This is a genomic window from Vogesella margarita, assembly GCF_028548475.1.
In the GTDB taxonomy this organism is placed as follows: domain Bacteria; phylum Pseudomonadota; class Gammaproteobacteria; order Burkholderiales; family Chromobacteriaceae; genus Vogesella; species Vogesella margarita.
Window position 1 is genome coordinate 1 of sequence record NZ_JAQQLE010000001.1, and the last position, 112327, is coordinate 112327.

At 63.7% G+C, this 112327-nt stretch carries 106 protein-coding genes (1 of these 106 cut by a window edge); 66 read left to right on the forward strand and 40 right to left on the reverse strand.

Annotation, left to right across the window (positions count from 1 at the left end):
* Nucleotides 1–249 precede the first annotated feature (249 nt).
* Nucleotides 250–1713 carry a MocR-like pyridoxine biosynthesis transcription factor PdxR gene (pdxR, locus tag PQU96_RS00005; RefSeq protein WP_272770262.1) on the reverse strand — a complete coding sequence of 488 codons (1464 nt, stop codon included), beginning with the start codon at nt 1711–1713 and terminating at the stop codon, nt 250–252.
* 95 nt (nt 1714–1808) lie between these two features.
* Between pdxR and PQU96_RS00010 the strand changes: the two genes are divergently transcribed.
* From PQU96_RS00010 to PQU96_RS00025, 4 genes are all read left to right on the forward strand, one after another.
* Nucleotides 1809–2210 carry a rhodanese-like domain-containing protein gene (locus tag PQU96_RS00010; RefSeq protein WP_272770263.1) on the forward strand — a complete coding sequence of 134 codons (402 nt, stop codon included), beginning with the start codon at nt 1809–1811 and terminating at the stop codon, nt 2208–2210.
* A gap of 2 nt (nt 2211–2212) precedes the next feature.
* Nucleotides 2213–3376, forward strand: a complete 1164-nt coding sequence (locus PQU96_RS00015) for a GNAT family N-acetyltransferase (protein WP_272770264.1) — start codon at nt 2213–2215, stop codon at nt 3374–3376.
* Nucleotides 3377–3455: 79 nt separating this feature from the next.
* Nucleotides 3456–4889: a hypothetical protein gene (locus PQU96_RS00020; RefSeq protein WP_272770265.1), complete on the forward strand. Its 1434-nt coding sequence runs from the start codon at nt 3456–3458 to the stop codon at nt 4887–4889.
* A 54-nt stretch (nt 4890–4943) separates the two neighbouring features.
* Nucleotides 4944–7307: a diguanylate cyclase gene (locus PQU96_RS00025; RefSeq protein ID WP_272770266.1), complete on the forward strand. Its 2364-nt coding sequence runs from the start codon at nt 4944–4946 to the stop codon at nt 7305–7307.
* Nucleotides 7308–7411: 104 nt separating this feature from the next.
* On the opposite strand, the gene gabD is transcribed toward PQU96_RS00025, so the two are convergent.
* Both gabD and gabT read right to left on the reverse strand, forming a co-directional pair.
* Entirely contained in the window at nt 7412–8872 is a 1461-nt protein-coding gene (gene gabD, locus PQU96_RS00030) for an NADP-dependent succinate-semialdehyde dehydrogenase (protein WP_272770267.1), read from the reverse strand.
* 78 nt (nt 8873–8950) lie between these two features.
* Nucleotides 8951–10216, reverse strand: coding sequence for a 4-aminobutyrate--2-oxoglutarate transaminase (gene gabT, locus PQU96_RS00035; RefSeq protein WP_272770268.1), 1266 nt, complete (start codon nt 10214–10216; stop codon nt 8951–8953).
* A gap of 313 nt (nt 10217–10529) precedes the next feature.
* On the opposite strand from gabT, the gene PQU96_RS00040 reads away from it, so the two are divergent.
* Nucleotides 10530–11042 carry a pilus assembly FimT family protein gene (locus tag PQU96_RS00040; RefSeq protein ID WP_272770269.1) on the forward strand — a complete coding sequence of 171 codons (513 nt, stop codon included), beginning with the start codon at nt 10530–10532 and terminating at the stop codon, nt 11040–11042.
* Nucleotides 11036–11470, forward strand: a complete 435-nt coding sequence (locus tag PQU96_RS00045) for a type IV pilin protein (protein ID WP_272770270.1) — start codon at nt 11036–11038, stop codon at nt 11468–11470. The genes PQU96_RS00040 and PQU96_RS00045 overlap by 7 nt, the downstream gene beginning before the upstream one ends.
* A gap of 104 nt (nt 11471–11574) precedes the next feature.
* On the opposite strand, the gene PQU96_RS00050 is transcribed toward PQU96_RS00045, so the two are convergent.
* The 8 genes from PQU96_RS00050 to PQU96_RS00085 all read right to left on the reverse strand — a co-directional run bounded on the left by PQU96_RS00050 (nt 11575) and on the right by PQU96_RS00085 (nt 18706).
* A complete protein-coding gene (locus PQU96_RS00050) occupies nt 11575–11964 on the reverse strand; it encodes a type IV pilus assembly protein FimV (RefSeq protein ID WP_272770271.1) in 390 nt (129 codons plus the stop codon).
* A gap of 78 nt (nt 11965–12042) precedes the next feature.
* Complete coding sequence (gene aroB / locus PQU96_RS00055) at nt 12043–13134, reverse strand: 3-dehydroquinate synthase (RefSeq protein ID WP_272770272.1); 1092 nt, start codon at nt 13132–13134, stop codon at nt 12043–12045.
* Between the two features lie 3 nt (nt 13135–13137).
* Nucleotides 13138–13686, reverse strand: a complete 549-nt coding sequence (gene aroK / locus PQU96_RS00060) for a shikimate kinase AroK (protein WP_272770273.1) — start codon at nt 13684–13686, stop codon at nt 13138–13140.
* Nucleotides 13687–13720: 34 nt separating this feature from the next.
* Nucleotides 13721–15859, reverse strand: a complete 2139-nt coding sequence (locus PQU96_RS00065; protein WP_272770274.1) for a type IV pilus secretin PilQ — start codon at nt 15857–15859, stop codon at nt 13721–13723.
* Nucleotides 15856–16392, reverse strand: a complete 537-nt coding sequence (locus PQU96_RS00070; RefSeq protein ID WP_272770275.1) for a pilus assembly protein PilP — start codon at nt 16390–16392, stop codon at nt 15856–15858. The genes PQU96_RS00065 and PQU96_RS00070 overlap by 4 nt, the downstream gene beginning before the upstream one ends.
* The gene (locus tag PQU96_RS00075; RefSeq protein ID WP_272770276.1) at nt 16389–16988 is read right to left on the reverse strand and encodes a type IV pilus inner membrane component PilO; all 600 of its coding nucleotides are present in this window, start codon (nt 16986–16988) and stop codon (nt 16389–16391) included. The genes PQU96_RS00070 and PQU96_RS00075 overlap by 4 nt, the downstream gene beginning before the upstream one ends.
* 2 nt (nt 16989–16990) lie before the next feature.
* Nucleotides 16991–17581: a PilN domain-containing protein gene (locus PQU96_RS00080; protein WP_272770277.1), complete on the reverse strand. Its 591-nt coding sequence runs from the start codon at nt 17579–17581 to the stop codon at nt 16991–16993.
* Nucleotides 17582–17584: 3 nt separating this feature from the next.
* The gene (locus tag PQU96_RS00085; RefSeq protein ID WP_272770278.1) at nt 17585–18706 is read right to left on the reverse strand and encodes a pilus assembly protein PilM; all 1122 of its coding nucleotides are present in this window, start codon (nt 18704–18706) and stop codon (nt 17585–17587) included.
* Nucleotides 18707–18918: 212 nt separating this feature from the next.
* Here PQU96_RS00085 and PQU96_RS00090 point away from each other — a divergent pair, with 212 nt between their 5' ends.
* On the forward strand, nt 18919–21261 hold the full coding sequence (locus tag PQU96_RS00090) for a penicillin-binding protein 1A (protein WP_272770279.1): 2343 nt from the start codon (nt 18919–18921) through the stop codon (nt 21259–21261).
* 69 nt (nt 21262–21330) lie between these two features.
* Here PQU96_RS00090 and arsC read toward each other — a convergent pair whose 3' ends face one another.
* Nucleotides 21331–21675: an arsenate reductase (glutaredoxin) gene (gene arsC, locus PQU96_RS00095; RefSeq protein WP_272770280.1), complete on the reverse strand. Its 345-nt coding sequence runs from the start codon at nt 21673–21675 to the stop codon at nt 21331–21333.
* 113 nt (nt 21676–21788) lie between these two features.
* On the opposite strand from arsC, the gene PQU96_RS00100 reads away from it, so the two are divergent.
* The gene (locus tag PQU96_RS00100) at nt 21789–22991 is read left to right on the forward strand and encodes a multidrug effflux MFS transporter (RefSeq protein WP_272770281.1); all 1203 of its coding nucleotides are present in this window, start codon (nt 21789–21791) and stop codon (nt 22989–22991) included.
* 128 nt (nt 22992–23119) lie between these two features.
* Here the strand turns inward: PQU96_RS00100 and ybaK are convergent, their stop codons facing one another.
* From ybaK to PQU96_RS00125, 5 genes are all read right to left on the reverse strand, one after another.
* A complete protein-coding gene (ybaK, locus tag PQU96_RS00105; RefSeq protein WP_272770282.1) occupies nt 23120–23605 on the reverse strand; it encodes a Cys-tRNA(Pro) deacylase in 486 nt (161 codons plus the stop codon).
* Nucleotides 23606–23632: 27 nt separating this feature from the next.
* Nucleotides 23633–24286 carry a protein-methionine-sulfoxide reductase heme-binding subunit MsrQ gene (gene msrQ / locus PQU96_RS00110; RefSeq protein ID WP_272770283.1) on the reverse strand — a complete coding sequence of 218 codons (654 nt, stop codon included), beginning with the start codon at nt 24284–24286 and terminating at the stop codon, nt 23633–23635.
* A 1-nt stretch (nt 24287) separates the two neighbouring features.
* Complete coding sequence (gene msrP, locus PQU96_RS00115) at nt 24288–25223, reverse strand: protein-methionine-sulfoxide reductase catalytic subunit MsrP (protein ID WP_272770284.1); 936 nt, start codon at nt 25221–25223, stop codon at nt 24288–24290.
* Nucleotides 25224–25286: 63 nt separating this feature from the next.
* The gene (gene mnmL, locus PQU96_RS00120) at nt 25287–26207 is read right to left on the reverse strand and encodes a tRNA modification radical SAM protein MnmL/YtqA (protein WP_272770285.1); all 921 of its coding nucleotides are present in this window, start codon (nt 26205–26207) and stop codon (nt 25287–25289) included.
* An 83-nt stretch (nt 26208–26290) separates the two neighbouring features.
* Nucleotides 26291–26470, reverse strand: coding sequence for a protein MIGRI (locus PQU96_RS00125; RefSeq protein ID WP_272770286.1), 180 nt, complete (start codon nt 26468–26470; stop codon nt 26291–26293).
* A gap of 174 nt (nt 26471–26644) precedes the next feature.
* Between PQU96_RS00125 and metX the strand changes: the two genes are divergently transcribed.
* The 4 genes from metX (at nt 26645) to PQU96_RS00145 (ending at nt 30418) form a co-directional block, all read left to right on the forward strand.
* Nucleotides 26645–27787, forward strand: a complete 1143-nt coding sequence (gene metX, locus PQU96_RS00130) for a homoserine O-succinyltransferase MetX (RefSeq protein WP_272770287.1) — start codon at nt 26645–26647, stop codon at nt 27785–27787.
* Nucleotides 27784–28380, forward strand: coding sequence for a methionine biosynthesis protein MetW (metW, locus tag PQU96_RS00135; protein ID WP_272770288.1), 597 nt, complete (start codon nt 27784–27786; stop codon nt 28378–28380). Before metX ends, metW begins: the two co-directional genes overlap by 4 nt.
* An 84-nt stretch (nt 28381–28464) precedes the next feature.
* Nucleotides 28465–30057: an AmpG family muropeptide MFS transporter gene (locus PQU96_RS00140; RefSeq protein ID WP_272770289.1), complete on the forward strand. Its 1593-nt coding sequence runs from the start codon at nt 28465–28467 to the stop codon at nt 30055–30057.
* A 34-nt stretch (nt 30058–30091) separates the two neighbouring features.
* Nucleotides 30092–30418 (forward strand): hypothetical protein, encoded by a 327-nt coding sequence (locus PQU96_RS00145; protein ID WP_272770290.1) that lies wholly within the window; start codon nt 30092–30094, stop codon nt 30416–30418.
* Between the two features lie 96 nt (nt 30419–30514).
* Here PQU96_RS00145 and pyrE read toward each other — a convergent pair whose 3' ends face one another.
* Nucleotides 30515–31159, reverse strand: a complete 645-nt coding sequence (gene pyrE, locus PQU96_RS00150; protein ID WP_272770291.1) for an orotate phosphoribosyltransferase — start codon at nt 31157–31159, stop codon at nt 30515–30517.
* A gap of 75 nt (nt 31160–31234) precedes the next feature.
* Here pyrE and PQU96_RS00155 point away from each other — a divergent pair, with 75 nt between their 5' ends.
* The 3 genes from PQU96_RS00155 (at nt 31235) to PQU96_RS00165 (ending at nt 34306) form a co-directional block, all read left to right on the forward strand.
* On the forward strand, nt 31235–32008 hold the full coding sequence (locus PQU96_RS00155; RefSeq protein ID WP_272770292.1) for an exodeoxyribonuclease III: 774 nt from the start codon (nt 31235–31237) through the stop codon (nt 32006–32008).
* A 150-nt stretch (nt 32009–32158) separates the two neighbouring features.
* Nucleotides 32159–33529, forward strand: coding sequence for a diguanylate cyclase domain-containing protein (locus PQU96_RS00160; RefSeq protein WP_272770293.1), 1371 nt, complete (start codon nt 32159–32161; stop codon nt 33527–33529).
* A gap of 180 nt (nt 33530–33709) precedes the next feature.
* The gene (locus PQU96_RS00165; RefSeq protein ID WP_272770294.1) at nt 33710–34306 is read left to right on the forward strand and encodes an RBBP9/YdeN family alpha/beta hydrolase; all 597 of its coding nucleotides are present in this window, start codon (nt 33710–33712) and stop codon (nt 34304–34306) included.
* Nucleotides 34307–34390: 84 nt separating this feature from the next.
* Here PQU96_RS00165 and PQU96_RS00170 read toward each other — a convergent pair whose 3' ends face one another.
* From PQU96_RS00170 to PQU96_RS00210, 9 genes are all read right to left on the reverse strand, one after another.
* Nucleotides 34391–35233, reverse strand: coding sequence for a sulfurtransferase (locus PQU96_RS00170; RefSeq protein ID WP_272770295.1), 843 nt, complete (start codon nt 35231–35233; stop codon nt 34391–34393).
* Nucleotides 35234–35376: 143 nt separating this feature from the next.
* Nucleotides 35377–35781 carry an HIT family protein gene (locus tag PQU96_RS00175; protein ID WP_272770675.1) on the reverse strand — a complete coding sequence of 135 codons (405 nt, stop codon included), beginning with the start codon at nt 35779–35781 and terminating at the stop codon, nt 35377–35379.
* A 30-nt stretch (nt 35782–35811) separates the two neighbouring features.
* Nucleotides 35812–36729 (reverse strand): oxygen-dependent coproporphyrinogen oxidase, encoded by a 918-nt coding sequence (gene hemF / locus PQU96_RS00180; RefSeq protein ID WP_272770296.1) that lies wholly within the window; start codon nt 36727–36729, stop codon nt 35812–35814.
* Between the two features lie 167 nt (nt 36730–36896).
* Nucleotides 36897–37487 (reverse strand): porin family protein, encoded by a 591-nt coding sequence (locus tag PQU96_RS00185; RefSeq protein ID WP_272770297.1) that lies wholly within the window; start codon nt 37485–37487, stop codon nt 36897–36899.
* Nucleotides 37488–37593: 106 nt separating this feature from the next.
* Nucleotides 37594–38934 (reverse strand): ATP-binding protein, encoded by a 1341-nt coding sequence (locus tag PQU96_RS00190; RefSeq protein ID WP_272770298.1) that lies wholly within the window; start codon nt 38932–38934, stop codon nt 37594–37596.
* Complete coding sequence (locus PQU96_RS00195) at nt 38931–39632, reverse strand: winged helix-turn-helix domain-containing protein (protein ID WP_272770299.1); 702 nt, start codon at nt 39630–39632, stop codon at nt 38931–38933. Before PQU96_RS00195 ends, PQU96_RS00190 begins: the two co-directional genes overlap by 4 nt.
* A 108-nt stretch (nt 39633–39740) precedes the next feature.
* Nucleotides 39741–40679 (reverse strand): homoserine kinase, encoded by a 939-nt coding sequence (thrB, locus tag PQU96_RS00200; RefSeq protein ID WP_272770300.1) that lies wholly within the window; start codon nt 40677–40679, stop codon nt 39741–39743.
* Between the two features lie 9 nt (nt 40680–40688).
* Nucleotides 40689–41000, reverse strand: a complete 312-nt coding sequence (locus tag PQU96_RS00205; protein WP_272770301.1) for a DUF2782 domain-containing protein — start codon at nt 40998–41000, stop codon at nt 40689–40691.
* Between the two features lie 49 nt (nt 41001–41049).
* On the reverse strand, nt 41050–41778 hold the full coding sequence (locus PQU96_RS00210) for an LOG family protein (protein WP_272770302.1): 729 nt from the start codon (nt 41776–41778) through the stop codon (nt 41050–41052).
* 16 nt (nt 41779–41794) lie between these two features.
* Here PQU96_RS00210 and polA point away from each other — a divergent pair, with 16 nt between their 5' ends.
* Nucleotides 41795–44593 carry a DNA polymerase I gene (polA, locus tag PQU96_RS00215; RefSeq protein ID WP_272770303.1) on the forward strand — a complete coding sequence of 933 codons (2799 nt, stop codon included), beginning with the start codon at nt 41795–41797 and terminating at the stop codon, nt 44591–44593.
* An 84-nt stretch (nt 44594–44677) separates the two neighbouring features.
* Here the strand turns inward: polA and PQU96_RS00220 are convergent, their stop codons facing one another.
* On the reverse strand, nt 44678–46345 hold the full coding sequence (locus tag PQU96_RS00220; protein ID WP_272770304.1) for a sensor domain-containing diguanylate cyclase: 1668 nt from the start codon (nt 46343–46345) through the stop codon (nt 44678–44680).
* A 178-nt stretch (nt 46346–46523) separates the two neighbouring features.
* Between PQU96_RS00220 and cysG the strand changes: the two genes are divergently transcribed.
* From cysG to PQU96_RS00300, 16 genes are all read left to right on the forward strand, one after another.
* A complete protein-coding gene (gene cysG / locus PQU96_RS00225; protein ID WP_272770305.1) occupies nt 46524–47939 on the forward strand; it encodes a siroheme synthase CysG in 1416 nt (471 codons plus the stop codon).
* A gap of 77 nt (nt 47940–48016) precedes the next feature.
* On the forward strand, nt 48017–48415 hold the full coding sequence (locus tag PQU96_RS00230) for a PTS sugar transporter subunit IIA (protein ID WP_272770306.1): 399 nt from the start codon (nt 48017–48019) through the stop codon (nt 48413–48415).
* Nucleotides 48412–48681 (forward strand): HPr family phosphocarrier protein, encoded by a 270-nt coding sequence (locus PQU96_RS00235; protein WP_047967915.1) that lies wholly within the window; start codon nt 48412–48414, stop codon nt 48679–48681. The genes PQU96_RS00230 and PQU96_RS00235 overlap by 4 nt, the downstream gene beginning before the upstream one ends.
* Nucleotides 48682–48726: 45 nt before the next feature.
* Nucleotides 48727–50466 (forward strand): phosphoenolpyruvate--protein phosphotransferase, encoded by a 1740-nt coding sequence (ptsP, locus tag PQU96_RS00240; RefSeq protein ID WP_272770307.1) that lies wholly within the window; start codon nt 48727–48729, stop codon nt 50464–50466.
* Between the two features lie 19 nt (nt 50467–50485).
* Nucleotides 50486–51568 carry a putative lipopolysaccharide heptosyltransferase III gene (gene rfaQ / locus PQU96_RS00245; protein WP_272770308.1) on the forward strand — a complete coding sequence of 361 codons (1083 nt, stop codon included), beginning with the start codon at nt 50486–50488 and terminating at the stop codon, nt 51566–51568.
* Nucleotides 51565–52686, forward strand: coding sequence for a glycosyltransferase family 4 protein (locus PQU96_RS00250; RefSeq protein ID WP_272770309.1), 1122 nt, complete (start codon nt 51565–51567; stop codon nt 52684–52686). The genes rfaQ and PQU96_RS00250 overlap by 4 nt, the downstream gene beginning before the upstream one ends.
* Nucleotides 52687–52745: 59 nt before the next feature.
* Entirely contained in the window at nt 52746–54506 is a 1761-nt protein-coding gene (msbA, locus tag PQU96_RS00255) for a lipid A export permease/ATP-binding protein MsbA (protein WP_272770310.1), read from the forward strand.
* Entirely contained in the window at nt 54499–55599 is a 1101-nt protein-coding gene (locus PQU96_RS00260; protein WP_272770311.1) for a glycosyltransferase family 4 protein, read from the forward strand. The genes msbA and PQU96_RS00260 overlap by 8 nt, the downstream gene beginning before the upstream one ends.
* Nucleotides 55596–56417: a polysaccharide deacetylase family protein gene (locus PQU96_RS00265; protein ID WP_272770312.1), complete on the forward strand. Its 822-nt coding sequence runs from the start codon at nt 55596–55598 to the stop codon at nt 56415–56417. Before PQU96_RS00260 ends, PQU96_RS00265 begins: the two co-directional genes overlap by 4 nt.
* Entirely contained in the window at nt 56417–57562 is a 1146-nt protein-coding gene (locus tag PQU96_RS00270; RefSeq protein ID WP_272770313.1) for a glycosyltransferase family 9 protein, read from the forward strand. The genes PQU96_RS00265 and PQU96_RS00270 overlap by 1 nt, the downstream gene beginning before the upstream one ends.
* The gene (locus tag PQU96_RS00275; RefSeq protein ID WP_272770314.1) at nt 57559–58770 is read left to right on the forward strand and encodes a glycosyltransferase; all 1212 of its coding nucleotides are present in this window, start codon (nt 57559–57561) and stop codon (nt 58768–58770) included. Before PQU96_RS00270 ends, PQU96_RS00275 begins: the two co-directional genes overlap by 4 nt.
* On the forward strand, nt 58767–59879 hold the full coding sequence (locus tag PQU96_RS00280) for a glycosyltransferase family 9 protein (protein WP_272770315.1): 1113 nt from the start codon (nt 58767–58769) through the stop codon (nt 59877–59879). The genes PQU96_RS00275 and PQU96_RS00280 overlap by 4 nt, the downstream gene beginning before the upstream one ends.
* 7 nt (nt 59880–59886) lie before the next feature.
* Complete coding sequence (locus PQU96_RS00285; protein WP_272770316.1) at nt 59887–61026, forward strand: glycosyltransferase family 9 protein; 1140 nt, start codon at nt 59887–59889, stop codon at nt 61024–61026.
* Nucleotides 61023–62090: a polysaccharide pyruvyl transferase family protein gene (locus PQU96_RS00290; protein WP_272770317.1), complete on the forward strand. Its 1068-nt coding sequence runs from the start codon at nt 61023–61025 to the stop codon at nt 62088–62090. The genes PQU96_RS00285 and PQU96_RS00290 overlap by 4 nt, the downstream gene beginning before the upstream one ends.
* 5 nt (nt 62091–62095) lie before the next feature.
* Nucleotides 62096–62734, forward strand: a complete 639-nt coding sequence (locus PQU96_RS00295; protein WP_272770318.1) for a CatB-related O-acetyltransferase — start codon at nt 62096–62098, stop codon at nt 62732–62734.
* Nucleotides 62735–62750: 16 nt separating this feature from the next.
* Nucleotides 62751–63803 carry a glycosyltransferase family 9 protein gene (locus PQU96_RS00300; RefSeq protein ID WP_272770319.1) on the forward strand — a complete coding sequence of 351 codons (1053 nt, stop codon included), beginning with the start codon at nt 62751–62753 and terminating at the stop codon, nt 63801–63803.
* 95 nt (nt 63804–63898) lie between these two features.
* On the opposite strand, the gene PQU96_RS00305 is transcribed toward PQU96_RS00300, so the two are convergent.
* From PQU96_RS00305 to PQU96_RS00320, 4 genes are all read right to left on the reverse strand, one after another.
* On the reverse strand, nt 63899–65206 hold the full coding sequence (locus PQU96_RS00305) for a TolC family outer membrane protein (RefSeq protein ID WP_272770320.1): 1308 nt from the start codon (nt 65204–65206) through the stop codon (nt 63899–63901).
* Between the two features lie 80 nt (nt 65207–65286).
* On the reverse strand, nt 65287–68346 hold the full coding sequence (locus PQU96_RS00310) for an efflux RND transporter permease subunit (protein ID WP_272770321.1): 3060 nt from the start codon (nt 68344–68346) through the stop codon (nt 65287–65289).
* 10 nt (nt 68347–68356) lie between these two features.
* The gene (locus PQU96_RS00315; protein WP_272770322.1) at nt 68357–69430 is read right to left on the reverse strand and encodes an efflux RND transporter periplasmic adaptor subunit; all 1074 of its coding nucleotides are present in this window, start codon (nt 69428–69430) and stop codon (nt 68357–68359) included.
* A 20-nt stretch (nt 69431–69450) separates the two neighbouring features.
* The gene (locus PQU96_RS00320; RefSeq protein ID WP_272770323.1) at nt 69451–70116 is read right to left on the reverse strand and encodes a TetR/AcrR family transcriptional regulator; all 666 of its coding nucleotides are present in this window, start codon (nt 70114–70116) and stop codon (nt 69451–69453) included.
* Nucleotides 70117–70362: 246 nt separating this feature from the next.
* Between PQU96_RS00320 and argB the strand changes: the two genes are divergently transcribed.
* Complete coding sequence (argB, locus tag PQU96_RS00325; RefSeq protein WP_272770324.1) at nt 70363–71235, forward strand: acetylglutamate kinase; 873 nt, start codon at nt 70363–70365, stop codon at nt 71233–71235.
* Between the two features lie 134 nt (nt 71236–71369).
* Entirely contained in the window at nt 71370–71801 is a 432-nt protein-coding gene (locus PQU96_RS00330) for a CBS domain-containing protein (protein ID WP_272770325.1), read from the forward strand.
* Nucleotides 71802–71894: 93 nt separating this feature from the next.
* Here the strand turns inward: PQU96_RS00330 and PQU96_RS00335 are convergent, their stop codons facing one another.
* Nucleotides 71895–72674 (reverse strand): IclR family transcriptional regulator, encoded by a 780-nt coding sequence (locus PQU96_RS00335; RefSeq protein ID WP_272770326.1) that lies wholly within the window; start codon nt 72672–72674, stop codon nt 71895–71897.
* 153 nt (nt 72675–72827) lie between these two features.
* On the opposite strand from PQU96_RS00335, the gene PQU96_RS00340 reads away from it, so the two are divergent.
* The 3 genes from PQU96_RS00340 to PQU96_RS00350 all read left to right on the forward strand — a co-directional run bounded on the left by PQU96_RS00340 (nt 72828) and on the right by PQU96_RS00350 (nt 77088).
* Nucleotides 72828–74015 carry an acyl-CoA dehydrogenase gene (locus PQU96_RS00340; protein ID WP_272770327.1) on the forward strand — a complete coding sequence of 396 codons (1188 nt, stop codon included), beginning with the start codon at nt 72828–72830 and terminating at the stop codon, nt 74013–74015.
* A 163-nt stretch (nt 74016–74178) separates the two neighbouring features.
* Nucleotides 74179–75372 (forward strand): CaiB/BaiF CoA transferase family protein, encoded by a 1194-nt coding sequence (locus PQU96_RS00345; RefSeq protein ID WP_272770328.1) that lies wholly within the window; start codon nt 74179–74181, stop codon nt 75370–75372.
* 96 nt (nt 75373–75468) lie between these two features.
* Nucleotides 75469–77088, forward strand: coding sequence for an electron transfer flavoprotein-ubiquinone oxidoreductase (locus tag PQU96_RS00350; RefSeq protein ID WP_272770676.1), 1620 nt, complete (start codon nt 75469–75471; stop codon nt 77086–77088).
* 80 nt (nt 77089–77168) lie between these two features.
* On the opposite strand, the gene PQU96_RS00355 is transcribed toward PQU96_RS00350, so the two are convergent.
* Complete coding sequence (locus PQU96_RS00355) at nt 77169–77525, reverse strand: translation initiation factor Sui1 (RefSeq protein WP_272770329.1); 357 nt, start codon at nt 77523–77525, stop codon at nt 77169–77171.
* A gap of 340 nt (nt 77526–77865) precedes the next feature.
* On the opposite strand from PQU96_RS00355, the gene PQU96_RS00360 reads away from it, so the two are divergent.
* The 4 genes from PQU96_RS00360 (at nt 77866) to ylqF (ending at nt 80063) form a co-directional block, all read left to right on the forward strand.
* Nucleotides 77866–78396, forward strand: a complete 531-nt coding sequence (locus PQU96_RS00360; protein WP_272770330.1) for a hypothetical protein — start codon at nt 77866–77868, stop codon at nt 78394–78396.
* Nucleotides 78397–78489: 93 nt separating this feature from the next.
* The gene (locus PQU96_RS00365) at nt 78490–78843 is read left to right on the forward strand and encodes a DUF4870 family protein (protein ID WP_272770331.1); all 354 of its coding nucleotides are present in this window, start codon (nt 78490–78492) and stop codon (nt 78841–78843) included.
* 62 nt (nt 78844–78905) lie between these two features.
* Complete coding sequence (locus tag PQU96_RS00370; protein WP_272770332.1) at nt 78906–79118, forward strand: DUF3820 family protein; 213 nt, start codon at nt 78906–78908, stop codon at nt 79116–79118.
* Between the two features lie 3 nt (nt 79119–79121).
* On the forward strand, nt 79122–80063 hold the full coding sequence (ylqF, locus tag PQU96_RS00375) for a ribosome biogenesis GTPase YlqF (protein ID WP_272770333.1): 942 nt from the start codon (nt 79122–79124) through the stop codon (nt 80061–80063).
* An 85-nt stretch (nt 80064–80148) separates the two neighbouring features.
* On the opposite strand, the gene ruvX is transcribed toward ylqF, so the two are convergent.
* Both ruvX and PQU96_RS00385 read right to left on the reverse strand, forming a co-directional pair.
* Nucleotides 80149–80580: a Holliday junction resolvase RuvX gene (gene ruvX / locus PQU96_RS00380; RefSeq protein ID WP_272770334.1), complete on the reverse strand. Its 432-nt coding sequence runs from the start codon at nt 80578–80580 to the stop codon at nt 80149–80151.
* Nucleotides 80573–81133 carry a YqgE/AlgH family protein gene (locus tag PQU96_RS00385; protein WP_272770335.1) on the reverse strand — a complete coding sequence of 187 codons (561 nt, stop codon included), beginning with the start codon at nt 81131–81133 and terminating at the stop codon, nt 80573–80575. The genes ruvX and PQU96_RS00385 overlap by 8 nt, the downstream gene beginning before the upstream one ends.
* A gap of 157 nt (nt 81134–81290) precedes the next feature.
* On the opposite strand from PQU96_RS00385, the gene smc reads away from it, so the two are divergent.
* From smc to PQU96_RS00470, 17 genes are all read left to right on the forward strand, one after another.
* Entirely contained in the window at nt 81291–84776 is a 3486-nt protein-coding gene (gene smc / locus PQU96_RS00390; protein WP_272770336.1) for a chromosome segregation protein SMC, read from the forward strand.
* A 3-nt stretch (nt 84777–84779) separates the two neighbouring features.
* Entirely contained in the window at nt 84780–85493 is a 714-nt protein-coding gene (locus PQU96_RS00395; RefSeq protein WP_272770337.1) for an energy transducer TonB, read from the forward strand.
* 200 nt (nt 85494–85693) lie between these two features.
* Nucleotides 85694–86845 carry a cell division protein ZipA C-terminal FtsZ-binding domain-containing protein gene (locus tag PQU96_RS00400; protein ID WP_272770338.1) on the forward strand — a complete coding sequence of 384 codons (1152 nt, stop codon included), beginning with the start codon at nt 85694–85696 and terminating at the stop codon, nt 86843–86845.
* Between the two features lie 67 nt (nt 86846–86912).
* A complete protein-coding gene (gene ligA / locus PQU96_RS00405; RefSeq protein WP_272770339.1) occupies nt 86913–89342 on the forward strand; it encodes an NAD-dependent DNA ligase LigA in 2430 nt (809 codons plus the stop codon).
* 83 nt (nt 89343–89425) lie between these two features.
* On the forward strand, nt 89426–90298 hold the full coding sequence (galU, locus tag PQU96_RS00410) for a UTP--glucose-1-phosphate uridylyltransferase GalU (protein ID WP_272770340.1): 873 nt from the start codon (nt 89426–89428) through the stop codon (nt 90296–90298).
* A 72-nt stretch (nt 90299–90370) separates the two neighbouring features.
* Nucleotides 90371–90913 (forward strand): hypoxanthine-guanine phosphoribosyltransferase, encoded by a 543-nt coding sequence (locus PQU96_RS00415; RefSeq protein WP_272770341.1) that lies wholly within the window; start codon nt 90371–90373, stop codon nt 90911–90913.
* 105 nt (nt 90914–91018) lie between these two features.
* Nucleotides 91019–91747, forward strand: a complete 729-nt coding sequence (locus PQU96_RS00420; RefSeq protein ID WP_272770342.1) for an S-methyl-5'-thioinosine phosphorylase — start codon at nt 91019–91021, stop codon at nt 91745–91747.
* Between the two features lie 108 nt (nt 91748–91855).
* Nucleotides 91856–93109, forward strand: coding sequence for a flagellin lysine-N-methylase (fliB, locus tag PQU96_RS00425; protein ID WP_272770343.1), 1254 nt, complete (start codon nt 91856–91858; stop codon nt 93107–93109).
* Nucleotides 93110–93258: 149 nt separating this feature from the next.
* Complete coding sequence (locus PQU96_RS00430) at nt 93259–95364, forward strand: flagellin N-terminal helical domain-containing protein (RefSeq protein WP_272770344.1); 2106 nt, start codon at nt 93259–93261, stop codon at nt 95362–95364.
* Nucleotides 95365–95443: 79 nt separating this feature from the next.
* Nucleotides 95444–95851 carry a flagellar protein FlaG gene (locus tag PQU96_RS00435; protein ID WP_272770345.1) on the forward strand — a complete coding sequence of 136 codons (408 nt, stop codon included), beginning with the start codon at nt 95444–95446 and terminating at the stop codon, nt 95849–95851.
* 36 nt (nt 95852–95887) lie between these two features.
* Nucleotides 95888–98164, forward strand: a complete 2277-nt coding sequence (fliD, locus tag PQU96_RS00440) for a flagellar filament capping protein FliD (RefSeq protein ID WP_272770346.1) — start codon at nt 95888–95890, stop codon at nt 98162–98164.
* Nucleotides 98165–98183: 19 nt separating this feature from the next.
* Entirely contained in the window at nt 98184–98612 is a 429-nt protein-coding gene (gene fliS / locus PQU96_RS00445) for a flagellar export chaperone FliS (protein ID WP_272770347.1), read from the forward strand.
* Nucleotides 98602–98925 carry a hypothetical protein gene (locus PQU96_RS00450; RefSeq protein ID WP_272770348.1) on the forward strand — a complete coding sequence of 108 codons (324 nt, stop codon included), beginning with the start codon at nt 98602–98604 and terminating at the stop codon, nt 98923–98925. Before fliS ends, PQU96_RS00450 begins: the two co-directional genes overlap by 11 nt.
* Nucleotides 98926–99031: 106 nt before the next feature.
* Nucleotides 99032–99412 (forward strand): DUF2802 domain-containing protein, encoded by a 381-nt coding sequence (locus PQU96_RS00455; protein ID WP_272770349.1) that lies wholly within the window; start codon nt 99032–99034, stop codon nt 99410–99412.
* A complete protein-coding gene (fliK, locus tag PQU96_RS00460) occupies nt 99409–100707 on the forward strand; it encodes a flagellar hook-length control protein FliK (protein ID WP_272770350.1) in 1299 nt (432 codons plus the stop codon). The genes PQU96_RS00455 and fliK overlap by 4 nt, the downstream gene beginning before the upstream one ends.
* On the forward strand, nt 100697–101017 hold the full coding sequence (locus PQU96_RS00465; RefSeq protein ID WP_272770351.1) for an EscU/YscU/HrcU family type III secretion system export apparatus switch protein: 321 nt from the start codon (nt 100697–100699) through the stop codon (nt 101015–101017). Before fliK ends, PQU96_RS00465 begins: the two co-directional genes overlap by 11 nt.
* Before the next feature lie 42 nt (nt 101018–101059).
* On the forward strand, nt 101060–101929 hold the full coding sequence (locus tag PQU96_RS00470; protein ID WP_272770677.1) for an NAD(P)-dependent oxidoreductase: 870 nt from the start codon (nt 101060–101062) through the stop codon (nt 101927–101929).
* Nucleotides 101930–102004: 75 nt separating this feature from the next.
* On the opposite strand, the gene PQU96_RS00475 is transcribed toward PQU96_RS00470, so the two are convergent.
* On the reverse strand, nt 102005–102871 hold the full coding sequence (locus tag PQU96_RS00475; protein WP_272770352.1) for a YicC/YloC family endoribonuclease: 867 nt from the start codon (nt 102869–102871) through the stop codon (nt 102005–102007).
* Nucleotides 102872–102959: 88 nt separating this feature from the next.
* On the opposite strand from PQU96_RS00475, the gene PQU96_RS00480 reads away from it, so the two are divergent.
* The 3 genes from PQU96_RS00480 (at nt 102960) to rph (ending at nt 105562) form a co-directional block, all read left to right on the forward strand.
* Nucleotides 102960–103904, forward strand: coding sequence for a serine/threonine protein kinase (locus PQU96_RS00480; protein WP_272770353.1), 945 nt, complete (start codon nt 102960–102962; stop codon nt 103902–103904).
* Nucleotides 103901–104773 carry a PP2C family protein-serine/threonine phosphatase gene (locus PQU96_RS00485; protein WP_272770354.1) on the forward strand — a complete coding sequence of 291 codons (873 nt, stop codon included), beginning with the start codon at nt 103901–103903 and terminating at the stop codon, nt 104771–104773. The genes PQU96_RS00480 and PQU96_RS00485 overlap by 4 nt, the downstream gene beginning before the upstream one ends.
* A gap of 72 nt (nt 104774–104845) precedes the next feature.
* Nucleotides 104846–105562 carry a ribonuclease PH gene (gene rph, locus PQU96_RS00490; protein WP_272770355.1) on the forward strand — a complete coding sequence of 239 codons (717 nt, stop codon included), beginning with the start codon at nt 104846–104848 and terminating at the stop codon, nt 105560–105562.
* Between the two features lie 131 nt (nt 105563–105693).
* Here the strand turns inward: rph and PQU96_RS00495 are convergent, their stop codons facing one another.
* The 3 genes from PQU96_RS00495 to rstA all read right to left on the reverse strand — a co-directional run bounded on the left by PQU96_RS00495 (nt 105694) and on the right by rstA (nt 108026).
* Nucleotides 105694–105918 (reverse strand): hypothetical protein, encoded by a 225-nt coding sequence (locus PQU96_RS00495; protein WP_272770356.1) that lies wholly within the window; start codon nt 105916–105918, stop codon nt 105694–105696.
* Between the two features lie 65 nt (nt 105919–105983).
* The gene (gene rstB / locus PQU96_RS00500) at nt 105984–107312 is read right to left on the reverse strand and encodes a two-component system sensor histidine kinase RstB (RefSeq protein ID WP_272770357.1); all 1329 of its coding nucleotides are present in this window, start codon (nt 107310–107312) and stop codon (nt 105984–105986) included.
* A 6-nt stretch (nt 107313–107318) separates the two neighbouring features.
* On the reverse strand, nt 107319–108026 hold the full coding sequence (gene rstA / locus PQU96_RS00505; protein ID WP_272770358.1) for a two-component system response regulator RstA: 708 nt from the start codon (nt 108024–108026) through the stop codon (nt 107319–107321).
* 242 nt (nt 108027–108268) lie between these two features.
* On the opposite strand from rstA, the gene dusA reads away from it, so the two are divergent.
* The 5 genes from dusA to PQU96_RS00530 form a co-directional block, all read left to right on the forward strand.
* Nucleotides 108269–109285 carry a tRNA dihydrouridine(20/20a) synthase DusA gene (gene dusA, locus PQU96_RS00510; RefSeq protein ID WP_272770359.1) on the forward strand — a complete coding sequence of 339 codons (1017 nt, stop codon included), beginning with the start codon at nt 108269–108271 and terminating at the stop codon, nt 109283–109285.
* Between the two features lie 141 nt (nt 109286–109426).
* Complete coding sequence (rdgB, locus tag PQU96_RS00515) at nt 109427–110023, forward strand: RdgB/HAM1 family non-canonical purine NTP pyrophosphatase (RefSeq protein ID WP_272770360.1); 597 nt, start codon at nt 109427–109429, stop codon at nt 110021–110023.
* A complete protein-coding gene (hemW, locus tag PQU96_RS00520) occupies nt 110020–111273 on the forward strand; it encodes a radical SAM family heme chaperone HemW (protein WP_272770361.1) in 1254 nt (417 codons plus the stop codon). Before rdgB ends, hemW begins: the two co-directional genes overlap by 4 nt.
* Nucleotides 111273–111659, forward strand: a complete 387-nt coding sequence (gene ridA / locus PQU96_RS00525) for a deaminase RidA (RefSeq protein WP_272770362.1) — start codon at nt 111273–111275, stop codon at nt 111657–111659. Before hemW ends, ridA begins: the two co-directional genes overlap by 1 nt.
* Nucleotides 111660–111890: 231 nt before the next feature.
* Nucleotides 111891–112327: the 5' end (the start) of a double zinc ribbon domain-containing protein gene (locus PQU96_RS00530; protein ID WP_272770363.1), read on the forward strand. It continues 604 nt past the right edge of the window; 437 of the gene's 1041 nt are visible here — the first part of the coding sequence; its start codon is at nt 111891–111893; the stop codon falls past the right edge of the window.

Here is a 112327-nt window from a genome sequence, read left to right on the forward strand (position 1 = left end):
CAGGACCGTGAAACGCCTTAGCGCCGATGATAGTGCAGATACCTGTGTGAAAGTAGGACACCGCCAGACGCCCCTTACGAAGCCCAGCTCAATCGAGCTGGGCTTTGTGCTTTGTGGCGTGCAAAGGCACCGAGCCTTGCTGCCGTCATTCAAGCTTCTTCCCTCGGGCCTGTTGTGGCCAACCTTGCTTGATTTACCCTGTTCGCCTCTGTCTTGCTGACGTCTCGGCCACCCCTGCGGGCTTGTCCATCACGTCTTCCCCTGTTCCCGCAGCAGGCTGGCCAGCACCTGGGCGCCATGCCGGATTGCCTGCTGGTCGACGCCGGCATAGCCCAGTACCAGGCCTTGCTGCTGCGGAGTTGCCAGATAGTGGCGCGCCAGTGGCCGCAGCCAGACGCCCTGTGTCGCGGCGGCTTGACTCAACGTCTGCTCTTGCAGGCCAGGTGGCAGGCTGGCTACCAGGTGCATGCCGGCTTCTCCGGGCGATAAAACCAGCTGTTCAGCAGCGGAGTCGGCCAGTGCCTGGCGCAGTAGTAGCTGCCGCTTACGATACAGCTCGCGCATGCGGCGCACGTGGCGGGAGAAGTGTCCGGCGGCGATAAAGTCGGCCAGCGCCGCCTGTACCGGGTACTGGCCTTCCCTATAAAGGCGGGCATTGGCACTGCGAAAGGCGTCGATCAGCGCATCCGGCACCACCAGGTAGCCGATACGCAGGCCGGGGTACATCACCTTGCTGAAGGTGCCGACGTAGATCACCCGTTCGTCCGGTGCCATGCCCTGTAGTGCCGGCAATGGCTGCGAGCGGTAGCGGAATTCGCTGTCGTAGTCGTCCTCGATGATCCACGCCTGAGCCTGTTCAGCGTGCTGCAGCAAGGCCAGTCGCCGCGACAGGCTCATCACTACGCCGGATGGATACTGGTGCGACGGCGTGGTGTAGATCAGGCGCGGCGGGCGCGGATCGGCGACCAGTTGCGGTGCCAGACCTTCGGCGTCGACCGGTGCCGGCAGCAGTGTCAGGCCGGCACCGCGGAACGCGGCATGAGCGCCGGCATAGCCCGGCTCTTCCACCCAGGCGATGTCGCCGGGGTCGGCCAGCAGCCGCGCCGTCAGCTCCAGCCCTTGCTGAGCGCCGTGGGTGATCAGGATCTGTTCCGGCCGGCAGCGTACCGAGCGCGACAGCTGCAGGTATTCCGCCAGGACCTCGCGCAGTGCTGGCAGGCCGCCGTCGGCGGTGTAGTTGAGCATGGCCGGATGAGCTTGCCGCTGGTGGCGCGATAGCAGCTGCTGCCAGCAGTGATGCGGGAACTGGCGGATCTCCGGCACTCCCGGTGCGAAGGCGCCGCTTAGCCCCTGTGGCAGGCCGCAGCTGGCGAACAGGCTGGCGCCGCGCGCCGACAGCCCCAAGGGCAGGCTTCTTGCTGGCAGCGGCGTCTGCTGGCGCTGGCGAAACAGGCCGGTGACGTAGGTGCCGGCACCGTGGCGCGTACACAGATAGCCTTCCGCCTGCAGTTGTTCATAGGCGTTCAGTACCGTGTTGCGGCCAACTTTGAGGCTGGCGGCCAGTTCGCGGCTGGCCGGCAGCAGGGTGTCGCCGGCCAGGCGCCCGTCGCTGATCCACTGTCGCAGCAGCCGCATTAGCTGCCGCGACAGCCCTTCCTTGCTGTGCCGCTCCAGACTGGCGGCCAGTGCCTCGCTGATCCATGCTGCTTGCAAAGTGGTTCCCCTCTACCGTCATAGACTGGCCCTTGGACAGGGCCGCCAATGTTTTTACCATGAAGTGGTCGGGATACCAACGGAGCGGAAACAGAATGGATCAAATCGCGTTTTATCAGGCCAAGCTGGCGTACGAGATCGACAGTTGGGATGTGGCGGAGCGGCAGAAGCAGGGCGCGGCGCTACTGCTGGTGGATGGCCGCTCGCCGGCGGCCTACGCTGCCGAAACCCTGCCGGGCGCCATCAACCTGCCGCATCGCGGCATCACGGCAGAAAGCACCGCACAGCTGCCGCGAGATGTGCTGCTGGTGACCTTCTGCGATGGCATCGGCTGCAATGCCTCCACCAAGACCGCGCTGAAGCTGGCTGAGCTGGGCTTTAGCGTGAAGGAGCTGCAGGGCGGAGTGGACTGGTGGAAGCGCGATGGCTATCCCACGGTACAGGGCGGCACCTGCTGCGATATCAACATGGCGGCCGATTGCGGCTGCGGAGGCTGAACATGGACATGCAATACGATCAGTATGGTCGCGCGCTGGGCGTGACGGTGGACAACTGGCAGGGCGCCACCCCGCCGCAGCGTGTCACCCTGCAGGGGCGCAGTTGCCGGGTGGAACCGTTCAGCCGCCAGCAGCATGGCGCCGGGCTGCGCGCGGCGCTGGAGCTGGATGTGGATGGCCGCGACTGGGCCTACCTGATGCCGCGCCCGCAGAGTGATGCCGACTGGAGCAACTGGTTCGGCATGATGGAGGACAGCCGCGACCCGCTGTTCTTCGCCATTGTCGATCAGGCCAGCGGCCAGGCGGTGGGCAGCTGCAGCTACCTGCGCATCGACCCGGCGATGGGCGTGATCGAAGTGGGCTGGCTGCGCTTCTCGCCGCTGTTGCAGCGCACTGCGGCGGCTACCGAGGCCATGTACCTGATGATGTGTCAGGCTTTCGACTGGGGCTACCGCCGCTACGAGTGGAAGTGCAATGCGCTGAACGCACCGTCGATGCGCGCCGCGCCGCGGCTGGGTTTCACCTTCGAGGGCATCTTCCGCCAGGCGCGGGTGAACTGGGGGCTGAACCGTGACACCGCATGGTTCAGCCTGCTGGACAGCGAGTGGCCGGCCAACCGCGCCGCCATGGAAGCCTGGCTGGATGCGGCCAACTTCGATGCCGAGGGCAAGCAGCGCCGCAGCCTGGAGGAGTGTCGCCGCGTGCAGGCAGCGCAGACGCGGCAGGATGGCGTGCGGCTGGCCACGCTGGCCGACCTGCCGCAGCTGGCTGTGCTGTTCGATGGCTACCGCCAGTTCTACGGCCGCCACGACGATGCCGCCACCTCGCATGATTTCATCCGCCAGCGCCTGGTGCAGGGCGATTCCACCATTCTGGTGTACGAGCAAGCGGGCGCGCTGCAGGGCTTTACCCAGCTGTATCCGCTTTATACCTCGGTAGCGGCTGCGCCGGCCTGCCTGCTGAACGACCTGTTCGTGGCGCCGGCGGCGCGCGGGGGGGGGGGTGGCCGCAAGCTGCTGGCGGCGGCTGCCGAACTGGCCAAGGCGCGCGGTCTGGCGCGGTTGGAGCTGGCTACCGCGCACGACAACCTGACGGCGCAGGCACTGTACGAGAGCATGGGCTGGCAGCGCGAGACCCAGTTCTATCGTTACCGCTTGCCGCTGTAACAGCGATAACAGCACACCATACGGCGGCGTCGGGGTAGAATGCCAAGTTGTTTTTCAAGACAGTATCGACGTCAGCCGTATGAAATCGCATCCGCGCAATGTCCCGATCAAGGGCGACCCATTCATCCCCAGCCGTTTCATCTTTGGTGACGCCGTCGAAGAGAAGGGGCTGGAACCTTACGAATACGTGATTCATACCCAGGAGCCGGTGTTCGTCTGTCGTCTGGTGGGTATGGACCTGACGCCGTTTGACGGTCGCGACCAGGAGGGATTCCGCAGCGTGGTGCTGTACGACGAAAGCCATCACCTGACGCACTACGTCACCAACTCCGGCTTCCGCCTGTTCGATTTCAACTTCTGGGGCGAGATCCCGACCGCAGCCCAGTTGCAGAAGATCTGCGACGAGGCGATGCAGGTCTACCAGCGCCTGCAGAAGGCCTATATCGACCGCGAGGTGGCACCGAAGGAGCGCGATTTCCGTCTGGTGCCGACCGAGCCGCTGCCGCCGGCGGAGCGACAGGCGCGCATTGCCGAGCTGCTCGCGCTCAGCCGTGACGCACAGCAGAACCCGGTCAAGCGCATCCAGCTGGCCGCGCTGGTGCAGCAGGTGCTGTCGGGTGGCGACCAGGCGGTGTTTACCGAGGCGCAACTGGCGCTGCAGGGCGAGGCCGCGGCGCGCAAGCTGCTGCTGGACTGCGCCCACGACACCATCGCCTTCCCCGAGGTGATGCGTCCGGACGGCCATGTCGCCTCCTACGAGCTGTGGGCGTTCCCGGTGGTGTTCTCGCGGGCGCAGGGCGGGGTGTGGTGGCACTTCCCGCTGCTGGAGCAGGTGGAGCCGCCGCTGGCCGAAGCGCTGCAACTGGCGCCGGAAACCATCCTGTGGATGTCGCCGACCATCTTCACCGTCGACAGCCTGGCCGAGCGCAGCTGCCAGTCGCTGGTGCATCTGGCGCCGACCATGGACGCCGGCTGCGATCTGGCGCTGCACGACGTTGCCGCCTCGCGCGCCAGCTTCGAGGCTGCCTCCACCGTCAACGAGCCGCAGCTGGTGCTGGCGTGGCTGCCGTTCATCGTCGAGCGCGGCAAGTTGCCGCTGGCGCAGGTGCGTCGCCACGCACGCGAGGCACTGGACGCCACCATGCCACTGGTGCAGCAGGCGCTGTCGGCGGAAATGGTGTACGGCGAGGCCGAGCTGTTCATGCCGCTGCCGTGGTGGGAGGCGCTGGCCGCCGGTACCGCCGCCTACAACCGCAAGCGTTTTGCGCTGACCATGGCGGTACTGGCCGGCAGCGAACTGCCGGACGGACTGCACGCTGAGGCGGAGTACCAGCCGGAACACCAGGCGTACGATGTGCGCCTGCTGGGCGGCTCGCAGCAGCTGCTGGCACATACGCCGTGGTTGCTGACGCCGGACCTGAGCCCGGATCGCAGCCTGGTGTGGCAAGACCTGCAGTCCTGCCTGCGTCAGGCCGGGATTCCGGTGACCGAACACGCCCCGAAGCTGCACTGAGCGCTGCCGCCCTCAGCCATAGCCAACTGTTGTCCAGGGATGCCGAGCCGGGCCATGTTTGAATGTATGCCGTTGTCGACGCTGCGCCACCGTCTGCTGGTGCTGGGTGGCCTGTTTCTGCTGCTGCTGTTGCTGCTGTTCGGCGCCGGAGCCTATCTGGAGAGCCGCAGTGCACTGCGCGAGGTGCAGGCGCACAATCTGGAAACGCTGGCGACAAGGTTGGCCGCAGATGTCGACGACCGCGTGCGCACGCGCCAGGTGCTGCTGGAGCAGGCTGCGGCCAGTCTGCAACTGGCGCCGCCGCAGCTTGAGCGGCAGGGCGCCGCACTGGTTGCCCGCTTCCGCGATCTGAAGGGCATGTTCAACAACGTGCTGCTGTACGACCGCAATGGCAAGCTCATTGCCGACTACCCCGGACTGTCGGGGCGGCTCGGCGCCGATGTCTCCACCCAGGATTATTTCCGCAGCACCCGCGACACCTTGCGGCCGCAGGTGTCGGAGCCCGTACGCCTGGGCGGCGAGCCGAACCGCGCCGTGATCGTGTTCACCGCGCCGGTGTTCAGTGCCGAAGGCCAGCTTGCCGGGGTACTGGGCGGCAGCCTAGACCTGGACGCACCGGAGTTCTTCGGCGAACTGAAAAACATCGCCATCGGGCAGGGCGGCTTCCTGACTATCCATACCCTGCGCAGCCGGCTTGCCATCCTGCATGCCGATGCCGGTTCGGTCATGCAGGCGCCGGTATCGGTCGATCCGCTGCTGCAGCGTGCCTTCAAGGGCATCCAGGGGCCGGCCGGGGTCGGCGTCAGCCGTGGTGTGCCGGCACTGCTGGTCTACCAGCGCCTGCGCAATGTGCCATGGCTGCTGGGTGTCGAGCAGCCGCTGCACGAGGCGATGCAGCCGGCGCGTCTGCTTGGCCGCAATTATCTGTTGCTGGGGTTGGGCGTGCTATTGCTGCTGTTGCCGCTGGCGTGGTGGGGCATGTACCGCCTGCTGCGGCCGCTGCCGCGACTGCAGGCGCAGCTCGCGCGCTGGCGGCATGAGCCCTACGCGGCGGTGCCGGTGTTGGGTTGTCGCGAAATGCAGGACATCGCCCATGAAGTAGCGGCGGCCGTCCGTCGCCGTGCCGACTGCGAGCGGCAACTCGCCGCGCGCGACGCCCTGTTCGACACCCTGAGCGAGGAGTCGCCGATGGGGGTGCTGGTGGTGGATGCGCAGGCGCGCCTGCAGTCACTCAATCCGGCCAGCATGCGTCTGGCCGGCCTGCCCGCGGCGGAGATCGGCAACTGGATCGGCCGTCACTGGCTGGACGAGATCCATCCGGACAGCCTGCCGCAGGTGGCCGGGCAGTGGCAGCAATTGCTGGCCACCGGCAGCGGCTTCGAGCTGCTGTGTCGGCTGCAGCATCGCAACGGTTGTCAGGCCATGGTGGAGCTTCGCTTCAGCGAGCTGGCCGGCAGTGGCGGCGAGCGCCGTTTCCTCGGCCTGATCAGCGATGTCAGCGCCCGCGAGGAGGCGCGCGGCAAGCTGCAGGCTGAGCGCGAGCGCAGCATGCTGCTGCTGGGCTCGATCAGCGACGTCGTGGTGCTGACCAACCGCATGGACGAGATCGAGTACGTGAACCCGCCGGCGCTGGCGCTGTTCGGGGTGCCGGCCTCGGACGTGCTTGGCCGCCTGCTGGGGGTGTTCCTGAATCTGGTCTGCCCGGAGAGCGGACAGGCGGTGGCGCTGCGCGACATCGAGCGCGATGCCGCCGGCAAGCCGCTGGCGCTGGATCTGCTCAGCCGCGACATGCGGGTACAGCCGGTACTGCTGACGCTGTCGGTGCTGACCGGCAACAGCCCGCTGCAGGGCTGCAAGGTGGTGACGCTGCGCCCCGACAGCGAGCGGCAGCATCGCGAGCTGCTGCAGCGTCGGGCCGCCAGCCATGACGGGCTGACCGGGCTGCGCAACCGCCGCGGTTTCCTGGCCGCGCTGGGCGAGGTGCTCGACGACAACCGCGTGCACTACCAGCCGCACGTGCTGGCGATAATCGACCTCGACCACTTCAAGGCCGTCAATGACAGTGCAGGGCATGAGGGCGGCGACCTGTTGCTGCAGGATGTGGCGCGCATCATGCAGCGCCAGGTGCGCAGCAACGACATCGTCGCCCGGCTGGGCGGCGACGAGTTCGCCATCCTGCTATGTCACTGCGAGCTGGAAGTCGCCGAGCGCACGCTGCGCGAGCTGCTGCAGGCGATCGACGCCCACATCGTGTATCTGGGCGAGCGCGTGTTCCGCATCAGCGCCAGCATCGGCGTGACCATGATCCTGCCGCAGGACGAGCGGGCACAGCCGGTGCTGTCCCGCGCCGACGACGGCTGCTACCAGGCCAAGCAGCGCGGCCGCAACTGTCTGGTGCTGCACGCCGGCGCGCTCTGAGGATGCCGGTGCCGCGGTGATCGGCAATGACAAAGCCGGTGTCGTCGACACCGGCTTTGTCTTGCGCAAGGTTGGCCGCAAGCGGCCAACCTGTCTGTCACGGCTTACTTGTCGATGCCACCCAGCAGCACGTACTTGATTTCCAGGTAGTCTTCGATGCCGTACTTGGAGCCTTCGCGGCCGAGGCCGGATTGCTTCACGCCACCGAACGGTGCGGCCTCGTTGGACAGGATGCCGCTGTTGACGGCGACCATGCCGTACTCCAGACCTTCGGACACGCGGAAGATGCGGCCGATGTCGCGGGCGTAGAAGTAGGAAGCCAGGCCGAACTCGGTGTCGTTGGCCATCTGGATCGCTTCTGCTTCGGTCTTGAAGCGGAACAGCGGCGCCAGCGGGCCGAAGGTTTCTTCCTTCGCCACTTTCATTTCCGGAGTCACACCGGTGATCACGGTCGGCTCGAAGAAGCTGTAGCCCAGTTCGTGGCGCTTGCCGCCGGTCAACAGGTTGCCGCCCTTGGCCAGCGCGTCGGCGATGTGCTCTTCCACCTTGGTCACCGCGTTCTCGTCGATCATCGGGCCCTGGGTGATGCCGGCTTCCAGGCCGTTACCCACTTTCAGTTTGGCGACTGCGTCGGCGAACTTGGCGGCGAAGGCATCGTACACGCCGTCCTGTACCAGCAGACGGTTGGCACACACGCAGGTCTGGCCGGCGTTGCGGTACTTGGAAATCATCGCGCCTTCTACTGCGGCGTCCAGGTCGGCGTCGTCGAACACGATGAACGGTGCGTTGCCGCCCAGTTCCATCGATACCTTCTTCACGGTTTCGGCACACTGGCTGATCAGCTTGCGGCCAACTTCGGTGGAGCCGGTGAAGGAGAATTTCTTCACGGTGTCGCTACCGGTGAGCACGCCACCAATTTCGGTGGAACCACCGGTGAGTACCGAGAACACGCCAGCCGGAATGCCGGCGCGCTCGGCCAGTACGGCGATGGCCAGTGCCGACAGCGGGGTCTGGCTGGCCGGGCGTACCACCATCGGGCAACCGGCTGCCAGGGCCGGGGCTGCCTTGCGGGTGATCATGGCATTCGGGAAGTTCCACGGGGTGATGGCGGCGGTAACGCCGATCGGCTCCTTGCTTACCAGGATGCGCTTGTCGGCGCCGGTGGAAGGAATGGTGTCGCCGTAGATGCGCTTGGCTTCTTCGGCATACCACTCGATGTAGCTGGCGCCGTAGGCGATTTCGCCCTTGGCTTCCGCCAGCGGCTTACCTTGCTCGCTGGTCAGGATCACGGCCAGGTCGTCCTGGTTCGCCATCATCAGGTCGAACCACTTGCGCAGGATGCCGGCGCGTTCCTTGGCGGATTTTTTCTTCCAGGTCTTGAACGCTTCTGCAGCGCCGTCCACGGCGCGCTGGGCCTCGGCGCTACCCATTTTCGGCACGTGGGCGATGGTTTCGCCGGTAGCCGGGTTGGTGACCGCAATGGTCTGGCCGCTATCGGCATCCACCCACTGACCATTGATGTAGCACTGCTGGCGCAGCAGGGAAGGATCTTTCAGATTCAGCATGGTGTTGTGTCCTTGTTATGCAATGCGGCCAACGTTGCATGGTGCAAGGTTGGCCGCAGGTCAATTCAGCTCAGGTAATCAGGCCTTGATGGCGGCAACCAGCTTCTGCAGCGCTTCTTCGAAGATAGCGTCTTCGATGGTCAGCGGGAACAGGAAGCGGACTACGTTGCCGTACACACCGCAAGTCAGCAGGATCAGGCCGGATTCCAGCGCCTTGGTCTGCACTTTCTTGGTGAAGTCGGCATCGGCTTCGTGGCTGCCGGCCTTGTTGAATTCCACGGCGATCATGGCGCCCAGGCCGCGTACTTCGGCGATCTGCGGAACTTCAGCCTTCAGGCCGTTCAGGGTTTCCTTCAGCTGGGTGCCAAGCTTGTTGGCGCGGTCCAGCAGTTTTTCTTCCTGGATTGCCTGGATGACGGCTTTGGAAGCTGCCAGTGCCAGCGGGCTGCCGGCGTAGGTGCCGCCCAGACCGCCCGGTGCCGGTGCGTCCATGTATTCTGCCTTGCCTACCACTGCGGAGATCGGGAAACCGCCAGCCATGGACTTGGCCATGGTCATCAGGTCCGGGGCTACGTCGTAGTGTTCCATGGCAAAGAACTTGCCGGTACGGGCAAAGCCGGCCTGTACTTCGTCGGCGATCATCAGGATGCCGTGCTTGTCGCACAGCGCGCGAACGGCGCGTACCCATTCCGCCGGCGCGGCGTAGAAGCCACCTTCGCCCTGAACCGGTTCGAAGATGATGGCAGCCACGCGGGTGGCTTCAATGTCGTACTTGAACAAGTGCTCGATGCTGGCGATGGAGTCTTCAACCGATACGCCGTGCAGCGGGTTCGGGAACAGGCCGTGGTACACGTCGGACGGGAACGGGCCGAAACCGATCTTGTACGGTGCTACCTTGCCGGTCAGCGCCATGCCCATCAGGGTACGGCCGTGGAAGCCGCCACCGAAGGCGATGATGCCCGGACGGCCGGTTGCGGCACGGGCGATTTTCACTGCGTTTTCCACGGCTTCGGCGCCGGTGGTGTAGAACGCGGTTTTCTTGGCGAAGTTGCCCGGGGTCAGCTGGTTCAGCTTTTCGGCAACTTCGATATAGAGTTCGTACGGTACTACCTGGTAGCAGGTGTGGCTGAACTTGTTCAGCTGCTCGGCAACGGCGGCTTGTACCTTGTCATGCAGGTGGCCGGTGTTCAGCACGCCGATACCACCGGCGAAGTCGATGTAACGCTTGCCTTCGGTGTCCCAGATCTCGGCATTCTTCGCGCGCTCGGCGAAGAAGGAACACATCACGCCCACACCGCGCGGGGTGGCATTGGCTTTACGTTGCATCAGTTCTTGCGGACTCATGAATTTCTCCTTTGGACGGCCCTGCCTTGTCTGCTGGGGACGACCTCGCCCAGCACCGGCTAGAGTATTGGCTCATTCTATGCTGGTGTTTAGTAAAAAGCCACGGGTGATCGATAAGTTAAACATCTGTCGTCGCAAAATTACCAATTCCGTGTGGTGCAGAGCGCAGTCGTGCTGCGCACCACACGGTGCTTAGCCTTTTTCGATACATCCATAAGATTTTTAATGCCAATTAAAATACGTATGGCATTATTTGAAAGCAGGGCAGCCGAAGAGGGGTACGAACATGTCGCGGACTCATGGCTTTTCACTGTTGCAAACACTGATGGTGCTGCTGCTTTGCGGCGTGGTGCTGTCGTTTGCCGTTCCGGCGTGGAGCGGCATGGTGCGGGAGCGGGTGCTGCAGGCCTATATCAGCCGCCTGCAGGTGTTGCTGTTGCGAGCCAGGAATGATGCATTGCTGCGGCAACAGCCGGTGTATGTCTGTGCGGCCAACCTGAAGAGCAACCAGGATCTGCAGGGCTGCTTCGCCAGCCCTCCGCTTGTGGCCGGCGTGCGCCATTGGCCAGAAGGTGTCCTGCTGTATCAGGACCGGGCGGGAGGCAGCCTGGCTCGTTACGACTCCAAAGAGGCCCTGCATGTGCTGGCGCTGAAAGCAACGTCGGCCGCGCCGCAGTTGCTGGTGTCGGTTCCACATTTTGAAGTCGGTGAGTGGGGCGGCTTGAAGAACGTGCAGGAGGTCAGTTTTACGGTACAGGATCGGGACGGCGGCTGCCGGCAACTGCGGGTGTCGGTGCCGATGCGTATCCGCGCGCTGCCATGCTAGCGCGGCGCGGCTTCACCCTGCTTGAGCTGCTGCTGCTGCTGGTGCTGGCATTGCTCGGCATCCTGTCTGCCGCGGCCTTGCCGGCGTATCAGGGGTATGTGCAGCGCAGCCAGCGGGCGCTGGCGGTCGCCCTGCTGCAGGAAAACGCGATGTTTCTGGAAGAGTTCTATCACCGTCAGGGTAGCTACAAGCTGACACCGACGCGCTGGCCGGCGTTGCCGGCGGTGGTGTCGCCATCCGATGGCGAGCCGCAGTATCAGCTGGCATTCGGCTCGACGCCACGCAATACCGACGACGGCTACTATGTGCTGCGTGCCACGCGCTTGCAGGCAAGGGATGAAACCGAGGTGATTACCCTGACACAGACCGGCATCATGAAACTGTGCCTGCGGCGTGACGGGGTGGAGCGGTGTGAACTGGTGCACTGAGTGCGGCTTGGCTGGCGACGTGCCGCATTACCGAAGTGTCGATCGGCTGCGCGGGCAAGGGCGGTTGACTGCCGCTTGCCCGGCGTGGTGTGCGACATGGACGCTCAGTGCATGGACTGCTGGAACAGGGGATACTCCGGTGCCAGGCTGCGGCCAACGTGGCAGATGTGCGCCCACTCCGGCCGGTGTGCCAGGCGGCCTTGCAGTTTTGCGGCCAGCTGGCAGTAGTCCTGGCTGCTTTCCAGCAGATAGTAGGTATGCAGCAGCAGGATGTGGGCCGGCAGGTTGTCCGGCTCGGTCTGGATGGTGTGGCGCAGGACTTGCCGCGCCCGTTTGTAGCGCTGGTAGGTGAGATACACCTCGGCTTCGCCGACCGGGTCGATGCCACGCTGTCGTGGCGGCACGAAGCGCAATTGATGCATCAGCTCGCCCGGGTGGGCAATGTCGGCGACAGTGTCAAAGGCTTTGGCGACATCGGCAAGTAGACGCAGCATGGTGATCCCTCCTCGTTGGAGCAACCATTGTGCAGTGCGCTACCCGCCGCGACAATTCGTAGAAATGCGTAGTGGTATTTACGCGATATTGCCGACAAAACGACTGTTCAGGGTCTGCTCCAGGATGGCAGCGGGCAGCTTTGCGACAACGGCATGGCCCAGCGACTTGAGCAGTACGAAGCGGATCTCGCCACCCTCTACTTTTTTGTCATGGCCCATCAGTTCGATCCAGCGAGCGGTGCCAAGAGCGGGTGCGACGGTCGGCAGACCGGCTTGTTTCAGTACCGCTTCCACCCGCGCGACCTGGGCCTGATCCAGCCAGCCCAGCTGGCGTGACGCTTCGGCCGCCAGCTGCATGCCGGCACCGACGGCCTCGCCATGCAGCCAGGTGCCAAAACCAAGGCCGGCCTCGATGGCGTGACCAAAGGTGTGGCCGAGATTGAGCAGCGCGCGCATGCCCTGTTCCTTCTCGTCCTGGGCCACGATGTCGGCCTTCATCTTGCAGGAGTGCTCCACCGCGTAGGCCAGTGCCTGCTTGTCGCGCTTGCGCAGCGCGGACATGTTCTGCTCCAGCCAGCCCAGAAACTGTTCGTCGCCCAGCAGGCCGTACTTGATGATTTCGGCCAGACCCGCCGACAGTTCGCGCTCCGGCAGCGTGTCCAGCAAGTCCATGTCGGCAATCACCGCTTGCGGCTGATAGAACGCACCGATCATGTTCTTGCCTTGCGGATGATTGATAGCGGTCTTGCCGCCGACGGACGAGTCGACTTGGGCCAGTAGGGTGGTCGGAATCTGGATGAAAGGCACGCCGCGCTGGTAACAGGCGGCGGCAAAGCCGGTCATGTCGCCGATGACGCCGCCACCCAGCGCGATCAGCGTGGTGCCGCGCTCGCAACGGTGCGACAGCAGCGCATCAAAAATCTGGTTGAGGGTGTCCCAGGTCTTGAAATCCTCCCCGTCCGGCAGTATCACCGGCAGGCAGTCAATGCCGGCCTGTTCCAGGCTGCGCAGCAGCGGCTCCAGGTACAGCGCCGCCACCGTGGTGTTGGTGACGATGGCCACGCGCGGCTGCTTGAGGTGGGAGGTAATCAGCTCGACCTTGCCGAGTAATTGCTGACCGATATGAATGGGGTAACGGGTATCGGGGAGAACAAGATCGAGCGTTTTCATGGTTCAGGTGGATTTCGGAGAGGTCAGGATCTCGGCCAACTGCTGTTCCAGGCGGGCAATCAGCGCATTAACGTTTTGATGGGAAGTATCGATGATCAGGTCGGCCACTTCGCGATACAGCGGATCGCGCTGGGCAAACAGCTCTTCCAGCTTGGCGCGCGGATTGCCGGTCTGCAGCAGCGGGCGGCTCTTGTCGTGCAGGGTGCGGGCCAGGATGTCGTCGATCTGGGCGCGCAAATAGATCACGGTGCCGTGGCTGCGCAGTGCCTGCCGGTTTTCCGGCGCCAGAATGGCGCCACCACCGGTGGCCAGCACGATATTGTCCATCGCGCACAGCTCGGCAATGGTGTCGCGCTCCCGCTCGCGAAAGCGCTCCTCGCCCTCGATGTCGAAGATGGTAGTGATGCGAACGCCGGTGCGCTTTTCGATTTCGTGATCGGAGTCGAAAAATTGTTTGCCGGTATGGCGGGCAAGGGTGCGGCCAACCGTGGTTTTGCCGGCACCCATCAAGCCGACCAGAAAAATATTGCCTGCCAGTTTCATGACAGGCATTGTAAAGGAAGTGTCACCACGCTGTCGCCTGCCCTTAGCGGGCAATCAGCTCGTTTTCGACGATTCGCGGCGTGATGAAAATCAGCAGTTCGCGACGGTTGTTGGTGACGGACTTGTTGCGGAACAGCACGCCCAGCAGCGGGATGTCGGCCAGCAACGGAACTTTGTTTTCGACATTGTTTTCTTCCTGCACATAAATGCCGCCGATCACGACCGTGCCGCCATTTTCGACGCGAACTTGGGTATTGACGGTCTTGTTGTCAATGGCTGGCCCGGCATCAAGAGACAGTTTCAGGTTCGGTGTGTCCTTGGTGATGTCGAGCTGCATGATGATGTCGTCTTCCGGCGTCACCTGCGGGGTCACCGACAGACTCAGGTTTGCTTTCTTGAAGGTCGTGGTCGACTTGCCGTTGTCGTCGATAGACTGGTAGGGAATCTCGGTCCCTTCGGTGATGGTCGCCTTGGTGCGGTCTGCGGTCAGGATGCGCGGGCTGGACACCACCTTGCCCTTGTCCTCGGCCTGCATTGCGGACAACTCCAGACCGATCAGGGTACTAGCGTTCTTGAAGATGGCGCCAATGGACGCACCGGCAAGGCCAGCAGGCAGGTCAACGTTGGGATTCCATACCTTGGGTGCGCCAAGCACTCCGGTGCCTGGAATGGGCATGCCAGAGCCTTCTTCGCCATTCCAGTTGCCGATGGCAGTGTCGCCACCAAGCTTGGTGACGCCAAGACGCACGCCCAGATCGCGCTGGAAGTTGTCCTTGGCCTCGACGATGCGCGCCTCGATCAGCACCTGGCGCAGCGGCACGTCCAGAATCTCGATGACCTTGCGAATTTCCTCGATCATGGAGACACCGGCGCGCACGATCATCCGGTTGGAGCGGCTGTCGACCATGATGGCCATGCTGTTACTGACGGTGGTCGCCGCCCGGGTATTGGAGCCCGTTTCGCTGTCGCTGCTTTCCCGTTCACTCTGCGCCACGCTACTGAAACGCCCCAGATCCTTGATCGCTTCCTTGATTTCTTCTGCGGCACGATAGCGGATGGCGAAGGTCTCGGTGATGAACGGCTCCGAGGTCTTCTTGACGCGGTTGGCTTCGGCGATCTGGCGTTCGATGTTGACCAGCTCGCTACGCGGTGCGATGCGAATGACGTTGCCGACCTGGCGTTTTTCCAGGTTTTTCTGCGCCAGGATAAGGTCCAGAGCCTGATCCCATGGCACGTCGTTGAGGCGCAGGCTAAGGCTGCCGGTCACGCTGTCGCTGGCGATGATGTTCAGGCCGGTGAACTCGGCGATGACCTGCAGCAGCGAACGCACGTCGACGGTCTGGAAATTGAGGGACAACCGTTGTCCCTTGTAACTGGTCTTGCCCTGCGCCAGCAGGTTGGCCTCGGCCTCTTCCTGTGATATGGCGCGAATCTCGACCACCAGCTGCTTGTCGGTTTGATAGGACGAATACTCCCAGTTGCCGGCGGACTGGATGGCAATGCGGCTGCCGCTGTTCTGGTTGACGGCATCGACGCGGCTGCTCGGGGTGGCAAAGTCGCTGACATCGAGGCGCCGCTCCAGGTGGCGTGGCAGCTTGATGCCGGCCAGATCCACGATCAGGTTGTTGCCTTCGCGCTTGATGTCCACCGGGCTGTTGCTGGCAGGCAGGTCGACGATGATGCGCGCCTCGCCCTTGCTGCCGCGGCGGAAATCGACATTGGCGACCTGGCCTGCCGTGCCAAGGTTGGCCGCAACGGGGCTGGCAAGCGGGATGCCGCCTGCCGTAGCCGGCTTGTCGGCTGCGTTGAAGCTCACCAGCAGCTGCTTGCCGTCGATGCGGGCGTTGTGCGCGCTACTCTTGTTGAGATTGAGCACCAGCCGGGTGCGGTCGCCGCTTTCCACAAGGGTGGCGGCGTTGAGCAGGTCGCTGCTGAACGGCAGCAGGGTCTTGCCACTCTGGTTTTTCGTGTCCTTGAAGTCGAAGGCGATGCGCGGTGGGTTGGTGATGGAAAAGCTGGCCGGCATGGCGGGCGCTTCGGCAAAGCTGATGGCCAGCACCGGCTCGTTCCGGCTGTTGTTGACGAGGTCGATGGCGGTGATGGCATTGGCGGCGAGCAGGGCCGGGGAGAGGCCGGCCAGGAGCAGGCTGCTGGCCAGTGTTTTCAGGTAATGCTTGTTCATGGTTTTGCCCCTTGTTCCGGCTGTAGCAAGTACAACGTACTTTCCTGTTGTACCCACTCCCCATTGATGTTTTCCACGGTTTCTTCCAGAACCACTTCGGTCTCGCTGACTTTGCGCACTATGCCAAAGTTGGGACCGACAAAACTGCCAGGCCGCACACGGTATATTCCGTTGTCGGGTGTCTGGATCAGTCCGAAATACTGTTTGTTGAAGCGCAAGGTGCCGGTCAGCTTGAGCTGGCTCAGCTCATAGTTTTCCAGTGCCTCGCGCGGCCGGTTGCTGTTGAACAAGCCCTTGACCTTGTTGCGGGCCAGTTGCAGCCGGGCCGGATCAAACGGCGAGCCCAGTTGGGCGCTTTGAAACGGATAAGGCTCATAAGGCTGCACCGGTGGCAAGGGTTCGACCTTGCCTTGCAGGTCTTTGCCTGCGTGCTGCATCCATTGTTCGATGCTCTCCTGCTCGGCGCCGCAGGCGGTCAGCGCCAGCAGGCAGGGCAGGATGAGGGCGGTGCGTAGGCGCGCTGTTTTCATCATGGTTTGCCTGCCTTGGCCGTCTGCTCGCCGGCCTCCAGTGCGCGATAGGTCTTGGCAGTGGCCTGCAGTTGCAGCCGGTCGCTGCCGTTCGGCGTCAGGGAAATGTCGCCGATGGTCACGATGCGGGACAGCTGCGCCACGTCATTGACGAAGGTGGCCAGCTCGACGTAGCTGCCACTGAGGCGGATCTGGATCGGCAGGGTGGCGATTTGCGCCGCCTTGGTTTCGCTGCCGGGGCGGAACAGCTCGAACAGCAGGCCGCGGCCAACTCCGGCCTGGTTGATTTCGGTGAGCAGGGCCGGCATTTCGGCCTTGGTCGGCAGCTGTTTGAGCAGGGCGCCGAAAGACGATTCGATTTCTTGCAGCTGCTTTTCCAGGGCCGCCAGGTTGGCAACCTGGCGCTTCTTGTCGAGGAAGGTTTCCTTCAGCTGTACCTCTTTGGCTTGCTGACGCTCGATCTGGTCCTGCAGGTCAGCAAACACGAAGTAGTAGGCCAGCCCCAAGATGGCGGCAATCATGATGACCAGACTGGCGATCTGTGGCCCGAGCGGCAAGTCCGGCAGGTTCTTGAGGTCGAGTTGACGGAGTTCATCCATTGTCATGGCGCTGCTCCTGGTGGGGTCTGGCCGGGTTGGCTGGCGTTGGTCGCCGGCGCACGCAGCGACAGGTTGAGGCTGAAGTCATTGGCGCGCACATTGTCGATCAGCGTGGAGCTGACCTCGATCAGGATCGGTGAGCTGAACACCTCGGACTGCTCCAGGTTACGCATCAGTGCCGACACCCTGGCGCTGGACAGGGCGGTGCCACTGATCGCGATGGATGTGCCGGTCTGCTTGAAACTCTTGATGAACACGCCTTCCGGCAGGGTCTTGATCAGGTGGTCGAAAATCCGGGTGGCTTCGGTGCGGCTGCTTTGCAGCTGTTCGACCAGCTCCTTGCGCGAGAGCAGGGCCATGCGCTGCTGTCGCAGGTTCTCGATATTGCTCAGTTGCTGGTCGAGCTGGGCAATCGCCTGTTCCAGCTGCTGGTTGCGGTGCTGCTGCTCGCCGAGGGTGCTGTCCAGCCAGCTGTAGCCGGCATAGGACAGTCCCAGCCCGGCGAGGAGTGCCGCGGCCAGCATGTTCTGGAAGCGTTTGCGGTGGGCCGCCTTTTTCAGTTCGCGGTGGGGGAGCAGGTTGATCCGGATCATGGTTCAGTCGAATCTCCGCAAGGCCAGTCCGCACGCGACCAGTAACGATGGCGCATCCAGCAGCAGGTTTTTCAGCTCGACGTGCGAGGAGTGCGTCATGGTGGTAAACGGGTTGGCGATCATGGTGCTAATCTGGGTGCGGCCAAGCACGGCGTCGTCCAGCCCTGCCAGCATGCTGGAGCCGCCGGCCAGCAGGATGTAGTCGACCCGCAGGTACTGCGACACGCTGACACTGGTGTAGAAAAACTGCAGTGCGCGCTGGATTTCCTGTGCCAGCGAGTCGACGAAGGGGCGCAGCAGCTCGTTCTCGTAGCCTTCCGGCAGCATCATGGTGCGCTTGCCGTGCTCCGATTCCTCGTGGCTGTAGCCGTAGCGGCGCTGGATGTCACGGGTGAGCTGGCCGCCGCCGAAGGCCTGTTCGCGGTAGTACAGCTGCTGGCCGTTGCGGATCACCGAGCAATGGATGGCGGTGGCGCCGATGTCGAACAGGGCGAAGGTCTGGTTGATGCCCTGATCCGGCAGCTGCTGTTGCAGCTGCTCGAAGGCGGTCAGCATGGCGAAGGCATCAATGTCGACCACATCCACTTTCAATCCCGCCATTTCGGCAACAGCCACGCGTTCCTCGACTTTTTCCTTGCGCGCGGCGCAGATCATCACGTCGAGGTCGTTGCCGCTGTTGGCGGACGGGCCGAGCACCTGGTAGTCGAGGTTGACCTCGTCCAGTGGAAACGGGATGTACTGGTTGGATTCGGACTCCACCAGCATGGCCAGGTCGTCGGGGTTCTGGGCGGCTGGCACCAGGATTTTCTTGTAGATCGCCATCGCGGTGGGCAGGGCGATGGCTACCCGCTTGCAGGACGAGCCGAGGTGGCGGCGGGCCTCGCGGATGGCTTCGGCCACGGCCTCCATGTTCTGGATATTGCCCTCCACCACCGCATCCTTGGGCAGCGGTTCGATGACGTAGCGCTCCAACTGCAGGCCGCGACCGGCGCTGCCGAGTTCGACCAGCTTGATGGCGCTGGAGCTGATGTCCATGCCCAGCAGACCGTGCTCGGTACTGCGCAGCAGCGGCGCCAGGGCTTTTTTCAGTCTGGAAACATCCAGTGAGGATTTTTTGTCAAACATGGTATTCAAGCCGCGCCTGTCGTGATTGCTGACTGGGCGCGGCCAACCTCCGGTCTTGTGGCCATTGATCGGCTGGTGGTCATCCGCGGCACGGCTGCGATGACCGGCTGAGGCGCCGTTACGTATCGTCGCTATCTGAAAAAGGTATAATGCGCCATCCTTCTGAAAGGCAAGAGTTCCACTATCCACTTATGTTGCCACGCATACTCTCCGTGACCGCCGGTATCATCGCCGGCCTGACCATTCTGGTGCTGGGCTTGGCCGTGATCGCCATTCTGGTGACCTATCCGCGCCTGCCGAGTCTGGACGTCCTGACCGATTATCGTCCGAAAATCCCGTTGCGCGTCTATACCCAGGACAAGGTATTAATCGGTGAATTTGGCGAGGAACGACGTTCTTTTACCAAAATCGGCGATGTACCACAGTTGATGAAACAGGCGGTTTTGTCGGCAGAAGATGAGCGTTTTTACCAGCACGGCGGTATTGATTACATTGGCGTAATGCGTGCCGCAGTAGGCAACATAGTATCCGGTCGCACGCATTCCGGTGCAAGCACGATCACCATGCAGGTGGCCAAAAACTTCTTCCTGTCCAGCGAGAAAACCTTTACCCGGAAATTCAACGAAGCGCTGCTCGCGTTCAAGATTGAGCACACTTTATCGAAAGACCAGATTCTCGAGCTCTATTTCAATCAAATCTATCTGGGACAGCGTGCATACGGCTTCTCCGCTGCGGCGCAAGCCTATTTCGGTCGCCCGCTGCAAAACCTGAGCGTGGCGGAGATGGCGATGCTGGCCGGCTTGCCGAAGGCGCCATCCAGCTACAATCCCGTTGTCAATCCAGAGCGGGCAAAATTACGCCAAGCCTATGTTTTACGTCGTATGCATGAGCTGCGCTACATCACCGCCGAGCAGTACGAGGCAGCCAGAAACGAGCCGCTGCGCCTGGCTGCCGCCAATCAGGACACCTCGCTTCCGGCGCAGTACGTGGCGGAAATGGTGCGCCAGGCGATGTACGAGCGTTACAAGGACGGCGCCTACACCGAAGGGTTTCGCGTTTTTACCACAATCGACAGCCGCCACCAGCAGTGGGCGTTCGACGCGCTGCGTGCCGGCCTGATGGATTACGACAGCCGCCAGCCCTACCGCGGCCCGGAGTCGTTCGTCGACCTGAGCAAGGTGGACGATGCCGATCTGGAAGAAACGCTGGATGAAACGCTGGCCGCCGTGCGCGACAGCGGCAACATGCAGCCGGGCGTAGTGCTGTCGGCTTCGCCGTCGTCGGTGAGCGTCTACCTGCGTGGCGGGCGCAAGCTGCAGATCCGCGGCCGCGGCCTGACCTTCGCCCGCAGTGCGCTGTCGGAACGGGTAACCCCGGTGCAGCGCATCCGCCGTGGCGCGGTGATCCGCATCGTGGAGCAGGGCAATAACGCCAGCATCGTGCAGATGCCGACGGTGGAGGGCGCCTTCGTGGCGATGGACCCGGCCAATGGCGCGATCCGCTCGCTGGTCGGCGGTTTCGACTTCAACCGCAGCAGCTTCAACCACGTGACCCAGGCGATGCGCCAGCCGGGTTCCACTTTCAAGCCCTTCGTCTACTCCGCTGCGCTCGACCGCGGCTTCACGCCGTCGACCATGATCAACGATGCGCCGATCACAGTCGATCCGCAGACCATCGGCGGCCAAAGCTGGGACCCGAAGAACGATGACGGCAAATATGCCGGCATGATCACGATGCGCCGCGCGCTGGCGCTGTCGAAAAACCTGGTGTCGATCCGCATCCTGATGTCGATCGGCACCGACTTCGGCCAGCAGTACGTGCAGCGTTTCGGCTTCGAGTCGAAGAACATCCCGGCCTACCTGACCATGGCGCTGGGCGCCGGCCAGGCTTCGCCGCTGCAGATGGCTGAAGGCTACGCTGTGTTCGCCAACGGCGGTTACCGCACCCGCGCCTACTTCATCGACCGCATCGAGGATGCCGGCGGCCGCCTGCTGGCGCGCACCGAGCCGGCGGTGGCGGGACGCAACGCGGCGCAGGCGATCGATCCGCGCAATGCCTACATCATCAGCAACATGCTGAAGGACGTGGTGCGCTACGGCACCGCCAACCGTGCCACCGCGCTGGGTCGCGGCGACATCTCCGGCAAGACCGGTACCACCAACAACTTCCGCGACGCCTGGTTTGCCGGTTTCACCCCGTCGCTGGTGGCGGTGACCTGGGTCGGCTTCGACCAGCCGCGCAGTCTTGGCCGTTACGGCTACGGCGGCACCGCGGCGTTGCCGATCTGGATCAACTACATGAACAATGCGTTGAAGGGCGTGCCGGACATCGAGCTGCCGCCGCCGCCGGGCATCGTGGTGCGGCCGGGTGCCGGCCTGCGCGGCAACGACGAGTACTATATGGAAGAGTTCCAGCGCACCAATCCGCAGCTGAGCATCAACAACCGCGGCACGGTGCCGGGTAGCGGCAACGCGACGCCGGACGAGACGGCGCCGGCCGAGGAGGCGGCGCCGGCGGGCGACGCGGTGGAAAACGTGAAGGAACTGCTGTTCTGACGTTGGCCGCAGCGACAAAGCAACAAGGCCAGCATCTGCTGGCCTTGTCGTTTCGCGGAAGCGCTGCCGTTACAGCAGCGACAGCACCTGTTCCGGCGGCCGGCCGATCACGGCGCGCTCGCCCAGCAGCGCGATCGGACGCTCCAGCAGCTGCGGATGGGTGTGGATCGCCTGCAGCAGATGCTTGTCCTCCAGCGACACGTCGTCCAGGTGCAGGCGGGCGTAATCGTCCTCCTTGCTGCGCATCATCTGGCGCGGGCTGACGCCCAGCGCCTGGCACAGCTGCTGCAGCTCTTCGATGGTGGGGGGAGTTTTCAGGTATTCCACGATCTCGAGCGGGGCGGAGCGCTCCTGTAACAGTTTTAATGCTTCTCTGGATTTCGAGCAGCGCGGGTTGTGATAAAAACGGATCATGAATCGCTACTTTCTGCTATGTATTGAGAGTTCTTGAACACACTGTTGTTCGTCAGCGCCACCGTGGCATGCTACGGTGCCGATTATATTTCCTAGCCCGTTCTTTGCCGACTATGCCCGAATCCTCCCGCCAGCGCCACGCCGTGCTGGCCCTGCTGCTTGCCGCGCTGGCCACCCTCGGCCCGTTCTCCATCGATACCTTCCTGCCGGCGATGGCCGACATCGGCGTGGCGCTGTCCGCCTCGCCGATGCAGATGCAGCAGGCGCTGTCGGTCTACCTGTTCTGCTACGCGCTGATGATGCTGTGGCACGGCGCCATTTCCGACAGCGTCGGGCGGCGGCCGGTGATCCTGGTGTCGTGCCTGTGCTTTGCCATCGCCTCGGTCGGCTGCGCGATGGCCAGCGACCTGTCGACGCTGCTGCTGTTCCGCGGCATGCAGGGGCTGTGCGGCGGCGCCGGGCTGGTGGTCGGCCGCGCCATCATTCGCGACCGCTTCCACGGCCACGACGCGCAACGCATGATGTCGCAGGTGACGATGCTGTTCTCGGTGTCGCCGGCGATTGCGCCGGTGGTCGGCGGCCTGCTGTTCGGCAGTTTCGGCTGGCGCTCGATCTTCGTGTTCATGGCGCTGTTGGGGCTGCTGCTGTTTGTCGCCTGCTGGCGCAGCCTGCCGGAGACGCTGGCGCGCGAGGTGCGCCCGCCGTTCGCCTGGCGGCAGCTGGCACGCAACTATCTGGAGGTTGGTCGCAAGCGCGAATTCCAGCTGCTGGCGCTGGCGGTGTCGTTCAACTTCGCCGGCTTCTTCCTTTATATCCCGTCGGCGCCGGTGTTCGTGATGCAGCACCTGGGGCTGGGCCACGACCAGTTCATCTGGATGTTCGGCCCGGCGGTGGGCGGCATCATGCTCGGCGCCTTCCTGTCCGGGCGGCTGGCCGGGCGGCGCAATGCGCGGCAGCTGGTGTCGCTGGGCTACGGTCTGATGTTCGGCGCCGCGGCGCTCAACGTGCTGTCGGCGTGGCTGCTGCCGCCGTCGGTGTGGAGCAGCGTGCCGCCGCTGGCGCTGTATTCGACCGGGATGTCGCTGTCGGCGCCGTCGATCACCATCGTGCTGATGGACCAGTTCCCGCACCTGCGCGGCACGGTGTCGTCGATGCAGGGCTTTACCCAGACCATGTTCTCCAGCCTGATCGCCGGGGTGATCGCGCCGCTGGTGTGGACATCGACGCTGTCGCTGGCGCTGACCATGAGCGGCCTGCTGCTGGTCGGCTTCCTGCTGCGTAGCGCCTACCGCCGTCGCGTCAGCCGCGCGGCGTAAGAGCGGTCACCGGGGTGATCCGGGGTGGGCATCGCGCAAAACGGGCGGACTGATATCGACAGCCACGGCGCGTTGTTGGCCAATGCTGGCTGCTCTGACGTTGACGCGCGAGAGCGGGAGCCGCTCGCTCAGCTGGCGGCGGCCTGCACCAGCACCGGCTGCAGCACGCGGATCACCTCCTGCGGCGACAGGCCGAGCAGGAAGCCGCGTTTGCCGCCGTTGATGTAGATCTTGTCCAGCTCGGCGATGCTGGCTTCCATGTACACCGGCATGCTGGCGCGGGTGCCGAACGGGCTGGTGCCGCCGACCTGGTAGCCGCTGTGCTTGTCGGCGGTCTTGGCGTCGCAGGGGCTGATCTTCTTGACGCCGGCCTGCTTGGCCAGCATGCCGGTGCCGACCTCGCGGTCGCCGTGCATCAGCACGATCAGCGGCTTCTTGTGCTCGTCTTCCATGATCAGGGTCTTGATCACGCAATGCTCGTCGACACCCAGCTCGCGCGCCGAGACGCGGGTGCCGCCTTTTTCCTCGTACTTGTACAGGTGTTCGCTGTAGCTGACCTGATGCTGGCGCAGCAGGCGGATGGCCTGGGTGACCGGGGCTTTCTCTTTCGACATGATGCTGGATCCAGTGCAAGACGCCGGCTATTTTACCCGTGCGGCCAACGTTGGCCGTAAGTATCGCCACACTCGCCACAGCAGCAGCGCCGCGAGGATGGCGGCATAGATCAGCGGCGACTGGAGGTCACGCTTCACCAGCCACAGGTAGTGCAGCACCCCCAGCGGGGCGATGACGTAGACCAGGCGGTGCAGCTTGCCCCAGTTGCGCTTCAGGCGGCGGATCCAGCCGTCGGTGGAGGTGATCGCCAGCGGCAGCAGCAGCACAAAGGCGAGCATGCCGACGGTGATGAACGGCCGTTTCACGATGTCGCGTACGATGGCGGCCCAGTCGAAGAACTGGTCCAGCCACAGGTAGGTCAGCAGGTGCAGGCAGGCGTAGAAAAACGCGTACAACCCCAGCATGCGGCGCAGGCGCAGCAGCCAGCCCGGCGCCCCCAGCGCGCGCAGTGGCGACACGCACAGCGTGATCAGCAGGAAGCGCAGCGTCCAGGTGCCGCTGCCGTGGGTCAGGTCTTCGATCGGATTCACCGCGGCACCTGACAGGATGTGCCAGGCCAGTTGCGCCAGCGGCAGCAAACAGACCAGGAACAGGCTGCCCTTGATGGCGGCGAACAGGCGCGGGCCGGGCTGTTGCCAGTGCAGGGCCAGCGGACGGGCGAGGGTGGTGCTGTCGGCCATGTCAGAAGTTCCGTCGCAGGTCCATGCCGCGATACAGGCCGGCGACCTGATCGCCGTAGCCGTTGAACGGCAGCGTCTTGCGCTTGAAGAATTCGCCGATGCGGCGCTCGGTCGCCTGGCTCCAGCGCGGGTGGTCCACCGCCGGATTGACGTTGGAGTAGAAGCCGTACTCGTTCGGCGCCGCCATGTTCCAGCTGGTCGGCGGCTGCTTTTCCAGCAGGTGGATGCGGCTGATGGACTTGATGCTCTTGAAGCCGTACTTCCACGGCACCACCAGCCGCACCGGCGCGCCGTTCTGCTTGGGCAGCACCTCGCCGTAGAGGCCGACGGCGAGGATGGTCAGCGGGTGCATCGCCTCGTCGATGCGCAGCCCCTCGCGGTACGGCCAGTCCAGCACCCGCCGCGCCACGCCCGGCATCTCGCCGGGACGCAGCGCGGTCTCGAACGCCACGTACTTGGCGCGCGAGGTCGGCTGCACCTGCTTCAGCAAGTCGGCCAGCGGGAAGCCTATCCACGGGATCACCATGCTCCAGCCCTCGACGCAGCGCAGGCGGTAGATGCGCTCCTGCAGCTTCATCTTCAGCAGGCTGTCGATGTCGAAGGTGCGCGCGTGCGCGACCTCGCCGTCCACCGTCACCGTCCACGGACGCGTCTTCAGCCGCTGCGCGTACAGCGCCGGCTCGTCCTTGCCGGTGCCGAATTCGTAGTAGTTGTTGTAGCTGGTGATGTCGTCGCGGCTGTTCGGCTTCTCGCTGGTCGACAGCGGGCTCTTCGCCGCCGGCAGCGCGGCGATGGCCGACACCGGCAGCAGCAGCCCGGCACTGCCGGCCATGAACTGGCGGCGGTTGAGGTAGACCTCCTGCGGGGTGATGTCGGCGGCGGACAGGCGGTCGGTCAGGGTCTTGATGAGCATGGTGGTGATCTCGCAGGGGAACATGCCTTAGTCGTGGCATTCCGCCTGATCTGACAGCCGCCGGCAAAAACAGTTGCGCGCCGCGGCTTACCCCGCCACCCAAGGTCGGCCGAGCGCGCTGCCCTGCGGCCCGTCGGCGGCCAGGTTTGCGGCAATCGCCTGCAGCGCCGGCCAGCGCGGACCGCACCAGTCGGGCGCGATCAGCGTCGGCGCCTGCGCGGTGGCGGACACGCGGTGGTAGACCACCCCGGGCGGGGTATGGCGGATCAGCTCGGCGGCCAGCGCGGCGTAGTGCGCCTGCGTCAGCGGGGCGATCTCGCCGCGGCGGTACTGCGCCGCCATGCGGCTGCCGCGCACGATCATCAGCGGGTGCAGCTTGAGGCCTTCCACGCCGATGTCCAGCACCGTGGCCAGCGTCTGGCGTACCTGAGCGTCGCCCTCGCCGGGCAGGCCGGCGATCAGGTGGGTGCAGACCTTCAGCCCGCGCTGGTGTGCACGCCGCACCGCGTCGCGGTAGTCGGCGAGGCCGTGGCCGCGGCGGATCCGCGCCTGGGTGGCGTCGTGCGCGGTCTGCAGACCCAGCTCCAGCCAGACCTCATAGCCGCGCTGCTGGTAGCCGGCGAGCAGGTCGAGCGCGGCATCCGGCACGCAGTCGGGGCGGGTACCGACACACAGGCCGACCACGTCGCTCTGGGCCGCCGCCTCGTCGTACAGCGCCTTGAGCGTGGCCACCTCGGCGTAGGTGCTGGTATAGGCCTGGAAGTAGGCCAGATAGCGGCGGGCGCGGTCGGTCTTGGGTTTCTCGCGGGCGATCTGCTCGGCGATGGACAGCGTACCGCCCTCGCGACCGAAGCTTTTCACGTTGCAGAAGGTGCAGCCGCCGCGATCTAGCGTGCCGTCGCGGTTGGGGCAGGTAAAGTCGCCGGCCAGCGACAGCTTGTGCACCTTTTCCCCGAAACGGGTCTTCAGGTAGTGGCCGAAGGTATGAAGGTGGCGGGTCAGGTCCATGCGCAGCCAGGCTCGTCGGCAGAAAAGCCGGCAGTCTAGCGCCTTGGGGTCCGATGCGGAGTGAGCGGGATCAAGGCGATGGCCTACAGCCGCACACCGGCCAGATTCAGCAGCAGGAACAGCAGTGAGCTGGCCAGCAGCGCGATGGCGAGGGTGCGGATGAAATCGCGGACGGTCTGGCGCTGTTCGCGGCTGAACAGCCAGCGGATCAGCAGGAAAGCGGCGACAAACAGCAGGGCGAGCCGGAACAGGCGACCGATCATGGCGAAAAACCGCGAAAATTTGCAGGGAATGATTATTGGCGGCGCGGGCAAGCCTGTGCAAGCGTGCGTCGGCAAGTTAAGCTCTCTCCTTGCTCAGGAGCAGCCTTGAACGGGGACGGGCAGAGCCGAAAAGGCCGCCATTCCTGCCCCCGCCGCCGATTACAAGAGGCAGTTATGTCCAATCTTTCGTCATCCGTCGGCATCGTCACGCCGCAGCACGCGGATTTTGCCACGCCCTTGCCGCTCAATAGCGGCCATGTGCTGGCGTCGTATCGCCTGACTTTTGAAACCTACGGCACGCTGAATGCCGCGCGCAGCAATGGCATTCTGATCTGCCACGCGCTGTCCGGCCACCACCACGTCGCCGGCCGCTACAGCCCGGACGACAAGGCCGCCGGCTGGTGGGACAACATGGTCGGCCCCGGCAAGCCCATCGACACCAACCGTTTCTTCGTGGTCGGGGTCAACAATCTCGGCGGCTGCCACGGCAGCACCGGCCCGTCCAGCATCGATCCGGATTGCGGCCAACCCTGGGGCTCGCGCTTTCCGGTAATGACCGTGCCGGACTGGGTCACCGCGCAGGCGCGCCTCGCCGACCGTCTCGGCATCGACCGCTGGGCGGCGGTGATCGGCGGCAGCCTCGGCGGCATGCAGGCGCTGCAGTGGAGCATCGACTACCCGGAACGCATCGCTCACGCGCTGGTGATCGCCTCGGCGCCCAAGCTGTCGGCGCAGAACATCGCCTTCAATGACGTGGCGCGGCAGGCGATCATCACCGACCCCGACTTCCTCGGCGGCGACTTCTACGCCGCCGGCACCATTCCGCGCCGCGGCCTGCGCCTGGCGCGCATGCTGGGCCACATCACCTACCTGTCCGACGACGGCATGGGCGAGAAATTCGGCCGCATGCTGCGCTCCGGCGAGTACCAGTTCGGCTACGACGTGGAGTTCGAGATCGAGAGCTACCTGCGCTACCAGGGCGACAAGTTCTCCGACTACTTCGACGCCAATACCTACCTGCTGATGACCAAGGCGCTGGACTACTTCGACCCGGCCAAGGATTACGGTGGTGATCTGGTGGCGGCGCTGAAAAAGGCGACGGCCAGCTTCCTGGTGGCCAGCTTCACCAGCGACTGGCGCTTCTCGCCGGAACGCTCGCGCGAGACGGTGAAGGCGCTGATCGCCGCCGGCAAGCGCGTCAGCTACGGCGAGATCGAGTCGGTGCACGGCCACGACGCCTTCCTGATGACCGACCAGCCCTACGTCGACCTGATGCAGGCCTATCTGGACCGCGTGGCCGAGGAGGTGAACGCATGACGACCCTGACAACATTGCGCCCCGATCTGCAGCTGATCGCCGACTGGGTGGCCCCGGCCAGCCGCGTGCTGGACCTCGGCTGCGGCGAGGGTGAGCTCTTGGCCTGGCTGCAGCAGCACAAGCAGGTCAACGGCTACGGCGTCGATTTCGACGTGAACAACGTGGTGCGCTGCGTGAAGGCCGGCGTCAACGCCATCCAGGGCGACCTGGAGGCGGGCTTGGCCGAATTCGAGGATCAGCGCTTCGAGCACGTGGTGCTGTCGCAGACCATCCAGGCGATGCAGCACACCGAGGAGATCCTGCAGGAGATGCTCAGGGTTGGCCGCGAGGCCATCGTCACCTTCCCCAACTTCGGCTACTGGCAGAACCGCTGGCAGATCATGCAGGGCCACATGCCGGTGTCCGACGACATGCCCTACCAGTGGTACAACACGCCCAACATCCACTGGTGCATGCTGGGCGACTTCGAGAACCTGTGCGCCAAGAACCACATCCGCGTGCTGGAGCGGGTGGTGATGACGCACGGCCGGCAGGTGAACTTCCTGCCCAATCTGCGCGGCAGCCTGGCGTTTTACCGCGTCGGCCGTGTCTGACGCGCAACCGGCCGGGGTTCGCCCCCGGCGGCTTCAGGGCGCGTGATCCGCGCTCTTTTTATTTGGCAGGGACAGGAAGGGTAGATGGCTGATTTTCGCAAGAGCGGCGCGTGGCGCATGTTGATGATCGGGGTGCTGGGCTTTGCCAGCGGCCTGCCGCTGGCGCTGTCCGGCACCGCGATGCAGGCGTGGCTGACGGTGGACGGTCTCGACATCGCCACCATCGGCTTCCTGAGCCTGGTCGGCCTGCCGTACACCTTCAAGTTCCTGTGGGCGCCGCTGATGGACCGCTTCGAGCCGCCGTGGCTGGGGCGCCGCCGCGGCTGGCTGGTGCTGTCGCAGCTGGGCATCGCCGCCACGCTGGCGCTGATGTCCCGGACCTCGCCGGCGCACGGCATCCAGGCGTTCGCGCTGCTGGCGGTGCTGCTGTCCTTTCTGTCCGCGTCACAGGACGTGGTGATCGACGCCTACCGCACCGACGTGCTGGCGCCGCAGGAACGCGGCCTCGGCTCCTCGCTGGGGGTGTTCGGCTACCGGCTGGCGATGATCCTGTCCGGCGGTATCGCGATGGTGTGGGCCGATCCGGTCAGCGGTAGCGGCCTGAACTGGAACGGCATCTACCTGCTGATGGCGGGGCTGATGCTGGCGGCGGCGCTGGTGTCGCTGTTGCTGGTGCCGGCGGTGCCGGCCGGCAATGTCGCGCCGCACAGCAACGCGCGCAACGACCTGAAAGGCTTTGTCGCGGTGCTGCTGGCGGTGGTGGTCGGCTACCAGTTCACCTCCCGCGTCGGCGCGCCGCTGGCCGACGCCGTGCTGTCGCCGCTGTTCGGCACGGCCCCTGCCTCTGCTGCCAACCTTGCGTCGCCGCCCAACCCGGACCAGAAAAAATGGGTCGACCTGCTGACCCTGCTGATTGGCATGGCGGTGACCATCCCGCTGGCGTGGTGGGCGGCGCGGCGCGCGCGCTTCGAGACGCTGAACCGCTCGCTGGGCAACTACTTCAGCATGGAGGCGGCCGGCGCCTTCCTGGCGCTCATCATCCTCTACAAGCTGGGCGACGCCTTTGCCGGCGCGCTGACCACCACCTTTTTGCTCAAGGGCGTCGGCTTTGCCCAGGCCGAGATCGGCGTGGTCAACAAGGTGATCGGCATCTGGCTGACCATCGTCGGCGCGCTGGCCGGCGGTGCGCTGATGATGAAACTGGGGCTGTTCCGCTCGCTGCTGCTGTTCGGCGTGCTGCAGCTGTTGTCCAATCTCGGTTTCTGGCTGGTGGCGGTGTCGGGCAAGGGCGCCTGGGGCGGCTTCTCGCTGCCGCCGTTCGACTGGGGACTGGTGGCGCTGCACGAGGCCACCGCTGTCGACAACCTGCTGCTGTTCGCGGTCAGCATCGAGAACCTGACCGCCGGCATGGGCACCGCCGCCTTCGTCGCCTTCCTGATGGCGCTGTGCAACCAGAAATTCACCGCCACCCAGTTCGCGCTGCTGTCGGCGTTTTCCGCCATCGGCCGCGTGTGGGTCGGGCCGATGTCCGGGGTACTGGCCGCAAGCGTCGGCTGGCCGGCGTTCTTCCTGTTCTCGACGGTGATGGCGCTGCCGGGGCTGCTGATGCTGTGCTATCTGCGCGGGCGCATCCAGGCGCTGGACGTGCCGCGCGGCGCGCTGCCGGCGGACGATTGAGCCACACCGCAAACCGATTCAAGGAGTCCGAAACATGAAAGGCAAGACCATGGCACTGGCGCTGCTGCTGGCGGCGGGCACGCTGCAGGCGCAGACGGTGGATCAGCAACTGCTGTCGGCGCAGATGGCGTACCAGAGTGCCGACAGCCGGCTGGAGAGCGCGCGGCGGCAGAAACAGCAGGCGGAGGCGGAGCAAAGGTTGGCCGCACAGCGGCTGGAGCAGGCGCAGCAACAGCTGGCGCAGGCCAATCTGCAGTTGCAGCAGGCCGACAGTCAGTTGCTGGCGGCGGAAGGCGGCCTGCAGCAGGCGCAGCAGGTATTGAAGGACGCCTGGCAGCAGAAGGAAGCGGCGCAGCAGTAAGGCCGACCGCCCGCCGTTCAGGGCATGGGTGTGGCCAGCGGCCGCGCGGGGCGACCGTGGCCGGGAGTGCCGCGCGGCAAGGCGCGGCGACGTCGCTCAGGCGTTGACGCCGTACTGGGCGCGGTAGGCGCGTACCGCTTCCAGGTTGTCGGCCAGCTCCGGGCTGCCTTCGAGGAAGCCGAGCAGGTCGTGCAGGTTGGCAATCGCCACCACCGGCAGGTTGAAGTCGCGGGCGACTTCCTGCACCGCCGACAGCTCGCCGGTGCCTCGTTCCATGCGGTCCAGCGCGATGGCGACGCCGGCCGGCTCGGCACCGGCGGCGCGGATCAGCTGTACCGATTCGCGCACTGAGGTGCCGGCGGAGATCACATCGTCGATGATCAGTACCTTGCCCTTGAGCGGCGCACCGACCAGGGTGCCGCCTTCGCCGTGATCCTTGGCTTCCTTGCGGTTGTAGGCGAACGGCACGTTGCGGCCCTGTTCGGCCAGCGCCATCGACGCGGCGGCGGCGAGGATGATGCCCTTGTAGGCCGGCCCGAAGATCATGTCGAACTCAACGCCGCTGCTGCTGATGGATTTTGCATAAAAACGCGACAGCTGCAGTACGCTGTCGCCATCATTGAACAGGCCGGCGTTGAAGAAGTACGGCGAGGTGCGTCCGGCTTTGGTGACGAATGCGCCAAAACGCAATACCTGCTTGCTCAGCGCAAAACGAATAAAATCCTGACGAAAATCGCTCATTTCCATATGCCTCTTTAATGATTAACACTTTGACGTGCCTGAAAAATTGCCGGCAAGGATACCACGGGAGACCCCATGCTTCGAATCGTTTCCGCCAACCTCAACGGCATCCGCTCTGCCGACAAGAAGGGCTTTTTTGACTGGCTGGCCGGGCACAATGCCGATTTTGTCTGCGTGCAGGAGCTGAAGGCGCAGGCCGGCGACCTGTCGCCGCGGATGCAGAATCCGGACGGCCTGACCGGCTACTTCCATTACGCCGACAAGAAGGGCTACAGCGGCGTTGGCATCTACACCCGCCACCAGCCGGACGCGGTCACCATCGGCCTCGGCGTGGACTGGATCGATGCCGAAGGCCGCTATCTGCAGGTCGATCGCGGCAATTTGTCGGTGATTTCGCTGTACCTGCCGTCCGGCTCCAGCAGCGACGAACGCCAGGACGTGAAATTCCGCTTCCTCGACGTGTTCAAGCCGCACCTGGACCAGCTGCGCGCGCAGGGCCGTGACGTGGTGATCTGTGGCGACTGGAACATCGCCCACCAGGAGATCGACCTCAAGAACTGGAAGGGCAACGTCAAGAATTCCGGCTTCCTGCCGGAAGAACGCGCGTGGATGACGCAGCTGCTGAACGACGGCTGGTGCGACGTGTGGCGCCGCCTGTATCCGGAGGCGCCGGGCTACAGCTGGTGGAGCAACCGCGGCCAGGCCTACGCCAAGGACGTCGGCTGGCGTATCGACTACCACATCGTGACGCCGTCGCTGATGGCACAGGCGCACAGCGCCAGCGTCTATAAAGACGAAAAGTTCTCCGACCATGCACCGTTGACGGTGGACTACAATATGACGTTCTAAAAACCAAAATGGGTCACACATGGACTCGCTTTGGATCTATTCCAGGCGAGCTGTCCCAAACTTGATAGGCCAGACATGCGTTTTTCTACCAGACGATGGATCGTCTTGCTGGCGAGTTGTTGCGCAACGCAACTGTGGGCCGCTGGAGCCGTGCTGAAGCTGACCGATGCCCAGCAGCAATGGCTGACCCAGCACCAGCAGCGACAAATCAAGTATTGCTTCAATGCTAACTGGGCGCCCTATGACTCCCTGAAAGATGGCAAGCCACAGGGTATCTTCCATGACTACTTGGGCATCTTTACCCAGCGTCTCGGTATCGAGTTCGTTCCGCACATCACCCCCGACTGGACCGCGGCGCTGGCCGCGGTCCAGCGTGGCGACTGTGCTTTCCTCGTCGGGGCGGTGAAGACGCCGGAGCGTGAAGCCTTTCTCAATTTCACCAGCCCCTACTTCAGCATGTACAACGTGCTGGTGGCCAAGCCGGACAAGCCCTTTATCGGCTCGCTGGACAGCCTCAACGGCAAGAGCATTTCCGGCCCGAGAAACGGTGCGGTGATGCAATGGCTGGCGAAAGAGCATCCTGGTATCAAGCAGGTCAACGTGGTCACTGGCGACGAAACGCTGGCCCTGGTCATGGAAGACAAGGCCTATGCTGCGGTTTCCCCGCTCGACTCCTTCGTGGCCGACTACAAATGGCAGATACACAATCTCAAGATCATCGGCAAGCTGGACTACCCGTATCCCATTTCGGTTGCCGTGCGCAAGGATCAGCCTGAACTGTTCAGCCTGATGGAGGTGGCGGTCAACAGCCTGGGCGAGGCCGATCATGCCGCAATCACCCGCAAGTACCAGAGCTTCACGGTGGTAGAGGAGGTGGACTACCGCAAGCTGGCCGGTATTGTGGCGGTGGCGCTGGCCTTGATCGGCTATCTCTATTATTCCAACCGCCGCCTGAGCGGGGAAATTGCCCGCCGCCAACGTGCCGAAGCAGAGCTCGTACATCTGGCCCATCATGATGCGTTGACCGGTCTGCCCTCCCTGCGTATGGGGATGGCTCAACTTGATGCTGCGCTACTGCGTAGCCAGCGGACACGGAAATTGGTCGGTGTACTGTTTATTGACCTGGACGGCTTCAAGGCGGTTAACGACAACTGGGGGCATCAGGCGGGCGATGCCTTGCTCAAACAGGCCGCCTTGGCCATCCAGTCGAGTTTGCGCTCCAGCGACATGGCGGCTCGCATCGGTGGTGACGAGTTCATTGTGCTGCTTGAAGATGCCGACAAGGTTGAGGACATGATGGTGGTTGGCCGCAAAATCCAGCAGGCACTGGCGTGCACCTTTTCTGTGGGCGAGGCATCGGTGCAGGTAACGGCCAGCATTGGACTGGCGGTGCATCCGCTTCACGCCAACGATGCGGAAAGCCTGATGAAAATGGCCGATCAGGCCATGTACGAGGCCAAACGCGCGGGGAAAAACACGGTGCAGATGGCGAACAACATAAGGCAGGAGCAGGCAGGGTAGAAGAGGAGATTTGCATAGCGGATGTCTCGGCGCTGGCCGCTCCTTTAGCTGGTTTTCTCGGGTTGATATGCTCAAAATTTTGTCGGAAATAACGATACGTCGTGTGTGCTGCCAGTGCGTACGGGACGAAAAGTTCTCCGACCATGCACCGTTGACGGTGGACTACGACAGGAGTGAGTGATGCTGGACGATGACGACGTGTTCCTGATTACCGTGCCCGGCTGGGGCAACTCCGGCGCCAGCCACTGGCAGAGTTACTGGGAAGTGCTGTATCCACTGGCGCGGCGGGTGGAGCAGGACGATTGGCTGTACCCGACGCGTGACGCCTGGGTGCAAAGGTTGGCCGCGACGGTGGCGGACTGCGACGGCAAGGTGGTGATCGCCGCGCACAGTCTCGGCTGTCACACTACGGTGGAGTGGCTGGGCCAGGCCAGCCTGTTGGAGCAGAAAAAGGTGAAGGGCGTGCTGCTGGTGGCGCCGCCGGCGCTGCCGATCACGCCGCAGCGCGCCGCCGCCAGTGGCGAGCTGCCGCCGGGGGCGCCGCTGCCCGACTTTGCCGGCTTTGCCGCGCCGCGCGAACTGCGCCTGCCGGTGCCGGCGCGGCTGGTGGCCAGCCACGACGACCTGTTCTGCGACTGGACGGAGGCGGAGGCGCTGGCCGCGTGCTGGCAGGTGCCGCTGCTCAGCGCCGGTAACAGCGGCCACATGGGCAGCAACAGCGGGCTTGGCGACTGGAAGGCCGGCCAGCGCCTGATCCAGCAGCTGATTCTCGACTGAGCGCGGTCGCGCCTTGCGGCTAACCTTGAAACAACAATCCCCGCCGCGGCGGGGATTGTTGTTGTGCAGACATTGAACCGGTGCTCAGGCGCCGGTGGCCACCGGGCGCGTCGGGTCGCTGCACCACTCGCTCCACGAGCCGGCGTACAGCCGCGCGCCGCTGAGGCCGGCGTACTCCAGCGCCAGCTTGTTGTGGCAGGCGGTGACGCCGCTGCCGCAGGACAGGATTACCTGCCCGGCCGGGGTGCCGTCCAGCAGCGCCAGCCATTCGGCACGCAGCTGCGCGGCCGGTTTGAACAGGCCGTCGCCGCCGAGGTTGTCCATGAAGAAGCGGTTCTTGGCGCCGGGGATGTGGCCGCCGACCGGGTCCAGCGTCTCGTTCTCGCCGGCAAAGCGGTCCGGTGCGCGGGCGTCGACCAGCTGGTACTGCGGCGTGCACAGGTTGGCCGCAATCTCGTCCAGCAGCACCACGCTTTCCTGCGGCGTGCCCATGCTGAAGCGGGTGGCGTTGCGTTCCGGCGCGGCGGTGTCCAGCGCGCCGCCGGCCTGCTGCCAAGCCTGGATGCCGCCATCCAGCACCGCGACATTGACGTGGCCCAGCCAGCGCAGCAGCCACCAGGCGCGGGCGGCGAACATGCCGCCGGCGTCGTCGTAGGCCACCACCTGGGTGTCCGGGCCGATGCCGAGCGCGCCGAGGTTGACCGCCAGGCGCTGTCCGTCCGGCAGCGGGTGACGGCCGTTGCTGCCGTTCTTGGTGCCGGACAGGTGGTAATCGAGATGCAGGTAGTGCGCGCCGGGCAGGTGGCCTTCGTCGTAGGCCGCACGGCCGAAGTCGGGGTCGTTGAGGCGGAAACGGCAGTCGAGCAGTACGGTGTGCTGGTCGTCCAGTTGTTGTAGTTGGCTGGCGGAAATCAGGGTAGTGAACATCAATGCTCCTCGGTCAAGGGTGACGGAGCCGCTTCATAGCCGGTCTGGAGGGTGGACAAGACCGGCTGGGAAGTGGTTCTGGTGGGTGAACTGAAACGCGGTTCACCTTAGCACCCGCCCGCCATGCCGGCAATGTCATTGCGTTAACCGGCGGCCCCCAGCGCGTGGCGCAGTTGTGCGGCCAGCGTTGGCGAGCCGTGAGCCACTCCCTCGCGCATCGCCGCGCCCCACAGCGGGTTGGGGAAGTGCTTGTCGTCGGCAAAGCGCGGGATCACGTGCCAGTGCAGGTGCGGCACCATGTTGCCGAAGCTGGCGAGGTTGATCTTGTCCGGGTTCAGCACGTCGCGCAGCGCCTGCTCGGTGCGCAGCACCCAGTCCAGCACGTGGGCGCGGTCGGCGGGGGCAAGGTCGGTCATTTCCTTCACGTGCGCGTGCCAGATCACGCGGCAGAACGCCGGGTAGTCGGCATCGGCCACCAGGATCACCCGCAGCCTGTCGTCGCGGTACAGGATGTCGCCACCGTCCTGGTGGCACAGTTCGCAGTTCATCATTACTTCTCCAAAGGTTGGCCGCAGGGTTTACAGCCAGTCGCGTACCGGCAGGAAGTCGCTGTACAGCGCCGCCTCCGGGCTGCCGGCCTCTGGCTGGTAGCCGTACTCCCAGCGCACCAGCGGCGGCATCGACATCAGGATGGACTCGGTGCGGCCGCCGGTCTGCAGGCCGAACAGCGTGCCGCGGTCCCACACCAGGTTGAATTCCACGTAGCGGCCGCGGCGGTAGAGCTGGAACTGGCGCTCACGCTCGCCCCACTTTGTCGCCTTGCGGCGTTCGACGATGGGCAGGTAGGCATCAAGAAAGCCGTTGCCCACCGCCTGCATGAAGGCGAAGCTGGTGTCGAAATCCGGCTGGTTGAGGTCGTCGAAGAACAGCCCGCCCACGCCGCGCGCCTCGCCACGGTGCTTGAGATAGAAGTATTCGTCGCACCATTGCTTGTATTTCGGGTAGGTGTCCTCGCCGAACGGCACGCACAAGTCGCGTGCCACCGTGTGCCAGTGAACGACATCTTCCACGTTGCCGTAGTAGGGGGTGAGGTCGAAGCCGCCGCCGAACCACCACACCGGTTCCTCGCCGTCTTTCTCGGCGATGAAGAAGCGCACGTTGGCGTGGCTGGTCGGCACGTAGGGGTTCTCCGGGTGGATCACCAGCGACACGCCCATCGCCTCGAAGCGGCGGCCGGCCAGCTCCGGGCGGTGCGCGGTGGCGCTGGCCGGCAGCGCCGGGCCGGTGACGTGCGAGAAATTGACGCCGGCTTGCTCGAATACCGCGCCGCCGGTGAGCACGCGGCTGATGCCGCCCCCGCCGAGACCGGCGTCGCCGCGCTGCCAGCTGTCGGCAACGAAGCGGGCGCCGCCGTCGGCGCCCTCCAGCCCGGCGCAGATGCGGTCCTGCAGGTCGAGCAGGAAGGCCTTCACTTGATTGGCGTGGGGGTGGCTCATCGTAATGTCCTGATTGGGTCAACAAGCGCCGATTGTAGCAAATGCGCCTGCCGGCGCCGCGACTGATCACGCCCGCGCGGCGGGCAGGCTGCGCGGCCGGCGACATAAAAAAAGCCCGCCGGGGAGGCGGGCAAATGCACACGAGGATGTTACTGAACAGCAGGAAATCAGAAGCGGTAACCCAGACCGACCTTCAGCGCGCCGACCGGCGCGGTATCGGTGATGTCCTTGTGACCGATGTTGCCGATGCCTTCGTACTCGACACGGGCGGACAGGTTCTTGTCGAAGTTGTAGGCGGCGCCTACACCCAGGCCCATGCCGAAGCTGCTGTCCTTGCTGCTGGCCAGCGCGGGCGAGGCACTGTTGAACTTGCTGCGGATGTGGTTGGCGGACACCTTGCCGTAGACTTCAAGCTGCTGGTTTACCGGGATGATGCCAAGTGCAGCGACACGAAAAGTGTCGTAGTCCAGGCTGCCGGCACCGTTCAGCGCCGTGGCGTCGCCGTGGCGCAGATAGCTGCCCTCGACCGCGAAGTTGTCGTTGATGCGCTGGCCGACACCGATCTCGACCATGCCGGAGGTGGCATCGTCGTCGTTGACCTTGCGGTCGCCGACGCCGGCGCGGTTGGCGGCGCCGTCTTTCAGTGTCCACTGGTTGGCGGAGATGCCGACATTACCGAACACGTAGTTGCCGGTTTCTGCGGCGAAGGCGGTACTGGCGACAGCGGCAAACAGGGTAGCGACAAGCAGTTTCTTCATGATGGACTCCGTTTCACGGTGAGTGAGGTTGATGAGTCCATTCTGCGTGCCGCCGCCGCGCAACACTATGGCGCTTGCGTACGCCGACTGTGTGGTTGCCGTGCGTTTATGTGACGCTTTGTGACGGCGCCGGCTGCAGCGGCAGCGTCAGCCCGAAGCGGGCGCCGCCTTGCGGCGACTGGGTGATCCACGCCTTGCCACCGTGGTGGTGGGCGATCAGGCGCACGAAGGACAGGCCGAGACCGTAGCCGCCACTGGCGCGGTCGCGCGAGCGGTCGAGGCGCTGGAACGGGTCGAAGATGCGCTCGCGCTCCTTTTCCGGGATGCCCGGCCCGTCGTCGTCGACGGTGACGATCAGCTGGTCGTGCTCGACCGCCACCGTCATGGCCACCTGCTGGCGCGCGTACTTGAAGGCGTTCAGCAGCAGGTTGCGGGTGGCGACGTAGACCAGGCGGCGGTCGACGGTGGCCTCGCCGCGTGCGCAGTCCAGCGTCAGCTGCAGCAAGGTTGGCCGCAACGGTTGCACCAGCTCGATCAGGTCCTCGAACCACTCTTCCAGGTCGATGGTGTCGTACTCCAGCGGCACCTCGCCGCGGTCGAGCTTGGCGTAGCTGAGGCTGACGTTGATCAGCTCGTCCAGCTCCTGCATGTCGCGCTCCATGCCGTCGCGGTAGCCACGGCGTTCGTCATCGGATTCCGCCTCGTCCATCATGGTCAGGCCGAAGCGCAGGCGCGCCACCGGCGTGCGCAGCTCGTGGGCGATCGCGTGTGCCAGCGCCTGCCGCGTCTCCATCTGCGTTTCCAGTTTTTCCGCCATGCTGTTGAGCTGGCGTTGCAGCGGCGAGAACAACGGGCTGCGCGCCGCCGGCGCCCGCGCGCCGAGGTCGCCCTCCGCCAGCCGCAGCGAGGTGTCGCGCAGCGCGGCCAGGTCGTGCCAGTGCGGGCGCAGGTTGAGGTAGATCAGCAGCGCCAGCGGCACGCCGAAGAAGACAAACCACAGCACGAACAGGCCCAGCTCGCTGTGCAGCCAGCCGCCGCCGCCGTCCTGGTTGTCCAGCGGGCCGATCACCAGCAGCTGGCTGGTGCCGGGCAGCGGCGCGTACAGGTTCTGCTGGCTGCTGTCGAGCCAGCTCTGGCCGCTGGCCAGCCGCGCGCGCGCCTCTTCACCGAGCGTGGCCGGCGCTTGTTTAAGCAGCGCCAGCGGATAGGCGAACAGCGGCTGCAGTTCGCGCAGGCTGGCGTCGCGCTGCGCCGGTGGCTGGCGCAGCAGCTCGCGCTGGATCAGGCGCACGGTGCCGTCCATCTGCTTTTGCAGCCGTTCGCGCTCGCCGTTGGCGGATAGCACGATCAGCAGCAGCACGAAGCCGAGCAGCAGCACGAACTGCAGCAGCATGGTCTGCGCGAAGTAGCGCGCGAACATGCGCGCCATGCCCAGCGGCGCTCTCACTCCCAGTCGCTCCGCGAGAACAGGTAGCCCTTGCCGCGCACGGTCTTGATGCGGGTTGGCGTTTCCGGGTTGTCGTCCAGCTTCTTGCGCAGGCGCGAGATGCGGGCGTCGATGGAGCGGTCCAGGCCGTCGAAGCCGATGCCGCGCAGCTGGTTCATGATGTCGTCGCGCGACAGGATTTCGCCGGCATGGCTGGCCAGCAACCACAGCAGGTCGAATTCGGCGGTGGTCAGCTCCAGCGACTGCGCGCCAAGCACCGCCTCGCGCGTGCTCTGGCAGATGCTGAAGCTGCCGAAGCCGAGCCTGTCCTGGTCGCCGCTGTCGTCGCCGCCGTTGTCGCTGCGACGCAGCAGCGCGCGGATGCGCGCCAGCAGGCGACGCGGCTCCACCGGCTTGGCCAGGTAGTCGTCGGCGCCCAGTTCCAGGCCGAGGATCTCGTCGATCTCCTCGTCGCGGGCGGTCATCATCAGGATGCGTCCCGGATAGCGGTGGCGCACCGCGCGGCAGACTTCGAAGCCGTCCTTGCCCGGCAGCATCACGTCCAGGATCACCAGGTCGGGCATGATCTCGATGATGCGTTCGGCCGCACCGTCGCCGTGGGCATGGTGCTGGATGTCGTAGCCGTTCTTGCGCAGGTAGCTGCTGACGAGGTCGGCCAGGCGCTGATCGTCCTCGATCAGCAACAGACGTGGGTTCATGGCAGATCCTTTGGGGGTGACTGGCCGGTTATACCGCAATTCCGCCGGCAGGCAAAACAGCCCGCGGCGGGCGGGCTGTGCGGTGGCGGCTGGCGGGCGGGATGCGCGTTACAGCCAGAAGTCCTGGCGTGCGCGGTGCGCTTCCAGCAGGCGCTGGAACACGCCGGGGTCCTTGGTGTAGGTCATCTCGCCGCTGGCCGGACGGTAGAAGTCGAGCAGGCGCGACACCCAGAAGCGCAGCGCCGCGGCGCGCAGCATCACCGGCCACGCCTTGCGCTCCTCCTCGGTCAGCGGCCGGATGCTCTGGTAGCCGGCGATGATGGCGCGCGCCAGCTCGGCGTCGATGTCGCCCTGCACATCGCGCGCCCAGTCGTTGAGCGCGATGGCGAGGTCGTACAGCAGGATGTCGTTGCAGGCGTAGTAGAAGTCGATGAAGCCGGCGATGCGGTCGCCGTCCATCAGCACGTTATCCTTGAACAGGTCGGCGTGGATCACCCCCTGCGGAAGGAAGTCGAAGCGGTGACTGTCCTGGAACGCGATCTCGCTGCGCAGGCTGGCGGCATCGGCGGCCGGCAGCTGCGGGTACAGCGCGGCGGCGGTGCGGCTCCACCACTCCGGGCCGCGCGGGTTGCGCATGCGGCGCGGGAAGGTGCTGCTGGCCTTGTGCATCTGCGCCAGCATCTCGCCGACGGCGTAGCACTGCGCGGCGTTCGGCGCTGCCACGTCGTGGCCGTCCAGACAGCTGACCAGGCAGGCCGGCTTGCCGGCCAGCAGCGAGGCGAAGTGGTCGTTGTGGTCGGCAATCGGCGCCGGGCAGGCGACGCCGTGGCGCGCCAGATGGCTTTTCAACTCCAGGAAGTAGGGCAGCTCGTCCAGCTGCAGCACCTCGAACAGCGTCAGCACATAGCGGCCATGGGTGGTGGTGACAAAGTAGTTGGTATTGGTGATTCCGGCCGCAATGCCTTTCAGCTCGACCAGCTCGCCCAGCGCATAGCGCTGCAGCCACTGTGCCAGCTCTGCGGTCGAGACCGAGGTATAAACCGACATGCCCGCTCCTCAGAAGGTCAGCAGGACCCACTGCGGCACCACCAGGCGCTGCGACGGGTCGATGCGTTTCATCTGGCCGTTACCCTCGTCGTCACGCAGGTAGTACGGTGGCGCATTCTTTGGCGTCACTTTCATCAGGTAGAGGCGGCCGTTGAGACGGTATTCCTCGATGCTGTTGTCGCCGTCCTGGATGATGCGGACTTCCGGCTCTGCCATGGCATCGGCGGCAATGGTCGGCGGTGGCGGCAGCACCGCGGCGGGGGTATCGGCCAGCGCCGGCAGGGCGATGGCGGCCAGCACGGCCAGAATCAGGCGGGACATGGGGTTTCCTTGGTTGTCGGCGCTGCCAGGCAGCGCCGGTCGGCAAATATTACAGATTGAGCAGCTGTTCGCGTTCTTCCGGCAGGGCCTCGAAGCCGCGGGTTTCGTAAAAGGTGAAGATGGTTTCCACGATCTGCTGCGGATCGTCGATCAGCTGCAGCAGGTCTAGGTCTTCGGCGTTGATCAGGCCGTCGCCGATCAGGCGCTGGCGCACCCAGTCGAGCAGACCGCTCCAGAATTCGGCGCCGCACAGGATGATGGGCATCTTGCGCGTCTTGCCGGTCTGGATCAGCGTCAGCGCCTCGAACATTTCGTCCAGTGTACCAAAGCCGCCGGGCATCACCACATAGGCCAGCGCATGTTTGACGAACATCACCTTGCGGCTGAAGAAGTGGTCGAACTTCAGGCTCAGGTCCTGGTACTCGTTCGGGCGCTGTTCGTGCGGCAGCACGATGTTGAGGCCGACCGACGGGCTGTTGCCGTAATAGGCGCCCTTGTTGGCCGCCTCCATGATGCCGGGGCCGCCGCCGGAGATCACCGCGAAGCCGGCATCGGATAACAGGCGGGCAATGTCCTCGGCCAGCTTATAATAGCGATGATCGCGCGGCGTCCGTGCGCTGCCAAAAATACTTACAGCTGGACTGATCTGTTGCAGTTCTTCTGCCGATTCAACAAATTCCGACAGAATTTTCATCACATGCCAGGCTTCGCGCGAGCGGAAACGCTGCATCATCGCGTAGCGGTCGCTGGTTTGCGGTAATTTATCGGACAAGCTCATATCTGCCCCTTTTCTTATGAAAACCTTGTTATTGATTGACGGCTCTTCTTATTTGTACCGGGCCTTCCATGCGATGCCCGACTTGCGCTCGCCCACCGGCGATCCGACCGGTGCCATCTACGGCATGGTCAACATGCTGCGCCGGCTGGAAAAGGAAGTGCAGTTCGATTATAGCGCCTGCATTTTCGATGCTAAAGGTAAGACTTTCCGCGACGAGCTGTACCCGGAGTACAAGGCCAACCGGCCGTCGATGCCCACCGACCTCGCCGCGCAGGTCGTCACCGTGTACGAGGTGGTGCGCGCCAGCGGCTGGCCGCTGCTGATGGTGGACGGCGTCGAGGCCGACGACGTGATCGGCACCCTGGCCCGCAGCGCCGAGGCTGCCGGCATGCGGGTGATCGTGTCTACCGGCGACAAGGACATGGCTCAGCTGGTGACGCCGGCGGTGTCGCTGGTCAACACCATGACCAACGAAAACCTGGACGAGGCCGGGGTGCAGGAGAAGTTCGGCGTGCCACCGCACCTGATCATCGACTACCTGACGCTGATCGGCGACAAGGTCGACAACGTGCCCGGCGTCGACAAGTGCGGCCCGAAGACGGCGCTGAAGTGGCTGCAGGAGTACGGCACGCTGGAGGGAGTGATCGCCCATGCGGCCAACGTTGGCGGCAAGGTCGGCGACAACCTGCGTGCGGCGCTGGACTGGCTGCCGCGCGGGCGCGAGCTGATCACCATCAAGTGCGACGTGCCGCTGCAGGCCGAGCTGCCACAGGGCATGGACAGCCTGCTGCACGGCAGCAAGGACAAGGCGCGGCTGGCGGAACTGTTCGCCGCCTGCGGCTTCCGCACCTTCCTGCGCGAAGTCAGCGAGACGGTGGCCGACTCCGTCACCAGCAGCCCCGCCGTGCCACGGGCGCAGCCGGCGCTGCATACCAGCGGCGACCTGTTCGGTGACGACAGCGAGGCGGCAGCGGAGACGGTGCCGGCGGCGCCGTCGCCCGCCGCCATTGCGCGCCACTACGACACCATTCTCACCGACGCGCAGCTGGACGACTGGCTGCAAAGGTTGGCCGCGGCCGAGGTAGTGTCGCTGGACACCGAGACCACCAGCCTCGACCAGATGCAGGCGCAGCTGGTCGGTATCAGCTTCTCGGTGGCGGCGGGGCAGGCGGCTTACCTGCCGCTGGCGCACCGCGGCCCGGACGCGCCGCAGCAGCTGGATTTCGACGCCACGCTGGCGCGACTGAAGCCGTGGCTGGAAGACGCCGCCAGTAAAAAGCTGGGGCAGAACCTGAAGTACGACCGCCACGTGTTTGCCAACCACGGCATCACCCTGCGCGGCGTCATTGACGATACGCTGCTGGCCTCCTATGTGATCGAGAGCCACGAACGCCACGGCATGGACGATCTGGCGCGCCGCCACCTGAACGAAACCACGGTCAGCTACGAGGACATCTGCGGCAAGGGCGCCAAGCAGATCGGCTTTGCCGAGGTGGCGGTGGACGTGGCGGCCAACTATGCGGCCGAGGACGCCGACATCACCCTGCGCCTGGCGCAGCACTTCGCCCCACTACTGAGCGGCAAGCTGGCCGAGGTCTATCGCGACATCGAGCTGCCGGTGGCGGAGGTGCTGTTCAAGATGGAGCGCAACGGCGTGCTGATCGACCGCGACAGGTTGGCGGCGCAAAGCCACGCGCTTGGCAGCGAGATGCTGCAACTGGAGCAGCAGGCCTACGCGCTGGCCGGTCAGCCGTTCAACCTCAATTCGCCGAAGCAGCTGCAGGAAATCCTGTTCGGCAAGCTCGGCATCCCGACCAAGGGCGTGCGCAAGACGCCGTCTGGCGGCTTTTCCACCGACGAGGAAGTACTGGAAAAACTGGCACTGGATCACCCGCTGCCGAAGCTGATCCTGCAGTACCGTGGCCTCGCCAAGCTGAAGTCGACCTATACCGACAAGCTGCCGACGCTGATTAATCCACAGACCGGCCGCGTGCACACTACTTATGCACAGGCGGTGGCGATTACCGGCCGTCTGGCCAGCTCCGACCCCAATCTGCAGAACATCCCGGTGCGCACCGCCGAGGGCCGCCGCGTGCGCGAGGCCTTCATCGCCGCGCCCGGCCACGTGATCGTTTCCGCCGACTACTCGCAGATCGAGCTGCGCATCATGGCGCATCTGTCCGGCGACGCCGGCATGCTGGCGGCGTTCGCCAGCGGCGAGGACATCCACAAGGCCACCGCCGCCGAGGTGTTCAGCACGCCGCTGGCGGAGGTCAGCACCGAGCAGCGTCGCGCCGCCAAGGCCATCAACTTCGGCCTGATCTACGGCATGGGCGAATTCGGCCTCGCCTCGCAGCTGGACATCAGCCGCGACGCCGCCAAGCTGTACATCGACAGCTACTTCCGCAAGTACCCGGGCGTCGCCGAGTACATGCAGCAGACGCGCGATGCGGCGCGCGAGCAGGGCTACGTCGAGACCGTGTTCGGCCGCCGCCTGTACCTGCCGGAGATCCGCGCCGCCAACCAGGCGCGTCGCGCCGGCGCCGAGCGCGCGGCGATCAACGCGCCGATGCAGGGCACCGCCGCCGACCTGATCAAGCTGGCGATGATCGCGGTGCAGGGCTGGCTGGAGGCGGAGCGATTGCAGAGCAAGCTGATCATGCAGGTGCACGATGAACTGGTGCTGGAAGTGGCAGACAGCGAACTGGCGCGGGTGCGGGAAAAACTGCCGCAGCTGATGGCGGGCGTCGCCGCGCTGAAGGTGCCGCTGCTGGCGGAGGTCGGTGTCGGCAACAGCTGGGAGAGTGCACACTAAGGGCACACATCTTCACCGTAATGACGAAAGGTTGGCCGCAACAGCGTGCGCTGTTGCGGCCAACCTTTTTTGTCGTAACGGCGCTTACAGCGATTCGGCGACGCAGACGCGGTTGCGTCCCTTGGCCTTGGCCTGGTACAGCGCCTGGTCGGCGTGGCGGATCAGTTCGCTCAGCTCGCGGCAGGCCGGTGCCAGCGAGGCGACGCCGATGCTGACCGTGATCGGGATGGTGTGGTCCTGGTGCGTGATCGGCAGCGCGGCGATGGCGTTGCGCAGGCGTTTTGCCACCACCAGCGCCTCTTCGGCCGGTGTATCCGGCAGGATGGCGGCAAACTCTTCGCCGCCCATGCGGCAGACCAGGTCGCTGGCGCGCAGCGCGCCCTTCACGCACTGGGCGAAGGCCTGCAGCACCACGTCGCCGCCCTCGTGACCGTGTTTGTCGTTGACGCGCTTGAAGTGGTCGATGTCCATCATCAGCAGGCTGAACGGTTTGCCGAGGTAGCGTGCCTCCTTGAAACGTTGCGAGGCGAGGTCGATGAAGTGGCGGCGGTTGGCCATGCCGGTCAGCCCGTCCTGCGTCGCCAGCCGGTACAGCGCGGTGGCGCGCTGCTCCTGCTGGATGGCGATCGCCATCAGGTGCGAGGTGCGGCGCACGATGTCCAGCAAGTGCGGCTCCGGCGTGCAGGGGTGCTCGTGGTAGAGGCCGAAGGTGCCGAGCACCTTGCCGTCCTGTGCCAGGATGGGCAGCGACCAGCAGGCGCCAAGCCGGTGGGCGGCGGCCAGCTCGCGGTAGTCCTGCCACAGTGGGTCATGGGCGATGTCGCTGACGATCACCATCTCGCCTCGCCACGCGGTGGTGCCGCAGGAGCCGATGCCCTCGCCGATCGGCAGCCCGTCGATCGCGTCCTTGTACTCGCTGGCCAGCGACGGTGCCGCCGCCAGGTACAGCCGTTCGCCGGCCTCATCCAGCAGCATGATGCTGCACATCGCGCCCCCGAGCTGGCCCTCGAGGGTCTGGCAAGTCCAGCCCATCACCTCCGGCAGCGGGCGGTCGTTGGCGATCATTTCCAGCAGCCGGTTCTCGTCGGCTTCCCATTGTCTGGTCGCATGCTGCTCGCTGATGTCGCGATCGATGCTGAGCAGCGATTGCAGCTCGCCGTCGTCGTTGTACTCCGGCAGCAGTCTCGATTCAAACACATAGTGTCGTTGCGGCAGGCTCAGCTCGCTGATGAAGCGTTGCGGCTTGCCGCTGGCGATCACCTGCTGTGCATTGTGGCGGATGGCGTCCTTCAGCTGCGCGGGCAGGAAACGTTCTTCCAGCGTGCGGCCGATGTGTTCCGCCGCCGAGGTCGGCGAGAACTTGCTCAGCGAGTGGTTGATGAAGCGGCAGCGCAGGTCGAGGTCGTAGCGGGTGATGATGTCCGGCGAGTTGTCGACCAGGGTGCGGAAGGCGTGGCGGTCCTCGCGCACGCTGATCAGCCAGCCGGCGCTCAGCGGTGTCACCAGCCACTCCAGCAGCAGGCCCTGCGCTGGCAGCGTCAGGTCGCCGTTGTCGGGTTGTTCCAGGCGCTGCAGCACCGCCTGTGGCAGCAGTGTGGCCGGCAAGGGACTGCCGACGACGGGCAGCGGCTGGCCGTGACAGGCGATGCTGAAACGCTCGCTGACGAAGACGACCTGTCGCGACAGGTCAAGCAGCAGGTAACCGGCCGGCAGCGCGCTGAGGACGGTTTCGAGAGTGGCTTGGGCGAACACGCGGTGCTCCTGCAGGCCATGGCCGCGCGGCGGGCGATGGCGGATCCGGAAATGTTTGAAGCATAGTACCTGAATGCCATGGCCGCCGGTATCCGCCGCCGGATGTAGTGCCTGGGTCGGGCATCGCCAAGCTGCGCCGGCTGGAGTATTCTGCCAAGGTCAGCTACAGGAGCATTCCGTGGAGTATTTTCCGATTTTCATGCGCCTTGCCGGCGAGCCGTGCCTGTTGGTCGGCGGCGGCGAGGTGGCGGTGCGCAAGGCGCGCCTGCTGCAGTCGGCCGGCGCACGGCTGACGGTGGTGGCGCCGCAGCTGGTGCCGGAGCTGGCCGCGATGGCGGCCGCCGGCGAGGTGTGCCATATCGACGCCTGTTTCCAGCCGGCGCAGGTCGGCGGCCAGCGGCTGGTGGTGGCCGCCACCAACCAGCGCGAGGTCAATCGTCTGGTGTCGCAGACGGCGCAGGCGCTGGGCATTCCGGTCAACGTGGTGGATGACCCCGAGCTGTCCAGCTACATCACGCCGGCCATCGTCGACCGCTCGCCGCTGGTGATCGCGGTATCGACCGGCGGCGGCGTGCCGGTGCTGGCGCGGCTGATCCGCGCGCGGCTGGAAAGCCTGATTCCGGCCGGTTTCGGTCGCCTGGCGCAGTTTGCCACGCGTTTCCGCGACCGGGTCAAGGCGCGCTTCGGCAATGTCGAGGAGCGGCGCGCGTTCTGGGAGGCGGTGCTGGAAGGGCCGCTGGCGGAACAGGTGATGAACGGCGACGAGCGCGCGGCCGAGGCCGACCTGCTGCAAAGGTTGGCCGCAGGTGACAGCGCGCCGTCCGGCGCGGTGTACCTGGTCGGCGCCGGCCCCGGCAACCCCGACCTGCTCACCTTCCGCGCCCTGCGCCTGATGCAGCAGGCCGATGTGGTGCTGTACGACAATCTGGTGGCGCCGGAGCTGATGGAACTGGTGCGCCGCGACGCGGAACGCATCTTCGTCGGCAAGCAGCGCGCCAACCACACCATGCCGCAGGAAGAGATCAACACCCTGCTGGTGCGCCTGGCGCAAGAGGGCAAGCGCGTGCTGCGGCTGAAGGGCGGCGATCCGTTCACCTTCGGCCGTGGCGGCGAGGAAATCGAGCTGCTGGCCGAGCACCGCATCCCGTTCGAGGTGGTGCCCGGCATCACCTCGGCCAGCGGTGCCGCCGCTTACGCCGGCATTCCGCTGACCCACCGCGATCACGCGCAGGCGGTGGTATTTGTTACAGGTCATAAAAAAGACGGTAGCATTCAGTTAGACTGGCCGGCGTTGACGCGCCCGGATCAGACGGTGGTGGTGTACATGGGACTGGCGATGGCGGCCGAGATCTGCGACGCCTTCATCGCGCACGGCAAGCCGGCTTCCACGCCGGCGGCGGTGGTGCATCGCGCCACCACCGCGCAGCAGCGCACTGTGGTCGGCACGCTGGCCAGCCTGCCGGCCAAGATCGCGCAGAGCGGCATCACCTCGCCGGCCTTGATCATCGTCGGCGACGTGGTGGCGCTGTCGTCGCGGCTGGGCTGGTTCCGCGATGTCGAGGAGATCGTACCGACCCCCGACACGCAGCAGTGAATCCAGGGCGGTGACGGCGCGGTACCGTCACCACGTCATAACGCGGGCAATACCGGCTCGTCCGGAGCAAGACAATCATGGTAGGTGTACTGATCATTTCGCATGGCGAGCTGGGCTTGTGCCTGGCCGACTGTGCACGGCACGTGCTGGGGCGCGTGCCGGACAATCTGGCCATCCTCGGCGTCGAGAAACAGGACAATCCCGACGCGCGGCTGCTGGACGCGCAGGCATTGATCGACAAGATCAACGACGGCAGCGGCGTGCTGGTGTTAAGCGACATGCTCGGCGGGACGCCTTGCAATATTGCCAGCCGCCTGCGCAAGCGCGGCGTGGTCGAGGTCGTCGCCGGCGTCAACCTGCCGATGCTGGTGCGGGCGCTGAGCTACAGTGCGCAGCCGCTGGAGGTGGTGGTCAGCAAGGCGATTACAGGGGGACTGGAAGGCGTGTACTACGTCATTCCCGAGGGAAAAGAATGAAAACACAGCAAATCGAGATCATCAACAAGCTGGGCCTGCACGCGCGCGCCTCCAGCAAGTTCACCCAGACCGCCAGCCGTTTCAAGGCCGAAGTCTGGATCGCGCGCAACGGCCGCCGCGTCAACGGCAAGAGCATCATGGGGGTGATGATGCTGGCGGCGGCGAAAGGCTCGCAAATCGAGCTGGAAACCAATGGCGAGGACGAGGATCTCGCGATGGCGGCACTGGTCGAACTGATCAACAACCGCTTTGACGAGGCGGAATAACCGCCCGCAACAAGAACAGGGACCGGACAGGGGAGAGGGCGCAACATGAGCATCGTTTTGCACGGGGTACCGATCGGTGGTGGCATCGCCATCGGCCGTGCCCACTTGCTGTCGCAAAGCATGGATGACGTGGTGCATTACAGTATCGACGACCACGAAATCGCGGCAGAACAGCAGCGTTTCGACCAGGCGGTGCGGGCCACGCGCAAGCAGCTGGAAATGCTGTGGGGCAGCATCCCGGAGAACGCCCCGGCGGAGCTGGGGGCCTTCCTGTCGTTGCACATCATGCTGCTGTCGGATGTGACCCTGACGCGCGACCCGCGCGAACTGATCGCCAGCCTGCGTTGCAACGCGGAGTGGGCGCTGAAACAGCAGTGCGACACCCTGATCGAGCAGTTCGACGCCATCGAGGAAGACTACCTGCGCGAACGCAAGCACGACGTGCTGCAGGTGGTGGAGCGGGTGTTCAAGAACCTCGGCGGCCATACCACCGAGCTGCAGCTGTCGGAAGGGCTGGACGGCGACGCCATCCTGGTGGCGCACGACCTGTCGCCTGCCGACATGGTCTACTTCAAGGATTCCAGTGTCGCGGCCTTCGTCACCGACGTCGGCGGCGCCACCAGCCATACCGCCATTCTCGGCCGCAGCCTCGACCTGCCGTCGGTGATCGCGCTGCACCACGCGCGCGAATTGGTGCGCGAGGACGAGCTGATCATCGTCGATGGCCAGCAGGGCGTGCTGCTGATCAACCCAGAACCGACGGTGCTGGCCGAGTACCGCCGCCGGCAGCGCGCCTGCGTCGAGGCGCGGCGCAAGCTGTCCAGCATCCGCAACACCGACGCCATCACCGGGGACGGCACCCCGATCGAGCTGCTGGCCAATATCGAGCTGCCGCAGGATGCGGCCAACGTGCTGGACGCCGGCGCCGTCGGCGTCGGCCTGTTCCGCAGCGAATTCCTGTTCCTCGGTCGCGACAACCTGCCGTCGGAGGACGAGCAGTTCGAGGCCTACCGCATGGTGGCGGAGCTGACCGGCGGCGCGCCGGTGACGGTGCGCACCATGGACCTCGGTGCCGACAAGAGCCCGCGCTGGCTCAACCATCAGCTGGCCGAAAACCCGGCGCTTGGCCTGACGGGTATCCGCCTGTGCCTGGCCGAGCCGCTGATGTTCCGCGCCCAGCTGCGCGCGCTGCTGCGCGCGTCGGCCTTCGGCAAGGTCCGCATCCTGTTTCCGATGATCAACAGCCTGGGCGAGCTGAAGCAGTCGCTGACCCAGCTGGAGTACGCCAAGGCCGAGCTGCGCGCCGAAGGCATCGCCTTTGCCGAGGCGGTAGAGGTCGGCGCCATGATCGAGATCCCGTCGGCGGCGCTGGTGGTGGGCAGCTTCATCAAGCATGTCGACTTCCTCTCCATCGGCACCAACGACCTGATCCAGTACACGCTGGCGATCGACCGCAACGACGACAGCGTCAGTCACCTGTACGACCCCATCCATCCGGCGGTGCTGAAGCTGATCTCCTACACCATCAAGACCGCCAGCAAGGCCGGGGTGCCGGTCTCGGTGTGCGGCGAGATGGCCGGCGACGCGCGCCTGACCCGGTTGCTGCTGGGCATGGGCCTGCGCCGCTTCTCGATGCACCCGGCCAACCTGCTGGACGTGAAGCAGCAGGTGCTGTCCAGTCACCTCGATGAAGTGGGGCCGTTTGTTGCGCGCATGCTTCGCAGCGAAGACCCTGATAGAATCGCCGATCTTCTGCAACAACTGAATGCCGGGCCGGACGCCTGATCCGGCTTTTTTCTTTTCTATGCTCAAAGACGCTATCGATCTGTCCACCGTGCGCCGCGTGCTTGTCGTCAAGCTGCGCCACCACGGCGACGTGCTGTTGTCGTCGCCGGTGCTGTCGGTGCTGAAGACGCACGCGCCGCATGCCGAGATCGACGCGCTGGTGTATCACGATACCCGCGACATGTTGTCCGGCCATCCGGCGCTGTCGCAGCTGTTCACCATCGACCGGAACTGGAAAAGGCTCGGCCTGCGCGGGCAGCTGGCCGCCGAGTGGCAGCTGCTGTCCGGCCTGAGAGCAAGGCAGTACGACCTGATCGTGCACCTGACCAATCACAAGCGTGGTGCCTGGCTGAGCCGTTTGCTGCGGCCACGCTGGGCGGTAGCACCGGGCGGCAGTTTCGGCAAGTTCTTCACCAACAGTTTCAGCCACCGTTACCCGGTGATTGGCGGCAACCGCCGCCATACCGTGGAAACCCATCTTGATGCCTTGCGCCGCCTCGGTATTTATCCAGCAGCCGACGAGCGCCGGCTGCGGCTGGTGGCGGGCGAGGCGGCCGAGCAGAGTGTGCGCCAGAAGCTGGCGGCGCAGGGCGTCAGTGCTCCTTACCTCGTCATCCATCCGACCTCGCGCTGGCTGTTCAAGACCTGGCCCGCCGCACGCATGGCGGCACTGATCGAACAGCTGCGTGCACAGGGCGAAACCGTGGTTCTGTCGGCGGCGCCGGACCCGGCCGAGCTGGCGATGCTGGCCGATATCACCGACCGGCTGTCACAACCGGTGGCCTCGCTGGCCGGCCAGCTGAGCCTGAAGGAGCTGGCGGCGCTGATCGACAGCGCGCAGGCCTTCATCGGCATGGATTCGGTGCCGATGCACATCGCTGCGGCGATGCAGACGCCGTGCGTGGCGCTGTTCGGCCCCTCCGGCGACATCGAGTGGGGACCGTGGCAGGTACCGCATCGCCTGCTGCGCGCCGAGCTGCCATGCCGCCCGTGCGGCAAGGATGGCTGTGGCGGCGGCAAGCGCAGCGAATGCCTGGAGCTGATCGGCGAAACACAGGTGCTGGCTGCCTTCAACAGCCTGATGACCGAGGTCGGCGCATGACGCGGCTGGCCATCGTGCGACAGAAGTACAATCCGGCCGGCGGCGCCGAGCGCTTCGTCAGCCGTGCGCTGTCGGCGCTGTCGGCGCAGGGTGATCTGGACGTGAACCTGATCGCACGTAAGTGGGAAGCGCTTTCCGGCGTGCGCGCCTTTGCGGCCAACCCTTTCTACCTCGGCAGTGTCTGGCGCGACTGGGGCTTTGCCTGTGCCGCGCGCCGCATCTGGCAGCGCGAAGGCTTCGACCTGGTGCAGTCGCACGAGCGCATTGCCGGCTGCGACATCTACCGTGCCGGCGACGGTGTGCATCGCCACTGGCTGCAACTGCGCCGCCGTGTACTGTCGCGGCGGGGGCGGCTGACCATGCTGCTGAATCCCTATCACCACTACGTGCAGTGGATGGAGCGGCGCATGTTCCTGCATCCGCGCCTCAAAACCGTGATCTGCAACTCGCAGATGGTGAAGCGCGAGATCCAGCACTATTTCGGCCTGCCGGACGAGCGTTTTGCCGTGATCTACAACGGCGTCGATACCGCGGCGTTTCACCCGTCGTTGCGCGAACATCGCGACGCGATGCGCAAGCAGTGGCAGATTCCGGCTTCCGCGCCCTTGCTGCTGTACGTCGGCTCCGGTTTCGAGCGCAAGGGCGTGGCACGGGCCTTGCAGGCCATCGTGCCGCATCCGGATGTACATCTGGTGGTGGTGGGGCACGACAAGCACGCCGCGCAGTACCAAAGGTTGGCCGCCACGCTGGGCATCGCATCGCGTGTCCGTTTTGCCGGCGCGCAAAACGACGTCAAGCCGTTTTACGGCATGGCCGACGCCTTCATCCTGCCGACCCTGTACGACCCGTTCCCCAATGTCTGTGTCGAGGCACTGGCCTGCGGTTTGCCGGTGTTCACCACGCAGCAGTGCGGTGCTGCCGAGCTGATCCGCGATGGCGACAACGGCTGGGTGGCCGACGCGCTGGACGGCGCGACCCTGCGCCAGCAGCTCGGCCAATGGCTGGCCTGCCGTGCCGATTGGCCAAGGTTGGCCGCAGCCGCGCGTGACAGTGTGGCCGAGCTGACGCTGGACAAGATGGCCGCGCGTCTGCTGGCTTGCTACCAGCGCTTGTTGTGACAGGGCCCGGCTGGCGCCGGGCTAGTTTATAATCGTCTGTTTTATCATTGGTTTTTCGCATGACAACTACTCCTGAGACCAGCAGTTTCGCGCTTTACAAGCGGGTACTCGGCTATCTGCGGCCTTACTGGAAGGTATTCGCGATATCGCTGCTGTCGATGAGCATCGCCGCGGCCACCGAGCCGGCCTTTGCGCGGCTGATGAAGCCGTTGATCGACGGCGGCTTCGTCAACAAGGACGGCTCGTCGCTGATCTGGGCGCCACTGGCCATCGTCGGCCTGTTCCTGGTGCGTGGTATTACCAGCTACGTCAACGAATACTCCACCAGCTGGCTGACCGGGCATCTGGTGCAGTCGCTGCGGGAGGAGATGTTTGCCAAGCTGCTGCGCCTGCCGGTGAACTACTACGACGACCATCCGTCCGGCCGCCTGCTGTCGCGCATCGCCTTCGACGTCAACCAGGTGACCGAGGCCGGTTTCAACGTGGTCACCGTCACCGTCAAGGACGGCATTACCATCCTTGGTCTACTGGGTCTGCTGTTTTATACCGACTGGCAGCTGACGCTGATCTGCCTCGCGGTACTGCCGATCGTGACGCTGTGCGTGCGCGTGGTCGGCAAGCGCCTGCGCGGCCTGTCGCGCCAGAACCAGCAGAACATGGCGCAGCTGACCCAGGTGCTGGGTGAAAGCATCGATTGCCATCGCGTGGTCAAAGTCTACGGCGGCGAAGGCTACGAGGCACAGCGCTTCCACCGCTCTGCCGAGGCCATCCGTCACAACGCCGTCAAGCAAAGCGCCACCTCGTCGGCCAATACCGGTGTTACCCAGCTATTCATCGCCTGCGCGCTGGCGGCTATCCTGTATTTCGCCGCGCTGCGTGCCCACAACGGCAGCTTTACCGCCGGCGATTTCATGTCCTTCCTGACCGCAATGCTGATGCTGTTCGCACCGGTCAAGCGCATCACCAGCATTTCGCAATCGCTGCAGAAAGGCCTGGCCGCCGCCGAGAGCGTGTTCGGCTTCCTCGACGAGCAGGGTGAGCCGGATAACGGCACCCGCCGCCTGCAGGGTACGCGCGGTGAGCTGGTATTCGACAATGTGCAGTTCCGCTACCCTGCCGCCGAGCGCCCGGCGCTGCAGGACATCCGCTTTGCCGTCAAGCCGGGCGAGACCGTGGCGCTGGTCGGCTCCAGCGGCAGCGGCAAGACCACGCTGGTCAGCCTGATCCCGCGCTTTTACGAGCCGTCCGCAGGCCAGATTACGCTGGACGGTATGCCGCTGACCGACATCACCCTGGCCAGCCTGCGCCAGCACATCGCGCTGGTCAGCCAGGACGTGGTGCTGTTCAACGACAGTGTGGCGGCCAACATTGCCTATGGTCGCATCGGCGAGGTCAGCCGCGAGCAGATTGTCGAAGCCGCCCGCGCCGCCAATGCGCTGGAATTCATCGAGGCGATGCCGCAGGGCTTTGACACCATGATCGGTGAAAACGGCGTGCGCCTGTCCGGTGGCCAGCGCCAACGGCTGGCGATTGCCCGCGCCTTGCTGAAGAATGCGCCTATCCTGATCCTGGACGAGGCCACCAGCGCGCTGGATACCCAGTCTGAACGGCTGGTGCAGGCGGCGCTGGAGAACCTGATGCAGAACCGCACCACACTGGTGATCGCCCACCGCCTGTCTACCATCGAGCACGCCGACCGCATTGTGGTGATGCACCAGGGCCGTATTGCCGAAGTCGGCAACCACGGCGAACTGATCGCGCAGGATGGCCTGTACGCCAACCTGCACCGCCTGCAGTTCAAGGAGCCCGCGCATGACTAAGCCGGTGCTGACCATCGTCCATACCGAATCGTCGCTGGGCTGGGGCGGGCAGGAGCACCGCACCTTCAAGGAGATGGTCGGCCTGCGCCAGCTGGGCCACCGCATGATCCTGCTGTGCCAGCCCAAGGCCAAATTCGGCGCCCGTGCGCGCGAGGCCGGTTTCGAGGTGTTCGAGGTGCGCATGCGCAACGGCATCGACCTGCCGGCGGCGTGGCGCATGGCGGCCATCATCCGCCGCGTGCAGGCCGACGTGGTCAATACCCACAGCGGCCGCGACAGCATCCTAGGCGGCCTGGCCGGGCTGCTGGCCGGCCGTCTGGTGGTGCGTACCCGCCATCTGGCGCTGCCGATCACCTCGCGTTTCACCTACACCACGCTGCCGCACCATGTCGTCAGTGTCAGCGAGCATGTACGCCGCTACCTGATCAGCGAGGGCGTGCCGGAATCGCGCGTGTCTACCGTGTATACCGGCATTGATCCGCAGGTGATGCAACTGGACGGTCCGTCCACGCTGCGGGCCGAGCTGGGCATTGCCGATGGCGCGCGCGTGATCGGCACCGTGGCCATCCTGCGCATGAAAAAGGGGCACCGTTTCATCGTGGAGGCAGCCGACCGCATTCTGGCCGCGCATCCGGACACCCATTTCGTGTTTGCCGGCGACGGCGCGCAGATGGACAACCTCAAAACACTGATTGCGGCCAAAGGGTTGGCCGCACGCATACACCTGCTCGGCCTGCGCCGCGACATCGCCAACGTACTGGCCGGCTGCGACCTGTTCCTGCTGCCGACCGAGCAGGAGGCGCTGGGCACCTCCTATATCGAGGCGATGGCGATGGGCCTGCCGGTTGTGGGCACCAATGTCGACGGCGTACCGGAAGTGGTCCGCGACGGCGACAACGGCCTGCTGATCGCGCCGGGCAATGCCGCCAGCCTGGCCGAGGCGGTCAACCGCCTGCTGGGCGACGACGCGCTGCGCCGGCGCATGGCCGAGCGCAGCCGCGAACTGGTGTCGTCGGTATTCCACGTCGATACCATGTGCCGCTCGATGCTGGACCTGTACCGTCGTCTGCTGGCACAACGGGGGCAGGGATGAAACAGGCCAAAGCCATTCCGGTACTGATGTACCACCACGTCAGCCCCAGCCCCGGGCTGGTGACGGTCTCGCCGCAGACCTTCGAGCACAATATGCGCTGGCTGGCGGAAAACGGCTGGACCACCATTCGTTGCGACGACCTGGCCGGGTTTCTGGCTGGCCGGCCGCTGCCGGACAAAAGCGTGCTGGTCACCTTTGACGACGGTTATCTCGACAACTGGGTCTACGCCCATCCGGTGCTGCAGCGCTACGGTCAGCAGGCCACGCTGTTCACCATCACCGGCTGGATCGGCGACGGCGCGGTACGTCCGCACGACGGTTACGGCCAACCTTTGCCGGCCACGCCGGATCACAAGGGCTGCAAGCGGGCGGTCGACGAGGACCGTGCCGATGAGGTGATGATGCGCTGGAGCGAGATCGAGGCGGCGCGCGCCGCCGGCACCTTCGAGTTCCACAGTCATACCCACAGCCATGCGCGTTGGGACAAGCTGTGTGCCAGTCGCGAAGACAAGCGCGAACGGCTGGCCGCCGATCTGGCACAGTCGCGTGCCACGCTGCAGGCGCGGCTAGGCACGGTCAGCGATCACCTGTGCTGGCCGCAGGGCTATTTTGACGACGACTACCTGGCGGTGGCCGACGCGGCCGGTTTCCGCCACCTGTACACGGTGGACAAGGCGCTCAATACCCGCAAAACCTCACCACGGCACATCGGCCGCATCGTGACCAAGGACCGCAGCGACGGCTGGTTCGGACGCCGTCTCGGCCTGTACCGCAGCCCGCTGCTGGGGCGCGCCTATCTGGCGTTGCGGGGCAAATAATGGGCACCCGCATTCGCGAGAACCTGCTGGCGTGGGGGCTGGGCCTGGCCCGCCGTTTCGATCGCCGCGCACCGGACCCGGCCGAACTGGGCACCGCAGCCATCCGCCGCATCCTGGTGATGTCCTGCACCGCCATCGGCGACACGCTGCTGTCCACGCCGGCCATTCGCAGCCTGCGCCAGCGCTACCCGCAGGCGCGCATCGTGCTGCTGGTCAACGCGCCGTATCACGGCCTGTTTGCCGATAATCCCGATATCGACGATCTGATCGACTACCACGGCGGCTATCGCCGTTTTGTGCGTCTGGCGCTGGCGCTGCGTCGCGAGCGGTTCGATCTGGTTACCATCCTGCACGCCAACGAGCCGCAGGCCACGCCGCTGGCGTATCTGAGCGGCGCCCGCTGGCGTTTCAAGCTGCCCAACAACAGCCGTTTCCGCTTCTTGCTCAGCAATCACCAGCAGGTAAGCAACTGGAGCGATTTCACCCACGGCATTGACCAGCGTCTGGCCGTGGCCGCGCTGGCCGGTGCCGACGGCCGCGACAAGCACATGATCCTGCCGGTATCGACACAGAACCGCGACGCGGTGGCCGGCTGGCTGCAACAACAGTACGGCATCACGCCGCAGCAGCCGGTGGTCGGCTTCCAGGTGGGGGCCTCGACCGCCAGCCGGCGTTGGCGCCCGGAACGCTATGCCGAACTGGCGCAGCGCCTGCTTGCGGCCAACCCAAGCTTACGCATCGTGGTGACCGGCTCGCCACAGGAGCGGGCGCTGGCGGATGCCGTTGCCGACGCCGTCAACGACGCGCGGCTGGTGGTGACGGCAGGGCAGCTGCCGCTGACGCGGATGCCGGCGCTGGTGCAGCGTTTTGCCTGTCTGGTGACGCCGGACACCGGCATCATGCACATGGCAATTGCAGTGGGCACGCCGATCGTCGGCCTGTTCGCCGCCGCGCACTGGCACGGCTCCGGCCCGACCACCGATCTGCAGCGCCATATCGTGATCCAGAAACACCGCACCTGCGACCCCTGCCTGGGCAAACGCTGCAAATATGCGGCGCCGCCGTGCATGGACAACATTACGGTTGACGAAGTACTGGCCGCCTGTGAGCGCCAGTTGTCGTTGCAACCGGAGAATCCTCAATGACAACCCGAACCAGAATCCTGTTGCTGGATACCGGCAATGAATGGGGCGGCGGGACCAATAGCCTGTTCGAGCTGCTCAAGCGCATCGACCGCGAGCGTTTCGACATCACCTGCCTGTTCTACCGCGATTACAGCAAGGGCCAGAGCACGCTGTCCCGCGAGCTGGCCGCCATCGGCATGCCGCTGCGACTGCTGCCGCAGCGTAAGCAGCCGCTGTGGGCCAAGCTGGCCAAGGAGCTGGCGCGCGGCCTGCTGGCCTGGCACAAGCCCTGGCGTCAGGCGCTGGTCAAGCGCATCGAGCACGCCTGGCGCATTGCGCCCAATGCGGCCGCGATTGCCCGCCAGCTGCGCGACGAGCGTTTTGACCTGCTGTACATGAACAACCAGCCGCGCTCCAATCTGGAAGGCTATCTGGCGGCCGAGCGGACCGGCGTGCCGGTGGTGCAGCACTGCCGCATCGAGCCGCTGATGGATGCCGCCGATGCGGCCATCGTCAACCGCGTGGCCAGCAAGGTAATCGGCGTCTCCAACGGCGTGGTCGGAGCTCTGGTCCGACACGGGGTGCAGGCAGACAAATGCGTGGCGGTGCTGAACGGCATCGATCCTGACCAGCCCCTGCCGGATGGCAGGGCGGTACGGGAACAACTGCTGGCCGGCCGCGAGCACGAGATCGTGCTGGGTGCGGTCGGGCAACTGGTAGAGCGCAAGGGCCTGCGCTTTTTGCTGCAAGCGACGGCTGAGTTGCTGCGGCGCCAGCTACCGGTGCGCCTGCTGCTGGTCGGTGACGGCCCGCAGCGTGCCGAACTGGAAAGGTTGGCCGCAAGTCTGGGCATCGCCGGGCAGGTGGTGTTTGCTGGCTTCCAGCCGCAGCCGCTGGCCTATACCGCCGCGATGGACGTCTGCGTGCTGGTGTCGCAAAGCGAGGGCCTGCCGCGCGTGCTGCTGGAGGCGATGCTGCTAGCCAAGCCGGTGGTGGCCTCGCGCGTGGTCGGCTCACAGGAGCTGGTGGCCGACGGTGACAGCGGTCTGCTGGTGCCGTATGCCGACAGCGCGGCGCTGGCTGACGCACTGGCGGCGCTGGTCGCCGATGCCGGCCTGCGTCAGCGCATGGGGCAGGCAGGGGAGGCACGGGTCAAGGCGAACTACACCATTGCCCGCTACGTGGCGGGTACCGAGGCCATTCTGGCGGAGGCGGCGGGCAAACCATGATCTATGTGCTGCTGACCTATCTGCTGGTGCCGTGGTGGCGGCTGGCCAAACGCCTGCAGCGCCGGGACAGGATTGAGCGCATCCTGCTGGTGCAGACCGCCAAGATCGGCGACATGCTGTGCGCCACGCCGGTGATCCTGGCCTTGCGCCAGCACTATCCCGACGCAGAGTTGACGGTGCTGCACGCGCCGGTCACCGGCAAGATCATCGCCGGCCTGAACGAGGTCGACCACTGCATCGCCATCCGCTCCGACTCCTGGCGCGGTCTGGCGGGCAAGTGGCGGCTGGCGCGGCTGATTGCCGCCGGGCGCTACGACCTGGCGGTGAACCTGTCGCCGTCGCTGCCTTTGCTATGCGGCCTGATCTGGGCCGGCGTGCCGCGTACGTTGTCCATCATGCCAACCAAGGTTGGCCGCACGCTGGCGGCCCTGCGCCGCTGCATCGATCTGACCGAGCAACATCGTCCGGGAGAGCTGGTGCTGGCTACCAAGCAGCGCCTGCTGCAGCAGCAGGGCATCGCCATGGGCCTGCGCAAGAAGATGGCCATCGCCGTCAGCGGCGAAGCGGTGTGTGACCGGTTGGGCATCACCCGCGACCATTCCGCCATCGGGCTTGCGATTTCCAGCGCCAACAAGCTGAAGGAGCTGGGTGAGGACCTGCTGTCGGCGCTGGTGACGCGACTGTTGCAGGATTATCCGGGGCAGGTAGTGTTGATTGGCGGGCCGGAGGACGGCCCGAGCGCCACCGAGGTAGTCGGCCGCGTACAGGGCGGAGAGCGCGTGATCAATGCCGCCGGCGCCTTCCAGCTGGACGAGCTGCCGGCGCTGATGCAGCGGCTGAAGCTGTTCATCGGCGTCGATTCCGGGCTGACCTATCTGGCGGACACCTTTGACGTACCGCTGGTTTCGGTGGTCGGGCCGATGGATTTTCGCGAGCAGCGACCAATGGGCGAGCGTGTCCGGTTTGTTGTGAAGAAGCCGGCGTGTTATCCCTGCGTGTTTATTTTTGATACACCCTATTATTGTAAACAGAAAAATAGAAGCTGCATTACTACGGTAGCGGTTGATGATATTGTTTTTGCTATTAATGATGCTCTACGAGACTTCTAGGTGAGTTATGAATATCAGAAAGCCTTTTTACCTGGCTATCGTTAGGGTTATTAATTTTTTTGATTTTAGAAAAAGAGATGCTGAGTTTTTTAATAGAAAAAAAGTAGGTAAAGTACTGATCATACCATCAACACAAATTGGTGATATGTATATGTCTTTGCCTTCCATTCATGCAGTAATACGATCATATCGCAGTGAAAATGTGGTCTTATTGTTGAATGAAATGTATCGAAATGTTTTTGACTTTCCATCGGGTGTGACAATTATTTATCGAGGAAAAGGGTGGCAGAATTTCCTTTATGATGCGTTGAAAGTATACAGGCAGCATTGTGATGTGGCGCTGATTTTGCATGCAAATGAAATGCAGCATACGCCTTTGGCATACATGTCAGGGGCACGATTTATTTTTCAGCTGCCGAATAAGACGAGGTTCAATTATTTACTTAGTAATTCGTTCCCTGTCCGAGGCTGGGGCGCGGACGAGCATGCTTCATACACAAGGTATGAGGTTGTAAAGCTAATAGGAATTTCTGAAGACAGGAATGATTTTTTTATAAAAGCATTTTCTAGTGAAGCCAACCGTAAGGTTGGTGTTCAGGTCGTGAATGATATCAAAAGTGACCATTGTTCTGATTTTGTTGTCGGTCTGCAATTGGGTGCTTCAAGCAAGAACAGGTGTTGGAGTATAAATAATTATGCTCATCTTGTTTCTATGTTTAAAGATTGTTCTGAACAATACGGACGAGTCACTTTTGTTGCTTTGGGTGGGAAGGATGACTTGGCCTTGGCAGAAGAGTTGCTGAAGTTGACCGGGTCAAGTGTTGTTTCTTTAGTTGGGAAAACAAAAATTTCAGAATTACCTGGTGTGATTTCTGGTATGGATTTTATTGTTTCTCCTGATACAGGCACTTTGCATATTGCGGAGTCGATGGGAACGCCTGTGATAGGTTTGTTTGGCGTTGAAAAAAGTAAATTCAGTGGCTCCGGTTATTTGGGTGGCAAGAAGTACATTATAGAAAAGCCTCAAACTTGTCAGCCTTGTCTTTATAACCGATGTGCTTATTCTCCGCCAAAATGTATGGAGCAGATTGCCGTGCATGAGGTTTTTTCTCTTGCCTGCAATATTATAAAGGATATTGAAAAATGAACGTATTGTTTGGTACTACGCGCCAATGGAATCCTGGTGATGAATTTATTCTTATGGGGTGTATTAATTTGCTCCATAAGGTCATTGGTGATTTCAATCCGATTATATATAACAGAAACCCTCAAACCAGGCCCGTTGTGAAACGGAAGGGGGTGAAAAAATTTTTCTATGAGAAATTTTTCTCTGGTAATGAGTTTTTGGATAATTCTTTCAAAGATGATCCTGAGGTAAATTATGTGGACTTGGTTGTTTTTGCCGGGTCTCCAGAATGGAAGGGTGAGAGACTTAGCTCTCTGTATGATTTTATTGTTAAACACAATGTGCCTGTTGTTTTTATTGGACTTGGCTCAGCAAAAAAATTCAATTTTGATGAGGGGTTTTTGACAGAAAAAGAAATGTCCGTATTGAATTCTGCCCTTTTTATTTCTTGTCGAGATGATGTTACTTTTGCCGGTTTTGATGGTAAGGCTAATGCAAGAAAAATTACCTGCCCAGCACTTCTTTCCAGTAAGACAAGTTCTGTTGTAGAAGAAGTTAAAAAGATTGGTCTAATTTATGGTAGGTCTGATGCTGTAAATAGTAATAGGGTGTCAGAAGAAACTTACGATTATCTGATGCGCTTTTACAGAAAATTGATAGAAATTTATTCTGGTCAGTACGAGTTTGAATTTATTGCACATTATATTGATGAGTTGCCTAGGTTTTCTGAAGATTTTCCTGGGTTTAAATTGAACTATTCGTATGATGCAAAGGATTACGTGGATATATTTGGTAAGTTCGATGTCGTTGTAGGCCATCGTATCCATGGTATTGGTTTGGCTGCATCTCAGGGTATACCTGGGGTTGCTATCTCTCATGATAGGAGAGGGGCGACTGCTAAAGGGTTTGGTGCTGAGATGATCTCTGTTGGTGAGGATCTGAATATGGCTGTTGATAAATTCAATATGGTTGTTTCTGAGGTTTCAACCCGAAGCAAAAAAATTATTTTTGATAAAAATGCTCTCATGGATGAGTATGTCTCTATTTTGAGTGATGCATTGAGTGAATTCAATAAAAAGGGTTAGCTTTCATGTTGAGGAGAACTGTTGGGAGGTTTGTTAGAAAACTCTTGAGAGTGGCAGGGGTGAATGGTGATGTTTATAGAAAGAGCGCTATTGATGATGGCAATTTGGTTTTTTTAGGTAGTGCCCGTCCTGATTTTTCTATAAAAAAACCAGTGGTTATAAATGGGCTTGTTGTTTACTGTTGGGATTCTACTGTCAAGTTGAGTATTGGTAATTATTCTTCTATTGCTGATGGTGTTTGTATTGTTGCTGGTGGTGAGCATAGGTTGAACTGGGTTACTACTTATGCTTTTATTGAAAATTGGAAAATTAAAGATTTGTACAACAAGCTTGAGAAGAAAAGTAAAGGGGATATCGTTATCGGGAGTGATGTTTGGGTGGGTAGTGGAGCTACAATTTTGTCTGGTGTAAGTGTTGGGCATGGTGCTGTAGTGGCTGCAGGTTCTGTGGTTGTTAAAGATGTTCCGCCATACGCTATTGTTGGAGGGAATCCAGCGCGGTTAATACGTTATAGGTTTACTCCAGATGTAATTGAGAAAATGATGGCTATTGCATGGTGGAGTTGGCCTGAGAATTTAGTCAGGGAAAGAGCTGGCGATTTAATAGATGTTGATGGATTTGTGAGAAAATATAGTTGTAGATAAATTGATTGCGCTGAAAATGAAAATCCTGGTGATACGTCGCGACAATATCGGCGATCTGGTTTGTACCACGCCCTTGATTGCAGCCTTGCGTGATAAATATCCGCAAGCGGCAATCTACGCACTGGTCAACGACTACAACAAGGATGTGCTGGATGGGCACCCGCTGCTGGATGGCGTGTACTTCTATACCAAACTGAAGCACCGCCAAGCGGGGGATTCGGTTGTGCGGGTGATCTGGCGCAAGCTGATGACCTACCTTGCGCTGCGGCGAGAACATTTTGATTACGCGATCGTGGCCGGCTCGGGTTATCCCAAGAATGCGGTCCGTCTGGCCAAGGCCGCTAGACCGAAGCACGTGATCAGTTTCGTGTCGGAGGGGACAGACTATGATGCCATCGTGGACTACCCGATCCCCTTCACGCGGGATCATGTGTTCCGTCACGAAGTAGAGTGCCTTGCCGAACTACTGGTACCGCTTGGCGTGACTCAAGCGCCCGGCAAGCTGAGTTTGCCTCCTGTTGTGGTGCCTGATGTCTTGGCCCGCCGTTTTTCCACCAAGCAGCGTCCGGTTATCGCCTTGCACATCAGTGCCCGCGAAAACAGTCGGGTGTGGGCGGTCGAGCATTTTTGCGAAGTGATCCGTAGCTGCTTGTCGCGGGACGTGGATTTCCTGCTGCTGTGGGCGCCTGGTGCCGCGGATGATCCCCGTCACCCGGGGGATGATGAGAAAGCGCATTACATCCGCAGCCAGTTCCCGGATCACGAGCGCCTGGTGTTCTACCCGACACGTACGGTCAAGGATTTGATGGCTGCTTTTTCCTGCGCCGATCTGGCGGTGTGTTCGGATGGTGGCGGCTTGCATCTCGCGGCGGGGAGCGGGGCCTGTGTGGTCGGCCTGTTCGAGCATCTGGAAAAGAAAACCAAACATTGGTATCCGTGGCAGGTGCCGCACCGGGTGTTGACCTCCGGTTCCGAACAGGACTGGCAGGTTGGTCATATCCCTGTACAGGCTGTTGTGGATGCGATTGACGACTTGCTGCCACAGGCGGCAGGGGCTAGCCGCGACTGAGCCGTTTCTGAAAACGTTGTGTTGTTGTGATTGCGGCCAACCTTGTCCAAGGTTGGCCGCAATGTTTTTGGTGCACCGTCTGCTGTAAACCAGAATCAGAAGAAACGGTTGACCTCTTCCACCACTTCGTCGTCCAGCGTGCCGGCAGCCTGTGCCAGCGCCAGTCTTGCCTGCAGGAAGTTGTAGCGTGCCTGTGCCAGCGCGCGGATGGCGTCCTGGTAGTCCTTTTCCGCGTTGAGCAGGTCGAGGTTGGTGCGCACGCCGACTTCCTTGCCGAGGCGGGTGGCGTCGAGCTTGCTCTTGGCAGAGACCAGCAGCTGTTCCTGCGCCTTGACCAGCGCCGCGCCGTTGCTGACGCCCAGCCAGCTGCGGCGCACGTTCTGCGCGTTCTGGCGGCGCGCGGCTTCCAGGTCCTCGCGCGCCTTGTCGAGGTTGGCCGCGGCTTCGGTCACTTGCGAATCGATGGCGCCGCCGGCGTACAGCGGCAGCTTCAGGCTGAGGCCGACGCTGCTGCCGCGCGTGGTGTCGCGGCCGCTGGCAACACTGGCGGCGTCGGTGCTGCGATTGTGGCTGTAGCCGGCGTTGAGGCTGACGGTGGGCAGATGCTTGCCGCGCGCTTCGTCCAGGTTCTTTTCCGCCAGCGTCAGCTGTTGCTGTTGCAGCTGCAGTGCCAGGCTGTTCTGTTGCGCGCGTTGCGTCCATGCCTCCAGCGTGCCGAGGTCGGCGGCGCTCAGTTGCGGCTTGTCGCGCAGGCGGCGGATGCTTTCCGGGTTGAGGCCGGTCAGCTGCGCCAGCGCGTTGCGCTTCAGGTCGAGATCACTCAGCGCGGCGATTTCCTGGGCGGTGGCGGCATCGTAGCCGGCCTGCGCCTCGTGGGTATCGGTAATGGTGGCGGTGCCGACCTCGAACGCCTTGCGCGCCTGCGCCAGCTGGCGCTCGTAGGCGGTCTTGGTGGCACGGGTGACGCTGAGCACGTCCTCGGCCAGCAGGGTGTCGAAGTAGGCCTTTGCGACGTCGATCACCAGCTGCTGGCCGCTGGCGTCGAACTGCAGCTGCGCCACGGTGCTGGCGATCTTGCCTTTCTGGTAGCCGCTGTAGCTGGCGGTGTCGAACAGCGGTTGCGTCAGCTGCACGCCCAGGCTGTCGCTGCGGTAGTTGCTGCCCGCGGGCTGCAATGGCTTGGTCTGGGTCGTGCTGGCGCTCAGGCCGATGCCGGGCAGTAGCAGCGCGCGGCCCTGGACCGCCTTTTCGGCACCGGCACGGTTGGCGGCGCTGGCGCTGGCGTAGCCGGCATCGTACTGGCGCGCGGCCTGCAGTGCCTGCAGCAGGTCGAAGGCGTGGGCCGGGGCGGCGAGGGCGCTGCCGAGCAGGGCGCCTAGGCCGAGGGTGCGGATGAGCTTCATAGTGGGCATTCCGTTTGCAACATTAAGGTGCTGAAACCGCTACCTTACCCAATTCCGGTAACGGCTTCACGCAGGATTGATTAATTTGTTTGCGGGCGCTTGACCCCGAACCACTGCGCGTACAGCGCCGGCAGGAACAGCAGCGTCAGCACGGTGGCCACCAGCAGGCCGCCCATGATCGCCACCGCCATCGGCCCCCAGAAGGTGCTGCGCGACAGCGGGATCATCGCCAGGATGGCGGCCAGCGCGGTGAGCATGATCGGGCGGAAGCGGCGCACGGTGGAGCCGACGATGGCCTCGAAGCGGTCGATGCCCTCGCCGATGTCGGTCTCGATCTGGTCGACCAGGATCACCGAGTTGCGCATGATCATGCCGAACAGCGCGATCACCCCCAGCATCGCGACAAAGCCGAACGGCGCGCCGAACAGGATCAGCGTCAGCGTAACGCCGATCAGGCCCAGCGGCGCGGTCAGCACCACCAGCAGCGTGCGCTGGAAGCTGCCGAGCTGGATCATCAGCAGCGTCAGCACCACCACCAGCATCAGCGGCGTCACCTTGGCGATCGCGCCCTGCGAGTTCTGGCTCGCCTCCAGCGAGCCTCCCAGCTCGATGTGGTAGCCCAGCGGCAGCGTCTTCTCCAGTGCCTGCAACTGTGGCCACAGCGCCTTGGAGATGTCGGCGGCCTGGACGCCGTCGGCGGCATCGGCGCGTACCGTCACCGTCGGCAGCCGGTTGCGGCGCCAGATGATGCTCTCCTCCGGCTGGTAGCTGATGCTGCCCAGCTGCGCCACCGGCACGTACTTGCCGCTGGCGGTTTGCACCATCAGGCTGCCCAGCGCGTCCACCTGCTCGCGGCCGGCGTTGTCCAGCCGCGCCACGATGCCGATGCTGCGGTCGCCTTCGCGCCATTCGCTGACGGTGCTGCCGCTGAGCAGCAACTGCAGCTGGCGGCTGAGCGACTGGCTCGACACCCCCAGCACGCGCGCTTTGTCCTGGTCGATTTCCACCCGCAGCGATTTCACCTGCTCGCCCCAGTCGATGTTGACGTGGCGGGCGCCGGGGTGGGCGCGCAGCAGTGTTTCAACGTTGGCCGCAATGCTGCGCACTTTGGCGTGGTCCTCGCCCATCACGCGGAACTGCACCGCGTAGCCGACCGGCGGGCCGTTCTCCAGCCGCGTGACGCGGCCGCGTACCATCGGGAAGTCACGCTCGAACAGCGTTTCCAGCTTGTGCTTGACGTCTTCGCGTACCTTTTCATCGCGCGTCATCACCATCAGCTGCGCGTAGTTCAGGTGCTGCTGCTGCTGGTCCAGCGGCAGGTAGAAGCGCGGGCTGCCGCCGCCGACGTAGGCGGTGGTGCTGACCACGTGCGGGTCGTCCTTGATCAGCGCCTCCAGCTTGCGCACCTCGGCTTCGGTGGCCTGGTAGCTGGCGCCCTGCGGCAGCCACATGTCCACCATCAGCTCGACGCGGTTGGAGGAGGGGAAGAACTGCTGCTGCACGAACAGCTTGAATGCCACCAGTGACAGCAGGAACGCGGCCGCGGTCAGCGCGACCACCGTCTTGCGGTGGTCCAGGCACCACTCCACCGTGGCGCGGAAGCGCAGGTAGAACGGCTTGTGGTAGACGTCCTCGTGCGCGCTGGCGGCGTGGTGCTCCGGCAGCAGCTTGTAGCCTAGGTAGGGCACGAACACCACCGCCACGATCCACGACAACAGCAGCGCGATGCTGACCACCGAGAACAGGCTGAACACGTACTCGCCGGCGTTGGAGCGGGCCATGCCTACTGGCAGGAAGGTGGCCGCGGTGAGCAGGGTGCCGGTCAGCATCGGGAACGCGGTGCTGGTGTAGGCAAAGGTGGCGGCCTGGAACTTGTTCCAGCCCTGTTCCAGCTTCAGCGCCATCATTTCCACCGCGATGATGGCGTCGTCGACCAGCAGGCCCAGCGCGATGATCAGCGAGCCCAGCGAGATGCGCTGCAGGTCGATGCCGAGCAGGTACATGGCGAGGAAGGTCATCGCCAGCACCAGCGGGATGGACAGCGCCACCACGATGCCGTTGCGCACGCCGAGGCTGAGGAAGCACACCGCCAGCACGATCACCACCGCCTCGATCAGCACCTTCATGAACTCGCCGACCGCGTTCTTCACCACCTGCGGCTGGTCGGACACCGAGTGGATCTGCATGCCGACCGGCAGCTTGTTCTGTACCTCCTGCATCAGCAGCTGCAGGTTGTGGCCCAGTTTCAGCACGTCGCCGCCCTGTTTCATGCTGATGGCGAGACCGAGCGCCGGCTTGCCGTCGAAGCGCATGCCGAACGACGGCGGGGTGACGAACTGGCGCTCGACGGTGGCGATGTCGCCGAGGCGGAAGGTCTTGCCGCCGGCGCTGAGCGGGGTGTCGGCAATGGCCGCCACCGAGCCGTAGCTGCCGGAGACGCGTACCCAGATACGGTCGCTAGCGGTGTCGTAATTGCCGGCCGGCGTCATCGCGTTCTGCTCCGCCAGCGCGCTCCAGATGGTGCGCGCGTCCAGCTGCAGCGCCGCCAGCTTGGCGTTGGACAGCGTCACGTAGATGCGCTCTTCCTGCTCGCCGATCATGTCCACCTTGCCGACGTCGGGCAGGCGCAGGATCTCCTGGCGCACGCCGTCGACGTAGCGGCGCACCTCCTCGTAGCTGAAGCCGTCGCCGGTAAAGGCGTAGATATTGCCGAAGGTGTCGCCGAACTCGTCATTGAAGAACGGGCCGCGGATGTCGGCGGGCAGGGTGTGCTTGATGTCACCCAGCTTCTTGCGCACCGTGTACCACAGCTGCTGCACGTTCTTGGGCGGCACGTCCTCGCGGATCGACAGGATCAGCAGCGCCTCGCCGGGCTTGGTGTAGCTCTTCACGTACTCCAGCTCGCCCATTTCCTGCAGCTTCTTCTCGATCTTGTCGGTGACCTGCTGCTCGGTCTCCAGCGCGGTGGCGCCGGGCCACAGCACGCGCACCATCATCGCCTTGAAGGTGAATTCCGGGTCTTCCTTCTGCCCCAGCTGGGTGTAGGCGAACAGCCCGGCCACCATCAGCACCACCATCAGGTACTGCACCAGCGAGCCGTTGCGTAGCGCCCATTCCGACAGGTTGATTTTCTTCGTCATCGTCGGCCCCTTATTGCTGCAGCAGGCTGACGCGCTGGCCGTCGCGCAGCAGGTGGACACCGGCGGTGACCACCTTCTCGCCGCCGGCAAGGCCGGACTGCAGCACGACGCCGCTGCTGTCGAGTCGGGCAACCTGTACCGCCTTGCGGCCAACCTTGTTGCCGTTGCCGATCAGCCACACGTAGTGCTTGCCGTTCTCGTCGAGAATGGCGCTGTGCGGCAGGCGGATGGCGCGCGGCTGGCCGCCGGCGGCCAGTGCGCTGATGCGTGCGGTCATGCCCAGGCGGACCTCGTCGCCGGCGTTCGCCAGCTGCAGCCGCGCGGCGTAGGTGCGGGTGGCCGGGTCGGCGTCGGCGGCCAGCTCGCGCAGGCTGGCGTCCAGCTCGCGGCCGTCGGCCCACAGCGCCACCTTGAAGCCGCTAGCGCGGCGCACCCGTTCCAGCGCGTTTTCCGGCACCTGGAACAGCACCTCGCGCGCGCCGTCGGCGGCAAGGCGGGCGACCACCTGGCCGGCGGCGACCACCATGCCCGGTTCGGCGCTGATCTCGCTGATGACGCCGTCGCTGTCGGCCAGCAGCGAGGTGTAGCTGCCCTGGTTACGGCTGGCGGCTAGCGCCGCCTGCGCCTGCTGCAGACTGGCGCGCGCGCTGCTGACCGCCGCCTGCTGGCGGTCGACTTGTGCCGCGCTGATGAAATTCTGGGTCAGCAATTCGCGGAAGCGTCTGAGATCGGCCTGCTGCTGCTGCAGGTTGGCCTGCGCCGCCGCCAGCTGTGCCGCCTTGGCCTGGCTGTCGAGCTGGTAGTCGCTGGCATCCAGCACCGCCAGCACCTGGCCGCGCCGCACGCGCTCACCGCTGTTGACGCGCTTCTCCACCACCTTGCCGGCGACGCGGAAGGCGAGGCGGCTCTCCTGGCGGGCGCGGACCTCGCCGCTGAATTGCTGGCTGGCGGCAGCGTCGCTGCTGCTGGCGGTGGTGTAGCGGACCGGGCGGATTTCCTCGACCGGTTTGACCTCGTCGCGGCAGGCGGACAGGGTCAGCAGCAGGGCGCCGGCCAGGGCCAGCCGGTGGTAGTGCGGTGCCATCGTGATTTCCTCGTTGCGTTTTATTGTTGTGGCTGGCGGCCGGTCATCAGGCCGCCCAGCATCAGGTCCAGCGACAGTTCCAGGTACTGCAGCGGCGGCATGGAACGGTGCTGGCTGTCGGTGATTACCTTGCCGAAGGAGCAGCGCCAGGTCATGGTCAGCATCATCGGCGCCACCAGGGTGTCGACCACCGCGTGCGGATTGATGTCGCGGAACTCGCCACGGGCGACGCCGCGCTGCAGGACGCGCAGCAGCATGTTGTGGCTGGGCTCGATCACCTCGTGGTGGTAGAAGCGCGCCAGCTCCGGAAAGTTGGTGGCCTCGGCGAACATCAGCTTGCAGATGCCGGCCAGCGGCGATTCGCCGACTTCCAGCCACCAGCGCCGCATCATCAGGCGCAGCAGGTCGGCGCTGCTGCCCTCGTACTGCTGTTCCAGCTCGGCAAAGCTGGCCAGCCGCGTCACCAGGTTCTCGCGCAGCACCGCCTTGAAGATGTCTTCCTTGTTCTCGAAGTACAGGTAGGGCGTGCCCTTGGTGACACCGGCTGCCTTGGCGATGTCTTCCATCTTGGTGGATTTGAAGCCGCGCTCGACAAACAGCGCCAGCGCCGCGTCCAGGATCTCCGCCGGGCGGACTTCCTTGCGGCGGCGCCAGCGGGTGATCGGACAGCAGGATGGTTTGCTCATGATATTTTCTGAATACTGGTTCATTAATCTGATGGCCGGACTTTAGTGCAGCACCCCGCGATCGGCAATTAATAAATCGAAATTTATTTGCAAATGGCGTATTGGCGGCGGCGTGCTGTTGCGGCGTTGCCAATCAACGCCCATTCGCGGGTGGATGTGCACAAACGCCAGCCGAATCGGCCGTGCTTGGGTAGAATGCGGCGCAGCAATCGCTGTTTCTGATTCCGACTACCGTGGAGATGCCCCGTGAGCGTAGCCCCCATCGACAAGGCCGCCATCCTGGCCGAAGCGCTGCCATATATCCGCAGCTTCAATAACAAGACCATCGTGGTGAAATACGGTGGCAACGCGATGACCGACGACAAGCTGAAGGAAGACTTCGCCAAGGACATCGTGCTGCTGAAACTGGTCGGCCTGAACCCGGTGGTGGTGCATGGCGGCGGCCCGCAGATCAACGAGCTGCTGGAGCGCGTCGGCAAGGAAGGCCAGTTCATCCAGGGCATGCGCGTGACCGACAGCGAGACCATGGACGTGGTGGAAATGGTGCTCGGCGGCCTGGTGAACAAGGAAATCGTGTCGCTCTTGAACAAGCACGGCGGCAAGGCGGTCGGCATCACCGGCAAGGACGGCCACTTCATCCGTGCCAGCAAGCTGTTCCTGAAGTCGGAATCCGATGAAAACATCGATATCGGCCAGGTCGGCGACATCGAGCACATCGATCCGAGCCTGGTGTCGTTGCTGGACAGCCAGGACTTCATCCCGGTGATCGCGCCGATCGGCGTCGGCCAGGACGGCGAGGCCTACAATATCAACGCCGACGTGGTGGCCGGCAAGCTGGCCGAGACGCTGAAGGCGGAAAAACTGGTGTTGATGACCAACACCCCGGGCGTGCTGGACAAGCAGGGCAATCTGCTGACCGGCCTGACCGCGGCCAAGGTGGACGAGCTGTTCGCCGACGGCACCATCAGCGGCGGTATGCTGCCGAAGATCAGCTCGGCGCTGGATGCGGCCAAGAGCGGCGTGAACTCGGTGCACATCATCGATGGCCGTGTACCGCACGCGCTGCTGCTGGAAATCCTGACCGACGAAGGCGTCGGCACCATGATCAAGGCCGGCTGATTCCATCGCCGTTCCCTGCCAAAGGCCGCTGTTGCGGCCTTTTTCTTTTGGCCCTGGCCGCGCGCTGTCTATATTGAACGCATTACGGTTCTACTCCGGTCTATGCCGGGTGGTCATCAAGGGGGGAGGGCGGCATGCAAACAGTGCGACAACTGCTGGCAAACAAGGCGATCAAGGATCTGATCAGCGTCGGGCCGGAAATGACGGTATTCCAGGCTTTGCAGGTGATGGCGGAGCGCGACGTCGGCGCCATCCTGGTGATGGAGATGGGCGACGTGGTCGGTATCTTCTCCGAGCGCGACTATGCGAGGCGCATCGTGCTGCTGGGGCGTACCTCGGCCGGGACCAAGGTGCGCGACATCATGACCAGCAAGGTGATCTTCGTGAGTCCGGAGCAGAGCATCGGCGAGTGCATGGCGCTGATGACCGAGCGCCGCATCCGCCACCTGCCGGTGATGGAGGACAACCGCGTGATCGGCCTGCTGTCGATCGGCGATCTGGTGCACGCCACCATCGCCGAGCAGCAGTTCGTGATCGAGCAGCTGGTGAAGTACATCCGTACCTGAAACGGGCGGCGCCCGCCGCCTCGCAAAAACCACAAAAGGTTGGCCGCAACGCTTGCGGCCAACCTTTTGTGCTTGTCGGGGCGTGCTGTCGGCTCAGGGCACGATCTGGCGCGCCAGCTGTATCAGCGCCGGCGCGATCTGGCGGCGCATCGCCTCCGCATTGAAGGCGAAGGCCGGGCCGCTGGCATTGAGGCACACCACCGGCATGCCCGGCACCGGCGACGGCAGCGCGACGCCGACCGCCATCACGTCGCGCTCGAATTCGCCGAACGACTCGCTGTAGCCGAACTGTGCGTAGTGCTCACAGCTGGCCTGCAGCCGCGCCGCCACCACCGGCCAGTCGCGGCCGTAGCGCTGCGCCAGCTCCGGCTGCAGCGCGGCGCGTTCCGCCGGCGACAGGATGGCGTAACAGGCGCGGCCGATGGCGGTGCTGGCCAGCGGCACGCGCGAGCCGACGGTGAGCTGTACCGACACCCGCGCCTGGCTGCGGCAGGTTTCCAGATAGACGATGCCGGTGCCGTCGCGCATGCCCAGGCTGACCGAGATGGTGTGCTGCATCGCGAACTCGCGCATCAGCGGCGAGGCGACGCGGCGGATGTCGTAGCTGCCGAGTACGGTGGAGCCCAGCGCCAGCACCGCCAGCCCCAGCCGGTAGTAGCCGGTGTCGTGATCCTGAGACAAATAGCCGAGCTTGGTCAGGGTGTAGGTCAGCCGTGACACGGTGGATTTCGGCAGGTCGGTCCGCTGCGCCAGCACCTGGTTCGACAGCGCGCCCTCACCGGGCTGGAACGCCGCCAGCACGCGCAGGCCACGGGCCAGTGCGCCGACGAACAGGCGGTCTTTTTCCTCGTCTGTATCTGGGGTTGACGACATCGGCAATCGGCTCTCTTTCTGGATGAGTGGCAAGAATAGTGCACCGCCTTATATCGACCAAGAAAAAACTTTACAGGCTGGCAGCTGGTTGGTAGTCTATTTTGCATTGTAGAACGTAATTCCGCAATGCGGAATTGCTCAAGGAGAGTCCACATGGCTGCAGCATCCAATCGCGCCCCTTTCCAGTGGGATGACGCACTGTTACTGAACGATCAGTTGACCGACGAAGAACGCATGGTGCGCGACAGCGCCTACGCCTACTGCCAGGAACGCCTGCTGCCGCGGGTGCTGATGGCCAACCGCGAAGAGCGCTTCGACCGCGAGATCATGAGCGAGATGGGCGAGCTGGGCCTGCTCGGCTGTACCATCGACACCCACGGCTGTGCCGGCCTGTCGCACGTGGCCTACGGCCTGGTGGCACGCGAAGTGGAGCGCGTCGACTCCGGCTACCGCTCAGCGATGTCGGTACAGTCCAGCCTGGTGATGCACCCGATCTGGGCCTACGGCACCGACGCGCAGAAGGACAAGTACCTGCCGAAACTGGCGACCGGCGAATGGGTCGGCTGCTTCGGCCTGACCGAGCCGGACGCCGGCTCCGACCCGGCCGGCATGAAGACCCGCGCCCGCAAGGTCGACGGCGGTTACGTGCTCAACGGCAGCAAGATGTGGATCACCAACAGCCCGATCGCCGACGTGTTCGTGGTGTGGGCCAAGGACGACGACGGCGAGATCCGCGGCTTCGTGCTGGAAAAAGGCATGAAGGGCCTGTCGGCGCCGAAGATCGAGGGCAAGTTCTCGCTGCGCGCCTCCATCACCGGCGAGATCGTGATGGACAACGTGGAAGTGGGCGAAGACGCGCTGCTGCCGCACGTGAAAGGCCTGAAAGGTCCGTTCGGCTGCCTGAACAAGGCGCGCTACGGCATCGCCTGGGGCGCGATGGGTGCCGCCGAGTTCTGCTGGCAGGGTGCCCGCCAGTACACGCTGGACCGCAAGCAGTTCAACCGTCCGCTGGCCGCCACCCAGCTGGTGCAGCTGAAGCTGGCGAACATGCAGACCGAAATCAGCCTGGGCCTGCAGGCCGCGCTGCGCGTCGGCCGCCTGATGGACGAAGGCCGTGCCGCGCCGGAAATGATCAGCCTGATCAAGCGCAACAACTGCGGCAAGGCACTGGACATCGCCCGCATCGCCCGCGACATGCACGGCGGTAACGGCATCTCCGACGAGTTCCACATCATCCGCCACGTGATGAACCTGGAAGCCGTCAACACCTACGAGGGCACGCACGACGTGCACGCCCTGATTCTGGGCCGAGCCCAGACCGGTATTCAGGCGTTTGCCTGATCGCTCGCGGGCGCACTGGGCAAGGGGGTCCCGTGCGCCAGCAGTGTGATGTACCGCCGCCGGCCTCCACCAGCGGCGCGAGTTGGTTCCTGTCTGTCCTTAGGGCTCGGTGCAACCGAGCCATTTTTTTCGCGGCCAACGTTGGCCGCAAAGGAGAAGCATCATGGCTGGCGCATTGTCGGGTATCAAGGTTCTGGATCTGAGTCGTGTCCTCGCCGGGCCGTGGACCGGGCAGCTGCTGGCTGATCTCGGCGCGGAAGTGATCAAGGTGGAGCGTCCCGGCAGCGGCGACGATACTCGCCACTGGTCGCCGCCCAGCCTGCCGGACGGCACCGCCGCCTACTACCTCGCCGCCAACCGCGGCAAGCAGTCGCTCACCGTCGACATCACCCAGCCGGCGGGGCAGCAGATCGTGCGCCAGCTGGCGGCCGAATGCGACGTGCTGCTGGAAAACTACAAGGTCGGCGGCCTGAAGAAGTACGGCCTCGACTACGACAGCCTGAAACAGCTGAACCCGCGGCTGGTGTACTGCTCGATCACCGGCTTCGGCCAGGACGGCCCCTACGCCGAGCTGCCCGGCTACGACTACATCGTGCAGGGCATGTCCGGCCTGATGAGCATCACCGGCCCCGCCGACGGCGAGCCGCACAAGGTCGGCGTCGCAGTCACCGACCTGTTCACCGGCCTGTACGCCGCCAACGCGGTGCAGGCGGCGCTGCTGTCGCGCCACCACACCGGCGTCGGCCAGTACATCGACATGGCGCTGTTCGACTGCGCGCTGGCGATGCTGTCCAACGTCAACATGAACTGGCTGGTCGGCGGCGAAGTGCCGCCACGGCTGGGCAATGCCCACCCCAATATCGTGCCCTACCAGGTATTCAAGACCGCCGGCGACGGCCACTTCATCCTCGCCTGCGGCAACGACAAGCAGTTCCGCGCGGTGTGCGAGGTGCTGCAGCTGCCGCAACTGGCCACCGACGAGCGCTTCGCCAGCAACCCGAAGCGGGTGCAGCACCGTGCCACACTGGTGCCGCTGCTGGCCGAGGGTTTCATGGCGCGCGGTCGCGACGAATGGCTGAAACTGCTCGACGCCGCCGGCGTGCCGTGCGGCCCGATCAATACCGTCGCCGAGGCATTTGCCGACCCGCAGATCCGTCATCGCGACATGGCATTGCGGATGACCGACAGCAAAGGACAGAACGTGCCCCAGGTGGCCTGCCCGATCAAGATGTCGGCCACCCCGCCGCAGTACCTGACGCCGCCGCCGGCGCTGGGCGAACACACCGACGCGCTGCTGCAGCATCTGGGCTACGACGCGGTGGCAATTGCACAACTGCGCGCTGCCGGGACCGTTTAAACGCTTGTTTGATTTTGACGCGCAGCCACATTCATTGGCATCATTGCGCTTATTGTCCCCTGCCAGCGCAAAGGAGAAGCGGTGGAACGCGAATACATGGAATACGACGTGGTGGTAGTCGGAGGCGGGCCTTCCGGCCTGTCCGCCGCCATCCGTCTCAAGCAGCTGGCTGCCGAAAAAGGTCAGGAACTCAGTGTCTGTCTGCTGGAAAAGGGCTCCGAAATCGGCGCGCACATCCTGTCCGGCGCCGTGCTGGAGCCGCGCACGCTGAACGAGCTGATCCCGGACTGGAAGGAAAAGGGCGCGCCGCTCAACACCCCGGCCAAGCAGGACAGCTTCCTGCTGCTGACCGAAACCGAGTCGATCAAGCTGCCGACCCCGCCGCAGATGAACAATCACGGCAACTACATCATCAGCCTGGGCAATTTCTGTCGCTGGCTGGGCCAGCAGGCGGAAGAACTGGGCGTGGAGATCTATCCCGGCTTCGCCGCCGCCGAAGTGCTGTACCACGCCGACGGCTCGGTGAAGGGCGTGGCCACCGGCAACGTCGGCACCGGCAAGAACGGTGACGAGGAGGGCGAACCGGGCATCGAGCTGTGGGCGAAGCAGACCATCTTCGCCGAAGGCTGTCGCGGCTCCCTGACCAAGACGCTGTTCGAGCGTTTTGACTTGAGAGAGGGATCCGACCCGCAGACCTACGGCATCGGCATCAAGGAACTGTGGGAAGTGAAGCCGGAGCTGCACGAAGAAGGCAAGATCACCCACACCGCCGGCTGGCCGATGGATTCGAACACCTACGGCGGCTCCTTCCTCTATCACCTGGAAAACAACCAGGTGGTGGTCGGCTTCGTGGTCGGTCTCGATTACGAGAACCCCTACCTGTCGCCGTACGAGGAATTCCAGCGCTTCAAGACCCACCCGGCGATCAAGGGCGTGTTCGAAGGCGGTCGCCGCCTGTCCTACGGTGCGCGCGCGATCTCCGAAGGCGGCCTGCAGAGCATCCCGAAACTGACCTTCGCCGGTGGCGTGCTGGTTGGCGACACCGCCGGCTTCCTCAACGTGCCGAAGATCAAGGGTACCCACACCGCGATGAAGTCCGGCATGCTGGCCGCCGAAGCGGTGTTCGCACTGTTTGCGGCCAACCCTGAAGCGCAGGGTGCGGAAGCGGTCGGCTACACCGCCGCCTTCAAGCAGAGCTGGCTGCACGACGAGCTGCACAGCGTGCGCAACATCCGCCCGGCGTTCCGCTGGGGGCTGTGGCCGGCGATGATCTACTCGGCCATCGACACCTACCTGTTCCGCGGCAAGGCGCCGTGGACGCTGCGCCACAAGCACGCCGACCACGAGTGCCTGAAGCCCAAGGACGAGTGCACGCCGATCGCCTATCCGAAGCCGGACGGGGTGCTGACCTTCGACCGCCTATCGTCGGTGTTCATCTCCAACACCAACCACAGCGAAGAGCAGCCACCGCACCTGAAGCTGAAGGACGCGAGCGTGCCGATCCGCATCAACCTGGAAAAGTACGACGCGCCGGAACAGCGCTACTGCCCGGCCGGGGTGTACGAGATCGTCGGCCGCGACGAGGGCGAGCCGCGGCTGCAGATCAACGCGCAGAACTGCGTGCACTGCAAGACCTGCGACATCAAGGATCCGACCCAGAACATCAACTGGGTGACGCCGGAAGGCGGCGGCGGGCCGAACTACCCGAACATGTAAGCCGCCACAACGGACAACGCCGCCAGCGACTGCTGGCGGCGTTTTTCATTGCGGCCGACCTTGGCCGCATCGGCGGGAACTCAGCCGCCGCTGCGTTTCACCGTCCAGCCCTGCTGTTGCAGCTCGGCCATCAGCAGCGCGACATGCTCGCCCTGGATCTCGATCTGGCCGTCCTTGACGGTGCCGCCGGTGCCGCAGCGCGCCTTCAGCCGCTTGCCCAGCGCCAGCAGTTCGCTGCCGGCCAGCGGTACACCGCTGATCACCGTCACGCCCTTGCCCTTGCGGCCCTTGGTCTCGTGGCGCACGCGCACGATACCGTCGCCGGCTGGCACTGCCGGCGCCTGGCAGACGCAGGCGTCCAGCGGCGCGCGGCAGGCCGGGCACATGCGGCCGTGTTCGGTGGAGTACACCAGTCCGCCGCTGGCATGCTTCTTCATGTTGTGTCCTTGTCCTGTTTGCGAAAAAACTGCATCTGGTGAGCTTAAAATGCAGGAATGACGCATTGTATTGCGCCAGCGCGCACGGCTCAATTGGTGATGGCGCTTGACAGCCAGCGGCGCGCGGGCGCATCATCGTCCGCTATGGCTACTGTTATCCGTTTCGTGTCCCACGCTTATTATTATGGTTACCGCACTTCTCTGGCGGCACCAGGACGCGTCACGGGCTGAACAAGCCTTACCCCCGAATCCCTGAATCAATGCCGCCGCACTCTGGCGGCATTGGTGTTTCTGGGCAGTTCCAATGTTTCCGGTTTGCGGCACCAGACGGAGTGCAAACATGGAAAACCATCGTTCCTGGCAGCTGCCAGCGGAAAAACTCGGTATCAGCAGCGCACTGTGCATCGTCAGCGATGTCGAGCACGGCTCGCATCAGCCCGGCAACCCGGTTGCCCGCCTGCAGGCGCTGCTCGCCGGACAGCAGACCCCGGCGGTGCTGGAGTCGCTGTTCCCCGAAGTGCGCAGCCTGGCCTACCTGTCGGCCGGGGGCCGCTCGCCGCAACGTGCCGACTGGCTGGCGGCGCGGGTGCTGGTGTTCTCGCTGCAGCATCTGGAACTGGCCAGCCACGAACTGGCGCTGATGGACGCGGTAAACCTGCGTTTGCAGCAGCTATCGCGTAAACTGGCACTGGATTGCCCGCTTGTGCGCTCGTTTGCGCTGTTTTGTGGCGCACGGCCGTGGCGCACCCACGGTCATGGCGAGCAACTGCTGCACGTGGCGTCGTCGCCGGTAGCGCAGTCGCTGGCGCTGCGCACTCAGCTGGGTACGCATCTGGCGCGCTTGCAACAGGCACTGGCGCGGCTGGTTTGATGCCGGCGCACACAAACAGCATGGCTAACAAAGCCCGGCGTGGCAATGCCGCCGCGTAACGGTTTTGTTAGCCATGCTCGAACAGGAGAAGAGATGGACGACGGTTATCTGCAACGCGTGCCCCGCGCCGACGACACACTGAAAACCCTGACCCTGGTGGTGTATGCGTTGCAGGCGCTGAGCCTGTTCGTCGGCGTCAGCGCCATCGTTGGCATCATCATCAACTACATCAAGCGCGACGAAGCCGCCGGCACGCTGTGGCAAAGCCATTTTGCCTGGCAGATCCGTACCTTCTGGTGGGCGCTGATCGGCTTTGCCATTTCCTGGCCGCTGATGCTGGTGCTGGGGCTGGGCTTCGTCACCGGTTTTGCGGTGTGGGTGTGGTACGTATACCGCATCGTGCGCGGTTTTCTGGCGTTTAACGACCGCCGGGCGCTGCCGCAGTGAATGCTTGCTGCGCATTGGCCACAGCTTTGGCACAATGCGCGGCTGATTTTTGAATGAACGCGATGAACCCCGAACATCTGCAACTACTCGTCACCCGCGTGATGCCCTATGGCAAGTACAAGGGTCGCGTGATTGCGGACCTGCCCGGGCACTACCTGAACTGGTTTGCCCGCGAGGGCTTTCCGCCGGGCGAGATCGGCCGCCTGCTGGCGCTGATGCACGAGCTGGATCACAACGGGCTGTCATCGCTGCTTGACCCACTACGAAAGCGATAATACATGGCCATCCAATGGTTCCCCGGACACATGAACAAAGCCAAGAAAGAGCTGCAAGAGCGTCTTGGCGGAATCGATGTGGTCATTGAAATGCTGGACGCGCGCCTGCCGGCCTCCAGCGCCAACCCGATGATCGCGCAGCTGGCGAAACGCAAGCCGTCGATCAAGGTACTCAACAAGCAGGACCTGGCCGATCCGGCCGTCACCCGGCAGTGGCTGGACTGGTACCGCAAGCCGGGCACCATCGCCATCGGCCTCGATGCCTCGGAAAAATCGCCGGCACAAAAGCTGATCGAAGCCTGCATGGACGTGGCGCCCAATCGCGGCACCATCGACAAGCCGTTGCGGGTGGTGATCTGCGGCATTCCCAACGTCGGCAAGTCGACGCTGATCAACAGCATCACCGGCCGCCGCATCGCCAAGACAGGTAACGAGCCGGGCATCACCAAGGGCCAGCAGCGCATCATGCTGTGCGACGAGATCGAGCTGTTCGATACCCCCGGCATGCTGTGGCCGAAGATCGTGGTGCCGCAGGGCGGCTACAACCTCGCCGCCAGCGGCGCGGTGGGCCGCAACGCGATGGACGAGGAGGAAGTGGCGCTGGAGCTGCTGGCCTACCTGCTGCGCTACTACGGCAAGGAGCTGGATGCGCGCTACAACATCGGTGACATCGCCGGCCTGCAGGACTGGCAGGTGATGGAGCAGATCGGCCGCAAACGCGGCGCCATGCTGCCTGGCGGTCGCATCAACATCCAGAAAACCGCCGAACTGATCCTCACCGACTTCCGCAGCGGCGCCATCGGCCGCCTGACGCTGGAGCGCCCGGACGAGTGGAAGGCCTGGGAAAAGGCGGCCAAGGAAGCCGCGGTACTGCGTGCCGCGGAGAAGGAAGCCGCGCGTCTGGAGCGCGAGGCGCGTGTCGCCAAGGCCGCCAAGCGCCGTTAAAGCATTGCGGCCAACCTTGGCCGCCAGCACAAACAAAAAGCCCGCTGCTGTGCAGAGCGGGCTTTTTTGTGTAGTGGGGCAGGGCTCAGCCGAGGCGTTCGCCGGGCTCCTCGAACCACGCCATCACGATCGCCTGCGCTGCCACCTGATCCAGCACCGGCTTCTGCTTGCGACCGCGCACGCCGGCTTCTTCCAGCAGACTCTCGGCGATCACCGAGGTCAACCGCTCGTCCACCAGCCACACCGGCAGCCGGTAGCGGCCGTGCAGACGCTGCGCAAACTTGCGGCACAGCGCGGTCAGCGCGTGGGCGTTGCCGTCCATGTGGGTCGGCAGGCCGACGACAAAGCCGGTCGGCTGCCATTCCTCGATCAACTTGCCGATGGCGGCGAAGCGCACCTCGTTGCTGTCGCTGTTGATGGTGGCCAGCGGGGTGGCGATGCCCAGTTCCGGCTCGCCCAGCGCCACGCCGATGCGCTGCTCGCCAAAGTCGAAGCCCAGCAGCGTGCCCTTATGCATGGCCGGCGTCCGTGCACAGCAGCGACGGATCGAAGCCCAGCAGCTTGATGGCGCTGTCGAAGCGCGCCTCGCTCGGGGTATCGAAGATCACCCAGTCGGCGGCGGCGACGGTCAGCCACTGGTTGGCGGCGATTTCCTCTTCCAGCTGGCCTTTTTCCCAGCCGGCGTAGCCGAGGCTGACCAGCAGCTTGTCCGGGCCCTGCGCCTCCGACACCGCCTGCAGGATGTCCTTGGAGGTGGTCAGCGCCATGTCGTCGGTGATGGTCAGCGTCGACTGCCAGTTGCCGATCGGCATGTGCAGCACGAAGCCGCGGTCCGGCTGTACCGGGCCGCCGAAGTGTACCGGCACGGTATTGGCGTCGTCGTTGGCCAGCGGCAGGTCGATCTGTTCCAGCAATTGCGCCAGCACCAGTCCGGAGGGCTTGTTGATGATCATGCCCATCGCCCCCTGGTCGCCGTGCTCGCAAATGTAGACGATGCTTTTGGCAAACAGCGGGTCGGTCATGCTGGGCATGGCGATCAGAAAATGATGTGCAAGGGTCAGCGTATCCATGGCTGCATTATGGCAACCATTGTCATGGCCGGCAAAGCACATCGCACAAAAGCGCCACCTGGACAGCGCACCAGGACCGCCCTCCGGCAAAGGTTGGCCGCAGCGGTGCGGTTGCTTGCTAAAATGGCCGACTGATTTCTCCTGAGCTGGATACCCCTTGCGCCTTACTCACATCAAACTGGCGGGCTTCAAGTCCTTCGTCGACCCCACCAGCATCGCCGTGCCCGGCCAGCTGGTGGCGGTGATCGGCCCCAACGGTTGCGGCAAATCCAACGTGATCGACGCCGTGCGCTGGGTGCTGGGCGAATCGTCGGCCAAGCAGCTGCGCGGCGAATCGATGCAGGACGTGATCTTCAACGGCTCCTCCAGCCGCAAGCCGGTGTCGCGCGCCTCGGTGGAGCTGGTGTTCGACAACGGCGACGGCCAGCTCACCGGCCAGTGGGGGCAGTACGCCGAGGTGTCGATCAAGCGCGTGCTGACGCGGCAGGGCGAATCCAGCTACTACATCAACAACCAGCAGGTGCGCCGCCGCGACATCACCGACCTTTTCCTCGGCACCGGCGTCGGCGCCCGTGGCTACGCGGTGATCGAGCAGGGCATGATCTCGCGCATCATCGAGGCGCGCCCGGAAGAGCTGCGCGCCTACCTGGAGGAGGCCGCCGGCGTGTCGCGCTACAAGGAGCGCCGCCGCGAGACCGAAAACCGCCTCGCCGACACCCGCGACAACCTGACCCGCATCGACGACCTCAAGCTGGAGTTGGGCCGCCAGGTCGAGCGCCTGACCGAGCAGGCCGAGGTCGCGGCCAACTACCAGGACATGCGCGGCGCGCTGACCTTCAAGCAGAACCTGCTTGCGCTGGCGCGGCGCGAGGAGGCTGCGCGCAGCGAAGCCGCAGCGCGCGGCGAACTGGCGCGCATCGAAACCGAGGAAACCGCGCTGGAAGCGGCGCACACCCATCTGGAAACCGAGCTGGAAACCGTGCGCGAGGCCCACTACGCAGCCAGCGACGCGGTGCACGAGGCGCAGCAGGCGCTGTTCGAGGCCAACGCCACGCTGGCGCGGCTGGAAGAACAGCAGCGCCACCGCCTGCAAAGCCGCGAGCGGCTGGAGCGCGATCTGGCGAGCGCTCGCAACGAGCGCCAGCAGTTGGCGGAGCAGAAGACCCAGGTCGAGTATGAGCTGGACGACTGGCTGCCGCGCCGCGAAGAGGCGCAAATGCGCATGGAAGAGGCGCAGATGGGGCTGGAAGACGGCGCCGACGGCCTGCCCGGCGCCGAGGCCGCGTTCCGCGTCGCCGACCAGCGCCTGGCGCAGATGACGGCGCAGATCGCCAACCTGACCCGCGAACGCGACCTCGCGCGGCAGCAGGGCGAGCACTTGCGCCGCAGCATCGAGCAGCTGGCCGGGCGCGAAGACGCGCTGCGCCGCGAGCTGGCCGACCTCAACCTGCCGGACAGCGGCGTGCTGGAAGCGGCCCATGCCGAGGTCGCCCGCGCGCAGGCGGCGCTGGACGCGGTGCGCGCAAGGTTGGCCGCCGACGAGGCGAAGCAGGCGGATCTCGCCAGCGAACGCGAACAGCTGGACAAGACGCTGCATGAATTCAATAGCGACGCCGCCCGCGCCGAGGCCGAAGTCGCCGCGCTGGACGCGGTGCTGGCACGCGAGGCCGCCGGTGAGCAGCTGGCCGGCTGGCTGGAAGCGCAGCAGCTGGCTGGCGCGCCGGCGTTGTGGCAAAGCCTGCAGGTTGATGAGCGCTGGCGCGCCGCGGTGGAAGTGGTGCTCGGCGACAGCCTCGCCGCCCGCGCCGCCGCCTTGCCCGGCGATCTGCCGCCGGCGCCGCTGGCGCTGGTCGACTGCGCACCGGTGCCAGCCGTTGCGGCCAACTCTAGCCGCCAGCCGCTGCGGGATGTAGTCAGCGCCGGTGCGCCGTTTGCCGCCGCGCTGGCCGACTGGCTGGCCGGCGTCTACTGCGCCGACACGCTGGACGAGGCCATCGCCCGTCGCGGCGAGCTGGCCGCCGGCGAGTGCTGGATCACGCCAGACGGCCACCGCGTCAGCGCGGTCAGCGTGCGCTTCAACGCCGCGCAGGCCGGCGACGGCATGATGGCGCGCAAGGCGGCGCGCGACGCGGCGGCGGAAAGGTTGGCCGCGGTGCAGCCGCAGATCGACAGCACCCGGCAACGGCGTGACGGCGTGGCGTCGATGCTGGGTATGCTGGCCGAGGCGGTGCGTGCACAGAAGGGCGCGGTATCGCGGCTGGAAGGCGAGCTGAACGCGGTCACGCTGGAGCACGTGAAGCTGGATCAGGCGGCACGGCAGGGTGCGGCGCGTCTGGCCGCCATCCACGCCGAACAGCAGCGCCTGCGCGACGAGCGCGACACGGCGCAGGAAACCATCGCCGAGGCCGAACTGCTGGCCGAAGAAAACGCGATGCAGCTGGAAGAGCTGGCCGAACAGCTGGAAGACGCGCGTCTGGCGCGCCTGAACGCCGAAACCGGGCTGGAGCTGGCGCGCAACAAGACGCGCGACGCCGAGCGCATGCTGCACGAGATCAAGCTGGCGCAGCATACCGCCGAGCAGAAGGTGGCCGAGCTGGCGCGCCGTGCACGCGAACTGGAAGACCGCGACCAGCAACTGGCCGAGCGCCTGGAAACGCTGGCGATGGAGGCGGAAACGGTGGAGGAGGCGGCGCCGGACGAGGTGCTGCAAGAGGCGCTGCTGCTGCGCGAAACGCGCGAGCAAACGTTGGCCGCAACACGCGACCAGCTCAACGCGCTGACCGAGACCCTGCGCCAGCACACGCAAAAGCAGCAGGAAGTCAGCGCCGCGCTGCCGGCGCTGCGCGAGGCGCGCTCCGACTGGTTGCTGAAGCATCAGGAAGCGCGGCTGAACGTCGAGCGCTTCGACGAGGAACTGAAAACCGCCGAGGCGGACGAGGCGGCGCTGCTGCCGCACCTGAACGACAGCGTGAAGCCGAATGCGCTGGCGGCGGAAATCGCACGCCTGGCGCGCGCCATCGAAGGCTTGGGCGCGGTCAACCTCGCCGCGCTGCAGGAGCTGGAAGAGGCGCAGAAGCGCGGCGAGTATCTGGCCAGCCAGACCGACGACCTGCTGCAGGCGATGGCGACGCTGGAAGAGGCGATCGCCCGCATCGACGGCGAAACCCGCGACATGCTGCAAAGCACCTACGAGGCAGTCAACGCCAAGATGAGCGAGTTCTTCCCCACCCTGTTCGGCGGCGGCCGCGCCGAGCTGGTGCTCACCGGCGACGACCTGCTGTCGGCCGGCATCCAGATCATCGCCCAGCCGCCGGGCAAGAAGAACAGCACCATCCACCTGCTATCCGGCGGCGAGAAGGCGCTGACCGCGATGAGCCTGGTGTTCTCGCTGTTTTCGCTCAACCCGGCTCCGTTCTGCCTGCTGGACGAGGTGGATGCGCCGCTGGACGACGCCAATACCAGCCGCTTCTGCGATCTGGTGAAGCAGATGGCTGCGCACACGCAGTTCCTGTACATCAGCCACAACCGCCTGACCATGGAGATGGCCGAGCAGCTGGTCGGCGTGACCATGCAGGAGCAGGGCTGCAGCCGCATTGTGGCGGTGGACATCGTCGAAGCGCTGAAAATGCGCGAAACGGCCTGAACGATGCGCGCGGCGCTGCTGCTGTCGCTGGTCCTGCACGCGCTGCTGCTGGCCGCGTTTGCCTGGCAGTTCCGCCCGCTGCCGGCGCTGGCGCCGCCCTTGCAGGTGCTGTTGCTGCCGACTGAGGAGGTGTTGACGGCACCGCGTGGCGGCGAACGCGCCGTGGCGCCGGTCGCGGCCCGTCAACCCGCTGCGGTGCCGGCCGCGCGCAGCGCCGCGCCGGCGGCAGCCGCGCCATCCACACCATCCACACCATCGCCGCTACCGGCAGCCACGCCGCCGGCGACGGTGGCGGCGACCGGCAAGGCCGCGGCGGCGGCCGTCGCGCCAGCCGGCAGCAGTAACGGCTCCGGCAGCAACACTGCGGCCAACCTTGCGACCGCCAGTACGGCGCCGGCCGCGGCCGACGGCAAGGGCGGCGGTGCGGAAAATCCGGGCGAAAGCCGCGCGGTGCGGGTACGCTTTGCGCCTAAGCCGCCCTATCCGGCGCTGTCGCGCGAGCTGGGCGAGGAGGGCGTGGTGTTGCTGCGCATCATGGTCGGCGCCGGCGGAGAGTTCGAGCAGGTGCAGTTGCTGCGCTCCAGCGGCTTCATCCGCCTCGACCGCGCCGCGCGCGACGGCGTGCGCAGTTGGCGCTTCGACGCCGCGTGGCAGGCGGGGCAGCCGGTGGCGGCCAGCATCGACATTCCGGTACGCTTCCGCCTCGACGAGTCGTAGCCGGCTGCCTTGCCTTGGGAGTAACAGGGACTTTCGGTGGCAGTTTTTTTGTGAAAATGATGCTTTCGGCGGGAAATGTCGAAAAATTGCGCGTTATTTCGATAGGGAATGGCCGATGACGCGAGGGTGGTCACCGTTTGCGTTGCGACGTTTGTTATAATACTGTCCTGAATAATGGCCACAGCAGTGGATAAGGCTCGATGAGCGACTTACAAATAGGCTTGCTGATGCTGGGGGGGATCGTCATCGCCCTGGTGTTCGCCTTCAATACATACCAGGAATGGCGCTTTCGCAAACGGACCCGCCAGGCCTTTTCACGTCATCACGCCGATGTGCTGCTGGACGTGCCCAAGAATCACGTCCGCGACGGCAAGCAGGAACGGCTGGAGCCGGTGCTGCTGCAGGACGAGGACGACACTCCCGCCTACCTGAACGACACGCCGCCGTCGCACGCCTTCACGCCGCCGCCCGCCGCCAGCGAGCCGCCGCCGGAAGAGGAGGAAGAGGAACAAGAAGTGGCGACGATGGACGCCGCCGACCACCAGGCACTGGTGGTGGCGCTGCTGGACCCGTCGCTGGACTTCATTGCCGAGGTGGTATTCAGCCGTCCGATGACGCTGTCGTCGCTGCCGCGCTTCAATGTCGCCAAGCGGGTCCAGGCCATCCTGCGCAGCGAGCGCGGGCTGTGGACGCCGGCCGAGCTGCTGCCGGGCACCCGTTACAAGCAGGTCAACTTCGGTCTGCAGCTGGTCGATCGCAGCGGCGCGGTGACCGAGCAGGAGCTGGCCAGCTTCTGCCAGCAGATCAACCACTACGCCGAGCAGTTCGATGCCCAGGTCAGCTTCCCGCAGCGCCAGCAGAAGCTGGTGGCCGCCCGTGAGCTGGACCGCTTCTGCGCCGACGTCGACGTGCTGATCGGCATCAATATCGTGCCGACGGCGCCGATCTCCGGCGCGCGCCTGCGCAGCGTGGCCGAAGCCGCCGGCCTGCAGCTGGAGCCGGACGGCCAGTTCCACTATCTCGCCGATTCCGGCAACTCGCTGTACTCGCTGGCCTCGGCCGACCAGACGCCGTTCACGCTGCACAATCTGCTCGACAAGTCTTTCCCGGCGCTGACGCTGCTGTTCGACGTACCGCGCGTGGCCGGTGGCGCCGCGGTGTTCGACCGCGCCATCGCCTTCGCGCTGCAGCTGGCGCGGGAGTTCGACGCCCGCCTGGTCGACGACAACCGCCGCGAGCTGAGCGAAGCTGGGCTGCTGAAGATCCGCGAGCAACTGGTGCGTATCTACGGCAATATGGACGACCGCGGCATCGCACCGGGCAGCGTCGCCGCCTTGCGCCTGTTCGCCTGATTCCTGCCGTTTTCATTGTTTCCGCACGCCGGCCCTTGCCGGCGTGCTGCATTTCCGGGGCCGCAACATGACCGAAGCCACTTCCGAACAGCGCCAGCGTGCGCAAGCCTTGGCCGCGCTGCTGGAGCGCTACAATCACGAGTACTACGTGCTGGACGCGCCGACGGTGCCGGACGCCGAGTACGACCGCCTGTTCCGCGAGTTGCAGCAGCTGGAGCATGAATTTCCAGAGCTGTGGACCCATTTTTCGCCGACCCATCGTATAGGTGGCGCGCCGCTGCCGGCCTTCGACAGCGTGACTCACACCGTGCCGATGCTGTCGTTGTCCAATGCCTTTTCCGACCTGCAGCAGGACGATTTCGCCAGCCGCCACGCCGAGCTGATCGCCTTCGACGAGCGGGTCAGCAAGGATCTGGCCGCGGCCAACGTCGAGTACGCGACCGAGCCCAAGTTCGACGGCCTGGCGGTGAGCCTGCTGTATCGCGACGGCGTGCTGGTGCAGGCCGCCACCCGAGGCGACGGCGCCAGCGGCGAGAACGTGACCGCCAATATTCGCACCGTGCGCTCGGTGCCGCTGAAACTGGCTGTGGCCAACGTACCGGCATTGCTGGAGGTGCGCGGCGAGGTGCTGATGCTGAAGCGCGATTTCGAGCGCCTGAACGATGTGCAGCGCGAACGCGGCGACAAAACCTTTGCCAACCCGCGCAACGCCGCCGCCGGCAGTCTGCGGCAGCTGGATTCGCGCATCACCGCGCAGCGCCGGCTGTCGTTCTTCGCCTACGCCATCGCCCAGGTGGAAGGTGCCGATTGGCCGGCCACCCACGCCGGCGAGATGGATTGGCTGGCCGAACTGGGCTTCCCGGTGGTGGCCGCCGCGCTGCGTCCGGTGGTGCAGGGCGCCACTGGCCTGGCCGGCTACTACGAAGGTGTGCTGGCACAGCGTGCTGCGTTGCCGTTCGAGATCGACGGTGTGGTGTACAAAGTGAACAGCCGCGCACAGCAGGCGCGGCTGGGTTTCGTGTCGCGCGCGCCGCGCTGGGCGATTGCGCATAAGTTTCCGGCCGAGGAAGCGCTGACGCGGGTGGAGGCGATCGAGGAGCAGGTTGGCCGCACCGGCGCCATCACCCCGGTGGCGCGGTTGCAGCCGGTGTTTGTCGGCGGCGTCACGGTGACCAATGCCACGCTGCACAACGAGGACGAAGTGCGGCGCAAGGATGTGCGCGTCGGTGACACGGTGATTGTGCGCCGCGCCGGCGATGTGATTCCGGAGGTGGTATCGGTGGTGCTGGTGGAGCGCCCGATGCGGCCAACGTCCGGCGGCGATCTGTTCAGCGGTAGTGAGGAGCCGATGTACCCGGCCTACCGCCTGCCGACTAAGTGTCCGGTATGTGGCAGCCACGTGGTGCGCGAGGAAGGCGAGGCGATCGCGCGCTGCTCCGGCGGGCTGGTGTGCAAGGCTCAGCGCACGCAGGCGATCCAGCACTTTGCCGGCCGCCGCATGATGGACATCGACGGCCTGGGCGAGCGCTACATCGACAAGCTGGTGGAGTTCGACTACGTCAAGAGCGTGGCCGACCTGTACCGGCTGACACTGGACGACCTGCTGGAAATGAAGCGCCGCGCCGACGAGCAGGAGGGTGTGACGCCGGAAACCGTCAAGGCCGGCAAGGTCGCCACCAAGTGGGCCGAGAATCTTATTGATGCCATTGCCGCCAGCAAGACCCCGCCACTGGCGCGCCTGCTGTTTGCGCTGGGCATCCGTCACGTCGGCGAATCCACCGCCAAGACCCTTGCCGACTGGCTGGGCACGCTGGATAACGTACGCCGCGCGCCGCGCGCGGTGCTGGCGGCACTGCCGGACATCGGCGGCGTGGTGGCGGATGCCATCGCCGAGTTCTTTGCCGAGGCGCAGAACGAGCGGGTGATCGACGCCTTGCTGGCCGCCGGCGTGGCGCCGGCGGACGAGCACGCGCCCAAGGCACAGCTGCGCGACAAGCTGGCTGCGGCCAACCTTTACGCGCGCCTGAACGTGCCGCGGCTGACCGAGATCCGCGCGCAGCAATTGGCCGCGCAGCAGGGCGAGCCGGCAAGGTTGGCCGCATTGCCGCGGGTGGACGTGATCCAGCTCGATCTGCCGGCCGAGGTGGTCAATGCACTGGCCGACTGGCTGGACGACGCGGCCAATCGCGCGCAGCTGCAGGCCATCGCCGACTATTGCCGTGTGCTGCTGGCCGCGGTGCCGCAGGCCGAGGCCGCGCCGCAGAACGAGGCGGTGGCCGGCAAGACCTTCGTGCTCACCGGCACGCTGCCGACCATGGGCCGCGATCAGGCCAAGGCCTTGGTCGAGGCGGCCGGTGGCAAGGTGTCCGGTAGCGTGTCGAAGAAGACCCACTACGTGGTGGCCGGTGCCGAGGCGGGCAGCAAGCTCGACAAGGCGCTGGAGCTGGGCGTGACGGTGCTGGACGAGGCCGGCTTGCTCGCCTTGCTGGCGTCGTGACGGCAGCCAGAACTAGAGCGGCGGCGATAAAACGCCTACAATTGCCCGCTACTTAACATGTTGTCCGGATAAAAAGACTCATCATGCAAAAAGTTACCAAAGCGGTATTCCCGGTGGCCGGCATGGGCACCCGCTTCCTGCCCGCCACCAAGGCCAGCCCGAAAGAGATGCTGCCGGTGGTGGACAAGCCGCTGATCCAGTACGCGGTGGAAGAGGCGGTGGCCGCCGGCATCACCGAGCTGATCTTCATCACCGGTCGCAACAAGCGCAGCATCGAGGACCATTTCGACAAGGCCTACGAGCTGGAAACCGAGCTGGAAAACCGCAACAAGAAGAAACTGCTGGAGACGGTGCAGGAGATCCTGCCGGCCAACGTCAGCTGCATCTACATCCGCCAGGCGGAGGCGCTGGGCCTGGGCCACGCGGTGCTGTGCGCCAAGCCGGTGGTCGGCAACGAGCCGTTCGCGGTGATTCTGGCCGACGACCTGATCGACGGTGAGCCGGGAGCGATGGAGCAGATGGTGCGCGTGTTCAACGAGACCCACAGCTCGGTGCTGGGCGTGGAAACCGTGGCGCGAGAGGAAACCGGCTCCTACGGCATCGTCGAGGTGGCTGCCGATGGCCATGGCCGGCAGCAGGTGTCCAGCATCGTCGAGAAACCGCACCCGGACGTGGCACCGTCCAACCTGGCCGTGGTCGGCCGTTACATCCTGACGCCGCGCATCTTCGACAAGCTGCTCAATACCGTGCCCGGCGCCGGCGGCGAGATCCAGCTTACCGACGGCATCGCCGCGCTGCTGAAGGACGAGCCGGTACTGGCCTATCCCTTTGCCGGCAAGCGCTACGATTGCGGCTCGAAACTGGGCTATCTCAAGGCTACGGTGGAATACGGCCTCAAGCACCACGAAGTCGGCAGCGAGTTTGCCGCCTTCCTGTCCGGCCTGCCGCGCGACTGAGCACAACCCCATCCATCACGCCGCCTGCTGCGTCGGGCGGCGTGCCGTTTTCTTGAATAAGGACTCATCATCATGGCTAATGTTGCCGAAGCCCGTGGCATCCTGAACAGCTCGGACATCCTGTTTACCGCCGAAGAAGTGGATGCGGCAGTGGACCGCATGGCCGCCGATATCACCGCCCAGCTGGGCGAGACCTATCCGCTGGTATTGTCGGTGATGGGCGGTGCGGTGGTGTTCACCGGCCAGCTGCTGCCGCGCCTGATTTTCCCGCTCGATTTCGACTACGTGCACGTGTCCCGCTACGGCGACAAGACCCAGGGCGGCGAGCTGGTGTGGAAAACCGCACCGAAGGAAGATGTACGCGACCGTGTGGTGCTGGTACTGGACGACATCCTGGACGAAGGCCACACCATGGCCGCCATCCGCGACAAGGTCCTGGCCATGGGCGCCAAGGCCTTCTACAGCGGCGTGTTCGCCAACAAGCTGATCAGCAAGGACAAGCCGATCAAGGCCGATTTCGTCGGCATCGACGTGCCGGATCGCTACGTGTTCGGCTATGGCATGGACGTGCGCGGTGCCTGGCGCAACCTGCCGGCCATCCACGCGCTGAAGTAAGCCTGGAAGCCGCTCACGGCAAGCCCGCAACCTTAAATGTTGCGGGCTTTTTTCATGCCTGCGGATTAGAATCCGGCACAGAGCAGCCATAACAAGGAGAACGTCATGCTCGCCATCATCGGAGGCAGCAGCCTCGCCAAATTGCCCATTCTCGAAGTCACCCATCGCCAGGTTGTGCGCACCCCGTATGGCGATCCGTCCTGCGCGCTGACCTTTGGCCGCATCGGCATGCAGAACGTGGTGTTCATTGCCCGTCACGGCTACGGCAATTCCATCGCCCCGCACGAGATCAATTACCGTGCCAATATCTGGGCCTTGCACAGTGTCGGTGTCAAGGGTGTGATCGCCATCGGCAGCGTCGGCGGTATCCGCCCGGACATGGTGCCGGGCAGCCTGGTGATCCCCGACAATATTGTCGACTACAGCTGGGGCCGCAAGCACACCTTTTTCGAGGGACCGGACAAGCCGGTGGTGCACGTCGACTTCACCTGGCCGTTTGACCGCGAGCTGCGTGCCCGCCTGGTGCAGACCAGCCGCGAGGCCGGCCTGAGCGTGATCGACGGAGCGGTCTATGCCTGCACCCAGGGGCCGAGACTGGAAAGTGTGGCGGAAATCCGCCGCATCGAGCGGGACGGCGCCGACATGGTCGGCATGACCGGCATGCCGGAGGCGGCACTGGCGCGGGAGCTGGCGCTGCCCTACGCCAACCTCAGCCTGGTGGTGAACTGGGCGGCCGGGCGAGGCGGTACAGGCAAGCCCATCGTGCTGGATGCCTCGGTAATGGATCGTGGCGTAGCCCAGATATCCCGGCTGCTGACGCAGCTGCTGTCATAAGCATACGGTCGCCATTGCCGTTTTGATGTTGTTATTAAATGTCATTTGCTCGTCATGCAATTTTACCCGCTACCTTGGCGGTATGCACGAGCTGATCTGGATAAAGCCATGACCAAAATCATTTCCATCAAGAACAAAATGCTCACCGTCCCGGCCATCGCCCCAGCCTATATGGCGAAGTTCCAGTGCATCGGGCCGGAATGTCAGGATCATTGCTGTCGTAAGTGGCATGTGAACATTGATAAACAGCACTATCAATACTTGCGCAATCAGGCGCCAGAAGGTTTGCGTGTATTGGCAAGCGAGTCGATCAAGCAGAATCCTGCATCAAAGAACGATGCGAGCTTTGCCGTGCTGGGCTTCAAGGGTGATGATGGTACCTGTGCGATGCTTGATGAGCGGAAGCTGTGCAAGATTCATGCTGATGTTGGGGCTGATGCCCTGCCGGACGTGTGCTACATCTACCCGCGCAGTCAATGGCGGCATCAGGGGGTCTGGCGTCAGTCTGCCATGTTGTCCTGTCCTGAAGCGGCCCGTTTATGTCTGACAGATCCACAGGCGATGGCATTGACAGAAAGTGCGTTTACCAGCCGGGCAACCGTCATGAACGATAAAACCAGTTCACGACCGGGTACGGCTGATGCGGATATCAATGCCTTTCTGATTAACCTGTTCCAGGTGCGTGACTACCCATTCTGGCAGCGCATGGCACTGATGGTGATGTGCTGTGCCGAGGCGGACCGCTTGCTTGCAGAGGGTAGGGCAGGGGAAATTACAGCCCTGCTGGATACTTTTTCTGCCGCGATCCTTAGTGGCGAATGCAGACAGTGGCTGGATCCGGTAAAGCCGGATTTCGCTGAGAAAGTGATGGTCGCGATTCCTCTGTTTCAAAAAGGCATCGGGCAGGATATCGGCCTCCAGTTCGACACCGTGATAAAGCTGTTTGCCCTGGGCTATGGCATTGCCGAACCTTTGGATCAAAAAAAGATCGAGCTTAGCTATCAGGCAATATGGCATTTGAAGCTACAGCCATTCCTGGATGAACACCCTTATTTCCTGGAAAACTGGTTCCTGAATCACTTTTTCCACACTGGATTCCCGTTGAATTATTCCGGCGCGCTGTTGCAGGGCTGCGCGCCTATCGTTGTTAAATACACTATGGCGATGTTCTTGCTTGGCGGGATGGCAGTTGCGCAAGGCGAGGCGTTTGATCTGCAGCAGGCGGTTTGGGCGGTGCAGGTTATTGAAAAAACATTCGAGCACAATACGTCATTCCGCAACCATTTGACACTGGATGTCGCGGCGACAGCACAGCTACTGAATTTGCTCGCGGAGCCTGCTGACCAGCTACCCGTCCCTTAAAGAGTGGCTGACTCGGATGGTGACGTTTGTCGGTAAAAAATTACTAAAGTCTGGATAAGTGCCGCCGATATCGCTAGCAAGGGTAAAAAGAAGTCCGGTGGCTAGCCGGAAAGCCCGGCAGCAGATCACTTATCAAGGAGTAACACACCATGTTGACCGTTAATACCAACGTCACTTCGCTGGGCGCCCAGCGTACCCTGAACAACTCGACCAGCAGCCTGTCCACCTCCCTGCAGCGCCTGTCTTCCGGTCTGCGTATCAACGGAGCCAAAGACGACGCCGCTGGTCTGTCCATCGCCAGCCGTATGACTGCGCAGATTCGCGGCGTAGGCCAGGCGATCCGTAACGCCAACGACGGTATCTCCGTTGCGCAAACGGCTGAAGGCGGCCTGAACCAGGTCGGCGACATGCTGCAGCGTATGCGCGAACTGGCGGTGCAGTCTGCCAACGGTTCTAACTCCGCCAGCGACCGTAAAACCATCCAGAACGAAATCACCCAGCTGTACGACGAGATCGACCGTATCTCCGGTGCCACCGAATTCAACGGCCAGAAGCTGTTCTCCGGTAATGATGCGCTGAACGCCAAAAGCTTCCAGATTGGTGCCAACGCCAATCAGACCATTTCCTACAAGATCGGTGAAGTGAGCACCAAGACCCTGGGTCTGAACAGCTCGGTAGCGGATGGCCAGACCTATTCCGGCCGCGTTGATCCGACCAACTTCTCTGTTGCCAATCTGACTGATGGCGATCTGGTGATTAATGGTAAGGCTGTCGATTTTGATTCGGCTGCTGCCAAGCTGATTGATGCCGATGGAGACGCCACGGCACAAAACTCCATTCGTGATATTGAAGCGGTGATCAATGCTTCTTCATCGGTTACCGGCGTGTCTGCTGATGCGTTTAATAAGGTGGAAGGTACCGCAGCTACTGTTAGCAGCAGCAAGCTGGTCTCTGGCTTGACTCTCAAAGTTGGTTCGGGTGCGGCGGTCACTATTGATGATGCCTCCAGCCTGGAGCAGTTGGCCGAAAACATTAACAAGCAAGTCGGTGGCGTTACCGCGACGATCGGTGATAAAGGCAATTTGGTCTTGTCCAACGATACCGGCGATGCCATCACCGTTGGTGGCACGACCGCCAACTCGGGTCTGAGTGCCGGTGCTTTCAACGGCATGTTGGCGTTCAAGTCGGCGGATGGCTCGGACATCAACTTTAGTACCAAGACTGGCACAGCATCTTCTAAACTGAACCAGTTTGGTTTGAATGCGAGCAGTGGCAACGGTAGCACCTCCAGTTCTGGCTCGATTACCGCAGCTGTAGGCCAGGCCGCGACTATTACTGCGATGAATGCTGCTGGTGTTTATGATCCAACGACAAACACAACTGACGTTGTGAAAATCAATGGTGTTGCCGTGGGTAAGGCGTCCAGTCTTAGTGCTGCCGATGGTGCCGCAGCAATCAATGCCATTAAAGGCCAGACTGGTGTATCGGCTGCAGCCAAAACAGAGGCTGCTTTTGATCTGGATTTTACGAAACTTAATGACCTCACCATCAATGGCACAACTGTCGCCATGGGGGCTACTGAGGTTGATGTTGCTTCAGTCGTTACCAAAATTAATGGTTCTGGCATTCAGGGTGTTGTGGCTGAGGCGGATACCACGACCGGTCGCTTGGTGCTGCGTTCCGATACCGGTGCCGACATTTTGATGACCAACGGTGATGTTACCGGTGCTGGTGGTGCTGGTTTTGTCACCAAGGCTTATGACTCTGCTGCCGGCACCAATGCCACTGTTGTCGCCGCAAACGGTTCGGTAGGTATCCGCGGCAAGATCACGCTGACGGCTGATAACGGCGGTTCGGTTCGTGTTGACGGCGATGGCTCTGCCACCGGTGGTACGGGTCTGACCAAGTTTGGCCTGGTGGCACAGAACGGTGATGACAATGTGGTCGGTGGCGGCCTGAACGTAATGACCGCGGCCAGCGCCACAAAGGCGATGGAAGCGATCGACAAGGCTATTAACCGCGTCAACGAAAAGCGTTCCGAGCTGGGTGCGGTACAAAACCGTTTCTCCAACACCATCTCGAACCTGCAGATTTCGTCCGAAAACCTGTCTGCTTCGCGTAGCCGGATTCAGGATGCTGACTTTGCCGCAGAAACTGCCGCACTGAGCCGCAACCAGATCCTGCAACAAGCCGGTACCGCGATGCTGGCTCAGGCTAACCAGTTGCCACAGCAAGTGATGCAGCTGCTGCGTTAAGTTGACAGCGACTTGATGGTTTAAACTGAAAAACCCGGCGGCATTCAGCCGCCGGGTTTCTTACCGCAGGAGGTGTATCATGAACCCTCTTTCCAGCTTTGGTGCAGGACTGCCTGTTGCCAGCACCCCGCTGACCGTATCCCACTTGCCTACGTCTTTGCCTCAAAGTGCCGCTTCTGCACCCACTGTGGCAGTAAGTGCTACAGCAGTACAGCCGGTATCGGCAGCGACCGATGCCAAGGCTGGTAAGCATGCAACGGCTGATCCGGAAGCCTTGCAGGACGCCGTGGATAAGATCGAGAAGGTGGTCAACACGTATAACCGGGAGCTGAAATTCTCGATTGATGAGGATCTTGGTATCAGCGTGGTAAAAGTGATGGATAGGGAGTCTGGTGACCTGATCAGACAGATTCCATCCGAAGACATGCTTGAACTGGCAAAGGGTCTGGATAAGCTGATCGGCTTGTTTGTGAAGCAAGAAGCGTAAGCTCTCTAATGTAGTACGCGGTGTTTGTGGAGGTGGATGATGGCACTGAGTGTGGGTGGTTTGGGTTCTAATTTGCCGGTTGACGACCTGATTACCAAGTTGATGGCAATCGAAAGGCAGCCCCTGCAAAAGCTCCAGAAACAAGAGCTGACTTTGAATGCCAAAATCGCATCCTTGGGGCAGGTAAAGGGGGCGCTGTCGTCGTTCCAGACGACGGTGAAATCACTAACCGATCCGGCAAAATTTTCTTCTATTAACATCACTTCGTCTGATGCAACGGTGGCATCGGCTAGCACCACTTCAAACAAAGTCAGCCCGAGTAGTTATGGCCTGGAAGTAACCCAGCTGGCTCAGGCGCAACGTCTGGTGACGAAGACCGGCTTTGCCAGTACTTCCACAGCCATTGGTGGTGGCTCGCTGACTTTTAGTTTTGGTGAGCAAAACGGCAGTGCGTTCGTTGATAATCCAAACAAGTCTTCCCGTACGGTTTCCATTCCGCCCAATGCCACACTGGCCACGATCCGCGATTCGATCAATAAGGCCAATATTGGTGTGTCTGCCAATATTGTGAATGATGGCATTAACGGCAATCGGCTGGTGTACTCTGTGGCCGATACCGGGGTGCAGAACGGTTTGAAAATTACCGCAGCCGGGGATAATGGGGCCTTATCCAGCCTGACGTATGATCCGGCGGCCGGGGCATCGGCCAATATGACCCAGTTGCAGGCAGCCACGAATGCCAAGCTCACGCTAGATGGTATCGCGATCGAGAAAGCAAGCAATACGATTAGCGATGCAATTGAAGGGGTATCGTTTTCACTAAGTAAAGTGGGTAGTAGCCGGGTTACCATTACCCAAAGTTCTGGTGATGCGAAGAAGAATATTGAGAGTTTTGTGAAGGCTTACAACGACCTTAACAAGACGCTGGATGATGTGTCGGCAATTGGTAAGGATGCCCCAAAGCCGGGTGAGCAAAGGCCCACTTCTCCGTTATCAAACGAATTTGTGATCCGCTCGATCAAAACCAGCTTGCGCACGTCGTTTAACACAGTTGCCACTGGTCTGAGCGGGGCGGTGAAGCTGCCGTCGGATGTTGGAATTACTTTTGATCGCAGCGGCAAATTGACGCTGGACTCGACCAAGCTTGAAAAGGCGCTGAAGGATGATCCGCAGGCGGTGGCATCACTTTTTGGTGCTACTGCGCAGCCTACTGACAAGCAGATCAGCTTCCTCGGTTCGACAAATCAGACGACGGTGGGAAGCTACGACGTAAAAATCAGCGCGATGAACTATGGTGTGGTTCAGGGAGCTGCGGTTAACTTTTCGTCACCGGTTAGCGTTGGGGCTTTCGATCTGTCTATTGATGGTGTGAGCAAGTCCTTTAGCGGACTGCCAGCGGCGTCCTACTCGTCGGCAACCAGTGCCGCAGTGGATTTGCAGAGCACGATTAATCGCAGCTATATGGGTGTGACAGGAACACCAACCTTTCCGCAACTAGTTGGGGCAAATAACTTTGCGATTACGGTAGATGGCGTGAGCAAGTCGGGATTGTCTATTCCAGAGGCAAATTATGCTGATGGAGATGATTTGAAAACGGCATTGCAGGCAACGTTGGATACGGCGTTTGGCTCGGGCAAGGCGGTGGTCGAGAATAATGGTGGTGTTATTCGGATTCTGTCGGCTGGATCGACCAATAGTTCTATTGTCACGATGGGTGCTGGCTTGGAGTTTGCCGGATTTACCTCTGCGCAAACGGATGCAACACGCCCAAGTGTGACTGTCTCGGTAGATTCGGCGACTGGGGCGCTACAGATTGCCTCCAATAAAAAAGGTGCTTCCTCGACTGTGACCGTAAGCAGTGGCCTGGCTTCTTTGGGGTTTGCTGATGGCATGACGAATACGGGTAAGGCCAGTGTTGAGGGCACGATTGGTGGCTTTGCGGTAACATCGGTCGGTTCGCGTTTGACGGGTAATTCCGGTACGCCTATTGATGGTTTGTCAATTGATATTACCGGTGGGGCAACGGGTGATCGTGGCTCGGTGAACTTTACCCGTGGTTTTGCCTGGGCGCTGGATAAAGCGTTGACGGATTTGCAGGGGACGAATGGCCCGATTGCCAGTCGTCAGCAAGGTATCAATACATCGTTGAAACTAATTAGCAAACAACAAACCGCCGTGAGTCAGCGTATTGATGATACGGAGGCACGCTTGCGCAAGCAGTTTAATGCGATGGACGAGGCAGTTTCCAAGCTGACTGCCTTGGGTAACTATGTGACACAGCAGATGCAGGCATTTCAGAATGCTAAGGGCTGATAATGAGTGGTAAATCATAATGATGATGCAGAAAAGGCAGCTAGCTGCTTATCGTTCTTCTCTTGATGTTGAGGTTGAAACAGCCAGTCCACATAAACTGATTTTATTATTGTTTGATGGCGGCATATCAGCGATCCGACAAGCAAAATTACTGGTTGGTAACAAAGAGCGTATTGGAGAAAAGGGAAAGTTGATCGGTAAGGCGATTGCCATTATTGAGGAAGGTTTGCGACTGGGGCTGGATCTTGAAAAAGGCGGTGAGCTGGCAACTAATCTGGATGCTTTGTATGCTTATTGCTCTGCTCGTCTGCTGGATGCGAATCTGAAAAACGATGTGGTGATTCTGGAGGAGGTCGAGGCTTTGCTGCTGGATTTACGTGGGGCATGGGCAACGATAGCCAAACCGCAAGAGCTGGCTGGTGCAGGGGGAAGTACCGGTGCAGTCTGATCTTGATGTGGAATTCATCGGCTATTGGCAAGGGCATGTCAATATGCTGTTGAATCAGGCGAAGTCTGCTGCTTGGGCGGATGTGTTACCGGCTGTTGCGCAATTCTCCGAGGTATTTCCTGCCGCATTTACTGACTGGCTGCAACAGTTTCCGACTGCGTATTATGACGAAGCAGTCTGGTTGTGCGTGCAGAATCTGCAGCTTTCGATAGAAGAACTCAGGGCTACCGCTCTTGCCGAGCGCGATGAGTTAGGACGTATCATCATGGTAATGAAAAAGCGTGGTTGTATTGAAGATGCTTATGGCGAGTGACGCCTCTTTCATTACTTTGCAAGTTCCTTTGCTATAGCGTCACCGGGCACTAAGCTGAACTGTGGCATGCAAGTGTTTTTGATGACGTGTGACAACGAGGCTCATCATGGAGTGGCATTCTGTGTTGATATTGGTGCTCGTTCTGGTTCAGGCAGCATTGATATTTTGGTTGTGGCGCAAGGTCGATCTGATTGAGTCAGAACGGCGAGTCGAAGCACATTCGAACGAGAATTTGCAGCGTCAGATAAGTGCTTTGCAGCAGAATTTAAAAGATGTTGCCTCGCTTACCCAAGATGCTGCATCGGCAGCGCATCACAAGCCGTTCCAGGCTCCTGCTGCTGTCATGGCGGGTGCTTCCCCTTATAGCCAAGCCATGGAAATGTTCAAGCTAGGCATTTCTGTTGGTGATGTCGCCGAGCGCTGCGGCATTTCCCGCAGCGAGGCCGAGCTGATCCTGTCGCTGTACCGCAATAGCCCCACTTCATGATTTCACTGCCCACGAGTTTTACGCCGGGCAAACCGTCGACCGGCGCGGCCGACGCGTCGCCACTTGTTACCCCGCGTCCTGCCCGCGAGGCGGCGCGCAGTGTGGTCGAGGTTGCCTCCTCGCCCGTCCGCTTGCCTGCCTTGCAGTCAGGCGAGACCGTCTCCGCCCGTATCACCGAACGCCTGCCGGATGGCAAGCTGGCCGCCACCATCAAGGGCGAGGCCTTCGTGCTGGCCTTGCCCAAGGGCATGGTGGCCGACGGCACTGCCTTGTCGCTGCGCGTGGTGGCGGGGCCGCCCTTGTCGTTCAATCTGCTGGACGGGCTACAGGATCCGGCGACAGCGCTGCGTGGCAGCGAGCTGGCACGGGCAGTGTCGGCTGCGCTGCAGGACGACAGCAGCACTGCGTTGCAGACCCTGTCCCAGCCGGGGCGGCTGCCCGACTTCGCCCGTGGCGAGGTGGTCACCGGCCGTCTGGCGGAGCGGCTGGCGGACGGCAGTGCGATGGTGCTGATCAAGAATGGCGTGTTCAACCTGAAGGCGCCGGCGGACGGTCTGCTGACCAAGGAGCCGATGCTGTTGCGGGTGGGCGCGACCTCGCCGCTGCTGCAGTTCGACCTGCTGCGCCTCAATGCGCTGCCGGACGAAAAATCGGCGCCGGTGGCCTTTACCTCGGCCGGCCGCTATCTGAACGGCTTGCTGGATGCGGCAACGCAGTCGGCGGCGCGCGGCAACCTGACCCTGCTGTCCGATCCGGCAGCGCCGGGCGCAGGCGATCAGTTGCGGCAGAGCGTGGAGAAAAGCGGAGTCTTCTACGAGTCGCATCAGCGGGCGTGGGTCGATGGCCGCCTGTCGCTGGAAGAGCTGAAGCTGGAGCCGCAGGCCAGGCTGCTGCACGAGGGCCGGGCCGGGCTCACGCCGGAACTGGGACAGCTGGTGCAGAAGCAGCTGGAGGTACACGAGCAGAAAGTGCTGGTGTTCCAGGGGCAGGCGTGGCCGGGGCAGGCGGTGGACTGGGACATCCGGCGCGAGGAAATCGCCGAGCGTGAAGCGGATGGCGAACTGGAGCTACCGGTGTGGCAAACGCGGCTGAATCTGGCGCTGCCGGCACTGGGCGATGTCGGTGCACGGCTGCGCATGGTGGGCAAGCAGGTGCAGGTGGTGTTCGATGCCGATGATGGGCAGACCGCACAGCTGATCGAGCAGTATCGCAGCCGGCTTGGCTCGGCGCTGGAAGGCGCCGGTCTGACGCTGGCCAGCCTGCTGGTCAAGCACGAGGCCGACGATGAAGCCTGAGCATCGCCGCTCTGCGGTCGCGCTGCGCTACAGCGAGGACAGCGCGGCGCCAAAAGTGGTAGCCAAGGGCTATGGCCGCATGGCCGAGCGCATCATCGAGCAGGCGAAGGAAGCCGGCGTCTTCGTGCACGACTCGCCGGAGCTGGTCAACCTGCTGATGCAGGTGGACATGGACAACCACATTCCGCCGGAGCTGTATCGCGCGGTGGCCGAAATCCTCGCCTTCCTGTATTTCCTCGAACACCAGGCCATCGGCAAGGATATGAATTTCGAACAGTGGCTGGCGCAGCGCCAGCCCCCTCCATCCTGAGCCGGCGAGTGGCCGGCTTGCATTTCTCTGCTTAGGAACATGATGAAAGTTGCGTATATTGGTCTGGGGATCATGGGTCGCCCATGCGTGGAAAACCTGCTCAAGGCCGGACATGAGGTCTGGGTCTGGGCGCGGCGGCGCGAGAGCGCCGAGCCGCTGCTGGCGCAGGGCGCCCACTGGGCGGACAGCCCGCAGGCGCTTGCGGCCAACGTTGAAGTGCTGGTGACCAATGTTTCCGATACCGCTGACGTCGAGGCGGTGCTGCTGGGCGAGCACGGCGTGGTGCACGGCGCGCGGCCGGGGCTGGTGTGTGTCGACATGAGCACCATTTCGCCGATCGGCGCACGCGAGATCGCCGCCAGGTTGGCCGCCAGCGGCATCGACTTCCTCGATTGTCCGGTGTCCGGCGGTGAAGTCGGCGCCATCAACGGCACGCTGACCATCATGGTCGGCGGCAAGGCCGGGGCGCTGGCCACCGCGCTACCGGTGCTGCAGGCGATGGGCAAAACCATCACCCATATCGGCGACAGTGGCGCAGGCCAAGTGGCCAAGGCCTGCAACCAGATCGCGGTCGGCGTCGGTGTGGCGGCGGTGGCGGAAGTGATGAAGCTGGCCAAGGCTTGCGGCGTGGATCCGGCGCCGGTGCGCGAGGCGCTGCTGGGCGGCTTTGCCAGCAGCCGGGTGCTGGACGTGCACGGCCAGCGCATGATTGACGACAACTACGCGCCGGGCTTCAAGGCCAGGCTGCACCAGAAGGACATGGGCATCGTGCTGGACACCGCGGCGTCGCTGGGCATCAAGCTGCCGGAGGCCGAGCGTGTCGCCGGCCTGATCGACCAGCTGGTGGCCAATGGCGAGGGCGAGCTGGACTCTTCCGCCATCGCGCGGCTGATCTGGCAGGACAATGACTGATCAACGCTGAAAAAATTGCGGCCAACCTTGTAGCAAGGTTGGCCGCAATGCAGTGAGCGTGATACTGGCTAATGCTTACTCTACGTTCTGAATCTGCTCCCGCATCTGCTCGATCAGCACTTTCAGCTCTACCGAGGCCTGCGTGGTTTCGGTGGCGACCGACTTGGAGCCGAGGGTGTTGGCTTCGCGGTTGAGTTCCTGCATCAGGAAGTCCAGGCGCTTGCCGACCTGACCGCCGGTCTTCAGGATGCGGCGGATCTCGGCGATGTGGGTGCTCAGGCGCTCCAGCTCCTCGTCGACGTCGATCTTCTGCGCGAACAGCGCGAATTCCTGCTTGATGCGGTCGTCGTCGACATTGCCCAGCGCCTCCAGCAGCCGTGCCGACAGCTTGGCGCGATAGGCGTCCAGGATCAGTGGCAGGCGCGGCTTGATGTCGCTGATGATCTGCGCCATCGATTCCAGGCGATCGCGCAGTACCTGTGCCAGTTTCTCGCCTTCGCGGCCGCGGGTGGCGCGGAAGTCTTCCAGCACCACCTTCAGGCCGTCGAGGCACAGCTGTTGCAGCACTTCCGGCGGCAACGAGTTGGATTTCAGCACGCCCGGCCAGCGCAGCAGCTCGCCCATGCCCAGCTCGCGCATTTGCGGCGCGATGGCCTTGACCTGGTTGCTGATCGTCAGCAGGCGCTGCACCATGTCAGGGTTCAGCTCCAGCTGCTGGTTGTCGTTGTCGTTCTGGCTGATACCGACGCGGCATTCTACCTTGCCGCGAGTAACGCGACCGGCGATCAGCTCGCGCAGTTGCGCCTCGATCACGCGCAGTTCTTCCGGCAGGCGCATCTGCACGTCGAGGTAGCGGTGGTTCACCGCGCGCACTTCAATGGATAATAGGCCGCCCGGGAATTCACGGGCGGTGGAGGCAAAGCCTGTCATACTCAGGATCATGGGAGCTCCGGCAGTCATGGTTTTCAGGAAGACATGCCCCGAATAGCCTGGGTTCCGATTCAGGGGCCGCTACACTATAACAATGCACATGACGCAATCCAAGCAAAGCTCACTGCCTGCCGGTTTCCGGCTGGACGACTACACCATCGTCCGCGAACTCAGTTCCGGCGGGTTCAGCCAGGTCTATCTGGCGCTGGATCACCACGACCGCAAGTTCGCGATCAAGGAATACCTGCCGCAAGACATGACTCACCGCCAGCCCGATGGCGAGGTCACCATCATCGACGAGCTGGACCGCGAGGCGTTCCGTGTCGGCCTGAAGTGCTTCTTCGAGGAGGCGCGGGTGCTGGCCGGTATCCAGCATCCCAATATCGTGCGGGTGGTGAATTTCTTCCGTGCCAACAACACGGTGTACATGGTGATGGAGTACACCGAGGGCCGGCCGCTGAGCAAGGAACTGACGCTGGCGGACGGCAAGCTGCCGGAGGCACGGCTGCGCAAGCTGTTTGCCGAGCTGATCGGCGGCCTGCGCGAGGTGCACCAGCAGCAGCTGCTGCATCTCGACATCAAGCCGGCCAACATTTATCTGCGTCGCAACGGCTCGCCGGTGCTACTGGATTTCGGTGCCGCCCGCCAGGCGCTGCGCCGGCCCGGGCAGCCACTGACCACGATGTTCACGCCAGGCTACGCCGCGCCGGAACAGTACGACGCCAAGGCCGCACTCGGGCCGTGGACCGATATCTATGGCCTCGGTGCCAGTCTCTACGCGATGCTGGGTGCCGGCCGCCTGCCGGCGGCGGACGAGCGCCTGCGCAGCGATACGCTGCGGCCGGCCAGCCTGCTGTTCGCAAACCACTATTCCGCGCCATTGCTGGCGCTGGTCGATGCCTGTCTGCAGCTCGATCCGCAGCGCCGGCCGCATAGCCTGGAGCAGATGCAGCAGTGCCTGCTGGACAACGACTATGTCACGCCGCAGCCTCCGCGCTCGTTGTGGCACAAGGCCGGTGCCTGGCTGATGGGGAAGACGCGATGAAGTTTGCGCTGGCAGTCGATTCCCGCATCGGTGGACGTGGCAATAACGAGGACCGCCTCGCCGTGAGCTGTTCCAGCGAGTGCGTGTTGCTGGTGGTGGCCGACGGCATGGGCGGCCATATCGACGGTGAGGTGGCGGCGCGTATCGCCACCGAGGTGCTGGTGCAGCAGTTCCGCTGCCAGGCCACGCCGCGCCTGCTGCAGCCGGGCGATTTCCTGCGCTGGGCGCTGGGCGAGGCACACCAGGCCATCATCGACCACGCCGTCGCTCACCATCTGCGCGAGACGCCCAGCACCACGGTGGTGGTCGCCATCGTGCAGGACGACACCGTGTACTGCGCCTATGCCGGCGATTCGCGGCTGTATCTGCTGGAGCAGGGTGCAGTGCGCTTTCGCAGCCGCGACCACTCCCACGTGCAGCGCCTGATTGACAGCGGCAGGCTGAGCGAGGCCGAGGCCGCGGTGCACCCGGCGCGCAACCGCATCTATAACTGTCTGGGGGCGATGGGCGAGCCGGAGGTCAGCGTGTTGCAGCCGATGCAACTGCAGGCCGGTTGCAGCCTGCTGCTGTGTAGCGACGGGCTGTGGGGCATGGTGCCGGATCCGGAACTGGCGCGCGTATTCCACGGACGGGTGGCACCGGCAGTCTTGCCGGCGCTGATGACGGTGGCGGAAAAACGCGGGGGCGAACGCGGCGACAATCTGTCGGCGGTCGCCTTCACCCTGCTACCGGCGGATGCGGTGCTGGATGGCCGCAGCGGCTTCATCGACAGCCACACGCTGGCCGGTTTTCTGCCCGATGACGCCATCCCCGGCCTGCTGATGGAGCACGAACTGGCCGCTTCCCTGCCGCCACGGCAGCCGCACTGAGCGGCAAGTCGCCGCGCACGGCGGGGCGATCGGGTAGAATCCCGCTGTTATTCCTACTCGAGAGCCCGCGCCATGCGTTCATCCCAACGCGCTGCCGACGCACTGCGCAGCGTCCGCATTACCCGCCACTACACCCGTCACGCCGAAGGTTCGGTGCTGATCGAATTCGGCGACACCAAGGTGATCTGCACCGCCAGTGTTGACGAGACCGTGCCCGGTTTCCTGAAGGGAAAGGGCCAGGGCTGGGTCACCGCCGAATACGGCATGCTGCCGCGCTCGACCCACAGCCGCATGCGCCGCGAGGCGGCCAGCGGCAAACAATCCGGCCGTACCCAGGAGATCCAGCGCCTGATCGGGCGCAGCCTGCGTGCGGTGGTGGACCTGGCCAAGCTCGGCGAACGCCAGATCCAGATCGACTGCGACGTGATCCAGGCCGACGGCGGCACCCGCACCGCCAGCATCACCGGTGCCTACATCGCGCTGGCCGATGCCATCAACGGCCTGCTGGCCGCCGGCAAGCTCGGCGAAAACCCGCTGCGCCAGCACGTGGCGGCGATTTCGGTCGGCATCGTCGACGGCGTGCCACTGCTGGATCTGGACTATGAAGAAGACTCCGGCTGCGAGACCGACATGAACGTGGTGATGACCGGTGACGGCCGTTTTGTCGAGGTGCAGGGCACCGCGGAAGGGGTACCGTTCAGCCGCGAAGAAATGAACGCCTTGCTGGCGCTGGCGGAGAAGGGCATCGCCGAACTGGTCCTACTGCAGCGCCAGGCGCTGGCGGAGTAAGCGCGATCTGAAACGATGGTGCCACCGGCACGGATGGCGCCAAAAACAAACAGGGTTGGCCGCATGCGGCCAACCCTGTTTTGCTTGATGCCGGCGCCCGCGCTGATGCGGGGCGGTATCGTGCTGACAGCTTACTGAGCTGGTTTGGTTTCAGCTGGCTTAACTGCTTTTTTAGCAGCAGTCTTTTTGGCTTTAACGATCTTGTGCTCAACTTTTGCCGGTGCTTTTTTCGCAGCTGGTGCAACGGCGGCAGGAGCGGAAGCGGCAACAACCGGCTTTTTAGCATCGGCGGCAAAGCCTGCGGAAGCTGCAACAGCGAATGCCAGGCCACTTACTACCAGAGTCAGTTTTTTCATGATCAATCCTTTGAACGTTATCGAGGCTTCAGGAGTTGCCGCCAACGCGACGGCATGGACACATCCTACGACCCGGGACTGACCGGCGTCTGTTGGCAATTGTTGTCATGTGTAACGCTTTGTACGAGCGGCCAGCACAGGCTCACCTGCGCCCCCTGCCACGGGCTGTCCTCGATGCTGACGCGGCCGCCATGCGCCTGCATGATCTGGTTGACGATGGCCAGCCCGAGGCCGAGCTGCCCCTTGCTGCGTGCCGCGCCGCCCTCCAGCTGCACGAAGGGCTCCAGCACCCGTACCCGTTGCTCGGGCGGGATGCCGGGGCCATCATCGGCCACGCGCAGATACTGCCAGCCATCCGCTACGGCGAAGCTCAGCCGGATGTGCTGTCGCGCGTAGCGCGCGGCGTTGTTCAGCAGATTGTCTAGCGCCCGCCCCAGCAAGGCCGGGTCCGCGTTCAGCTGTGCGGCACCGACCTCCAGTTCGCCCCACGATGCGTTCTGCTGCAGCGCCGGCGCCTCGTGCAGGTGTGCCGCCAGCCAGGGTTGTGCGGCGAAGGTCTGCTGCTGCAGCGCGAGGTCGGGGCGCGCCAGTTGCGCGTGCAGCAGCAACTCGTCGATCAGCGCGCCGATGTCGCCCAGATCGCGCTCGACGCCGGCATCGGTGACGGCAGCGTTGTCGTCATCGCGCAGCGCCAGCCGGTAACGCAGGCGCGCCAGCGGCGTGCGCAACTCGTGGGCCACGGCATGGAGCAGGGTCTGTTTGCTGTCCAGCAGCAGCTGTACGCTGTCCGCCATGTGGTTGAAGCCTTGTGCCAGCGGCTGCAGGCCGGAGTTTTGCGGCAGCGTCACGCGGACATCGAACTGGCCGTCGGCCAGCGCGCGGGCACTGCGCTCCAGCTGCTGCAGCTCGCGCCAGTGCGGCCGCATCCACAGGAACACCGGCAGCGCCAGCAGCGCGCCGATCAGGCCGAGCAGGGCAAGGTCGACCCAGTGCAGTTCCTGCAGGAACACCAGGTAGGGCATCGGTCCGGCAACCAGCACATAGGGTGTGCGGTCCAGGCGCTGCAGGTAGGTGGTCTCGTCTTCCTGCATGATGATCTCGCCGCTCTTCAGCGCGCGCATCGCCTCGGCGTCGATCGGCAGCGTCTCCAGCTGGGTCAGCGCCAGCGGGAAGCCGAGATCATGATCCAGCTCTGCCAGCGCCTGCGGCCACTGCGGTTGCGGCACCGTGCGCAGCTCGGTCTCGATCAGCGCCAGCGTGGTGCGCAACAGGTCGGTCAGCAGGCGGGTGCCGGTGGTATCGGCGACTTCGCGGTACACCAGGCCGACCAGCAAGGCGCCGATGCCGAAACAGAGCATCAGCAACAGGTAAAACTGGATGAACAGACGGCGCATGACGGCTTACCAACCGGACGGGGATAGCAGATACCCCTTGTTACGTATGGTCTTGATCCGTACCGGCGCCGCCGGGTCGTCGCCCAGTTTTTTGCGCAGGCGCGAGATGGCGATATCGATGCTGCGGTCGAAACCATCGTAATTGAGGCCGCGCATCAGGCGCAGCAGGGTGTCGCGATCCTGCACCTCGCCGGCGTGGCTGGCCAGCTGCCACAGCAGGTCAAAGTCGGTGGTGGATAGCACGATGCGCTGTCCGTCCAGGCTCACATCGCGGCTGCGGGCGTCAAGATGCAGGCCGCCCAGACGAAGCTGCTGGGCGGGCGCCGCCGGAGCCGCCGCCTGTGGCAGGCTGCGATACTGGCGCAGCTGGGCATTGAGGCGTGCGGCCAGCACCGGCGGTGGCGTGGTTTTGAGGATGTAGTCGTTGGCGCCCAGTTCCAGCCCCATGATCTGGTTCAGGTCGCTGTCCAGCGAGGTGAACATTACGATCGGCCGGTCAAAGGTTGGCCGCAGCTCGCGGCACAGCGTCAACCCGTCCTTGCCGGGCAGCAGCACGTCGAGCAAAAGCAGATCCGGCTGCTCGCGCCCGATCGCCGCCGCCACCTCGTCACCGTGGCTGACGATGATCACCTCGAAGTCGTGACGGGCCAGAAAGGTCTGGATCAGCGTGGCCAGTTCGGCGTCGTCTTCGGCAAACAGCACTTTGCAGCTCATCGGACATCCCCGCGTAAAAACGCGAGTATCCCCCTCGCAGTGCGCCAACGGCAAGTGGCGGGTAGTCGGGCTGGCCGCTCACGCCACCTTGCCCTCCGCGCAGCGCATCGCTTGACCATACCTTGCCGGGGCGGGGATAATTCCGATCCTTTTCATACGCTTATCTTTGTCGCGGCCTCGGCGCACCGTTGTTCGGATGCCGTTTGCTGCAGGCGGCGAAGAAAGCGAGCCAAGCTGTCTACATGAACCCTCAAGATTTGCCGGGCACCCACCCGGAACGCGCTAGCGCGACCCTGCCATCACGCCGTCTGTCCGTGGCGCCGATGCTGGACTGGACCGACCGCCACTACCGCTATTTCGCGCGCCTGATTACCAAGAACACCTGGCTGTACACCGAGATGGTGACCACCGGTGCGCTGCTGCACGGCGATGTGCCGCGGCATCTGCGCTACCACGACGCCGAACATCCGATCGCGCTGCAGCTGGGCGGTTCCGAGCCGTCCGAGCTGGCGCAGTGCGCGAGGTTGGCCGCAGAGTGGGGGTACGACGAAGTCAACCTCAATGTCGGCTGTCCGTCGGAGCGGGTGCAGAAGGGCGCCTTCGGCGCCTGCCTGATGGCCGAGCCGCAACTGGTGGCCGATTGCGTGAAGGCGATGCGCGACGCGGTGGATATTGACGTGACGGTGAAGCACCGTATCGGTATCGACCACATCGACAGCTACGACTACATGCGCGAGTTCGTCGATACCGTGGCCGAGGCCGGCTGCCGCACCTTCATCGTGCACGCGCGCAACGCGATCCTGAAGGGCCTCTCGCCGAAGGAAAACCGCGAGATTCCGCCGCTGAAGTACGAGTACGTGTATCGCCTGAAGCAGGAGCGCCCCGACCTGGAGATCCTGATCAACGGCGGCATCAAGACCAACGAGGAGATCGCCGCCCACCTGCAGCACGTGGATGGCGTGATGGTGGGGCGCGAGGCCTATCACAACCCCTACCTGATGGCGGAGTGGGACGCGCTGTTCTACGGCGACGACAGCCGCCCGCTGTCACGCGGCAAGGTGGTGGAGGCGTTGCTGCCCTACGTCGCGGCGCGGCTGCAGGACGGCAGCAACGTGCGTCACATCGCGCGCCACGTGCTGGGGCTGTTCCAGGGACAGAAGGGCGCGCGGCAATGGCGGCGCATGCTGTCCGACAGCAAGGAACTGCACGGCGCCGACGAGAGCCTGTTCATCCGCGCGCTGCTGGCGACGCAGGGTTGAACGGTCACGCCGTTCTTGCCCGCATTCCTTGTTAAGATACGCCGGACACCCCCACGCCCGCTGCGCCGGGCTTTTTGGTTTTCTGGCGGGGAGCGCCGGCGGCTGCAAGCCTGGCCGCGCTAGCCGCCATCGGAGCAAAGCATGATCGACAAACTGGTACTGGCCAGCAACAACGCCGGCAAGCTGAAAGAATTCGCCGCCCTGCTGGCGCCGCTGGGCATCGAGGTGATTCCGCAGGGCCGCCTCAACGTGCCGGAGTGCGCGGAGCCGCACTACACCTTCCTGGAAAACGCGCTGGAAAAGGCGCGCCACGCCAGCCACATGACCGGCCTGCCGGCACTGGCCGACGATTCCGGCATCTGCGTCGAAGCGCTGGGCGGCAAGCCCGGCGTGCAGTCGGCGCGCTTTGCCGGCGAGCCGAAATCGGACGAGCGCAACAACGCCAGGCTGGTGGAAAAGCTGCAGGGCAAGGCCAACCGCCGCGCCTACTACTACTGCGTGCTGGTGCTGGTGCGCCACGCCGACGATCCGCAACCGCTGGTGGTCGATGGTGCCTGGTACGGCGAGGTGGTCGATACCCCGTCCGGTAACGGCGGCTTCGGCTACGACCCGCACTTCTGGCTGCCCAGCCACGGCTGTACCGTCGCCGATCTGCCGGCCGGGGTAAAGAACGGCATCAGCCACCGCGGCCAGGCAATGCAGGCGCTGCTGGCGAAACTTCAGGCGCAACTGGCATGAGCGTGATCGATCTGTCGGCGCTGAAGAGCGGCTTGAAAGAATTGCCGCCGCTGTCGCTGTACATCCACTTCCCGTGGTGCGTGAAGAAGTGCCCGTACTGCGACTTCAACTCGCACGAGTTCAAGCCGGTGCCGGGCGCCATCGCCATCCAGGCTGCTGACAACGTTGGCCGCAGCCGCGTCGGCGACGGCTTCGACGAGATGGCCTACGTCGAGGCGCTGCTGCGCGACTTCGAGTACAGCCTGCCGGCCATCTGGGGCCGGCCGATCACCACCATCTTCATGGGCGGCGGCACGCCCAGCCTGTTCTCGCCAGAGGTGATGGACGCGCTGCTGGCCGGCCTGCGCGCGCGTGCACGCATCCACCCGGATGCCGAGATCACCATGGAGGCCAACCCCGGCACCTTCGAGAGCGAGCGCTTCAAGGGCTATCGCGATGCCGGCATCAACCGGCTGTCGATCGGCATCCAGAGCTTCGATCCGCGCCAACTGAAGGCGCTGGGCCGCATCCACGACGGTGACGAGGCACGGCGCGCGGTGGAGATCGCGCTGACGCACTTCGACAACGTCAACCTCGACCTGATGTACGCGCTGCCGAACCAGACGCTGGCCGAGGCGCTGGCCGACATCGACACCGCCATCGGCTTTGGCGTCACGCACATCTCCGCCTACCACCTGACCATCGAGCCGAACACGCTGTTTGCGGTGCAGCTGCCGGCCAACCTCCCGGACGACGACATCTCCGCCGACATGCAGGAGGCGATCGAGGCGCGGCTGGAAGGCGCCGGTTACGTGCACTACGAGACCTCGGCCTTCGGCAAGCCCGGCCGTTTTTCCCGTCACAATGTCAACTACTGGCAGTTTGGCGACTACGTCGGCATCGGCGCCGGCGCGCACGGCAAGATCAGCTCGCACGAGGGCGTGGTGCGCGAGATGCGCTACAAGCAGCCGGCGGCCTATCTGCAGGCGGTGGCGGACGGCAAGCCGGTGCAGACCAGCCACAAGGTTGGCCGCAAGGCGCTGCCGTTCGAATTCATGATGAACACCCTGCGCCTGACCGGCGGCTTCGAGACCAGACTGTTCAGCGAACGCACCGGTTTGCCGGTATCCTGTATCCAATCTCAATTGCGGCAAGCGCAGGCAGACGGGCTGATCGAACAGGATCTCACCCATCTGCGGCCAACCTTGAAGGGCCAGCGCTTCCTCAACGACCTGTTAACCCTGTTCCTGCACGACGAAGGAGAAAACTGATGGCCAAAGAAATCATCCACACCGACAAGGCCCCGGCGGCAATCGGCGCCTACTCGCAAGCGGTCAAGGCCGGCAACACCGTGTACCTGTCCGGGCAGATCCCGCTGGATCCGGTAACGATGACCGTAGTGGAAGGCGGCTTTGCCGCGGAAACCCACCAGATGTTCAAGAACCTGAAAGCGGTGTGCGAAGCCGCCGGCGGCTCGCTGGACCAGATCGTGAAGCTGAATGCTTTCCTGACCGACCTGTCCAACTTCGCCACCTTCAACGAGATCATGGGCCAGTACATGAGCCAGCCGTTCCCGGCACGCGCCGCCATCGGCGTGGCCAGCCTGCCCAAGGGCGTGCAGGTGGAAGCCGACGCGATCATGGTGCTGGGCGAGTAATTGCCGGTATCCGGAAGTTGAACAAAAAGCGGCCTGCGGGCCGCTTTTTGTTTGGCTGCGCTGCCAAGGCATGGCTGTGCGGAGTGTTTTCACTTGATTGACATCTGCCGGTGGCGTGCATAGCTTGAATGGATGCCGCGAGCACGCTTGCTGCCAGGGGGCGTGACGGCTTGATCGCGACTTGGCAACTGGCGTTCCATCATCAGAAAGCCCGATCCGGGAGTGTGCAGCATGACCAATCATCTAAGGCTGTCCGAGAAATGGTTCAACCGCGGTTTGTGGCTAATCGCCTTTTTGTTTGCCTATTTCCTGACCGGTCTGGGCGGAACCATTGTTGGGGACCTGCCCAAGGTGGAAAACAGGCTGTCAACGGAGGATTTTGTCGACAAGGTACTGAAGTCCAAATTAACGCTTGAGCTCAAAAAACTGGATCAGGAAGTCGTCATCGCATCCGACAAACTGGATCAGGCAAGGCTGCAGTCGCAAACCGCGCGGGCGGATTATCAGGCAGCCAGACAGGCGTTTGAGGCGTGGGTGACAACCAGAAACGCGACCCAGGATGCCGAGCAGGATCAGGACCTGCTGTCGCGAACCGCCAAGCTGGAAAAGCTGAAACTGCGCGAGCGCGAGTCGCTGATGGCTGTTGAAGCGATCCAGAAGCAACAGCT

What these genes read in the sequence shown, in the direction of transcription:
- gabD (WP_272770267.1), bottom strand. Translation starts at nt 8,872, where the DNA reads ATGCTGAATCTGAAAGATCCTTCCCTGCTGCGCCAGCAGTGCTACATC.
- hemW (WP_272770361.1), top strand. Translation starts at nt 110,020, where the DNA reads ATGAGCGTGATCGATCTGTCGGCGCTGAAGAGCGGCTTGAAAGAATTG.
- PQU96_RS00455 (WP_272770349.1), top strand. Translation starts at nt 99,032, where the DNA reads ATGGAGTGGCATTCTGTGTTGATATTGGTGCTCGTTCTGGTTCAGGCA.
- PQU96_RS00260 (WP_272770311.1), top strand. Translation starts at nt 54,499, where the DNA reads ATGACTAAGCCGGTGCTGACCATCGTCCATACCGAATCGTCGCTGGGC.
- aroK (WP_272770273.1), bottom strand. Translation starts at nt 13,686, where the DNA reads ATGCCTGTCATGAAACTGGCAGGCAATATTTTTCTGGTCGGCTTGATG.
- PQU96_RS00025 (WP_272770266.1), top strand. Translation starts at nt 4,944, where the DNA reads ATGTTTGAATGTATGCCGTTGTCGACGCTGCGCCACCGTCTGCTGGTG.
- fliB (WP_272770343.1), top strand. Translation starts at nt 91,856, where the DNA reads ATGACCAAAATCATTTCCATCAAGAACAAAATGCTCACCGTCCCGGCC.
- ligA (WP_272770339.1), top strand. Translation starts at nt 86,913, where the DNA reads ATGACCGAAGCCACTTCCGAACAGCGCCAGCGTGCGCAAGCCTTGGCC.
- metW (WP_272770288.1), top strand. Translation starts at nt 27,784, where the DNA reads ATGACGACCCTGACAACATTGCGCCCCGATCTGCAGCTGATCGCCGAC.
- PQU96_RS00015 (WP_272770264.1), top strand. Translation starts at nt 2,213, where the DNA reads ATGGACATGCAATACGATCAGTATGGTCGCGCGCTGGGCGTGACGGTG.
- PQU96_RS00275 (WP_272770314.1), top strand. Translation starts at nt 57,559, where the DNA reads ATGACAACCCGAACCAGAATCCTGTTGCTGGATACCGGCAATGAATGG.
- mnmL (WP_272770285.1), bottom strand. Translation starts at nt 26,207, where the DNA reads ATGGACCTGACCCGCCACCTTCATACCTTCGGCCACTACCTGAAGACC.
- PQU96_RS00430 (WP_272770344.1), top strand. Translation starts at nt 93,259, where the DNA reads ATGTTGACCGTTAATACCAACGTCACTTCGCTGGGCGCCCAGCGTACC.
- PQU96_RS00235 (WP_047967915.1), top strand. Translation starts at nt 48,412, where the DNA reads ATGAAAACACAGCAAATCGAGATCATCAACAAGCTGGGCCTGCACGCG.
- PQU96_RS00080 (WP_272770277.1), bottom strand. Translation starts at nt 17,581, where the DNA reads ATGATCCGGATCAACCTGCTCCCCCACCGCGAACTGAAAAAGGCGGCC.
- PQU96_RS00145 (WP_272770290.1), top strand. Translation starts at nt 30,092, where the DNA reads ATGAAAGGCAAGACCATGGCACTGGCGCTGCTGCTGGCGGCGGGCACG.
- PQU96_RS00230 (WP_272770306.1), top strand. Translation starts at nt 48,017, where the DNA reads ATGGTAGGTGTACTGATCATTTCGCATGGCGAGCTGGGCTTGTGCCTG.
- PQU96_RS00475 (WP_272770352.1), bottom strand. Translation starts at nt 102,871, where the DNA reads ATGATCCTGAGTATGACAGGCTTTGCCTCCACCGCCCGTGAATTCCCG.
- PQU96_RS00065 (WP_272770274.1), bottom strand. Translation starts at nt 15,859, where the DNA reads ATGAACAAGCATTACCTGAAAACACTGGCCAGCAGCCTGCTCCTGGCC.
- ptsP (WP_272770307.1), top strand. Translation starts at nt 48,727, where the DNA reads ATGAGCATCGTTTTGCACGGGGTACCGATCGGTGGTGGCATCGCCATC.
- PQU96_RS00435 (WP_272770345.1), top strand. Translation starts at nt 95,444, where the DNA reads ATGAACCCTCTTTCCAGCTTTGGTGCAGGACTGCCTGTTGCCAGCACC.
- PQU96_RS00075 (WP_272770276.1), bottom strand. Translation starts at nt 16,988, where the DNA reads ATGGATGAACTCCGTCAACTCGACCTCAAGAACCTGCCGGACTTGCCG.
- PQU96_RS00290 (WP_272770317.1), top strand. Translation starts at nt 61,023, where the DNA reads ATGAACGTATTGTTTGGTACTACGCGCCAATGGAATCCTGGTGATGAA.
- PQU96_RS00300 (WP_272770319.1), top strand. Translation starts at nt 62,751, where the DNA reads ATGAAAATCCTGGTGATACGTCGCGACAATATCGGCGATCTGGTTTGT.
- fliS (WP_272770347.1), top strand. Translation starts at nt 98,184, where the DNA reads ATGATGATGCAGAAAAGGCAGCTAGCTGCTTATCGTTCTTCTCTTGAT.
- PQU96_RS00195 (WP_272770299.1), bottom strand. Translation starts at nt 39,632, where the DNA reads ATGAACCCACGTCTGTTGCTGATCGAGGACGATCAGCGCCTGGCCGAC.
- PQU96_RS00365 (WP_272770331.1), top strand. Translation starts at nt 78,490, where the DNA reads ATGGACGACGGTTATCTGCAACGCGTGCCCCGCGCCGACGACACACTG.
- msbA (WP_272770310.1), top strand. Translation starts at nt 52,746, where the DNA reads ATGACAACTACTCCTGAGACCAGCAGTTTCGCGCTTTACAAGCGGGTA.
- PQU96_RS00020 (WP_272770265.1), top strand. Translation starts at nt 3,456, where the DNA reads ATGAAATCGCATCCGCGCAATGTCCCGATCAAGGGCGACCCATTCATC.
- PQU96_RS00415 (WP_272770341.1), top strand. Translation starts at nt 90,371, where the DNA reads ATGGCTAATGTTGCCGAAGCCCGTGGCATCCTGAACAGCTCGGACATC.
- PQU96_RS00165 (WP_272770294.1), top strand. Translation starts at nt 33,710, where the DNA reads ATGCTGGACGATGACGACGTGTTCCTGATTACCGTGCCCGGCTGGGGC.
- ruvX (WP_272770334.1), bottom strand. Translation starts at nt 80,580, where the DNA reads ATGCATAAGGGCACGCTGCTGGGCTTCGACTTTGGCGAGCAGCGCATC.
- PQU96_RS00045 (WP_272770270.1), top strand. Translation starts at nt 11,036, where the DNA reads ATGCTAGCGCGGCGCGGCTTCACCCTGCTTGAGCTGCTGCTGCTGCTG.
- polA (WP_272770303.1), top strand. Translation starts at nt 41,795, where the DNA reads ATGAAAACCTTGTTATTGATTGACGGCTCTTCTTATTTGTACCGGGCC.
- msrP (WP_272770284.1), bottom strand. Translation starts at nt 25,223, where the DNA reads ATGTTCCCCTGCGAGATCACCACCATGCTCATCAAGACCCTGACCGAC.
- PQU96_RS00320 (WP_272770323.1), bottom strand. Translation starts at nt 70,116, where the DNA reads ATGAGCAAACCATCCTGCTGTCCGATCACCCGCTGGCGCCGCCGCAAG.
- fliK (WP_272770350.1), top strand. Translation starts at nt 99,409, where the DNA reads ATGATTTCACTGCCCACGAGTTTTACGCCGGGCAAACCGTCGACCGGC.
- thrB (WP_272770300.1), bottom strand. Translation starts at nt 40,679, where the DNA reads ATGTCGGTTTATACCTCGGTCTCGACCGCAGAGCTGGCACAGTGGCTG.
- rstB (WP_272770357.1), bottom strand. Translation starts at nt 107,312, where the DNA reads ATGCGCCGTCTGTTCATCCAGTTTTACCTGTTGCTGATGCTCTGTTTC.
- PQU96_RS00185 (WP_272770297.1), bottom strand. Translation starts at nt 37,487, where the DNA reads ATGAAGAAACTGCTTGTCGCTACCCTGTTTGCCGCTGTCGCCAGTACC.
- PQU96_RS00205 (WP_272770301.1), bottom strand. Translation starts at nt 41,000, where the DNA reads ATGTCCCGCCTGATTCTGGCCGTGCTGGCCGCCATCGCCCTGCCGGCG.
- PQU96_RS00285 (WP_272770316.1), top strand. Translation starts at nt 59,887, where the DNA reads ATGAATATCAGAAAGCCTTTTTACCTGGCTATCGTTAGGGTTATTAAT.
- PQU96_RS00100 (WP_272770281.1), top strand. Translation starts at nt 21,789, where the DNA reads ATGCCCGAATCCTCCCGCCAGCGCCACGCCGTGCTGGCCCTGCTGCTT.
- PQU96_RS00360 (WP_272770330.1), top strand. Translation starts at nt 77,866, where the DNA reads ATGGAAAACCATCGTTCCTGGCAGCTGCCAGCGGAAAAACTCGGTATC.
- ridA (WP_272770362.1), top strand. Translation starts at nt 111,273, where the DNA reads ATGGCCAAAGAAATCATCCACACCGACAAGGCCCCGGCGGCAATCGGC.
- PQU96_RS00175 (WP_272770675.1), bottom strand. Translation starts at nt 35,781, where the DNA reads ATGAACTGCGAACTGTGCCACCAGGACGGTGGCGACATCCTGTACCGC.
- fliD (WP_272770346.1), top strand. Translation starts at nt 95,888, where the DNA reads ATGATGGCACTGAGTGTGGGTGGTTTGGGTTCTAATTTGCCGGTTGAC.
- PQU96_RS00170 (WP_272770295.1), bottom strand. Translation starts at nt 35,233, where the DNA reads ATGTTCACTACCCTGATTTCCGCCAGCCAACTACAACAACTGGACGAC.
- PQU96_RS00050 (WP_272770271.1), bottom strand. Translation starts at nt 11,964, where the DNA reads ATGCTGCGTCTACTTGCCGATGTCGCCAAAGCCTTTGACACTGTCGCC.
- metX (WP_272770287.1), top strand. Translation starts at nt 26,645, where the DNA reads ATGTCCAATCTTTCGTCATCCGTCGGCATCGTCACGCCGCAGCACGCG.
- PQU96_RS00330 (WP_272770325.1), top strand. Translation starts at nt 71,370, where the DNA reads ATGCAAACAGTGCGACAACTGCTGGCAAACAAGGCGATCAAGGATCTG.
- PQU96_RS00210 (WP_272770302.1), bottom strand. Translation starts at nt 41,778, where the DNA reads ATGAGCTTGTCCGATAAATTACCGCAAACCAGCGACCGCTACGCGATG.
- msrQ (WP_272770283.1), bottom strand. Translation starts at nt 24,286, where the DNA reads ATGGCCGACAGCACCACCCTCGCCCGTCCGCTGGCCCTGCACTGGCAA.
- PQU96_RS00345 (WP_272770328.1), top strand. Translation starts at nt 74,179, where the DNA reads ATGGCTGGCGCATTGTCGGGTATCAAGGTTCTGGATCTGAGTCGTGTC.
- PQU96_RS00465 (WP_272770351.1), top strand. Translation starts at nt 100,697, where the DNA reads ATGAAGCCTGAGCATCGCCGCTCTGCGGTCGCGCTGCGCTACAGCGAG.
- rdgB (WP_272770360.1), top strand. Translation starts at nt 109,427, where the DNA reads ATGATCGACAAACTGGTACTGGCCAGCAACAACGCCGGCAAGCTGAAA.
- PQU96_RS00420 (WP_272770342.1), top strand. Translation starts at nt 91,019, where the DNA reads ATGCTCGCCATCATCGGAGGCAGCAGCCTCGCCAAATTGCCCATTCTC.
- PQU96_RS00480 (WP_272770353.1), top strand. Translation starts at nt 102,960, where the DNA reads ATGACGCAATCCAAGCAAAGCTCACTGCCTGCCGGTTTCCGGCTGGAC.
- PQU96_RS00350 (WP_272770676.1), top strand. Translation starts at nt 75,469, where the DNA reads ATGGAATACGACGTGGTGGTAGTCGGAGGCGGGCCTTCCGGCCTGTCC.
- PQU96_RS00280 (WP_272770315.1), top strand. Translation starts at nt 58,767, where the DNA reads ATGATCTATGTGCTGCTGACCTATCTGCTGGTGCCGTGGTGGCGGCTG.
- PQU96_RS00155 (WP_272770292.1), top strand. Translation starts at nt 31,235, where the DNA reads ATGCTTCGAATCGTTTCCGCCAACCTCAACGGCATCCGCTCTGCCGAC.
- PQU96_RS00355 (WP_272770329.1), bottom strand. Translation starts at nt 77,525, where the DNA reads ATGAAGAAGCATGCCAGCGGCGGACTGGTGTACTCCACCGAACACGGC.
- PQU96_RS00140 (WP_272770289.1), top strand. Translation starts at nt 28,465, where the DNA reads ATGGCTGATTTTCGCAAGAGCGGCGCGTGGCGCATGTTGATGATCGGG.
- hemF (WP_272770296.1), bottom strand. Translation starts at nt 36,729, where the DNA reads ATGAGCCACCCCCACGCCAATCAAGTGAAGGCCTTCCTGCTCGACCTG.
- PQU96_RS00070 (WP_272770275.1), bottom strand. Translation starts at nt 16,392, where the DNA reads ATGATGAAAACAGCGCGCCTACGCACCGCCCTCATCCTGCCCTGCCTG.
- pyrE (WP_272770291.1), bottom strand. Translation starts at nt 31,159, where the DNA reads ATGAGCGATTTTCGTCAGGATTTTATTCGTTTTGCGCTGAGCAAGCAG.
- PQU96_RS00265 (WP_272770312.1), top strand. Translation starts at nt 55,596, where the DNA reads ATGAAACAGGCCAAAGCCATTCCGGTACTGATGTACCACCACGTCAGC.
- PQU96_RS00295 (WP_272770318.1), top strand. Translation starts at nt 62,096, where the DNA reads ATGTTGAGGAGAACTGTTGGGAGGTTTGTTAGAAAACTCTTGAGAGTG.
- rph (WP_272770355.1), top strand. Translation starts at nt 104,846, where the DNA reads ATGCGTTCATCCCAACGCGCTGCCGACGCACTGCGCAGCGTCCGCATT.
- PQU96_RS00340 (WP_272770327.1), top strand. Translation starts at nt 72,828, where the DNA reads ATGGCTGCAGCATCCAATCGCGCCCCTTTCCAGTGGGATGACGCACTG.
- PQU96_RS00385 (WP_272770335.1), bottom strand. Translation starts at nt 81,133, where the DNA reads ATGGATACGCTGACCCTTGCACATCATTTTCTGATCGCCATGCCCAGC.
- PQU96_RS00270 (WP_272770313.1), top strand. Translation starts at nt 56,417, where the DNA reads ATGGGCACCCGCATTCGCGAGAACCTGCTGGCGTGGGGGCTGGGCCTG.
- PQU96_RS00310 (WP_272770321.1), bottom strand. Translation starts at nt 68,346, where the DNA reads ATGACGAAGAAAATCAACCTGTCGGAATGGGCGCTACGCAACGGCTCG.
- galU (WP_272770340.1), top strand. Translation starts at nt 89,426, where the DNA reads ATGCAAAAAGTTACCAAAGCGGTATTCCCGGTGGCCGGCATGGGCACC.
- rfaQ (WP_272770308.1), top strand. Translation starts at nt 50,486, where the DNA reads ATGCTCAAAGACGCTATCGATCTGTCCACCGTGCGCCGCGTGCTTGTC.
- ybaK (WP_272770282.1), bottom strand. Translation starts at nt 23,605, where the DNA reads ATGTCGAAAGAGAAAGCCCCGGTCACCCAGGCCATCCGCCTGCTGCGC.
- PQU96_RS00125 (WP_272770286.1), bottom strand. Translation starts at nt 26,470, where the DNA reads ATGATCGGTCGCCTGTTCCGGCTCGCCCTGCTGTTTGTCGCCGCTTTC.
- PQU96_RS00315 (WP_272770322.1), bottom strand. Translation starts at nt 69,430, where the DNA reads ATGGCACCGCACTACCACCGGCTGGCCCTGGCCGGCGCCCTGCTGCTG.
- PQU96_RS00485 (WP_272770354.1), top strand. Translation starts at nt 103,901, where the DNA reads ATGAAGTTTGCGCTGGCAGTCGATTCCCGCATCGGTGGACGTGGCAAT.
- PQU96_RS00395 (WP_272770337.1), top strand. Translation starts at nt 84,780, where the DNA reads ATGCGCGCGGCGCTGCTGCTGTCGCTGGTCCTGCACGCGCTGCTGCTG.
- PQU96_RS00470 (WP_272770677.1), top strand. Translation starts at nt 101,060, where the DNA reads ATGAAAGTTGCGTATATTGGTCTGGGGATCATGGGTCGCCCATGCGTG.
- PQU96_RS00250 (WP_272770309.1), top strand. Translation starts at nt 51,565, where the DNA reads ATGACGCGGCTGGCCATCGTGCGACAGAAGTACAATCCGGCCGGCGGC.
- PQU96_RS00495 (WP_272770356.1), bottom strand. Translation starts at nt 105,918, where the DNA reads ATGAAAAAACTGACTCTGGTAGTAAGTGGCCTGGCATTCGCTGTTGCA.
- rstA (WP_272770358.1), bottom strand. Translation starts at nt 108,026, where the DNA reads ATGAGCTGCAAAGTGCTGTTTGCCGAAGACGACGCCGAACTGGCCACG.
- PQU96_RS00335 (WP_272770326.1), bottom strand. Translation starts at nt 72,674, where the DNA reads ATGTCGTCAACCCCAGATACAGACGAGGAAAAAGACCGCCTGTTCGTC.
- PQU96_RS00400 (WP_272770338.1), top strand. Translation starts at nt 85,694, where the DNA reads ATGAGCGACTTACAAATAGGCTTGCTGATGCTGGGGGGGATCGTCATC.
- PQU96_RS00305 (WP_272770320.1), bottom strand. Translation starts at nt 65,206, where the DNA reads ATGAAGCTCATCCGCACCCTCGGCCTAGGCGCCCTGCTCGGCAGCGCC.
- PQU96_RS00370 (WP_272770332.1), top strand. Translation starts at nt 78,906, where the DNA reads ATGAACCCCGAACATCTGCAACTACTCGTCACCCGCGTGATGCCCTAT.
- arsC (WP_272770280.1), bottom strand. Translation starts at nt 21,675, where the DNA reads ATGATCCGTTTTTATCACAACCCGCGCTGCTCGAAATCCAGAGAAGCA.
- dusA (WP_272770359.1), top strand. Translation starts at nt 108,269, where the DNA reads ATGAACCCTCAAGATTTGCCGGGCACCCACCCGGAACGCGCTAGCGCG.
- ylqF (WP_272770333.1), top strand. Translation starts at nt 79,122, where the DNA reads ATGGCCATCCAATGGTTCCCCGGACACATGAACAAAGCCAAGAAAGAG.
- PQU96_RS00085 (WP_272770278.1), bottom strand. Translation starts at nt 18,706, where the DNA reads ATGTTTGACAAAAAATCCTCACTGGATGTTTCCAGACTGAAAAAAGCC.
- PQU96_RS00010 (WP_272770263.1), top strand. Translation starts at nt 1,809, where the DNA reads ATGGATCAAATCGCGTTTTATCAGGCCAAGCTGGCGTACGAGATCGAC.
- gabT (WP_272770268.1), bottom strand. Translation starts at nt 10,216, where the DNA reads ATGAGTCCGCAAGAACTGATGCAACGTAAAGCCAATGCCACCCCGCGC.
- aroB (WP_272770272.1), bottom strand. Translation starts at nt 13,134, where the DNA reads ATGAAAACGCTCGATCTTGTTCTCCCCGATACCCGTTACCCCATTCAT.